This is a genomic window from Rhodoligotrophos defluvii, assembly GCF_005281615.1.
GTDB classification, from domain to species: Bacteria; Pseudomonadota; Alphaproteobacteria; order Rhizobiales; family Im1; genus Rhodoligotrophos; species Rhodoligotrophos defluvii.
The window spans coordinates 227,693-340,370 of sequence record NZ_SZZM01000003.1 but is presented as its reverse complement, the minus strand read 5'-3'; the positions used below and the strand labels follow the sequence as shown (position 1 = coordinate 340,370).

Here is a 112,678-nt window from a genome sequence, read left to right as displayed (position 1 = left end):
CCTCGTCCAGGATGAGAAGAATGCCGTGCCTGTCGCAGATCTCACGAATGCGCCGGAAGTAATTGGGTACCGCTGGTACCGCGCCGAGGGTCGCGCCCACCACCGTCTCGGCCACGAAGGCGATGATCGTCTCCGCCCCGTGCCGGTCGATCGTGGCCTGAAGCTCGGCCGCGAGCCGGGCGCCATAGGCTTCGTCATCCTCGTCCGCCGCCTTGTCGCGATAGGCATAGCAGGGCGAGACATGCTCCACATCGATCAGCAGCGGGTCGTAGAGCGCGCGGCGCGCCAGGTTGCCACCCACCGCAAGCGCCCCCAGGGTATTGCCGTGAAAGCTCTGGCGGCGGGCGATGAACCGGCGGCGGTCGGGCTCGCCCTTCTCGACGAAATACTGGCGGGCGAGCTTCAGCGCCGCCTCCATCGCCTCCGAGCCGCCGGACACCAGAAACACGTGGTCGAGACCGGGCGGTGCCTGTTCGGCCAGCAAGGCCGCCAGTTCTTCTGCCGGCGCGGAGGTGAAGAAGGACGTGTGTGAATAGGGAATGGCGTCGAGCTGTGCTTTGATCGCCTCCGTCACCCGCCGCTCGCTGTGGCCGAGGCACGACACCGCCGCGCCGCCGGATGCGTCGAGATACCGTTTGCCGTCCGCATCGATGATGTAGGCGCCATCGCCCGCGACCGCGCGCGGATAAGTCGCCCCAAGCACCCGGTGGATAATGTGGCTCATCTCGTTGACCTCAGGGCTGCCAGGGAAAGCAGAGAAGCTTGCCGCCGCCGTTCAGCGACGTGCGACCCTTTCGCGGAGCCGCTCTTCCTGCTCGGCAAGCTCCGGCGTGAGCGCATCGCCGAAGTCGGCCGCTTCGACTACGGGCCGGATCTCGATCTCGCTCGGGCCGGGCATGGGATTGGGGCAGCGCTTCACCCACTCCACCGCCTCGGCCATGTCCTTGACCTGCCAGATCCAGAAGCCGGCAACGAGCTCCTTCGTTTGATCGAAGGGACCATCGATGACGGTGCGGTTGGGCCCGTCGAACATCACTCGCTTGCCCTTCGAGGAGGGGTGCAGGCCTTCGCCCGCGAGCATGATGCCGGCCTCGACCAGCTCTTGGTTGAACTTGCCCATGGCTTCAAGAAGCTCGGTCGAGGGCATCATCCCCGCCTCGCTATCCGCCGTCGCCTTCACCAGAACCATCACGCGCATCGGCATTCCTCCTTGTCTCGAGAGCGTGGAACGCGCCGTCGAAATAGACGAGCGGGCGGTCGGAGGGCCCAAGCTCGATACGCTCGACCACGCCCACCACCACCACATGAGAGAAGATCGGCACGCGCTTGGCAACCCGGCAATCGATGTGGCAGGTGGCCTCCGCCAGCCTGGGCGGGCTGTCGGCGTCATGGACCCACCGCACCAGGGCGGCGCGCGGCTCGGGGCCGATGCGGCCGGCGAAGGCATTGGCCTCATAGGCCTGCGCCTCGCCGAGCACATGCACGCTGAACGCTTTCTCCTTGGCGAGCACTTGCAGCAAGCGGGAGGTCGAGCGCACGGAAATGAGCAGGGAGGGCGGTTCCAGCGACAGGGAGGTGACCGATGTGGCCGTGATGCCGAAAATCTCGCCGCGGTGGCGAACGGTGACAGCGCATATCCCAGCTGCCAGGCGCCGCATGCTCAGCTTGAAAAGGTCGGCGAGGGCCGCCGTCCTGGGATCGATGACCGCCTCATCGTCCCCGAGCAGCCATGGGCCTTCCTCGAGGATCTCGCCAATGAGCGGCGGCTTAATGGTCACTCAGACGACCTCTTTCACCTGCGCAGCGGGCGACACCGCCTTTTGGATGAGCGGCATGACCTCCTTACCGAACCGCTCCATGGAACGCAACGCCGCCTTGGACTCGATGCCGGCCGGCCACATGAAGCAGCTGAGATGGGTGATCCCATTGGCATTGATCTCCTTGACCAGCCGTTCGGCGACCACTTCGGGACTGCCGATCGGCAGCCCCGCCTGGATCGCTTCCAGGCTCGGCTCGCCCTCGACGGGCCGGTCCTCGATGATATGCCCGTTCAGCACCTGGGCCCCAACCCGCATATGCCCGGCACAGCGGCCAGCATAGCGGATGCCCGCCGCCACGCGCTCGAGCTCGGCGCGATCGTCGCTGACGAACACGTAGCGCTGGGCGGCAAAGCGCCGGCCTTTCAGGCTGTAGCCGGCGTCGGCATATTTCTGGGCTACGAAATCGTGCATGGCAGTCAGCGCCTTTGTATCGCCCCAGCCGACGGTGATGAATGGCACCGCGTCGGTTGCGACTGCGTGCCGGATGATCTCCGGGGACCATGACACGAAGTAGGTATCGAGTCGCCGCGGCTCGTAAAGCACTATTGCCTGCGGGACGGCCGGTAGCTGGTAAAAGCGCCCGGAATATTCGAACCGGTTCTCGTGCACGGCCTGGTCGATGATCTGCCAGATCTCCAGCATGCGCTCCTGCCGCTCGGCGAGATCGGCCCCAAAGGCCTCGAACTCAAAGCGCTGATAGCCCGAGCCGATGCCCAGCACCACGCGTCCCTCGCTCAGCTGGTCGAGCAGGGCGATCTCCTCGGCGAGCCGGATGGGATTGTAGAGCGGGGCGACAATCACCGCTGGGCCGATCCGGATCCGCTTCGTCTCTCGCGCGGCGGCAGCGCCCATCATCAGCGGCGACGGGCACATGCTGTAGTTGGAGAAATGGTGCTCCGCGAACCAGGCCGTATCGAAGCCCAGCGCGTCAGCGAGCTTCGTGCACTCGAGGGTGCCTTTATAGACCTCGCGCTGGTCGATGTTGAACTGGTTCATCAGATTGAACAGGCCGAACTGCATCTGATGCTCCTATCATAATCAGGTATTAATTATCGGTATTCGATATTGAATGTCAATCTAGCGCGACTCAGATCCCGACGATCGTCTCCCCACCATTAGGGCTGATGGTTTGACCGGTAATAAAGTCGGATTGCGGCGAGGCAAGGAAAGCGACCGTATAGGAAAGCTCCCGCGGCTCAGCATAGCGGCCGAGCGGCACGCGCGAGAGCTTGGCCGCCATCTTCTTTTCCGCATCCGGCTGGGACAGCACCATCTCGGTGACGACCCCGCCCGGCGCCACCGCGTTTACGTGGATGTTCCAGGGCGCGAGCTCCTTGGCCCAGGCCTTGGTGAGGCCGAGCAGGGCGGCCTTGGCGGCGCAATAGGGCGAGGCATAATGATGCCCCACCATACCCCATATCGACGAGATGTTGATGATCTTGCCGCTGCGCTGCTGCTTCATGAACGGCACCACAGCCTTGCCGGCAAAGAAGCTGCCGCGCACGTGCACGGCAAAGGTGCGGTCGAAGAATTCTTCGGTCGTGTCCTCGATAACCGGCTCGCCGCCAATCCCGGCATTGTTGACCAGGATGTCGATCCGACCGAGCCGCTCGCCCATGGCGGTGATCTCGCGCATGAGCGTTCCCGTCTCGGCCACGTCGCAGGCGATAGAATAGGCCTGGCCGCCGCTTGCACGGACCAGCTCGACCGTCTCTTCAGCGGTGTCGCCCCGAATGTCCTGCGCCACCACGACGGCCCCGCGCTCCGACAGCAGCTGCGCGTGCGCTCGCCCCATGCCAGCGCCTGCACCGGTGATGATCGCAACCTTGCCGCTCAACTCGCCCATATCGAGACCTCCTTTGCCGCGTCAGGCGCGGGCTCGTGTCAGAAACCCACAATGGTCTTGCCGCCGTTCGGGCTCACCACCTGGCCGGTGATGAAGGACGCTTCGTCACTGGCGAGAAAGGCTAGCGTGGCCGAGATTTCCTCCGGCTGCGCCCAGCGCCCCAGTGGCACCTCCCGTTCCTCGGCGCGCACCCCTTCCTCGCCGAGATTGTCGAGCACCATCTGGCTCCACACGCCGCCGGGGGCTATCGCGTTGACCGTGATGTTCCAGGGGGCGAGTTCCTTGGCCCAAGCCTTGGTCAGGCCGAGGATGGCGCCTTTCGCTGCGATATAGTCGGAAGCCATGTGGTGGCCAGCCTGGGCCCAGCGCGACGACACATTGATGATGCGTCCCCAGCCGCGCTGCTTCATGCCCGGCACCACCGCGCGCCCGCAGAAGAACGAGCCCTTCACATGCACGTTGATCATGCGATCGAACGCCGCCTGGTCAATATCTTCGATGACCTTGTCGATACCGATACCGGCATTGTTGACCAGGATGTCGATGCCGCCCCGCTGGCTTGTCACCTCCGCGACCGTGCGATCGATGGCGGCCACATCGGCGATGTCGAAGGGGAAGGAGGTGGCCGCCCCGCCCGCATCCGTGATCATCGCCCTTGTCTCGCCCAAGCCTTTGGGGTCGATGTCCTGGATGACCACATGGGCGCCGAGCTTGGCGAAATGGTGGGCATGGGCGCGGCCCATGCCCGAGGCGGCGCCCGTGATCAGCACCGTTTTGCCGGCGAAGGACACCATTGGCTCAATCCTCTCCTATCAGCAGCGCATCCCGACGGCCCCAGCCGATCTGCACCCGATCGCCCGGCTGCATCAGCGCGATATCGGGCCTGGATGGGATGCGCGCGGTCATCACGTGCGCGGTATCGGCGAGCCTGATGCGGTAGCGCACGCTCCCTGTCGTGTAGACGGTGTCTTCCACTATGCCCTCGAAACTGTTGTCGAGGCCCGCAGCGGCGCTGCCCAGGGCTATACTCTCCGGCCGAATGCACAGCGCTTTGCCCGTGGCGGTACCGGGCACGGCGGTGGCTTGGACGGTGAGATCCCCCTTGATCTCGGCCGCGATCTGGCCATCCGCCACCTTGCGCAAGGCAGTAACCGGCAAGAGGGTCGCCTCGCCCAGGAAACTCGCCACGAAAATGGTCTTAGGTTCCTCGTAGAGCTCGCGCGGCGAGCCGATCTGCTCCAGCGTGCCGCTGCGCATGATGGCGATGCGGTCGGCCATGTAGGCGGCCTCGTGCTGGTCATGGGTGACATAGATCACGGTCACCCCGAGGTTTTGCTGGAAGCGCTTGATCTCCTCCTGCATTTCTTCGCGCAGGTTCTTGTCCAGGGCGCCCAGCGGCTCGTCCATGAGCAGGAGCCTGGGGTTGTAAACGGCGGCACGGGCAAGGGCCACCCGCTGCTGCTGCCCGCCGGAGAGCTGGGCCGGCTTGCGGTCGCCCAGGCCCTCCAGCCGTACCATGCTCAGCGCGCGCGCCACCTTCTCCGCGATGTCAGCTTTAGGACAGTGCCGCATGCGCAGGGGAAAGCCGATATTCTCGGCCACCGTCATATGCGGAAACAGCGAGTAGTTCTGGAATACCATGCCGAAATTGCGGTGATAGGGCGGGATCGACACCACATCGACACCGTCGACCAGAATCGAGCCCTCGGTCGGCGTGACGAAGCCGGCGGTGATGCCGAGCAGGGTGGACTTGCCTGAACCGCTCGGCCCGATGATCGCGAAGAATTCGCCCGCATCGATGGTGAGCGAGGTCGGCTGCAGCACGCACATGGCCCCGTAGGTCTTGGTGACCCCTTTGAACTCGACCACCGCGCCGGTGCGTTCGTTGCTCTCGGGAATGCGGCCCTCCCTCACGCTCACATGGGTGTTCATCGCGCCGGTGCTCCTGCCTTGCGCGGGCCGAAGCGGTTGACCAGCGCCGCGGCCACCAAGAGCGACAGGGTGATCACCAGCAGCACCACTGTTGCCGCCGCGATCACCGGTGTCATCTGGTAATTGAGGTGCTCCCATAGCAGCCGCGGCACGGTGCGTGTCGCAGGGCTGGTGAGGAAAATGGCCAGGATCAGCTCGTCGAAGGAGAAGGTGAAGGCGAAGATGAAGCCGAGCACCACGCCGGCGCGGATCATGGGGAAGGTGATGAAGCGGAACGTGGCCCACGGCTTGGCGCCGAGCGTCATGGCCGCAAGCTCATAGGTGGGAGCATAGCTCCGCAGGGACGCCGCGACGGTGATGAACACCAGCGGCATGCACACCACCGTATGCCCGAGCAGAATCGCCGGATAGCTGCCGATGATGCCGAGCCTGACCATGACCGGATAAAGGCCGATCGCCAGCACGATCTGCGGCAAGATGAGCGGCGCCAGCATCATGGACGAGAGCAGGCGCTTGCCCGGAAGCGAGCCGCGGACCAGGGCGAGGGCCGCGAGCGTGCCGAACACCGTAGCAAGGAATGCGGCGGGTATGCCGATCTTGATGCTGTTGAGGATGGCGATGCGGTAGTCCGGGCTATTGGCGAAGGCCTCATACCACTGCAGGGAAAAGCCGGGCGGCGGGAAGCTCAGGAACGTCGCGCTGCTGAACGACATCGGCACGATCACCAGCGTCGGCAGCACCAGAAAGATGAGCACGAGCCCCGCGAAGGCGGCGAGGCCTACGCCTGCAACCCGCCATGGCGCGGAGGCGGTCATGCGGGCTCTCCCGCGGGGCGGCCGCCAGCGGCGCTGCGCATCGTCCGTTCGTAGACGATGAACAGGAGGCAGGTCGCCAGCAGCAGGATGGTGGCGAGCGCCGAAGCCAGCGGCCAGTTCAGCAGCCGCGACGCCTGCTGCTCGATCAGCACGGCCACCATGGTGCGGTGGCCGCCGAGCAGGGCAGGGGTGATGTAGAAGCCGAGGGACGTGATGAACACCAGGATGCAGCCGGCGCTCACCCCCGGCAGCGACAGCGGCAGGTAGACGGACAGGAACTGCCGCAGCGGATTGGCACCCATGACCGAAGCCGCGCGGATGAGATTTTGATCGATTCCCCGCATGGTGCTGAGAATGGGCAGGATCATGAAGGGCAGCATGATGTGCACCATGGCAATCTGCATGCCCACCCCGTTGCTGACCAGGCGCAAGGGCCGCTCGATCAGGCCGAGATCCAGGAACAGGTCGTTCAACACGCCGCGCCGCTGCAGGATGACGATCCAGGCGTAGGTGCGGATCACGGTGCTGGTCCAGAACGGCACCAGGATCATGGCCAGACACAGATGCAGGAGATTGCCGCTGAGACGGCTGACCACGAAGGCGACGGGATAGCTCAGCACCAGGGCGCCCAATGTGACCAGTAGGGCGACCTGGAACGTGTACAGCAGCACCGACAGGCTGGTGCGGCTGGTGAGCACCTCCGCATATTGTGCCAGCCCCGGCGTGGGGCCGGCGAGGCTCTGCACGATCACCGTGCCGAGGGGGAGGATGAAGAGGGCGAACAAGAGGAGCAGCGGGGGCAGCAGCAACAGCGTGTTGCCGCGGCCCGGTGACCATGGCCGGCGGCCGGCGCGCCCCGGGGGTGCGAGCGGGGCCTCCGTCGTGGTCCGCTGCAGCATGCCGCGGCCTCAGCCCAGGAGCCAGGCGTTGAACCTGTCGAACACCTCCGGTCCCTTGTCCGCCCAGTAGTCGAAGTTCTGGAAAACGGCCGTCTTGCTGTTCTCCGGCGAGTTCGGCAAGGTCGCCAGGGTCTTGGCATCGAGCAGCTCGAAGGCCTTGGTGTTCACCGGCCCATACGGGATCGCCTTGGAGAAGGTCGCCTGGTTCTGGGCCTCCACCATGGTGGCAAGCAGCTCCATGGCCTCCTTCTTGTTCTTGGCACCCTTCGGAACGACCATGGCATCGGACACATAGAGCGCATGGTCGAAGGTGTAGTCTACCGGCGCGCCGTCATTCTTCGGTTTGTACACGCGTCCGTTCCAGACCGTGCCGACGTCCACCTCACCGCCGATGACCAGCTGCGCACCCTGGGCGCCGGATGTCCACCAGGTGAGATCCGGCTTGATCCGGTCCAGGGACTTGAAGGCGAGGTCAAGATCAATCGGATAGAGCTTGTCGCGCGGCTGGCCGCCGCCCATGGCGGCGACCTCCAGGGTCTGCGGGGCAAGCTTCCACAGGCTGCGCTGGCCTTCGACCTTCTCCGGATCGAAGAAAGCCGTCCAGTCCTTGGGTCGCGTCTCTGCGTTGAATGTGTTGGTGTTCCAGGCCATCACATAGGCGGCCACATCCACCAGCGTGTAGAATTCCTGCGCCGCTTCCGGCAGCAAGTTGGACTTGTCGACCACCCCGTAGTCGATCGGCTCCAGGAGTCCGAGCCGGGCGAGTGCTGCGGCCTCGGTGGCATCGATATTGAGGATGTCCACGTCTACCGCATTGTTCTCGACCATGGCCTTGACGCGGGCGGTGTCCATATATGGCGCGCCGAGGATCTGGATGCCGGTCTTCTTCTGGAACGGCTCGAAATAGGCAACCTTGAACGCTTCCTCGAGGGCGCCGCCGGAATTGGGCACGGTCATCGTCGCCGGCTTGGCGCGGACAATGGACGGGAAGCCCGTCACCAAGGCAGCCGCGCCGAGCCCGATGCCGCCAAGCACCTGCCGCCGTCCGACCTTGAGACCACTGCTATTGATGTGCTTATCGATATTGTTGACCATCGCGTACTCCCTCCTTTGGCGCTTGTTATGGTTCAGCCTTTCGCCGCGCCTGCCTCCTCACCAGGCAGAGCAGAAATCAGACCATCACGATGCCTCCGCTGGCAATGACGGTCTCGCCTGTCATGTAGCGGTTGCGGCCGCTGGCCAGGAAATAGACCACCTCGGCGATATCATCAGGCGTGGCCACGCGGCCGAGCGGCGTCGACCGGGCGAGGTCGTCATAGATGCCGAGCGCCCGCAGATTGGGCGTGTCGATCGGCCCCGGCGAGACCGCATTGACCAGAATGTTATGAGGCGCGAGTTCCTGCGCGAAGGACTTGGTGAAGCTGATCACCCCGGCCTTGGCGGCGGCGTAATGGGCGTTCTTGGCATAGGGGATGTAGGCGTCGATCGAGGCGACCGAGACGATCGCACCCGCGTTGCGCGGTTTCATATGATTGGCGGCGGCGGCCGTCATGTGGAACATCGCCCGCAGATTGACGTCGAACGTATGGTCCCATGCCTCGTCGTCGATCTCGAGAATGGGCCTGCGCGGATAGACGCCGGCATTGTTGATGAGGACGTCCACATGGCCGAGGGCGTCGGCGGCCTGGGCAAATGCCTTGTGCGCATTCTCGCGGCGCCTGATATCGGCAACAACGCCCTTCGCCTTGGCGGGTCCGCCCAAGCGTTCGACCGCGCTCTCCAGCCCGTTCGCGTCAACGTCGATGATTGCGACCGTTGCGCCCCGCGAGGCAAACAGGGTGCAGATGGCGAAGCCCAAGCCCTTCGCGCCGCCGGTCACCACCGCCTTCTTGCCCGAGAGTTCCTCCGCCGCCATAGGACCGCGCTCCAGCTGAGCCTGATGCCGAAAAGCGATTTTCAGTATTGTTATCCGATAATTCTCGCTTAGCAAGATGCTTCGAGGCGATCGGCTCGGCAAACGGCAGGCTCGCGCAGACGCTATTTTTAGGAAATGCAATCATAAGTTGCATTATCGATCGAGGTCTCCATCGGAAGGGCCGTTCGGAATGAACGATTTGAAACAGCAGCTGCTCGATTGGATCGAGCAGGATCGTGACGTGCTCATCTCGTTCCTGCGGGATTTCCTGCGGTGCAAAAGCGCGAATCCGCCGGGCGATACCACTGGTGCCGCGCGCTTCGTGCAGGCGTTTCTTGAAGCCAGGGGCTTGCCATTCAAGGTGGTTACCGCCCACCCCAAGATGCCGAACATCCTGGCGACCGCCGCCTTTCCGGAAGCCGGGCGCCATCTCGTGCTCAACGGCCATATGGATGTGTTCCCCGTGGGAACCAAGCGCCAGTGGAATCATGATCCCTGGGGCGGGGAACTGGCGGACGGCCGAATTTATGGCCGCGGCGCGGTCGACATGAAGTGCGGCACCACCGCCGCCATCTTTGCCTATACCTATCTCAACCGGCTGAAGGAGCACTTGCGCGGCAGACTTACCCTCGCCGTGGTGTCCGATGAAAAGATCATGGGCGAGCGGGGCGCGGCCTATCTCATGAAGCATCATCCGGATGAGGTGCAGGGAGACTGTTGCCTGATCGGTGAGCCGAGCGGCCTGATGACGATGGCCTTCGGCGAAAAGGGGAGGCTATGGTTGAAGGTGAAGGTCGCCGCGCCCGGCGGTGACGGCGGCTATGTCCACGCGAGCAGGAGCGCGATCGCGATTGGCTTGGCCATTGCCGCGGAATCAATGCAGCTCGCGCGGCTCGCGGTGCCAGAACCAGCATGGCTGAAATCCATGCTGCACGACGCGATGGAGACGGTCGACCGGGCCTATGGCAGTGGCGCGTTCCAGACGAGCCGCAGCGTGACAGTGAATATCGGCAAGGTGAGAGGCGGCCTCGCGGTCGGCATGCTCGCCTCGAGCTGCGAAGTCGAGCTCGACCTGCGGATACCCATTGGCCTCTCGTCGGAAGATGTGCGGTCGAAGTTGGCCGCAATCATCGGGCGCTATCCCGAAGCCTCCTGTCAGCTCCTCGGACGTGACGAGGCAAGCTGGTGCCAGCCCGATGCGGAGATGTACGATTATGTTCGGGAGAACGCCGAGCGGATCACCGGCATCCGCCCGGCAAAGGTCGTATCACCGGGCAGGACCGACGCGAGGCTGTGGCGCATGCGCAATGTGCCAGCCGTCGTCTACGGTCCATCACCCATCTCCATGGGCAAGCCGGATGAGCATGTGACGGTGAACGAGTTCATGACGGTGGTGAAGGTCCACGCGCTCTCCGCTTACGACTATCTCGCCCAAGCAGGCCAGGCGGCATGTTGACCACGCCGCCGGGGGTTGTGTCATGAACGCCCTTACGCGCCCGTCCAGACCGCATCGTGATAGGCGGAGTGAGCGTGGTCGCCTGCGCTGCCGTGATCGCCGTGGCCATGCAATCCATCTTGTTGGCTTCCGGCGTCGGCTTTGAACAGATCTGGATATTTCTCCTGGTATTCCTTGAGATACTTCTCACCCTTGCTGAGGAGAATACCTCTTTCGAACTCCTTCACGCGCTCGGCGGCCTGCTGCTGATCGCGCAGCTCGAGATCGTGCTTCTGCTGATGGTAAAGGATCTTGTCGATCACAGCCTTGTGCTCGATCAGCGCCTGCTGGTCCTCCTTGGCCTTGACTGCCCGATCATCCGCATCTTTGAGCTGTCTTTCGTACATGGCCTTTTGGTCCCTCATCTGCGGAATCATCAGCGCCAGCTGCGGCAGCGCAAACAAGGTGCCGGCGCCCAGGGTTCCTCCAATGCCCAGGAGGAGCTTGGCTGGAGTGAGATGCTCTTTCAGGGTGGCCCAGGTTCCGCTGGAGGAAGCCGGATTCCCAAAGCCGAAGGCACCCCCTCCGGTCAAGACCTCCCCTGAGGTAGACCGGCCAAGAACAGGATCGACATACGTGGTAAAGTTGGACTTCGTTCCGGCTATGAAGCCGCCTTCGGGTCCGAGGACCGCCCGTTCAACCAACGGCAATTCCATCATTTCAGGCATCTAAATCTCCTTGACTGAAATCAAGACGAACAAAAAACGGAGACACAAAAACAAACCCAAACTTTACGTACGCATTAAGCAACACTGAACCAACTTGCATCAATGTGCGACGGTTGATCAGAGGCCTGATGTGCGTGGTTTGCGTCGTCGGCTTGCCCGGAGGGAGTGCTATGCCCGCCGGATCGATCGGTGGTGTAGCCAAGCCCGTCCAGATATTTCGGGTCGATGAGATGCGCGTGCGCCAGCCGAATAAGGTCTTGATCGCTTTGCGGCGAATGGTCGAGATAGAGCTTTGTTGCGGTCTCCACCTGTTTGGCCACGGCCGCCTCTTCCAGCGCATGCTTGTCCGCCTCATTTTTGGCCGTTGTCGTCGCCATGGCAGATTTCGCCTCGATCACGGCCGCTGCCACCGATCCTGCAACCGTGAATATGCCCGGCAGCACGCCGAACATCATGATGGGCCCCAGCATGCCCATATCGGACGAGGCGTTCTGTTCGGGGACGATTCCCCGCTCTCCCGAGGCTTTCACAGATCCAGCTCTCAAATCGACCCCCCCGTTACGGACGAACGGGGACAGCAAGTTTTTGCAACCTTAGATAGTAAAAAGGACGTAAATATGTCAAGGTTTGCTTGTCCAAGCGTGATGCTTTGCCGTACGGCGGCGAGGGCGGCATTTTTCTATGCTTGATGAAGTAGAATACTGGGAAAGGTTGAGTTCGCCCGGTGAAGATCGCGACATTTAACGTGAACGGGATCAATGGACGCCTGCCGGTCCTGCTGCGCTGGCTCGGCGAAGCTGTGCCCGACGTGGTCTGCCTGCAGGAGCTGAAGGCGGCTCACGAGAAATTTCCGGCGACCGCGCTCGAGCAGGCCGGCTATGGCGCGGTCTGGCAAGGCCAGAAGAGCTGGAACGGGGTCGCCATATTGGCGCGCGGGCGGGAACCGGTCCTCACCCGACGCGCGCTGCCGGGTGGCGATGACGACCACCACAGCCGCTACATCGAGGCTGCGGTGAACGGCGTGCTCATCGGCTGTGCTTATGTGCCCAACGGCAACCCGGCGCCTGGGCCGAAATTCGATTACAAGCTGCGCTGGCTCGACCGGTTGATCGCTTATGCGGCGGAACTGCTGGCGACCGGCGCCCCGGTGATCCTCGCCGGAGACTTCAATGTCATGCCCACGGAGATCGACGTCTACAAGCCGGAGCGCTGGGTGGACGACGCGCTGTTCCGGCCCGAAGTGCGCGCGGCCTTTCACGAGCTGTTGGCCCAGGGCTGGACGGATGCGCTCCGCAAGCTTCATCCGAACGAGCGGATCTATACATTCTGGGATTATTTTCGCAATGCCTGGGGGCGGAATGCCGGGCTGCGCCTGGACCACCTCCTGCTCAGCCCATCCATCGCCGACCGCCTGCGCATGGCGGGGGTGGACCGGGAGGTGCGCGGATGGGAACACGCCAGCGACCATGCCCCGGCCTGGATCACCCTGGCCGAGCAGGGCAGGGATGCCGGCCAGGTCGGGAAGATCAGCACAGGCCGGCCACGGCCGCGGCTCACGCGCCTTCGTAGGCAGCCTTGAGCTTGGCGATCTCGATCTTCGTCATCGGCATCATGGCCTGCATCACCCGGTCGGCCCGGACGGGATCGGGATCTTGCAACATTTCGATGACCCCGGTGTAGTTGACTTGCCAGACCAGACCGAAGCGGTCCGTGATCCAGCCGCATTGCTGAGGCGCGCCGCCTGGAAGCAACTTGTCCCAGAAATGGTCGATCTCCGCTTGGGTGTCGCAATGGATGAAGAACGAGACGGCCGGGCTGAATGTGAAGCTCGGTCCGCCATTGATGGCCGCAAAGGTCTGGCCCGCGAGCTCAAAGCCAATCGACATCACATCACCTTTCGGTCCCGGCGCGGCGTCCCCATACCTGGTGATGCCGGTGATGCGCGAGTTCTCGAACAGCGCGATGTAGAAGTTGACAGCCGCCTCGGCGTTGTTGTCGAACCAGAGCACCGGGGTAATCTTCTGCCTGATCATGTGCGTTCCTCCTGGCGGTGGGGGCGTATGGTCGCGAAACATCTCTGGCCATCTAAGTTGATTTCAACGTACCAACTAGTAGGTATGATTGTCAAGGTCCTGCCGTGAGCCGAGCAAAGCCATGGCCGCAGGTGGTGGGCCAAGTTACGCCAGCTGCGCTCCCCGGCGCCAACATGCGTCGGCTGAACGCCGAGTTCAGGCTCGTCAAGCCTAAAGCATTTTCGAGCGAAGTGGAGACCGGTTCGCGTGAAGAAAATGCGACCAAGTAACAGCTTAGAGCGGATCCCCGATTCGAAGAAAAGCGGAAGCGCTCTAGTGACGGGTCAGCGGCTCCGCTTGCGCGAAATGGGCGGCGGACACAGTGATCAGTCCGTCATCCGCCATGCGGCGCAGCACCCAATCGCGCCGCTCCTTGGCGCGTGCGCGGTTATCAGCGACATCCAACCGGTAATGGTTCGGTGCCTTGGGCAGGGCGGCGAGATAGGCAGCCTCGGCGATGCTGAGCTCGTCCGGCCGCTTGCCGAAATACTGCTGCGCGGCCGCGGCTATGCCAAAGGCGTGTCCGCCGAAATAGATCTGGTTCAAGTAAAGCTCCAGGATACGGTCCTTGCTGAGCGCGCGCTCGAGCCGAGATGCCAGGATGAGCTCCTTGATCTTGCGGTCGAGCGACGGCGCCTCGCCAGTGAGCACGAGATTTTTCGCCAGCTGCTGGGTGATGGTGGACCCTCCCGAGGGCTTGCGGCCGGAACCGACGCCCGCGAGATTCTGCATCGCTGCCCGCATGATCGCCGGCAGGCTATAACCTGCATGCGCATAGTAGTCCTGATCTTCTGCCGCGAGAAACGCCTTCACCACGTGGGGCGGGATTTGCGACAGGGGCACGAACCGCCGATACTCGACGAGCCGGCCGTCGGCATCGTAACGGGCGAGCTCGGGCGGCGTGTAGTGCGTGATCTCGGCCATGCTGGGCAGCTCCCGCCCATAGCTCCAGAACACACCTCCGATACCGGCCGTCGCGACGGCCAGGACGATTACCGCCGCGGCGAAGGCGCGGCGCGCCGCCTGACGCGCGCCGGTGGCGATTGCATAGGGGGCAGACAACAGGTCCCGAGGCAAGGACCAACGCTCCGAAAGCTTTGCGATCATATCGGCGGAGAGATGCCGCTTGCGGCTCAGAACTTCCGACGCGCGCGAGCGCGAGCCCAGCACTTCGGCCAGATCCGCCTGGGTACGCCCCTGCGCCCGCATGGCGAAGGACAGGAACTCCACCGGATCCGGCGGCGCGACCGGATGGGTCTTCCGCTCGTACTCGGCAACCAGGATGCACAGCACCTCCAGTCGGTCCGCTTCCGTACTGCCCGGCTCAGCCGCGAACAATTCGTCGATTTCAGCGAGGGCGGCGCGGTAGTCCGCCTCGCTCCTGATCGGCCTGACCGCTTTGTCGAGATTTTGTTCCATCTGATCCCGCCTTGGCGGTTTCCGTGGCAGATGCGATACGCACCACCCCCAACTCGTAATTGACCCACAGGGTGACGCGGCAGCCTACATCCGCAAGCTCAAGCACCACCCGCCCATCGGCGCCGGCTTGCGCGACGGCGCCGCATTCCCGTTCGACATCGGTACGATCGGTCCAGGCTGCCTCCCGGAGCAAGCCGTTCAGCGCGCGCAAGGCGGCCTCGGCCTCCGGGTGACGGCTGCCAAAATCCACCAGCACGGACGTGCCGACCACGATCATGAATGCCTGCGCATTATGTTCCCAATTTTGGGAACATGCAAGAGGCCCGTGTTCCCATTTCGGGGAGCATCAATAGGCCCATCCTCCATGAAAGGCGATCGCATATTTGCCATGCTCATGCTCGGGTCTGTCGGCGCGAGCCAGCAGGAACATCGGCCGCCGCCATTCGTCCTTCAGGGCCGGGTCGCGCGCGAGGTCTCGCGCGCGTGTTTCCGCCGCGGGCACCGGCTCTTCGATCCGGCGCAGGATGAAGCCGCATTCGAGCAGCGGATTGAGATAACCGGCTATGGTCCTGTGATATTTGGCCACATTCTCCGCGAGCCAGCTGGTCCGCCGCAGACCTTCATGCTGGTAGTCGTCCACCGGCCAGTGGAGGCGCTCGCCATCGGCACCGTAGTGCCAGTCCTGCGCCGCCCGCGCGGTGAAGATCGGATGTTCCACCGAGAAGACGAAAGCTCCGCCCGGGGTGAGCCAGCGGTAGACCTTCACGCAAACCGATCGGACGTCCGCCACGTAGTGCAGGGCAAGCGAGCTGAGCACCACATCGAAAGAACCGTCGGGGAAGGCCAAATCCTCTATGGCCGCGTTCTCGTAGCGAACGGCAGGGTCGGTTCCGAGCACCCGGGCCTGGGCCAGCATCCTCTCCGACAGATCGACCCCGACCACCGACCGTGCCCCCTCCGCGCGGGCATAGCGGCAGTGCCAGCCGAAGCCGCAGCCGAGATCGAGAACCCGCTTGTCCCGAAACGGCGGCAGCATGGTGCGGAAGGCCGGCCATTCTCCAGCCGCTTCCAGCCCCTCCCGAGATCGCTGCATGTCGCGATAGGCGGCGAAGAATGCGGGATCATCGTATTTGTTCTGCTTCATGGCCTGGGGCTTCCGGTCGGGCGAAATGTCGCCATAGCAGGTGCCCGTGGCTTTTGGAACCGTGCCCCTATGCTCGGGTTCCCCCTTCAAAGGCAAATGGAGGACATGACATGGCCAATGCCGGAAAACACATGGGCGGCGGCGATCGCGGCCAGAAGGGGCCGCGCCGTGCAGGCCTCGGCGCAGGGCGCCCGCGCGATACCCTCGATGAGGCGGATCTCGCCGACGACATCATGGGCAGGAATGAGCTGCAGGGCACCGATCAGAGCCGGTTTCCCAACGAGCGCCAGCGGCAGGCGGGAGAGCACGGCGAGCCGTATGACGTGATGGAAGGCTTGCACCGGACCGAGCAACGGGCCGACGCGCGCGAGCGGGCCTCCGAGCAGCGTCGCGAGGAACAGTCGAGAGGAGACCGCTAATGGCAGGATCCAAGACTCATGAGCAGCAGCTGCGGACCTTCGAGCGCAAGCCCGACATTCCGCGGCCTGGCGAGCCCGGGACGGACCCCAATGACGTGGAGATCCGTACGCCGGATAGAGAGGCCCGTCAAAGCGAGATGCCGGTCAGCCGTGGCGGCATGAATCAGGAAAGCCGCAACCACAACAAGCACAATCATCCGACCCAAAGCGGGCATCGGCCGCAACCGGCAACAACCGAAAAGAGCTGATCCAGCCGACAGGCCGCGAAGCGAAACGCGCGCGGCCTGTTTCGCTTGCTCGGATCCCCGCGCCGCCCACTATTTTGCCCCCACACATCCGGAACGATCGAGGGCGAAGGCCATTGCCTGAAATAGACCGCCCGTGTGCAATCGGCTCCCAGCCGCCGGGTGGCATCTCTCATCATGAGGAGGATGCGCATGAATATCGCAAGCGTGATGACACGTGACGTCCGTGTCGTTTCCCCAGGCGCGCCGCTGAGCGAAGCCGCGCGCATGATGGATCAGCTCAACGTCGGTGTGCTGCCGGTCTGCGATGGCAATCGTCTGGTCGGCATGATCACCGACCGTGACATTGCCGTACGGGCGACAGCGGCGGGCCAGCCGCCCAGCGAGACCAGGGTCTCGGATGCCATGACCGACGAGGTGGTGTGGTGCTACGACGACGATGACGTCGACGACGTGCTCGACAAGATGGCCGACGTCCAGATCAGGCGTGTGCCCGTCATCGACCATGACCAGCGGCTGGTCGGTATCGTGTCGTTGGGCGACCTCGCCACGAAGAGCGAGAGCGAGGATGTCGAGCAGACCCTGGAAGAGATCTCCTCACCCTCCGAGCCAGACCGATAAGGAGGTAACCTCATGAGTGCAACCGGCCTTGAAGTTTTCGACAGGTCGCTCCAGGCCACCCATATCTGGCTTGGCGAGATCGGCGAAGTGATCGGTCCCGACAAGCAGCGCTGCTATCATGCGCTGCGCGCTGTGCTGCAGACCCTGAGGGACCGGCTGACCACCGACCAGGCGGCCCATCTCGGCGCGCAGCTGCCTCTCCTGGTGCGCGGCATCTATTACGAGGGCTACCGGCCTTCAATCCAACCCCTGACGGTGCGCTCTCTCGACGAGTTCATCGCGCTTGTGCAGAAGCGGATCGGCGACATGCCGCCCATGGACGCGGTGGACTGCACCCGCGCGGTCTTCCAGGTGCTCGACCGGCATATCGCGCCCGGCGAGATGGATGACGTGAAGCAGGCTTTGCCTCAGGAGATCCGCCGGCTGTTCGGCGCCGGCGCCGATGGGCAAGGGACTATGCAAGGAAGTCCGGCCGCGCGCCGCGAGCAGGCGGAACGCGGGGCAGGCGCGCAACAACGTGGCTGATGGCCATGAAGCAACCTGCAGGGCGGCGAAGCTCTGCAGGTTGCCCGAGATAAACCGCTCAATCGCGCCGGACAAACTTGTTGAACCGGCTGTCGTCCTCGTCCTGGTACAGCAGAGCCAGCTTTTTCTCCTCGAACTTCTCGAAGAACTCCTCCCAGGAAATCTCTTCAAGCTGCTCGTCCGGCTCGCCGAAATCCAGCCTGAGGATGCCCGCATCGTCACCATTGCCAGTCCGGCTCACGTGGGCAGGGCGTCCGCCGTGCGCTTCCGCCCATTTGCGGATTTCATCGTGATTGGTGGTTTTCTTCGCTTCTGCCATGGCATGTGCTCCTTGCTCGCTTGCAAGCACGCTTGCAAGGTGAATGGGAAACGCCTTCGATGGGTTCCGGCCAAGGGTAGCCTGAGCTGCTGCTAGATTGCGCTGCGCGCCAGACTCTCCTTGGCGGCGGCCGGCTTGAGCTTCTGGGGTACGACACGGCGATTGGCAATCTGCGAGAACCAGCCAATGGTCTTGAGCAGGCCCTCTGCGAGGGGAACCCGCGGTTGCCATTTCAGGATCTCTCTTGCCCGGCTGATGTCGGGCTTGCGCCGCTGCGGATCGTCGGCTGGCAGGGGCTTGTACAGGATCTTCGAGGTGGTCGGCACCAGCACCAGCACCAGCTCGGCGAGTTCGTTTATGGTGAATTCCTGCGGGTTGCCAAGATTGATCGGCAGGCCACGATTGGGGCTCATCTCCATCATCGCCACCAGCCCGCGCACCATGTCGGAGACATAGCAGAACGAGCGGGTCTGATTGCCGCTGCCATAGACGGTGAGCGGCTCGCCCTTGAGCGCCTGCATCACGAGGTTTGAGATGATGCGGCCGTCATCCGGCTGCATGCGAGGGCCATAGGTGTTGAAGATGCGGGCGACCCGGGCATCGACCCGGCCGGCGCGAAAAAAATCGAAGCAGAGCGCTTCGGCGGCACGCTTGCCCTCATCATAGCAGGCGCGTGGGCCCGTGCAGTTCACGTGGCCCCAGTAGGTCTCCAGCTGCGGGTGCTGTTCGGGATCGCCGTAGACTTCGCTGGTCGAAGCCTGCACGAACGTGGCGCCATGCTGCTCTGCCAGCAACAGAAGGTTGCGAGTGCCGAGCACGTTGCTCATCATCGTATGCACGGGATCCGCCTGGTAATGTACAGGCGACGCCGGGCAGGCCAGATTGTAGATGCAGTCGATCGGCTCATCTATTTCGATCGTCTCGCAGATATCCTGCTCTATCAACTTAAATTTGGCATGATCCTTCCAGCGATCGATATTGTTTTTCGAGCCAGTCAGGTAATTGTCGATGCATATTACTTTGTATCCCTGCGCAAGAAAAAATTCGCACAGATGTGATCCAATAAAACCGGCCCCGCCTGTAACAACAATCGTCTTTTTTGTATTACTCTTGGTGCCGATACTCATGTTGCGAGCCCTTTCGTCAAGCAAAATGGCCGATCCACAGGGCGGTCATGCGCCCGCCTGTTGTACAAAACGGCTCTGCCGCCAACAGGTTCCAAGGCAAAATAGAAGCTCCTTCGCGCGTGCTTCCCCTGTATGGGCGCTCAACACGCACGCACGTGCGGCTTGACCGATGGAGCCTCGCTTTGCTTCGGTCATCTTGGACAGTACCGTCACCACGTCTTCGCTCGATCGGGCAATGAGGATCGCTTCGCCGTCAGGGAAGATCCGGTCGAGGCCATCCCAGTCATCGCTGATCACCGGGGTGCCGCAGGCAGCCGCTTCGAACAGGCGCACACTGGGGGACCAGCCGGCCGCGACCATGTCGGCACGGGTAATGTTCAGGGTGAAACGCTGTCTGGAATAGAAGGAGGGGTGGTCGGCCGGGCCCAGGTGTTCGATGCGCTCCACATTGGCCGGCCATTGAATATCGGCAGGATATTGCGGCCCTGCGACCGCGAAGCGCATTTCCGGCAGCTGCCGGGCCGGTTCGAGCAACAGCCGCTCGAGTGCCGGCTGGCGGTCGGGGCTATAGGTGCCGAGATAGCCCAGGTCCCATTGGATGGGCTCACCCGTGGGGCAGTACCGCTCCGGATCGGCCGAGCAGTAGAGGGCGGCGGCGAAGCGCGCCCCGAACTCCTGCTCGATCACATTGAGCACCGGCCCGCCGGAAAACGAGAAATAGACATCGAACAGCGGCACCTGGCGCCGGGCGATATATTCCTCGTCGCCGCGCCGGAGCTTGGCCAGGGTCACCGGTGTGTCGATATCATAGAAGCAGAAGGCGTTCGTGCCGCGGCTGCGCGCCACCAGGCGGGACACCTCGTCGATGACCACCACGCCTTCCGGCACATAGGAGCCGACGATCACCGCGTCGGCGCGTTTGATCTGTCCGGCAAAGCGGGTGATGAGATCGTCGACGCTCGCATAATACTCAAGCGCGCAGAAGTCGGGGTCGGCGAGGTCGCGGTGGTTCGCATACCAGGGCATGTCCCGTTCGAGGAACAGCACCCGGTGGCCGAGCTGGTTCAAGGCGCGCAAGAGCCCGCGATAGGTGGTGGCATGCCCGTTTCCCCAGGAAGAGGAGAGGGAGAGGCCGAGCACGACGATGTCGAGCGACGGCGGCATCATCGCGCCACCTCGCTCATTGCGCGCCCGGCATAGGCATGGAGAATGCGGTCGACCTCGGCCGCGCGGTGGGCATAGGTATGCTCCCGCAGCACCCGTTGGCGTGCCCGCTCGCCGATCTGGCGGCCCCGTTCGGGGGTAAGGGCGGCGAGCAGGTCAGCCACATCCTTGCCGTCGCGCGCGACCAGCACCTCCTCCCCCTCCTTCAGGAAGATGTCCAAGCCTACCCAGGCATCGGTGATCAGGCAGGCGGCAGCGCCTGCCGCCTCGAACACGCGGGTTGCCGGAGAAAAGCCGTTCTGCGCCATGCTCTCCCGGCTGATGTTCAGGACCGCCTTGGGCGTGACGTTGAAGGCATTGTGGTCGCGGGTCGAGACATGGCCGATATAGGTCACGTTCGGCGACATGGGCTTGTCGCCCCAGCCGGCACCGCCCAGGAGGAAGCGCTGGCCGGGCAGGCGCGCGGCGGGTTCAAGGAAGAAGGCCTCGACCCGCGCCTCCCGGTCGGGCAGCCGGTTGCCGAGAAACGCGAGGTCGCCATCGAAACGCTCATCCCGCGGCACGGGGTGGTGCGTCTCCGGATCGAGGGCATTGTAGATCGGCACGCATTCGGCAGCCCCGATGCTGCGATAGGCCCGCACCACCGGATCGCCACCGCCATAGGTCAGCACGAGGTCGATCCTGCCGAGGGACCGGCGGAGGGGATGGTCGGGATGGGCACGCAGCTCGGCAAGAGTCGCCGGCGCATCGACGTCCCAGAAAATCTTGATGGCCTCCGGCCGGGCGGCGGCGAGCACATGGGCGAGCAGCGCATCGTCCTCGAAGCCGACGCCGCTGGCCTTCACCACCACATCGGCCTCGCACGCCCTGGCGGCCACCGCCTTGAGCGCATCGAGCGTGCCGTCATAGACCACCACTTTGCACCAGTCGGGCGGATCTATGTCGCGATGCTTCTGCCGGTCATAGACATCCGGCTCATAGAAGGTGATGTCGAAGCCGCGCGCCGCGAGCGCCCGCAGCAGGCCGCGATAGTAGGTCGCGGCGCCGTTCCAGTAGGAAGACAGAAGGCTGGAGCCGTAGAATGCGATCTTCATTGCGCGGCCTTGGGTGTCGGGAGTTGACGGACGAGGCGATCGCTGCCGCAGCTTTCGAGAATGGCGAAGAGCTCGTCGACGCGGTGGCGACAGGTATGGCGCGCCTGAATGGTGGCAAGGCCGGATGCGGCGAGCTCTGCCGTCCGCTCCGGATCCGCCAGGAGCTCAGCCAACAATCTGGTCATTTCCTCGCCATCGCGCGCATAGAGGAAATCCTCGCCCGGGCGGAACAGGCCCTCGCAGTCGTTCCACGGCGCTGAGATGAGCGGGATGCCGCAGGCCAGCGCCTCGAAGACCCGGATCGTCGGAATGCCTGGCAGCGCCTCGACATAGGGGCGCCGCGGAATGTGAAGCGTGACCTTGTGCGCGGCAAACGCCCGCGGCACATCCGCATTGGCGATCCACCCCTGGTAGCGCAGGCCGGTGGTGGAGAGCATGGAGACCGCATCCTGAGGATAGCGCACGCCGTGGATCGTGCCGGAAACCTCGAGCTGCCGGGCAGGCTCGACCAGGAAGCGCGACAGCTCGGCCGTGCGCTCGCCATCGCCCCAGTTGCCGATCCAGATCAGGTCCCGCGTGCGCTTCACCTCGGGCATCGGCCGGAACAGCCGATCATCGGCCGCTTCGTGCCAGGTGAAGACCTGCCGGCCCCAGCCCGCCTTCACATAGCGCTCGCGCAGCGTCTCGCCGAAAGCGAGCACCGCGTCATAGTCCTGCAACATGAGGTTGGCGATCTGATCGTGGGCCGAGGCGGCCCGATGATGCGTATCGTGGAACAGCAGGGTGAAGCCGTGGCCGTCGCGGCGCATCCTGCCGAGGCGTGCCACCAGCTCCGGGTCGGTCCACTCATGCACGATCACCACGTCTGGCTGCATTTGAGCAAGGGCCGCCTCGTGGTCGAAGCCCGGCCCGTAGAGCGTCGTCTTGAGCTCGGGGAAATCGTGCTCGAAACGCGCCAGTGCCGACGGGCCCTGTTCGTTGAGCAGGTTCTCCCGGCTCCAGCCCTTTGCCGGCTCGAAGGCCACGGCCTCGATCCCGCGGGCGATCAGCTCGCGCATGAGGCCGCGCAGGAAGTGGGCATTGCCGTGGTTCCAGTCGGACACAAGGGAATGGGTATAGAGAGCGAAACGCATGGGCCTCCGCTTTGAGATGTCAGGGAAGGGCGGCCGCCATGGCTGTCAGCCGCTCGTAGAGCGCGCTGAAGGCGGCGCATTGGGTGGTGCTGGAATAGGCTTGCGCGCGGGCGAAGGCGCGCCGGCCGAGCTCGGCCCGCTGCGCCGGATGACGGGCAAGGCGGTTGACAGCTTCAGCGAAGGCCTTCGGCTCCCGGGGATCGGCGAACACGGCCGCGCCGTCCCAGAGCTCGCGATAGGTCGGGATATCGGCGAGAACGAGGGCTGCTTGCGCGCGCGCGCCCTCCAGCGCGACGAGGCCGAACGGTTCATAAATCGAAGGCGACACCACGATGGCGGCCTCGCCCATGAGCTGGCGGACCTTGCCATGGGCAATCTCGCCGAGCGCGCGGGCATGATGAAAGGCAAAGCCCCGGCCGTTGGGGCCTTGCGTCGCCCCGGCCGCCTTCACCGGCCACACGATGTGGCGCGCCGCCTCGTCCAGCACCGCGCCGTTCTTCCCATCGTCCCACCACCGGCCCGCGGCGAAGACGAAATCCTGCTTAGGTTCCGCGGAAATGGCCCCCTCCAAGCCATTGTGAATAACGGTCAGGCCTTGAATGGGTCCGTAGCAGGCCTTCAACATGGCCGCATGGCTGCGGCTCGGCGCCACCACGGCGTGAGCGCTGGCGAAGCCGGCCCGGTTGAGGTCTGCCTGCCAGGTCCAGTGCTCCGGCACGGGTCCATTCCGGACAGCGCGGAACCAGCTCACGACGCAGGAATGGGACACCACCAGCACCGGCGCCGAGACCGTCAAGCCGCTCGCTTGCGATGGCAGGTTGAGGTGCAGAAGATCTGCTTCAACGTCATCGGCAAGCTTGGCGATCAACTCGGGAACTTTCCGCAAGGCGGACGCTTCTTCCGCCATCCAGTCCAGCGGCGCATCGAGCCAGGCCAGCTGCCCGATGCGGTCGGCCTCCGCCCGTTGCGCCGGGGAAGGCTGCGGCCCGAAACCGGCAAAGACCACTTCGATGCCACGCCGGCCCAAGGCCATGGCGAGTTCCATAGCGTACCGCCAGACGCCGCCGACCGCATCGATGGTCATCAGAACACGCGTGGGGTGGTGTCTCGGCCTCTGCAACATGTCTCCTCGCGCGATAGCGCTGCGGTTGCATTGATGGCACCGGCTGGCCGGGCGGGCTGATATCTGCACGGCGAGCCGGATGGGGTTAAGCCGTCACTCTCGCGAGAGGGGGTGCCTCTTCGTTCCGGAAGATCCGGTTGGCCCTGAGCCAGCTGGCGAGGTCGGCGAGACCCTCGCGCCAGCTGCGGCGCGCACTCCAGCCGACCGTGTCTTCCAGCTTGCCGGTATTGGCCACGAAGTAGAGCTGGTCGCCCTTGCGCCAGTCGCTGTAGGTGACAGGCACGTCCCGTCCGATGATGCGGCCAATCTCGCGGATCACGCTGCGCAGGCTCACCGCATTGCGTGGGCCGCCGCCCAGGTTGAACACGTGCCCGCTCACCGCATCGATGGAGGAAAGCACCGCGCGGTAGGCTGCTACCGCATCGTCCACATGGAGGATGTCGCGCACCTGCTTGCCATCGCCATAGATGACGATCGGCTCGCCCTGCAGCGCGCGGATGAGGAAATGGGCGACCCAGCCCTGGTCCTCGGTGCCGAACTGGCGCGGACCATAGATGCAGCTCATGCGCAGCACGGCGGTGGGAATGCCATAGGACTTGGCATAGTCCAGCACATACTGGTCGGCGACGCCCTTGGAACAGCCATAGGGCGTGCAGAAATCCAGGCTGCGCGCCTCGCTGATGCCGCGCGCCCGCACCATCTCGTCAGCGGGCACGTACCGGTCGTCGAGCTCGGCGAGGGCAATATTGTCCAGGCTGCCATAGACCTTGTTGGTGCTGGCGAAGATCACGGGTGTCCGCCGGCCTTGCCGACGAACCGCCTCCAGCACGTTCATGGTGCCGCGGGCGTTGATCTCGAAATCGTCCAGCGGGTCGGCGAGGCTGGTGGTCACCGCCGTCTGGGCCGCCAAGTGGAACACCGCCCCGGCATCGCGCAGCGCCGGCTCGAGCGCCAGCGGATCGCGAATGTCGGCCAGGACAGGATGCACCCGGCTGCCATGCTCGTCCATCAGCCAGTCGAGATTCCGATCAACCCCCGGCCGGCTGAGATTGTCGATGACGATGACCTCGTCGCCCCGGGCGAGGAAGCTTCGGGCAAGGTTGCTGCCGATGAAGCCGCTGCCGCCCAGCACAGCCACCGGTCTCGTCCGCCCAAGCATGGCCGGCGCGGGCAGCCGCGCAATCTGCCGAGCCCTGGCGACACCACCGTCCATCAGCAGCCGCGCCAGAAGCTTCGGCCGACCATCTGCCATGGTGGCGCCCAGGTGAGAGAGCTGGGGATCCAAGCCGTCCTGCACCGGCTCATCGCGCCAGCGCGACCAATAGATGCGATCCGCCGGGGCATCCAGCGCCGCAAGAAAGCGCCGCACCTGCTCGGCCTCGTCGTTGCGCCAGGTGGGGTGGCCCACCTCGGTGATCCATGTTTCGGCATCCCGATTGTAGCGACCGACAAGCGCCCGGACGCGGCCGAGCGGCTCGGTCCAATCGGCGATACCGCTGCGCCAGGTCGCGGGGAAAGCTCGCAGGCCGACGGCGGAGACATGCTCAAGCAAACCCCTCTGGCCCATGAGGTCCAGCCAGCGAAGATCGGACAGGAACAGGCCGCCGAGAACCAGCCGATGGCCGCGCTGCCGTGCGCGCCTGGCGGCGGTGCCGACCACATGCTCCGGCCCGTCCCAAGGCAGTTCGATGGCCTGGAAATGGTGGCCGTAGCGGATCAGCAGATGATCGAGGGCATCGGCGGCCTCGTCCGGCCATGGCGGGCTCAAGCAGGGCAGAAGGTCGAACTGAGCCGCGAGCTTCGGGATCAGCCAGTCGAACCAGGCCTTGCCGCCTTCTTCATGGTACTCGGCCCATGACAAGCCGGTGCGGATATGGCTGGCACCGGAGCGCGCGATTTCCGCTATGGCTCGCTCGGCCTGATCATAGTCGCCGGGCCGGAACCGCTCGACGACGCCGAAGCGTCGCGCGTCCTGCGCGGGCGCGTCCGGTTCCGCCGTCATGATACAAGGCCCCGCTCTTCCAACTGGCGGCGCATCTCGGCACCGCGATCCACGGCGGAGGTGCTCCTAACCCAATCGGCGAGCTCCGCCAGGGAATGTTCGAGCCTGTGCTGCGGCTCGAAACCCAACAGGTCGCGCGCCTTGGCGATGTCGGCAAAGCAGTTCCTGATGTCGCCGGACCGCGCCTTGTGCAGGATGTCTGGCGCAATGGCCGGCTTGCCCATGGCCTTGGCAAGGCGCGTCGCGACCTCGGTGATCGAATAGGCCTTCCCGCTGCCGATATTGATGACGTGGCCGGACGCGCGTGGCTGCTCGAGCGCAAGGCGGAAGGCACGCGCCACATCGCGTACATGCACGAAATCGCGCTGCTGGTTGCCGTCCTCGAAGATCATCGGCGGCTGGTCGTTGGCCAGCCGCGCGGCGAAATTGGCGAGCACGCCCGTGTAGGGGTTCGACAGGGCCTGTCCCGGGCCGAAGACGTTGAATAGGCGCAGCGCGACCGCTTCGACGCCATAGGCCTCACCGAAGATCAGTACCTGGCGTTCCTGCGCGTATTTGGTGAGCGCATAGATCGAGGCGAGATCGACCGGCTTTTCCTCATCGGTCGGCACCGGCCGCAAGGGGCTGCCATCCGCATCTACCGGGTCCCACAGCAGCGCTTTTACCCGCGACGGCTGGCGGCGTGCGTTACCCACGCGGCTGCCGTCTGGCCTGACATAGAGCCCCTCGCCATAGACGCTCATGGATGACGCGACCACGACGCGTTTGATCGGCCGCTGGATCATCTGCTCGAGCAGCACGGCAGTGCCCAGGTCATTGGCGCCCACATAGCGGGCGATCTCATACATGGATTGCCCGACGCCCACCTCCGCCGCGAGATGGAGCACGCCGTCGACCCCGTCGAGCGCGCGCGCGACCGTGTCCGCATCGCGCATGTCGCCGCGGATGAACTCAACCTCGTCGGAGATGGGCGCGCCGCCGTCCTCGGCAGCGCCATGCACCTGCTCGACGAGGGAGTCCAGCACGCGCACGTGATAGCCATGCTCCTGAAGCTCGCGGCTTACATGGCGGCCGATAAAGCCGCAGCCGCCGGTGACGAGAACCTTGTCCAAATCCTTCCCCATTTGATGGTGAGCTGAGCGTTTGTTGCCGGTGGTGGAACGTTGAAGTTCCAGAATGGTTCCGCGACACTATGGAGCAGCCCGGACTGCGCGAGAACCAAAGGCGAGGCGGAGCGTTTAGGCTTCGGTTCCGGAGGTCCCCTCGATGGCGCAGGCCAAGGCGGCGAACGGATCGGCCGATCAGCCGAAGCGGATCGCGCCGATCCTGGAGCGCAACATCCAGACGATCCTTGCTCGCCGCGAGCAGGAGATGGCGCGCTTGCCGCTGCAGGAGCGCGTCGCGGATGCGATCACCGCCTTCACCGGCAGCATGCGCTCGGTCTACCTCCACGTCCTGGTCTTCGGCTTCTGGATCACGGCCAATCTCGGCTGGATCCCACCGGTCGCGCCCTGGGATCCCAGTCTTGTCATTCTTGCCATGGTCGCCTCCGTCGAGGCGATCTTCCTTTCAACCTTCGTGCTGATCAGCCAAAATCGCATGGCCGCCACGGCGGACAAGCGCGCCGATCTCAACCTGCAGATCTCTCTGTTGAGCGAGCACGAGATCACCAGGCTGGTCGAGATCACATCGGCCATCGCCGCCAAGCTCGATGTTCACAGCGAAGCCGACGAGGAACTCGCCGAGCTTAAGCAGGACGTGAAGCCGGAAACGGTGCTCGACGAGCTCGACGACCGCGATGGCTCATGATTTGCGCAACTGATTGTTCATGACCTTTGCCGAGTTCCCAAAACAGCCTCTAGCCAGGAACCTGCCGATGAAGCCATTTTCCGCGAAAACCATGCAGGCCGCGGTCGTTACCGGTCCGGGCCAGATCCGTATCGATACCTTGCCGATCCCTGAGCCGAAACCGGGCGAGGTGCGCATCAAGCTGGAAGGCTCCGGGGTGTGCGCCTCCAATCTCGGTCCTTGGGCGGGGCCCGAATGGATGCGGTTTCCAACCGAGCCGGGAGCGCTGGGCCACGAGGGCTGGGGCATCGTCGATGCGGTGGGCGAAGGCGTGGAAGGGATCAAGCGCGGCGACCGGGTGGCCGCTCTCTCGCACCATGCCTATGGCACGTATGATCTCGCTGCAGCCGACGCGGTGGTGCCTCTGCCCGAGGCGCTCGCCGGACAGCCCTTCCCGGGCGAGCCGCTCGGCTGTGCGATGAACATCTTCCGTCGCAGCGAAGTCGCGGCGGGGCAGACCGTGTGCATCATCGGCATTGGATTTCTCGGCGCGCTGCTCACCCGGCTCGCCTATGCCGCCGGCGCCGAGGTCATTGCCATCTCGCGCCGGCCGTTCGCGCTGGATCTGGCCCGCCGCATGGGCGCGGCCGAGGTGATCCCCATGGACGATCACCATGCGATCATCGATCGCGTTAAAGCGCTCACCGGCCGGCGCTTCTGCGACCGGGTGATCGAGGCCGTAGGCAAGCCGTGGCCGCTCGATCTGGCCGGCGAGCTCACGCGCGAGCGCGGGCGGCTCGTCATTGCCGGCTACCACCAGGACGGGCCGCGGCAGGTGAACATGCAGCTGTGGAACTGGCGCGGACTCGACGTCATCAACGCGCACGAGCGCGACCCCGCGGAATATGTCCGCGGCATGCGCGAGGCGGTGGATGCAGTCTCCTCGGGCCTGCTGGAACCGCAGCCGCTCTATACCCATCGCTTTGCCCTCGAACGGCTGGACGAGGCGCTGAACGCCACGCGCGACCGGCCGGATGGCTTTCTCAAGGCACTGGTGATGTACTGATGGACAAGCCCGTTCTGGACACGCCCAAGGAATCGTGCGCCAAGCGGCCTCGCCTCGGCTTTCTCGGCATCGGCTGGATCGGCCGCCACCGCATGGAAGCCATCGCGGAAGCCGGCATCGCCGAGATCGTCGGTATTGCGGATCCTTCGGCCGAGATGCTCGAGGCGGCGCAGGCGCTGGCGACGGATGCCGTCATGGCGGCCGACCTCGACAGTCTGCTCGATCTCGAGCTCGACGGGGTCGTCATCGCGACACCCAGCGCGCTCCATGCCGAGCAGTCGATCGCGGCGCTGGAGCGCGGCACCGCGGTGTTCTGTCAGAAGCCGCTCGGCCGTACCGCTCGGGAGGTGGAAATGGTGCTCGCGGCGGCGCGGCGGGCCGACCGCCTGCTGGCGGTCGATTTCTCCTACCGCTTTACCGAGGGCATGCGCCGCGTCCGGGATCTGGTCCAATCGGGCGAGCTGGGCGAGATCTACGCGGTCGAACTGGTGTTTCACAACGCCTATGGTCCGGACAAGAGCTGGTTCTATGATCCAGCCCTATCCGGCGGCGGCTGCGTCATGGACCTGGGTGTCCATCTGGTCGACCTCGCCCTATGGACGCTCGATTTCCCCGGAGTGGCGGAGGTGAACGGCCATCTTCTGGCCGGCGGCAAGCCGCTGCCACCGCAACCTCGCACAGTGGAGGATTACGCGGATGCCACGTTGCGCCTGGAGACGGGCACGGTGGTGCGCCTGGCCTGTTCCTGGCGGCTGCAGGCCGGCATGGATGCGCTGATTTCCGCAGCCTTCTACGGCACTCGGGGCGGCGTCGCGCTGCGCAACGTGAATGGCTCGTTCTATGATTTCACGGCCGAGCGCTATCGCGGCACTGCGCGAGAGGTGCTGACCTCGCCGCCGGATGCCTGGGGCGGCCGGGCCGGGGTGGCCTGGGTAAAGCAGCTTGCCGCGTGCCGTCGTTACGATCCCGCCGCCGAACGTCTGCTCGACATCGCCAGGGTGCTCGACCGGATTTACGGCCGCTGACGCAAGTCCTGAGAGGAACGGTCCCGCGGCCCACGCCGTTCTGCCTGCACCGATCGGCCTACGCCCGCTCTTGTCCGGAGAATGTCAGTGGCCGCCAGCCCCGATACAGCAACCGCGGCGAAGCACGCGATACCCCGCGCGCCAGAATTCGACGGCACTCTGGCCTTGCTCCGCGATGGCTATGACTATATCGCGCGACGCCGCCATAGACTGGGCAGCAATGTCTTCCGCACGCGCCTGATGCTGCGCGACGTCCTTTGCATGGGCGGCGCCGAGGCCGCCCGCTTCTTCTATGACGGCGACCGGTTCACGCGCACGGGTGCGGCCATGCCGGGCCGTGTGGTGAAGCTGCTCCAGGACAAGGGCAGCGTGCAAATGCTGGATGATGCCGCCCACCGCCAGCGAAAAGCCATGTTCATGGGGCTGATGACCGAGCCGTCCATCGCGCGGCTGACGGAGCTCTTCAGCCGGCACTGGCAGCTTGTCGCGGCGCAATGGCCGCAGCGCCAGCCGGTCAGGCTGTTCGACGAGGTGAACGGGATCATTGCCCGGGCCGTATGCGAATGGACCGGCGCGCCGCTCGCCAGCATCGATGCGGGCGCCCTGACCCGCAGCCTTTCCGACATGATCGAGATGGTGTCGGTGCTCGGTCCGGCTTACTGGCAGGCGCGCTGGCGCCGCCGCCAGACCGAGCGCTGGGCCGGGTCGCTCATCGAGGACGCACGGGCGGGGCGTCTCAACATCTCACCCGAAGCCCCGCTGATGCGCATCGCTCAGCACCGGGACCTCGATGGCCAGCCGCTTTCGGTGGAAGCTGCGGCAGTCGAGCTGATCAACCTCTTGCGTCCTACCGTGGCCGTGGGTCATTTCATCGTGTTTGCGGCCCATGCGCTCCACAGCCTCCCGGACCTGGCAAAGGGCCTCGATCCACACGCGGACAGGGACCTTGAAGCCTTTGCCCAGGAGGTGCGGCGGTATTATCCGTTCTTCCCCTTCATTGGCGGCATTGCCCGTGAGATGCTTGCCTTTGAGGCTTTCGCAATCCCGCCCGGCCAGTGGGTGCTGCTCGACCTCCACGGCACCAACCACGACCCGCAGATCTGGCCCGAGCCGAACGCCTTTCGCCCCGAGCGGTTCTCGGCCTGGGACAACGATCTCTATACGCTGGTGCCGCAGGGGGCCGGCAATGTGTTCACCGGTCATCGCTGCCCCGGCGAGCGCATCACCCTCGAGCTGACCAAGAAGGCGACAAGCCTGCTGCTCTGCATGCATTACCGGGTGCCCGAGCAGGATCTTTCGATCAAGCTCAACCGCATGCCGACCCTGCCCGAGAGCGGCTTTGCGATCGATCACGTCAGGCTGTGATCAGCGGTCCTGCTGATAACCCTGATTGGTGGTGTTTTCCTTCACATTGCCGGTCTGGCCCTGCTTGTCCGGATTTTCCGGAACTTTCGAGCCGTTCTGCTGGCCGAGCCTGGCGTTCTCGTCCCGCGGGCCCTTGTCGGTGCGGTTAGCGGGCGGAACGGGCGGGGCTTTGCTGCTCATGGGATCTCCTTTGCTCCAACGAGAAGCACGACGGCTTCCGCGTCACGACTTCTTGGAGGCGTGTTCCGGCTTGCCCTTGCGCTTGGTGGATGCCATGTCGTGCAGCTCCTTCTCGCTCATCGACTCAACCATCGACTTCGAAGCGCCCTTGAGCTCGCTCTTCTTCTTCTCGCCACGTTTGGCAGCCAGAGCAGCGCCGGCTGCCATCTGCTGCGCTTTCGATTTTGCTGGCATGGGATCACCTCATCATTGCGATGGCCCGTGAAATGCCGTGATTGAGATCCAACGGCCCAGCGCGGGAGAACGTTCCCCCTTGTTGGGTGGGAGCATCGCCGCCGGGCCGAGGGAACGTTCTCATGCCCGCGCCGGTTTCGCGCTTGGCTCGTGCGGCTCGGTTCGGCTTGGCCCGCCAAGGAGAAGGCAACGGGAATGAAAGTGCTGGTTACGGGGGCATCGGGGCTGATCGGTGGATCCATTGTGGCTCGCCTTGCCGCCGATGGCCATGAAATCGTTGCGGCCGTGCGCGATGCCGGCGCGCCGCTGCCGCTTGCGGTGTCCGCGGTGGTGGTCCTCGACATGGCGCAAGCCGGTGCCGATGATTGGGCAGGGCACCTCGCCGGCATCGAGGCGGTGGTGAACTGCGTGGGCGTGTTGCAGGACAGCCCGCGGGAGGATGTGGCGGTCCATGCGCGCGGAGCGGCCGCGCTGTTCGAGGCTTGCGCCCGCCTCGGCATCCGCCGGGTGATCCATTTCTCGGCGATCGGCGTCGACCGCGGGGCGGTGTCCCGCTTTTCGGAGAGCAAATACGAAGGCGACCAGGCGTTGATGGCCTTGGACCTCGACTGGGTGATCCTGCGGCCATCGGTGGTGCTCGGCCGCCCGGTCTTCGGCGCCAGCGCATTGTTCCGCGGTCTCGCTGCCCTGCCTCGTCTGCCGCTCATGGGCGACACCGGCGAACTCCAGGTGGTGCAGCTCAATGATGTGACGGACACAGTCGCCCTGTTCCTCACCCCCGGCGCGCCGAGCCGAGTGGCTCTCGAGCTTGCCGGGCCCGAGCGGCTGAGCATGGCGGATATCGTCGCGCTGTATCGGCGCTGGCTCGGCTGGCCGCCGGCGCGCAGCATCAGGCTGCCCGGGCCCGTGGAGAGCCTGCTCTACAAGTTGGGCGACATGGTCGGGCAGCTCGGCTGGCGGCCGCCCATGCGCACCACCGTCCGCAAGGAGATCCTGCGCGGCGCTGTAGGGTCCCCGGCGCAATGGACCGAGATTACCGGCATCGCCCCGCAGAGCCTGAGTACCGCTCTCACGCGGATGCCGGCTACCGTGCAGGAGCGATGGTTCGCCAAGCTCTACTTCCTCAAGGCGCTCACCTTCATCGTGCTGTCGATGTTCTGGCTCGGTACCGGGATCATTTCGCTGACCGTGGGCTACGAAATCGGCGAGGATCTCATGCACAGGACGGGGGCAGGGGCCCTGGCCGGCCCCTCGGTGATCGCCGGCGCGCTGGCCGACATCGTGGTGGGCTTAATGCTCGTCTATCGGCCCTATGCCCGCGCAGGCCTTTACGGCGCCATCTTCCTCTCGCTGTTTTACGCGACCGCTGGCACGATCCTGCTGCCGGAGCTGTGGGCCGAGCCATTGGGTCCCCTCTTGAAGATCTGGCCCATCCTGGTGCTGCATTTTATCGCCCTGGCGACCCTGGATGAACGGTGATGGCCTATTTCCTGCTGAAATACCTGCATGTGATCGGCGCAGCGGTACTGTTGGGCACGGGCGCCGGCATCGCCTTCTTCATGCTGTTGGCGCACCGCACGGGCGATGCGGCGCTGATCGCTGGCGTGGCGCGCATCGTGGTGGTGGCCGATTTCCTGTTCACCGCCACGGCCGTGGTGGCCCAGCCCGTCACCGGGGTTCTGCTGGCCCAGATCACCGGCTATGCGCTCACCGAAGGATGGATCGTGCTCTCCATCATTCTCTATATCGTCACCGGCCTGTTCTGGCTGCCGGTCGTGTGGATGCAGATGGAGATGCGCAACCTTGCCGCTGCGGCCGCCGCCAGTCGGACGCCGCTGCCCGACCGCTATTACCGGCTGTTCCGAACCTGGTTCATTTTCGGTTTTCCCGCGTTCTTCGCGGTGCTTGCGATTTTCTGGCTGATGATCACCCGCCCGGCAATCGGCTGGTGAAGACTGTGCAGCCATGGAGGAGCCTTGCCGCGCCTGCTGACCTACAATGTCCGCCGCTGCCTCGGCCTCGACGGGGAGTTATCGCCGACGCGGATCGCCGAGGTGATCGCAGCGGCGGAGCCGGATATCGTGTGCCTGCAGGAGCTGGACGTAAACCGAAGGCGTACGGGCTTTATCGACCAGGCCCAGGCGATCGCCGACGCGCTGAGCATGCAGATGCTGTTCCATGCCACCCTGAGGGTAATGGAGGAGCAGTATGGCAACGCGATTCTGACGCCCGAGCCGGCGGTGCTGGTCAAGGCGGAGGCGTTGCCCGCCCATGGCCGCTTCTGGGGCGAGCCGCGCGGCGCCATGTGGGCCACCTTGCGCATCGGGGGCAAGAGCCTGCAGCTGATCAACACCCATCTCGGGCTTCGCCGCAGGGAGAGGTTCAAGCAAATCGAGGCTCTCTTGGGCCCAGAATGGCTGGGCCATACTGCCTGCACCGGGCCGGTCTGCCTGGTCGGTGACTTCAACACCACGTCGCGCTCGCCGCTCTACAGACGCATCGTGAGCGAGCTGCGCGACGTCCAGTATACGTTGGCCGGTCCCCGCCACCGAACCTATCCCAGCGCCTTTCCCGTGCGCAGGATCGATCACGTGTTTATCCGCGGCCCCGTCACCGTGACCCGCGTCGGCACGGTGATGACGCCGCTGGCGCGCATTGCCTCTGACCATCTGCCGCTTGCGGTCGATTTCACGCTGGGCGCAACGCCCGGGGATCAGGCCTAACCGATATGGATCGCAGCGGCGCCGGGCGCGTTTTCCCCGCATGCCTCGGTGTTTCGAATCCAGGTCAACGCGATGAATTATCCCTATAGGCCGACCGCGGCGGCCGAGGTCCCTTCTGCGACGCAGCAGGACGATCCTTCAGACAAGCGAAAGCGCAAGGCCACTTGGGCGACCTGGATCGGCATCGGCATCACCATCTTGGCGGTCGGCCTTCTGTACAGGACGTTGAGCCAATACAGCCTCGCGGAGATCCTCGCATCGATCCGCTCGGTCCCGCCCTATCGTCTGGCGCTCGCGGGCCTGTTCGCGGCGGCGAGCTACCTGTGCCTAACCGGCTTCGATTATCTCGCCCTGCGCTATGTCGAGCGGCCGTTGCCCTATCGGCAGGCGGCGATCGCCTCGTTCACCAGCCTGGCTCTCGGCCATTCCATCGGCTTTGCCGGCCTGAGCAGCGGCGCGATCCGCTATCGCTTCTATTCCCGCTGGGGGCTCGGCGCCGGCGACGTGGCCAAGCTGATGCTGTTTTGCGGCATGACCGTGGCCCTCGGCCTAACCATCCTCGGTGGCGTGGCGCTGATACTGGACACGGAGCTCGCCGTGAAAATGACCGGTCTGTCCACGAATGTGGTCATGGCCTTCGGCCTCGGCATGCTGGCCGTTGCCGGCCTGTATGTCCTGCTGTCGGCCAAGCTCCGCAAGCCGCTCACCATCCGCGGCTGGACCTTGCACATGCCGCCGATGCGGCTCGCCCTGGGACAAATCATCATTGGGCCGCTGAACTTCGCGCTGGTGGCCGCCTGCCTGCACCAAGTGCTCGCGGCGGCGGCGGACGTCGGCTACTTCCAGACCGCCTCCGCCTATGTTCTGGCCAATAGCGCCACCATGATCAGCCATGTGCCCGGCGGCCTCGGCGTCATCGAAAGCGTGGTTCTTTATGTGGTGCCGGGCAAGAACCTGATCGGGCCGCTGCTGCTGTTCCGCTGCGTCTACTTCCTCGGGCCGCTGATGCTCGGGCTTGCATCATTCGGCATAAGCGAGCTGGTCTTGCGCAGAAAGCAATGAAGGCCGTCAGCGGCGACGGCGGCGCCGGCCGATCCGCGGCTTGAAGAAGCGGAGGAGGCGGTATGGCCGCTTGGGGTCCAGCAGCGCCGTGCCGAACAGTTCGCCTTTCGGTCCCTGGTCCGACATGGCGGGGAAGGGCCTCAAGCCCCGGTTATCGCCCGAGAACCGTTTCACGGCAGCAATCAAGCCTTCCCGCTTGATCGCGGCGGTCACTTCTTCCTCGGTCTTGCCGAGATGCTCGGCGAGCAGCTGGTCGCGAATGCGCCGGATGCTTGCGGCAACATCCGGCGTGGCCGCCTCAATCCCCAAGTCGCATTCGCTGTCCAGTCCGGCGGAACGGTTGTTCAGATTGGACGAGCCGACGCGCAGGAAGCGGTCGTCGACGATGATCAGCTTGGAATGGACGTGCAGCAGCTGCTCGCCGCCGTCACTCGGCACGACGGGATAGCAGGCGTAAAACCGGCCGTGGCGATCGGCCTTGGCCAGGGTGCGCAGCAGCCGGTCCCGGTTGTTGGCCATGATGAAACGCTCGATCACCCCGCTCGACTCGTAAGTGATCACCGCGACGATCTCGGGGCCGTCGGGCCGTTCGAGCTGCTCGCAGAGCATGCGCCCCACCGAGCGCGCAGTGAGGTATTGCGCCTCGATGTAGATGGAGCGCCGCGCCGCGCGCAGGGCATCGAGCGTGAGCCGCTCGGCCTCCTCGATGCTCGGCTGATCGCCCATAACTGGCATGGTGCGGGCGATCGCGACGGGCACATGGCGGAAATCCACAGCGAGATTGGTCGGCCATAAGTCCACGCCGTCTGCGGAAGGGCAGGGTGCGAGCGCCTCGCCGGTGGCCGCCTGCCAACGTTCCCGCGCGAGCGTGCACAGCTTTCGGGCGGCGTCTCCATCGACCAGCATCTGAATGTCGTGCACCGGGCGATAGGTCCTGCCGTCCGGCGTCAACCGGAAGGGGCTGCCGGCGCTGTGGGTGCAGTCGTCCCACCGCTGAACCGTCAAGTCCATCCCGCCTACAAAGGCCAACTGATCATCGATGCAGACGATCTTCTGATGATGGGCTGCATAGACGGGATGATGCGTATCGAGTTTGACGTGGATACGGGGATGTTCCTGCCAGGCCGCGCCGAAAACCAGCGAGGTCGGCTCTCCCGGCGCGTGCAGCACCGCCATGCTCCACACCAGGATGCGAACCTCGAGCGTGGGGCTTTCTTCCACCAGCTTGCGCAGCAGCCAGCCGAGCGGCGGCGATGTTTCAGGATCTTGGTCGGCGCGTAGGCGAATGCGCCCGTCGAAGTCCCAGCCAAGGATCGTGATCGCATGTCGGGCGGCGCGCAATGCTGCCTCGAGCTGCCCGAAATAGGCCGCGCCGTCGACGAGGACCGTTGCACGATCAGCCTGGGCCACACACCAGCAGTTCTGGCCGGGCTTGATGATCCTGTCGAGGGAGGCGCGCCCCCGCGTGGGCCCCTCGACCGGCCTCGCGTGCTCGCCAACCGCTTCGCCGCTTGAACGCTGCATCTTCAGCAAGGCTGATTTCCGTCTTTGCACGTAAATTCCGTCATCGAGCCTTCACCCCCGGCCATGCCGGCGGTGCTGCGCGAATAAGGCGCGGCTGGGGAATTCGGTTCCCTTGGCTTGCCAACTTCTCGGTCCAGACGAAGGCGTTCTGCAACCGGGTGCCTGCCCCTGTCAGATGCGCTGCGGCAGGGGCAGCAGCGAAAGCGCCCCGGCACGCACCATGGCCCGGTATTTTTCTTCGATAACCGGCACTGCATCGAAGGGCGCATTGGTCATGGACAAGTTGGCAATCACCATGTCCACGGTCGGCTCCTTAGGCATGATGCAGAGATCAAGCGCGTCGAGCCGCAGGAGAATGCATCGGGCGATATCGGCCGGATTGATGCCACGGCCGCCGTTTTCCGCAATCTTCTGCTCGAATTCCGCGGCGATCTCCTGTGCGATCTCCATCACCAGCCGTTCTGTGTTCATTGTGTCCTCCGGTAGCCGTGGACGTTGCGGTCCACGCCCGAGCGTGCCGCCCTATGCCACCGCCTCAATCGCGCTAGCGTCTTTAGCCCACGCAGAGAGAGTTCGTTCGGCAGGACAATGCAACGGCACGGTCATACGTTCCTTGCCGTGTGCCGGCCGCGGCATTGCACAGCGGGTACAAGGCGGGCCGCCGTCCGACACGATGATGGCCAAAGCTGTGCGGGGGCGATGCAATTTCTCTGTGCACGAACATAGCCGATGGAACCGGCAGACGATGGTCCGCGTTGAGGATCGATGCGGTGCGAGATCGCGCTGCGGGGAGAAGAGAGTGGATGAAACGCACCGATCGTTTCGAAGCGTCACTTGCCGAGGGGGACCGCTATCGGCTGCTCGTGGACGCAATCACCGATTACGCCATCTTCATGCTTGACGCGAACGGCATGGTGACCAGCTGGAACACGGGCGCGGAGCGGTTCAAGGGCTATCAGACCGCCGAAATCCTCGGGCAACACTTCTCCCGCTTCTACACGGAGGAGGATCGCACGAAGGGATTGCCTGAGCTTGGCCTCAGGACCGCCGAAGTTGAGGGCAGGTTCGAAGGTGAGGGCTGGCGCGTCCGCAAGGACGGAACACGGTTTTGGGCGCATGTCCTGATCGATTCGATCCGCGAACCCACGGGGAGGCTCGTGGGCTATGCGAAGATCATCCGTGATCTGACCGGCCGCAGGCGCGCAGAGGAACTGCTTCGGAAAAGCCAGGAGCAGTTCCGTTTGCTGGTCCAGGGGGTCACGGACTATGCGATTTTCATGCTCGATCCGGCAGGCCGGGTGAGCAGCTGGAACATGGGTGCCCAGCGCATCAAGGGCTATCTCCCGGAGGAGATCATCGGCGAGCACTTCTCGCGCTTCTATACCGAAGAGGACCGTGCCCGCGGCGAGCCGGAAAAGGCGCTCGCAACCGCGGCCAGGGAGGGGCGGTTCGAGAAGGAGGCGCAGCGCGTGCGCAAGGATGGCACGCGATTCTGGGCGCACGTGGTTATCGACCCCATCCGCGATGACGGCGGCCAGCTCATCGGCTTCGCCAAAGTGACCCGCGATATCACCGAGCGCAAGGAGGCACAGCGTGCCCTCGAGGAGGCGCGCGAAGCCCTGTTCCAGTCCCAAAAAATGGAAGCCATCGGCCAGCTGACCGGCGGCATAGCTCATGACTTCAATAACCTGCTCATGGCCGTGATCGTCAGCCTCGAGTTCCTGCGCAAGCGCATGCCGCAAGACCCTGCCCTCCTGCGCCTGCTGGACAACGCGCTCCAGGGGGCGCATCGCGGCGCCTCCCTGACCCAACGCATGCTCACCTTCGCCCGCCGGCAAGCGCTCAATTACACAGCGGTGGATGTGCCGAGTCTCGTTCGCGGCATGACGGATCTCATCCAGCGCTCTATCGGTCCGTTGGTGATGATCGAGACACGCTTTCCCCTCGATCTGCCCCGCGTTCAGACCGATGAAAATCAGCTCGAAACAGCGCTGCTCAATCTGGTGGTGAATGCCCGCGACGCGATGCCGGAAGGAGGACAGGTCATCATTGCCGCTCGCGAGGAGATCGTCGGCAGCCATAATTCCGCGCGGCTCAAGCCCGGGCGTTATGTGTGCCTTGCGGTACAAGACACCGGGATGGGCATGGACGAGGAGACATTGGCCCGGGCGATGGACCCGTTCTTCACCACAAAAGGGGTAGGGAAGGGCACCGGCCTCGGCCTGTCGATGGTTCAGGGGCTCGCCGAGCAGTCGGGCGGGCGGCTGGTGCTCGTGAGCGAGAAGAACGTAGGCACCACGGCCGAGCTCTGGCTGCCCGTCGCGGAGACCTATGAGCAAGGGCTGGCGGCGCGCTTGGCCGTGCCCGGCGAGGCAGAATCGCGCAAGCCGAGTGCACTGGTGATCCTGGCGGTTGACGATGACGGTTTGGTGTTGATGAGCACCAGCGCCATGCTCGAGGATCTCGGCCACGAAGTCATCGAGGCAGCCTCCGGGGCGGAAGCCCTGGAGACGCTCCGCAGCAATAAGCGCGTGGACCTGGTGATCACCGACCAGGTGATGCCACAGATGACGGGGACGCAGCTGGCCGCCGCCATCAGGGCCGAATGGCCCGACCTCCCGGTGATCATCGCCACAGGCTATGCCGAACTGCCGGAGGACGTCGCCGCCGTTCTGCCGAAACTCTCGAAGCCATTTCGACAGGACGACCTCAGCCGCATCATAGCAGAGGTCATGCCGGCCTGAGCAACGAGCCACTTCGGCTCGGCCAGGACTCGGCACGCGGAACGGAAACGCATTTCATGGAACGGGGCGCTGCACTTGATCGTTCTGGGGCTGCACTTATCTTGAAATGGCCGCGGGTGACTGATTCGCGGCCGCCAAATGGTACAAGCCGATGATAATGTTCGAGACTGCGCGCTCGGGCGTCAGTCGACACTGGCCTGTCGCCGAGGCCCGTTTGCAAGGCGCTGTGCGCCAGAAGGCTGGCCATGCCTAAGGCATGAGGTGAACACCGGCTGCAGCAGGAATCGAGCCATAGCCAATCCCAAGCGATGACAATCAACGGAGGTTGCGTGTGACCGCGCGCGCACTGAGCGAACTGAACTCGGGTGCTTTCGAGCCAGATATGGTTTCGGCCATGCTGGCGGCTTACAACAAGGCGGTGAACGCCCTCGGTACCCGCTCCGACGAGCCCACGCGATTGAGAATCGCCCACGCCATTATCGGTTTCGCCACGCAGGGAGAAAGCGACCCCGGCCGCCTGTGCGAAAAGGCGCTGGCGATCGTCTAGTCAGACTTCGCCCCGCCCGTGAATGGGATGGGCGATCGGAGCCCGACGCCCGCAGAGCTGCATCAGCAGAGCGCCTTGCACGAGCCGCTGCCTCTCACCTCAGCCACCGTCTTGGTCAACGCGTCGAGCCCGACCGCGCCGGGCAGGAACTTGTCGCCGATGACGAAGGCCGGCGTGCCCTGAATACCAAGCTCGCGAGCGAGCCTGTAGCCGTCCTCGATTTGCGCGGTAACCGCCTCGCCCTGCATATCCGCCTTCAGCTTTTCCAGATCGAGGCCGACCTTCTTGGCCGTGGCAAATACGGCCGCCTCGTCCAACGAGCCGTTATGGGCCATCAGCGCGTTGTGGAATTCCCAATACTTATCCTGGTTCTTGGCGGCAATCGCCGCCTTTGCGGCGACCAGCGAACCAGGCCCGAGGATCGGGAACTCCTTCAGCACGAAACGGACATTCTTGTCCTGCTTCAGAAGCGCCATGAGATCCGGCTGGGAGCGCTTGCAGTACCCGCAGTTGTAGTCGAAGAACTCGACCACGGTGACATCGCCCTCGGGGTTGCCCGCCACGAAGTCCTTCTCATCGCGGAAAATGGCCTTCGCATTCTCCTTGATGGCATCAGCCGCCTGCGCGAGCTGCTGCTGCTGCTCCTTCTGGTCGAGCGCCTGGATCACCTCACGCAGGAATTCGGGATTTTCCAGCAAGTACTGCCGGATGGTCTCGATGATCTCGCCGCGCTGGGCATCGTTGAATTCCGCCGCGGACAATCGGCTGTCCATGGCCGGCACGGCGAGCAGGCAGGCGAGGCTCACGGCCGTGAGCAGACGTCGGGCAAAATGCATCAAGACCTCTCCGAAACACCAGGTTGTGAATCCGGACTATACAGGGCTTAGTCCTTACCAACCTTCACATTCAGGATATCGTTCGCGCGGATCCATTCGGGCGTGCCGCGCTTGAACGCGGCAAGCGAGCGCTTGGCCTTCTGCTTGGCAAGCTCGACGTCGCCGCTGATCAAAGCGGCCTCAGCCGTCTCCAGATCCGCCATGGGGATATTGTTGCGTCGCGCGTAGGCGATGGCGAGCTGGGCGTGCAGTTCGGAGGAATCCGTCTCGTAGCGCTTCGCCCGCTGCAGCTGCTGGATCGCCGGCTCGATCAGTCGATCATCATTGGTGTTGAGCATGGCTTGGGCCAGCATGATGCGGACCAGGCCCTGATTGGGCATGAGTTCCACCGCCTTCTGCAGGGCGGGCACCGCCTCCCTGACCTTGCCCGATTCGAGCAGTGCCTGGCCGCGCAGTTCCCAGAAATAAGGATTGTTCGGCTGCGCTCTCTGCAAGGGCTCGAGTTCGGCGAGGGCGCCTCTGAGATCCCCCGTGCGGAAGGCGGCAATGGAGCGCGCATAGCGGGCGGGCGCGCTGGTGTCGCTGGTGGGATAGCGCTGATAGACCCGCTGGGGCGAGGTCAGGAACCCCATCAGCTTGGCCTGCACCATCGCATGGCGCGCCTTGAGCGCGGGGCTGTCTCCCGCATCGAAATAGGGGCTCTTGCGGGCGTTGATCTCGAGATTGCGCACCCGGTCCAGCGGCATCGGGTGGCTCAGCACGTAAGGGTCGACAGGCACCGACGAGGCGAGGGATTCGTTCGACAGCCTCTCGAACAGGTCGATCATGCCGCGCGCCGACTGCCTGGTGGCCGTGAGATACTTCAACGCCGCCTGGTCTGCCGCCGATTCCTGCGCACGGGCATAGGAAAGCAGGTTGCGCTCGGCGAGCGACTGGCCGCCCAGCATGATTCCCTGGCCGCTGCGGGCCAGTTCGCCCTGGCCGGCCAGACCTGCCCCGATCATGGTCGCCGCACCGACCAGCATGCCGATGATCGCCGCGGTGCTGGCCTTGTCCAGCTGCTTTTGCATGCGCGACAGGTGCCCGCCGGCAATGTGCCCGGTCTCGTGGGCCAACACGCCGATCACCTCGTTGGGCGTTTCCGCCCTGGTGAGCAGGCCGGTGTGAATGAAGATCCGCTGCCCGCCGGCGACAAAGGCGTTAATGGTATCCGAGTTGATGATGTAGACCTGCACCGCTTCAGGCTTCAGGCCGGCCGCCCGGAACAGGGGGGTCGCATAGTCGCGCAGCAGCTGTTCGATCTCGTTGTCGCGGATCAAGGGCAGGCTGGCCGCCTTGGCCTGGGGCACGGGAATTCCGCCGGCCGCCACCGAAACGGCCGTCAGGCCGGCGAGGCAGCGAACGGCGATACCTCTTATGATCCGATGCAGTAGAGCCATGAGCGCACCGTTGTCTGAAAGCTCACCGTTTGTCGTGAAATGCGGCAATACTGCGGCCCGTGGGGCACGCCGCTTCGGGCCTCGCGATCACATCTTTGCGCCACGCCCGACCGCCGCACCAGCGGCAACGGGAGGGGGACCGGTGTTTGCGTCCCCCTCACCAACTGCACCGCGCAATCCTGCTCAATGCCTGAACAGTCGCGCCCGCTGCCACCACCCGCGGCGCGCGGGGCGCTCCGGCTGGGGCTCCGGCGCCGCACTCACCTGAGCCACTTCAGGCTGGCGCGCCTCCTCGGCGTGTTCCGGTTCGGCCGGCACGGGCGTCAGGTCGTCGGTCGGCGCCGTGGATTCGGCCGGATGCGGCCCAACCGCTTCGCCATTCGATGGCCGCGCCACAGATGCTGGTGGTTCCTGTGGAGCCTCTGTCGGCGCCTCGCCGGCCGCCTCTGTCGGGACTGCCGTCTCGGTGATCTCCGGGCCCTTCACGGCTGGCTGCTCGGCGGCTTGCGCCGCCGGCTTGGCTTTGGCCTTGGCGCGGGGCCGCCGCCTCGGTTCCGCTTTCGCGCTGTCGACCGCCGCCTCCTGGGCTGCCGGCTCGGCCGTGGTCGCGGCCTCCTCGCCAGGCTGGGCGGCCTTGCGTGCACGGCTACGCCGTGGTCGCTTGGCCGGTGCTGGTGCCGCCTCCGGCGCGGCTTCCGCTAGAGCCTCGCCCGTGGGGGCCGGCGCCGCTGGAGCCAGCTCGGCCTCGGCGGTGCCGATTTCCAATTCGATCACGTCGGAGGCTTCGGGCGCCTCGAGCGGACCGCCGGCAACCGCATCGCTCAAGGCGACGGAGATGCCGTCATCATTCTCGTAGACGGGCTGCTCCCGTCCATGTCTGCCGCGATGGCGGTCCTCCGAACGGCGCTTCCGGTCGAATTTTTCGCGCGCGACCTGCGGTTCGGCCCCTGCCTCGAACTCGGGGATGAAAACGTCGCCGACCTCCGGCTGCGGTCCTGCGCCAGGATCGACCCAGCCGCCAGTGGCGGTTGCGCCATGCTCAGCCTCATGACCATGGCGCCGGCCGCCGCGCCGGCCCCGCCTGCGCCGACGGCGGCGGCCGCCTTCTTCGGCGTCATGGCCGTTGCGCTCGCGCCGGTGCTCGCCCGGGCCGCCGTGGGCCGCTTCGGCGGCCTCCACCTGCTCGGCCACCGCATCGGCCAGCTCTTCGTCTGCAACCGCCTCTTCCGGCGCCACCTCGGCAAAGGCGGTGTCGACCTGCACGGCGGCGGGCAACGGCCGGGTCGGCCGACCCTCTGCGCGCTCGACCTTGAAGTTCTCGTTGCGCAGGTCCGTGCTGGGCTCCAGATAGATCGAAGCTCTATAGGCCTGCTCGATCGTGAGCACGTTGTGCCGCTTCTGGTTGAGCAGATAGAAGGCGACCTGAGGATCGCAGCGGACCGTCACGTCCTCGGCCCGGCGCATCAGGTGCTCTTCAACGCCCCGCAACACCGACAGGGCACAGGATTCTATCGAGCGGACCACCCCGCGGCCAAGGCACGTGGGGCAGGACACGGTCGAGCCCTCAAGCATCCCGACCCGCAGCCGCTGCCGCGACATTTCCAGAAGCCCGAAATGGCTGATGCGGCCGACCTGAATGCGGGCGCGGTCGTTCTTCAGCGCCTCCTTCATGCGGCGCTCCACCGCACGATTGTTGCGCTTCTCCTCCATGTCGATGAAGTCGATGACGATCAGGCCGGCAAGATCGCGCAGGCGCAACTGCCGGGCGATTTCGTCGGCCGCTTCGAGATTGGTCTTGAGCGCCGTATCTTCGATATTGTGCTCGCGCGTGGACTTGCCCGAGTTCACGTCGATCGAGACCAGCGCCTCGGTCTGATTGATGACGATGTAGCCGCCGGAGCTCAAGGTGACGGTGGGTGAGAACAGGCCATCCAATTGGCTTTCGACCTGATACCGGCTGAACAGCGGCCGCGGCTCCTGATAGAGCTTCACATTGCGCGCATGGCTCGGCATGAGCATTTTCATGAACTCGCGCGCCTCGCGGTGGGCCGCCGCGCCTTCGACCAGGATCTGCTCCACATCCTTGGTGTAGAGGTCGCGAATCGCCCGCTTGATCAGGCTGCCTTCCTCGTAGATCAGCGTCGGCGCCGTGGATTTCAGCGTCAGGTCGCGAATGCTCTCCCACTGCCGCAGCAGATAATCGTAATCTCGCTTGATCTCCGCCTTGGTGCGGTTGGCACCGGCGGTGCGGACGATGACGCCCATGCCCTCCGGCACATCCATTTCCCGCGCCACTTCCTTCAGGCGCCGCCGGTCGTTGGCGTCCGTGATCTTGCGCGAAATTCCGCCGCCGCGCCCAGTGTTCGGCATCAGCACGCAGTAGCGTCCGGCAAGGGACAGATAGGTGGTCAGTGCCGCGCCCTTATTGCCGCGCTCTTCCTTCACCACCTGCACCAGCAGGATCTGCCGACGCTTGATCACCTCCTGAATCTTGTAGACGCGCTTCACATTGCGCTTGAAGCCGGAAGCCTCTTCCAGAGCATCGTCTGATCCGACGGAATCGACCGCCTGAGCTTCGGGATCTTCATCGATCTCCTCGACCGTCCCGCCGTTCGTTCGGCCGCTCTCTTCGCCGTCGGCCGCTGCGCGGCCGGCCTTGACGTCCGCGCCGTTGCCATTCATGGCCGATGCCGATGCGGCATCACCATTGGCGTGCTCCGTGCCGTTGCTGCCGGTGGGCCCGTCCTCGCTCGCCTTCTCGAAATCGTCGTCGGACGCGCGCTGGTTGCGGGATTCCTCCTTGAGCAGTGCCTGACGGTCGGCCACCGGAATCTGATAATAGTCGGGGTGGATTTCGCTGAAGGCAAGAAAGCCGTGGCGGTTGCCGCCGTAGTCGACGAAGGCCGCCTGCAGCGACGGTTCTACGCGCGTCACCTTGGCGAGATAGATATTGCCGCGGATTTGTTTTCGCGACGACGACTCGTAGTCGAATTCCTCAATCTTGTTCCCACGCAGCACGACCACCCGGGTCTCCTCCGGGTGCGCCGCGTCGATCAGCATAGTGCTTCCCATGTTTTTCTGTCTCCCACGCCCGCGCGGAATGCAATGCATAGCCGCCGGTCTGGCATGCGGCATCCAAAGCCGCGGCCATCACCGCCGGAACAGCGCGAGCGCATCGTGTTGTCCAGGAAGCAGGCGGGGTTTTGCAGTGCCGAAAGGGGGCGGACGGAACGCTGGAAACTCCGGAGAGCCTCTCTTCCAATGCGGGTCTGCCCAAACCAATCTCAGCCGACTTATGCAACAGCCTGTTCCGATTCAGTTCATATCGCTCCAAACCCATGGAGCAGCTTCAAAGTCCTCCTCTGCAGGACAAAGTCCCGCTGGAAGCAGGAGCATATGCAACCTGCAAGAGCAGGTCTGCAATTCGAACGGCCAGCCAGTCGGCTCAGAGCAATGCGACCAAAAGGCCAGCGCGTGAAAAAACTGCAGAGGCATCATACACCACAGTGATCCTGGCGCATAATGACCTCAGTGCCCTAATTAGCGGACATGGTCGAAGCTTGGCAAGTGCAGTTGCTGTTCCCAGGCACTTGGCCAAGGCTTGACCCACGTCGCGCGGCTCCCATACTCAATCTGGCTTCCAGCCGCGGGCCGGGGCAACGGAAAAGTCAGATTTTACGTAATCTTTAGTTAACTGCTCCCTCATAGTCTGCCATATGCACGGAACGGTTCGGGCGGCGGTGCCGGTTCCGGGCGTATGTGATGTTTCGGGTCGGCGAAAGGGCGCTGCGCAGTGAAACCGGGCAACCACGCACGGGTGTCGCGAAATCTGCGCGTCTGGATGTTCTTTTGCCTGCTAGCCACCTGTATTCCTACTCTTTTCCAGCAAGGTCCCGCGCCGGCCTTTGCCCAAGACGGCGCCAGCAGCAGGATTGAGGCGATCGGCGCCAGAGTCGCCGGCGACCAGCGCAAGACCCGCTTCGTGCTCGATCTCAGCCGGCCAGCCGCCTACACCGTCACCGTCGTGCCGGACCCGTTCCGGGTGGTCATCGACATGCGCGGGGTAATCTTCAGCCTCCCGGCCGGTATCGGCAAGCTGGGCCGCGGTCTCGTTCGCGAATATCGCTACGGCCGTTTCGACGGCGACAAGGCGCGCATCGTGATCGATACCAGCGCGCCGGTGCTGATCGACCGCACCTTCCTGGTCGAGCCTGCCGACGGCGGGCCGGCACGCATGGTCATCGACCTCATCGAAACAGATGTGGCCACCTACGCAAAAATCAAGGAACGGCTGGATCGCGAGCAAGCGAACGCGACGGCGCACATAGAACCGCGACGAGGGATCGGCGCCGATAGCCCGGGGGCCGATACAACGGGTTCTGAAGGAGCCGGCGCCGCTCCATCCCGCAGCATCGGCAAGCCACCGCTGCCCAAGCCCCGTCCGCAAAAAAAGTCGCTGCTGGCCGCATTGACTCCCTTGGATTTGGACAGCGACGCTGCCGTCGCGCCCGACGCGGCGAGGCCGGTGGTCAAGGACAATGCACGGGTGGAGCCGACCGCCGTGTTTTCCCCGGCAGCGACCGGCAGCGCGGAGCCCGTGCCGCCGGCGCTGCCTGCAAAGCCGAAGGGGAAGCCGGTGGTGGTCATCGATCCGGGGCACGGGGGCGTCGATCCCGGCGCCATCAGCCGGTCGGGCACCCGCGAGAAGGACGTGGTGCTCGGATTCGCGCGGGCTCTGCGCGACGCCCTGCAGGCGACCGGGCGCTACGACGTGAAGATGACCCGCGCGGACGACACGTTCATCAGCCTCGGCGGCCGCGTGGCCATCGCCCAGAAGCACGGCGCCGATCTGTTCATCTCGATCCACGCGGATTCGCTGAAGCGCGGCGTTGCACGCGGCTCCACGGTCTACACCCTGTCCGACAAGGCCTCGGACCAGGAGGCGGCCGAGATCGCCGCCTCCGAAAACAAGGCCGATCTGGTCGGCGGCATTCCTCCCGAAGCCGAGAGCGAGGGGCTCGCCGATATTCTCGTGGACCTCGTGCAGCGGGAAACCCGCAACCATTCGATGTTCTTCGCCAACACCCTGGTCAGCCAGCTGCAGGATGCGACCAGGCTGAACAGCAAGCCTCATCGGTATGCGGGCTTCCGGGTGCTGCGCGCGCCCGACGTGCCCTCGGTGCTCTTGGAACTCGGCTATCTCTCGAGCCCCGAGGACGAGAAGCTCCTGACGTCCGCCGCCTGGCGCAAGCGGGTCGCCCGCTCCATTGTCTCGGCGGTGGACGGTTTCTTCGGCACCCACGTTTCGCAGCGCCGCTAGGCCAAAGCTTTCCGGCCTGCGATGCCACGTCGCTGCCATATTGCGCCGATATCCCCGGCGATATCGCTCGACTGTGCCATCACTTTCGGCTTATCCCTGTCGGGGAATGCTGTCGCGAGCCGCGAAGCGTGATAGGATGCACGGATGATTTGCGGCTTGGGGGGAGCGGGTTCCGGCTCAGACCCGGCAATCCACGTGAATGGGTGCTGGTCGTGTTCAGCAACATTGGCCGGGGGCTGGCTGGCAGCACGCCGTGGGCCTCGAGAAGATAGAGCTTCATGCTGAGATTTTTTGGCTATCTCTTTGCCGTCGGCTTCATTCTGTTCGGTGCAGCGGCCGCTGTCGCCGGCTATGTGGTCTGGACCATGTCCGACGAGCTGCCGGACTACCGGCAGCTGGCTGAGTACGAGCCGCCGGTGACCACCAGGGTTCATGCGGCGGATGGCACGCTGATCGCCGAATATGCCCGCGAGCGCCGCCTCTATGTGCCGGTCAGCGCCATTCCGACGCTGGTCATCAATGCCTTTCTCGCGGCGGAGGACAAGAGCTTCTACCAGCATGGCGGGCTCGATCCGTTCGGCATCGCGCGCGCCGTCGTCACCAATGTCGAGAACTATCTCCATGGCGGCGGCCACATGGTGGGCGCCTCCACCATCACCCAGCAGGTCGCCAAGAATTTCCTTCTGACGAATGAGCGGACCCTCGACCGGAAGCTCAAGGAAGCGCTGCTGGCTATGCGCATCGAGCAGGCCTATTCCAAGGACAAGATTCTCGAGCTCTATCTCAACGAGATCTATCTCGGCTTCGGGGCATACGGGGTTGCGGCGGCGGCGCTCAACTATTTCGGCAAATCGCTGAATGACCTCACACTGGCCGAGGCTGCCTATCTTGCCGCGCTGCCGAAGGCGCCGGCCAATTACCATCCCACCCGCTATACCGCGCGCGCCGTGGAGCGGCGCAATTGGGTGCTGCAGCAGATGTCAGCGAACGGCTTCGTCTCGCGGGAGGAGGCCGAGGCGGCCATGAAGGCGCCGCTCGCCATCAACCCGCGCTCCATCGGCGCCGAGCTGTTCTCCGCCGAGTACTTCACCGAGGAGGTGCGCCGGGAGGTGCTCGAGCTCTATGGGGAAAAGAAGCTCTATGACGGCGGTCTTTCCATCCGCACCACCCTGCAGCCCGCCTTGCAGATCTACGCGCGACAGGTGCTCAACCGCGGGCTTGTGAAGTTCGACCGCGCCCGTGGGTATCGCGGGCCGGTGAAGACTATCGACATCAGCGGCGACTGGGGCAAGGCTTTGGCCGATATGAATGCCCCCGCCGATATCGCGCCCTGGCAGCTGGCGGTGGTGCTGGAAACCACCGACAAGGAGGCCACCATCGGGCTCACCCCCAAGCGTCTGGTGGGTGGCGGCCTCGAGAAGGGGCGGGACACCGGCGTTATCCCCCTGAAACTGCTCACCTGGGCGCGCGCCGCCACGGGGCGTGGCCTCGGACCTCAGGTCAAGTCGGTGGAACAGGTGCTCAAGCCGGGGGACGTAGTCTATGTGGCACCGGCGGAAGAAGGCGGCATCTTCCACCTGGTGCAGGTCCCGGAGATTGAAGGCGGCCTTGTGGCCATGGACCCGCATACCGGGCGAGTGCTCGCCATGGTGGGCGGCTTCTCCTATGGGATGAGCCAGTTCAACCGCGCCTCCCAGGCCCGGCGGCAGCCCGGCTCGTCCTTCAAGCCGTTCGTCTATGCGGCGGCACTCGAGAATGGCTATACGCCCTCCAGCGTCATCATGGACGCGCCGATCGAGGTGCGCATGGCGAACGGCACCATATGGAGCCCCAAGAACTACTCGAACAAGTTCTATGGGCCGTCCACCCTGCGCCGCGGCATAGAGCTCTCGCGAAACGTCATGACCGTGCGGCTTGCCCAGGACATGGGGCTGGAGAAGGTGTCGGAGCTTGCCGAGCGCTTCGGCATCTACGACAAGATGCCGCCGGTGCTGTCCATGGCCTTGGGCGCCGGCGAGACCACGCTCATGCGCATGACCGCCGCCTTCAGCATGCTGGACAATGGGGGCAAGCGCATCAATCCCACGCTGATCGACCGCATTCAGGACCGCTATGGGCATACGATCTACCGTCATGACGCCCGCGACTGCAGCCAGTGCAAGGCGGACGGGTGGCACAACCAGCCCGAGCCGGAACTCGTCGACAACCGCGAGCAGGTGATCGATCCCTACACCGCCTATCAGATCACCTCGATGATGGAGGGCGTGGTCCAGCGCGGCACGGGCAGGATCGTCTCCAAGGTGGGCAAGCCGCTGGCCGGCAAGACGGGAACCACCAATGACGAGAAGGATGCCTGGTTCGTGGGGTACGCGCCCGATCTCGCGGTCGGCATCTATGTCGGCTATGACAATCCGCGGCCCATGGGGCGCGGCTCGACGGGCGGCGAGATCGCAGCCCCCATCTTCGCCGATTTCATGAAGCTTGCCCTCAAGGACAAGCCGGGCATTCCCTTCCGGATACCGCCGGGCGTCCAGCTCATCCCCATCAACCCCAGCAACGGCCAGCGTGCCGCCTACGGCGATGCCAATGTGATCCTGGAGGCTTTCAAGCCGGGCGAAGGGCCGCCGAACGATACGGTGGTGATCGGCGGCCAGGCGGTCGCTCATGGGGGAGGCGCGGATTTCTCGCTGCCGCAGGGCGATGGCGGCCTGTCGACGGGCACGGGCGGACTTTACTGAGCGCCTCTGGCATTTACAGGCAGGCTTCGGCTGCCTATGTAGGCCACGAGGAATCTCCATTTGCCGACGGGAAGGTCAGACGGACGTCATGCGTGCCGAAGTGCAGAAATTGGTCGATGAAATCCAGCAGTCCTTGGCGCTGCTAAGGAGGCATCTTTGACTGGGAGAAAGCCCTCAGACGTCTCGATGAGCTGAACGCGGCTGCCGAAGACCCCAAGCTGTGGGACGATCCGCAGCGGGCGCAAGGCCTCATGCGCGAGCGTCAGCAGCTGGAAGACCAGATCAAGGCGGTGCGTGGCTTGGAGCAGTCGCTCACCGACAATGTCGAGCTGATTGCGCTCGGCGAGGAGGAGGGCGACGAGACCGTCGTCACCGATGCCGAGGCGGCGCTCGCCGATTTGCGGGACGAGGTGGCCAAGCGCCAGATCGAGACGCTGCTCTCGGGCGAGGCGGACCACAACGACTGCTATCTCGAGGTCCATTCCGGCGCCGGCGGCACCGAAAGCCAGGATTGGGCGGAGATGCTGGCGCGCATGTATCTCCGCTATGCCGAGGCGCACGGCTTCAAGGTGGAGACCATCGAGGCCCATGCCGGCGAGGAGGCGGGCCTGAAATCGGCGACCTTCCAGATCAAGGGCCACAACGCCTATGGCTGGCTCAAGTCCGAATCGGGCGTGCATCGGTTGGTGCGCATTTCGCCCTTCGATTCCAATGCCCGCCGCCACACGTCCTTCGCCTCTGTCGGCGTGTACCCCGTGATCGACGAGACGATCGAGATCGACGTCAACGAGAGCGACTGCCGAATCGATACCTATCGCGCGTCGGGGGCGGGCGGGCAGCATGTGAACACCACCGACAGCGCCGTGCGCATCACCCATATCCCCACCGGCATCGTGGTGCAGTGCCAGATGGAGCGGTCGCAGCACAAGAACCGGGCCACCGCCTGGCAGATGCTGCGGGCCCGGCTCTATGAAGCCGAGCTCAAGCGGCGCGAGGAGGCGGCCAATGCGCAGAACGCGCAGAAGACCGATGTGGGCTGGGGCCACCAGATCCGCTCATACGTGCTGCAGCCCTACCAAATGGTGAAAGATCTCAGAACAGGGGTCGAGACCAGCGATACGGCCGGGGTGCTCGACGGCAAGATCGATCAGTTCCTCGAAGCAGCGCTGGCGCAGCGGGTCTACGGCAACCAGGCCGAGGCGGCGGCGGAATAAGGCTGCGCCCGTATTCGGCCGGTACGCCGAAAAGGCGCGGGCCGGCGAGGTGTCTTGTACCCGCCGGCGCGAACGCCTTATGCTGACGACAGCTGTTCTCGGCGCCGTCCGGCCAATTCGGAACGAGCCGGCAGCAGGGTGTCGAGGTCAGGCGTTCCATCGGGGAGTATCATGAAATCGTGGCTGGTCATGCTTGCCGACTACAATGCGTGGGCAAATGAGCGTCTGTTTGAAGCGGCTTCCGGCTTGTCGGATCAGGACTACCGGGCCGACCGCGGCGCTTTCTTCGGCTCGATGCACGGCACGCTCAACCACCTGCTGGTGGCGGACCGCATCTGGATGAGCCGGTTCACCAACGATCCGCACGAGCCCGCGACCCTCGACACCATCCTCTATGACGATTTCAACGCGCTCCGTCAGGCGCGCCGCATCGAGGATGCGCGGATAAGGGACTTCGTCGGCTCGCTCGACGAGGACAGGCTGCGATCGACCGTCACCTACCGCACGAAGACCAGTCCGGCCATGATCGAACAGGAGCTCGGACCGGTGCTGCTGCATTTCTTCAACCATCAGACACATCACCGCGGGCAGGCGCATTGCATTCTGACCGGGCTGACCGGCCAGGCGCCGGCACTGGACCTGCTCGTCTATCAGCGACAAAGCGGGGTCAGCATTCAGAGCCAGCAAGGCGGCCTATCCCTCGCACCGGAACGGCGGCCCCACCGTTCGGAGCCGCGCGTGTCATAGCGCGGATTGCGCGAAGCGATCCGTTCTCGTGCTGCCAATGATGCTCAGTGGGGCGTGTCGGTGCCCGGCAGGCGCGGGCGCTCCTTGACGGGATCGTGGTCGCTGCCGCCGTAACCTTCGCCCGCGTGCAGGTCCTCATATTGGGTGAAGGCGTCGGAATAGAGCGCCTCGCTCGGGTGGTGATCGCGCGGGAAATATGAGGCTTCGTCCGCGCTGATCGCGAGATGGCTGCTCTCGAGCGGCTCCTCCGAGCGACGGATGCTGCCTTCCACAAACGCGCCGTTCTCGATCGAGATCGTCTCGTGGGTGATGTCGCCCTCCACGTGGGCGCCCGCGAAGATATGGATATTGAGCGCGTGCAGCGGGCCGATGATCCGCCCGCGCACCACGATCTCCTCGGCCACTACCTCGCCGTGAATCGAGCCGTGATTGTCTATCACCACATTGGCGGCGCGGACGTCACCATGAATGGTGCCGTCGACCTGCAGTTCGCCGCTGGTGATCAGCTTGCCCTCGATGACCACGTCGGCGGTGATGATGCTGGGACCTGCCCGGCGCTGCGGCTTGCCGCGGTCGCCATCGTCGGTGGCTGCGAGAGGAGCTTGCCTATTCCTGCCTTTGAAGATCATTCCGCGCCTGCCAGAAGCGTTGGGGGTCGACCGCGCGCCCGTCGACACGCGTCTCGTAATGTAGGTGGGCTCCAGTGCTTCGGCCCGAATTCCCGAGTCGTCCGATCACCTGGCGTTTTGCGACGCGTTGCCCGGGAACAACAGAAATCGCACTCAAGTGAGCATATCGGGTGGACACGCCCTTGTCATGGTAGATCACCACGGATTTGCCATATCCTGCCGACCATTGCGCCTCGACAACAATACCTGCGGCCGTCGCCAGTACCGGCGCGCCGAATTCCGCCCGGAGGTCTACGCCCAAATGCATGGCGCGCTTACGATGGAAGGGATCACGCCGCGGGCCAAAGCCGCTTGTCACGGTGTGCTGACCCAGCGGCACGGCCAGGGGAAGGGCATCAAGGCCCTCATGCAGCGCCGCCAGCTCGGTGCGCCGGGCTTCGACCGCCTCAAGACGCGCCCATAGCGGGTCGCTACGCTCGAACGATGCAATCGGCACAAAGGGGCCGCCAACCGCGTCGGCGGGTTTCAGCTTACCAGGCGCCGTCGTGTCACCGGCCGCATTGGAATCGGCAATGAGCCTCGCGGGCGGGATGCCGAGCCTGCCGGCCATGCGCCTGACGGCGGCGACCCGCTGGGCGAGCTTTTCGTCCATCCTCTCGATCACGCTCGCATGGCGCTGCGCTAGGGCCGCGGCGAGAGCCTCGATCTTGTTCAACGGCTCTTGCGCCGCGGCCGCCGTGCGAAATGGCGCGGCATATCGGCTCGGGATGGAGCCCGGATCAAGGCTCCCCTGCTTGCCGGAATCATCAGTGCTTTCCGGCGGCAAATCCGCGGGCTCCGCTGTGGGCCGGGCTGCAGCGGGTTCCGGGTCCAGCTCGCGCTGCGGGTAAACTGAGGGCGCCCAGCCCTGATGGACATAGGTTTCGAGCATCTGCTGGCGAGAAAGCAGGGCCTGATAATCGCGCCGCAGCGCCTCGATCCTGGCGAGATATTCGTCCTGGTTGAGCAGCAGGCGGTCGTTGACCATCTCGACCGCGTTGCGCATGTCCGACAGCCGCGCCTGGTAGGCATGCTTGGTCTCGGCCAGCCGGCGTCCGTGCAGGGCGATGATCTGCTCCTTGAAGGCCACGTTGACGGTGGCGTAGGCGAGCCAGAACAGGAGCCCCCCGCCGAGCACGCATGCCAGAACCTGGATCGTGGGTGACAGCACGATATAGCGAATGTCACCCTCGCTGCGCACATAGATCTGCCGCTCGCGGAAGGCCTGACGGAGCAGGCGGGTCAAGCTCGTTGTGGAATTCTTAACGCGCGAACGCCTGTCCATCCCCCGGGTCCAGATCAACTTCCGCAACAAAGACTCGTGTCACAACGTAAAGTCGTAACCTGCACACTCGCATTCGAACACTGAGACCGTCAATCCTTTTGAGCCGGCGATGAAGAACAGACATATTTCCCCTCGGCCGCCGGATTGGTTTCAATCCATGGCCCTGCAGTAGGCGAGCACTTCGGAGACATGTCCCTCGACCCGAACATTTCTCCATATCTTGGCGATGATCCCGGACCGATCAATTACGAACGTGCTGCGTTCGATACCCATGAATGTTCGTCCATACATGGACTTTTCGCGCCAGACGCCATAATCCTCCAATACGGAATGATTGACGTCGGAGGCCAGCGGGATCGAAAGGCTGTGCTTGCGCTTGAATTTCTCGTGTTGTTCGACAGGATCGGCGGAGATTCCGAGCAGAGCAGTGTCGGCATGCTCGAACTGGTCTTTCGCGGCGCTGAATTCGATCGCCTCGCGGGTGCAGCCTGGGGTATCGTCGCGCGGGTAGAAGTAGAGCACCAGCTTGCGGCCGGCAAAGTCGCCGAGGCTCATGGTCCTGCCGCCATCGCCAGGCAGGGAAAAGTGAGGCGCGGCAGAGCCTTCTTTCAGGTCACCAGGCATAATGCCATCCTTTCGTCTACTTTAGGTGATGGAAGGGGCCTGTTTCGAGGTTGTGCACTGTCTCCGCAGAGGTAGATTACTGTCGCCCGCGCGCGGAGGTGTTTTCATGTCGATCATCGTCGGACGATCCGCTGGTTCTGGTTTGCCGGGACCTCGAGGCTGTGATCTCGAACATGTTCAGAGGACAGAGCGACCCGTGTTGGTGTGCTAGCCAAGATACAACGATTTGCGCAAGCGGATAACCAGAATAGGCTTGATCTCGCTCGGCAGCGCCCTGTTGTGTCTCGCGCTGCTCCTGCTGATTGTCCTGTGGCGGCTGAGCGTCGGGCCTATCTCGCTTGGCTTCATGAGCGCGCCGATCGAAGCTCTGATCAACTCGAATCTCGCAGGGATGCGCCTCGAGCTCGCCGATGCCATCATCGAGCGCTCCGATTCCGGCCGGCCGCGGATACGGCTGCGCGATGTGCGGCTGACCGATCCGCAAGGCGAGCTTCTTGCCGAAGCGCCCAGGGCCTCCCTCGGCCTCGACGGCAGCGCCCTGTGGACGGGCCGCGTGCTCGTGCGCAAGCTCGAGCTGATCGGACCGCATATTCTCGTACGCCGCTCGCTGGACGGCAACATCGCGCTGGGGGTGGGCCAAGCGGCCGCGCCGGACGACGAGTTCGTGCTGCCGCGCTCCGTCGGGCGCGGATCCAGCCAGCGGACGGGTACGATGCAGGTCAGCGCCGCCGAGCGCAAGAGCGATGCACGCCAGCTCGAACCCGGGTTGTTCAGCTTCATTCACAAAGAGCTGCTGTCCGACCCTGACGCGGGGGAGACGGCGGCCTCATCGCTGGAGGCGATCGTCATAACCGATGCCCGGGTGTCGCTGTTCGATGCCATAAACGACGCCACCTGGGAAATGCCGGAGGTCAATCTCAATTTCCAGCGCGATACGGCGGGCCTGAAGCTGATCGCCAATGCAGACGTGGCGAGCGGGCCGGTGCCATGGAAGCTGAATGTGGTGGCGAGCTATGCTGATGCGCAGGACAAGGTGGTTGCCCAGGCGAGCATCCAGGACCTGGTGCCGGCCGATCTCTCCGGGCAGATCTTCTCGCTGTCGCAGCTGGCAGAAGTGAAGGTGCCGCTTTCCGGCGAAGCGCGTTTCGAGATGACCGGAGGGGGGCGGATCCTGCGTGCTGATGCCGTGCTGAGTGCCGCGGCAGGCTATGTCGGCTTTCCCGGCTTCATTTCGCAGCCCATCCTGGTGGATGAAGGCGTGCTGCGGCTGTCGTTCGAGCCGGAAAGCGGCGACATCGTCATCGGTGATTCCGCGTTTTTCATCGGTGGGTCCCAGGCGAAGCTGAATGGCGTCGTTCACCCGGTCCAGGCGGCGGACGGCCGCGTGAGCGCGCTGCAGCTGGAGCTGAAGGCCCATGGCATCAGCCTGGACACGACTGGGACGATCGCGGACGCATTAGCGATCGACAATATCGACTTCGTCGGCACGGCCCTGCTGGACCAGGGCTCGCTCAGGGTGGATGATCTGGTGCTGCGGGCGGGCAATGCCGGCGTGCGCCTGCGCGGAACCTTCACCGAGACGCCGGAGGCGGTGGCCGTGCGTTTCGGGGCCCGGCTGAACCAAGTGCCGCTGGAAATGCTGAAGAAACTTTGGCCGCCGATGGCTGCGCCGGCCGCGCGCAACTGGATCAACGCGCACGTGTCGTCCGGCGTCATCACCGACGGCGAGATGATCGTCGACTTGCCGGGCGCGGTGATCGCCAATGCGCTGGCCGGCCAGGCCATCCCGGACGAGAACATCACCTTCAACTTCAGCCTTGCCGGTGTCGACACCCGCTACTATGCGGAGCTGCCACCCATCCGCAACGCCACCGGCGGCGGCGTGCTGCGCGGCGACAGCTTCGACCTCCAGCTCGACAATGGGGTCGTCACCCTGCCGTCGGGCGCCACCGTCGAGCTCGCGCGGGGCACGATGAAGGTCACCCATCTGATGGTGGAGGGCACGCGGGCGGCTTTTGAGCTGCATGTGCGCGGGCCGGCGCAAGGCTTCATCGAGCTGGTCGACCAGCCGCCCCTGCAATACATCAGCAAAGCCGGCTTGCGGCTCGCCGACCTCGGGGGAACTGTCGAGGGGCTTTTCAAGTTCGAGCTGCCCCTGAGCGCGGATATGACCGCAGACCAGGTCGCCCTCGATGCTCAGGCGAAGATCCGTGACGTCAGTCTTCCCAACGCCCTGCACGACATCAGCATCAATGGCGGCGAGCTTGACGTGACCGTCACCATGCAGGGCGCAGAAGGCAGGGGCAACGTGCTGCTCAACGGCGTCCGCAGCGCGCTCGACTGGCGCATGTCCTTCATCAACAACACGCCGGACGAGCGGCACATCACCGCCCGCGCCACCCTCAGCGATGGGGACCGACAGCGGCTCGGCATCGACATCAACGACCTGGTGGCAGGCCCTATCGACCTGACCGTGAATGTGGACCTGTCCAAGACCGAGGTCGCCGGGGCCGAGGTGGAGGCAGATCTGTCGAAAGCCACCCTCATGGTGCAGGGCATCCACTGGGAACGGCCTCCCTCGGGCAAGACCCGCGCCACCATGAAGGTGGCCGTTGCCGATCATGGCGCGCTCAACGTCACCGATTTCGCGCTCACCGGCACCGATCTCGACGTGCGCGGCGATTTCACCGTCAATGCGCGCGGCGACGTCCAGCGCTCGCACCTGCCGGTGGTCAGGTTGGGGCAGGGCAATGATCTCTCCCTGGTCTTGCACCGCCTGGACGACAACCGGATAGAGGTTGCCGTGGATGGGGCGAGCTTCGATGCGCGTCCCATGATTTCCGCCCTGTTCGAAGAAAGGGATACCGATCATCTGAAGCCATTGATTACTCAGATGAAAGGCAAGATTGCCAGCGTGATCGGCTTCCGCAACGAGCGGCTGGTGGATGTCGAATTCAGCGGTTCGGCCAGCGAAAAAGGCATTGCCGCCATCAAGCTGACCGGCCGCTTCAATGATGGTTCGCCGTTCGCCATGACCATGGAGCCGAAGCCGCAGGGCCGCCGTCTGATGACGGCGAGCAGCGAAAACGCCGGCGCGGTGCTGCGTGCCATGGACCTCTATTCGCGCGTCAGGGGCGGCCGGCTGCAGTTCACCGGGCTGCTCGGGCCGGCGGGCACGGCGCTGCTGGATAATGGCCAACTCCGGCTGCAGAGCTTCGAAGTCATGGACGAGCCGGCCCTGCAGTTCGACGAAAAAGGCAATCCCGTGCGCCTCAATCCGCGCCAGGCCGGACGGACCGGCACGATGGTGTTTTCCAATTTCAGCATGCCGTTTTCCGCCAATGCCGCCGGTGTCTATATCGGCGACACCCTGCTGCAGGGGCCGGCGCTGGGGGCGACCGCCAAGGGCGTCATCCGCAAGCAGGACAAGGCGATCGATATCGGCGGCACCATCATACCGGCCTATGCGCTGAACTCGCTGTTGAGCGCCGTTCCCGTGCTGGGCGAAATGCTCATGGGCGGCAAGGGCCAGGGCATGTTCGGCATCACCTTCGCGATCCGTGGCACCACGGACAAACCGCAGGTTCTGTTCAATCCCATCTCGGCTTTGGCCCCCGGCTTCCTGCGCAAGATCTTCGAGTTCCAGGGCAGCAGCGGCACGCGCGCGGTCGTGCCCAGTGCACCGGCACGGAGGGCGCCACCACCATCGCGACGCCTGCCCACCTCGCCGCAGCAGCATCCCCCTCAGCCGGACCGCTGAAGCCTCGCATCGGTACCAGCTCCTCAATGCATTTTCGTCGGTTCACTGCCTTGACTCCATACCAACTAGTTGGTACCAGAGAGATACATACCGACTGGTTGGTACGAAAGGAGGGCGAATGGCCAGTGAAGCGGCGCAGGGGTCAAAAGCGAAGCTGCTCGACGCAGCCGTGCGCGTCTTTCGCAAAAAGGGCTATGCCGGAACCCGCGTCGAGGACATCTGCGAGGAGGCCGGTCTGACCAAAGGCAGCTTCTTCCATCACTTCAAGTCCAAGGAGGAAGTGGCCATTGCCGCGGCGGATCTTTTCTCAGACCGCGCGGATGCCTTCTTTGCGGACGCAGACTACCACAGGGTGAGCGATCCGGCCGATCGGCTGATCGCCTATGCGGATTTCCGCAAGCGCCATGCGGCGGGCGCGTTGGCCGATTTCACCTGTCTGCTCGGGATGCTGACCCAGGAGACCTATGAGACACATCCGTCGATCCGCGACGCGGCCGGCAAGCACATTCTCGAGCATGCCGCGGCCATCGCCAAAGATGCAGCCGAAGCAAAAGCGCTGCACGCGCCCGAGGCCCGCTGGACACCCGAAAGCCTCGGCATCTTCACACAGGCCGTCATTCAAGGCGCCTTCATCCTCGCCAAGAGCAAGGGGGACGAAGGCATTGCCCAGGACTGCCTCGAGCACCTGCAGCGCTATCTGGCGCTGCTCTTCAATCGGCCGTTCACAGAGGAGGAGGAGACCCGATGACCATCCGGCAAAAGATCACGCCGTTCCTGTGGTTCGACGCGAATGCGGAGGAGGCGGTCAAGTTTTACATCTCGCTGTTCAAGGATTCGCGCATCACCTACGTGCTCCACTACGGCAAGGGGGATCCGGGCCCCGAGGGCGCCATCATGTGCATCGGTTTCGAGCTGGAGGGCCAAAGGTTCGGGGCGATCAATGGCGGACCGATCTTCAAGCTGAGCGAAGCGATGTCGCTCTTCGTCGAATGCGACACCCAGGAAGAAATCGACCGCCTCTCGGCCGCGCTCAGCGAAGGTGGCGAGATCCAGCCCTGCGGCTGGGTGAAGGATCGCTTCGGCCTGTCATGGCAGATCAACTACGCGAAGTATCTCGACATGGTTGCGGATAAGGATCCCGCGAGGAGCCGCCGTGTGATCGAGGCCTTGTTCGGCATGAAGAAGGTGGACGTCGCCGCGCTGGAAAGGGCGTATGCAGGGGCATGAAGCGGCTGTGATGGCTGCGCCGGCCGATCCCATCGACCGGGCGCAGTTGCCTCGTCGGCGCCGCTCTCGGTCAGACGGGCTTCAGCAGCACGTGGCGCTTCTTGCCCATGGAGATCTTCACCGCATCCGCTGTGGCCGAAAGCACCACCGTCGCCTTGTCGTCCTCGACGAGGGCGTCGTCCACGCGGATCGCCCGGTTGGCGATGGCGCGCCGTGCTTCCGAGTTGGATGACGCAAGGCCAGCGCGCACCGTGGCACTCAGGATGCCGAGGCCGGCGATGAGCTCATCCCGCGGAATCTCCACCGTGGGCAGGCCCTCGGCGGCAACGCCGGCTTCGAAGGCCTGACGCGCCGTCTCGGCCGCCTCTTCCGCCGCGTCGCGGCCGTGCAAAAGGGCGGTGGCCTCGGTTGCCAGGACCTTCTTGGCCTCGTTGATCTCCTGACCCTGGAGGGCAGCGAGCCGTTCGATCTCCGCCAGCGGCAACTCCGTGAACAGCTTGAGGAACCGGCCCACGTCGGCATCGTCGGTGTTGCGCCAGAACTGCCAGTACGCGTAGGGGCTCAGCATCTCGGCCTTGAGCCAGATCGCGCCCTGCGCGGTCTTGCCCATCTTGGTGCCGGACGACGTGGTGATCAGCGGGCACGTCAAGGCATAGAGCTGGCTCGTGCCCATGCGGCGGCCGAGGTCGATGCCGTTGATGATGTTGCCCCACTGGTCGGAGCCACCCATCTGCAGGCGCACGTCATAGCGGCGGTTCAACTCCACGAAGTCATAGGCCTGGAGGATCATGTAGTTGAACTCCAGGAACGATAGCTCGTGCTCGCGCTCGAGCCGCATCTTCACGGACTCGAAGGTGAGCATGCGGTTGACCGAGAAATGGCGGCCCACGTCGCGCAGAAATTCGATGTAGTTGAGCGGCGCCAGCCACTCCGCATTGTCGGCCATGCGCGCGTCGTTGCCGCTGCCGGTGACATGGCTGCCGAAGGTCAGGAACCGGCTGAACACCTCGCGCAGGCTGGCCTTGTTCTCCTCGATCTGCTCCAGGCTCAGGATCTTGCGGCTTTCATCCTTGCCCGAGGGGTCGCCCACCCGGGTGGTGCCACCGCCCATGAGCGCGATCGGCCGATGGCCACACTTCTGAAACCAGCGCAGCATCATGATGGACAGGAGGTGGCCCACATGCAGCGAAGGCCCGGTGCAGTCATAGCCCACATACGCGGTCACCGGGCCGGCCGCGCAGAGGGCATCGAGCCCGTCCAGATCGGAGCACTGGTGGACAAAGCCACGCTCGTGCAGGATTTTTAGAAAATCGGACTTAAACTGATTCATGGATGAGCCGGTTCATGCCAGGATGCGCTGCTTCGGTGCCGCGTCTTAGCACAGGGGAAGACCATGGCAAATGTCTTGGCGGCCCATCTCGCGGGGCGCAGCGCTCACGGCGCGCCGCTGACCTTCCCCGGCACCGATGACGGGCGGTGTCCTTTATCCGACGGAGATGTCCCGGCGGCAGGCATCCAAGCCATGTCGCCGTCATTGCCGGCCTCCACTCAGCAGTCCAGCGATCGTTCCTTGGCCCGTGAGTGTGGCCCTGGATGCTCGGCTCAAGGCCGAGCATGACGGTTTGGTTTCAGATCGACAACTTCCGTCATTGTCGGGCTTGAGCCGACAATCCAGGGCATCAGGAGGCCATGTGCCCTGTAGTCCCAAGGGAGGGATGCCTAGTCCGAGCGTGCCCTAATCGGCCTGGGCCGGAGCGATGGCCACGCTCTCGCCGCAGCCGCAGGCGGAGGTCTGGTTGGGATTGTTGAACACGAAGCCCGAGGTGAGCAGCGTGGTCTTGTAGTCCATCTCGGTGCCGAGCAGGAACATGATCGCCGCCGGGTCGATGAAGATCTTGGCGCCCTTGTCCTCCACCACCTCGTCGCCCGGCTTCTGCTCGGTCGCATAGTCGAGCGTGTACTCCATGCCGGCGCAGCCGCCCTTCTTGACCCCGACTCTCAGGCCGAGGATGGGCTTATCCGCGCGAGTGGAAAGCTCGCGCAGGCGCGCTGCCGCCGCCTCGGTGAGCGTCATGGCCTTGGGCCTCGCCCGCAGTCTCGATTGCACTGTGCTCATGCGCCAACTCTCGAAATCCTCTGTCTCTAATATAGCATTCGCCGCGGCCAACACCACAACCAGCCTCGCACATTCCGCGTGACGGATTACGGCCTCACCAGTAGTTCAGGGCGGCGCGCGCCTCGTCCGACATCCGGCTCTGGTCCCAGGGCGGGTCGAACACCAGGTTCACGTTGGTGCCGGCCACGCCGGGGACCGCATTAATGGCATTTTCCACCCAGCCTGGCATATCGCCCGCCACCGGACAGCCCGGGGCGGTGAGCGTCATGTCCACCGTCACGGTGCGGTCGTCGTCGATATCCACCTTGTAGACGAGGCCGAGCTCGTAGATGTCGACCGGGATTTCCGGGTCATAGACCGTCTTCAATGCGGCGATGATATCGTCCGTCAGCCGCGCCAGCTCCTCGGGCGGAATGGCACTCGTGGCTTCCGCTTCGGCCGCTGCGGCAAGACTGTTGTCGCTCATGGCATTCGTCCCTAGCTGAACAGGCGGGCGGCCGATTTCAGGGCCTCGACCAGCCGGTCGACCTCTTCCATCGTATTATACATGGCGAAGGACGCGCGGCAGGTCGAGGTCTGACCGAAGCGCTGCAGCAGCGGCTGTGCGCAATGGGTGCCGGCCCTGACCGCCACACCGTGCCGATCGATCACCGTCGCCACGTCGTGGGCATGAGCGCCTTCGAGCGCAAACGAGATGATCGCGCCCTTGTCCGGCGCCGTGCCGAAGATGCGCAGGCTGTTGATCTCGGCCATGCGCCGGGTGGCATAGGCCAGAAGCTCCGCCTCGTGCGCCGCGATCGCCTCGCGCCCCACCGCCATCATGTAGTTGAGCGCAGCCCCGAGCCCAATCGCCTGGACGATGGCCGGGGTTCCCGCCTCGAACCGGTGTGGCGGCGGCGCATAGGTGACCGTGTCGAGGGTCACGTCCTGGATCATCTCGCCGCCGCCCTGATAGGGCGGCATGGCCGTCAGGCGCTCGGCCTTACCGTAGAGCACGCCGATGCCCGAGGGGCCATAGGTCTTGTGCCCGGTGAAGACGTAGAAGTCGCAGTCGAGGTCCTGAACGTCGACCACCGTGTGCACCGCGCCCTGGCTGCCATCCACCAGCACAGGAATGCCGCGGGCATGCGCGAGCCGGATGATCTCCTTGATCGGCGTGATGGTGCCCAGCGCGTTCGACATGTGGGTGATGGCCACCATTTTCACCCGGGGGCCGAGCAGCTTCTCGTATTCCTCCAGGATCAGCGCGCCGTTGTCGTCGATGGGCGCCCATTTGAGCACTGCTCCGCGTCGCTCCCGGTGGAAATGCCAGGGCACGATGTTGGAGTGGTGCTCGAGGATCGAGAGGACGATCTCGTCGCCTTCGCCGATCACCATGCCGCCGAAGCTCTGGGCCACCAGGTTGATGGCCTCGGTGGCATTGCGGGTGAAGACGATATCGTCGACCGAGGGGGCATTCAGGAAAGCGCGCACGCTCTCGCGCGCGTCCTCATAGGCCTGGGTCGCCGCATTGGACAGGAAATGCAGGCCGCGATGGACATTGGCATATTCCATTTCATAGGAATGGCGCACCGCATCGATGACCGCCTTGGGCTTCTGGGCCGAGGCGGCATTATCGAGATAGGTGAGGGGCTTGCCATAGACCTCGCGGGCCAGGATCGGAAAATCCGCCCGGATGCGCGCCACGTCGAGCCGTGGGGCCACCGGCTTGACCAGGCCCGCTGCTGCGGCTTCAGCCATTCCCATTCTCCCCACTCGAGATGAGCCAGCCTTCCGCCAGGGCGGCTAGGCGCTCGCGGATACCCTCATGGTCCACGGCATCGAAGGCCTCGGCCACGAAGGCCGCGATCAGCATGGACTTGGCTTGCGGCTCCGGAATGCCGCGGGCCATGAGATAGAACAGAAGGTCCTCATTCAGCTGGCCGGCGGTGGCGCCATGGCCGCAGGCCACGTCGTCGGCGAAAATCTCCAGCTCCGGCTTGGCGTCGAACTCGGCCCGTTCGGAAAGCAGGAGGCCATGGCTCTGCTGCTTGCCGTCGGTCTTCTGGGCATATTGCTCGACGATCAGCTTGCCTTGAAAGATCCCGTGCGCCTCGTCATCCAGCACTGCCTTGAACAGCTCGCGGCTGGTGCAATGGGGAACGGCATGGTTGACCACCAGGGTCGTGTCGCAATGCTGCTTGCCCGCCAGCAGATAGGCGCCGGAAATATTGGCATCCGCCTCCTCGCCGCGGAATTTCGCGAAGATCTGGTTGCGGGAGAGCCGGCTTCCGGCGGTGGCGGTGAACTCGCGGAATCTGGCTCGGGCGCCGATCTCCACATGCAGATTGGCCAGGTGGACGGCCTCAAGGCTGTCGTCCTGCACCTTGATCCGCTGGAACGTGGCGTCATCGCCGATGCGGATTTCCGTCACTGCGCCCGCCACGTGATCGGCAGCGGCGCCCACATGGGTCTCGATCAGGGTGAGGGCCGCGCCCGCCTCCAGCACCACCACATTGCGCAGGCCGCTGATATGGGCGGAAGGATCGGTCACCACCGAGATGATCTCGATAGGCTGCTCGACCGCCACGCCGGCCGCGACGTGAATGGCGGCGCCATCGCGCAGGAAGGCTGCGTTCAGCGCGCGGATCGGGTCGGCCTCCGGTCCGTAAACTTTGCCGAAAGTGTCCTTGAGCCAGGCCGGCGCGTCTTCCGGCATCTCGCTCAAGGTGAGCACGGTGAGACCGTCGGCCACTGGCAGCTCCGAACGCTGCGCATCGAACCGGCCGTCGACGAACACCAGCCGCGCCGCATCAAGCCCGGTGAACGGCGATTTGGCCATGAGCCGCTCCACCACGCCAGCGGCGGGCTTGGCCGGTTCGGTCAGGGGCAGATAGGCGCTCTGCAATGCGCGGCGCAGGTCGGTCCAGCGCCATTCCTCGATGCGGCGGTGGGGCAGGCCCGTGGCCGCGAAAGCCGAATAGCCGGCCTCCCGCTGCTTGTCGAGCCAGGGGCTCAGCGGTGCGTTGGCGCGGAAGGCCGGGAAGGCATCCAGAAGCGCCTGTTCGGTCCGGGTCTGCTGAACTGCGACGTTCATCGTCGATACGCGTCCTTAGGCTGGTGGTCTGGGGAAGAAGCGGCGTCAGGCGGCGCTCGCCTCATACTCCGCATAACCACTGCGCTCGAGCTCGAGCGCGAGGTTCTTGTCTCCCGACCGCACGATGCGGCCCGCGGACAGCACATGCACCTTGTCGGGCACGATATAGTCGAGCAGCCGCTGGTAATGGGTGATCACCAGCATGGACCGGTCGGGCGCACGCAGGGCGTTCACGCCATCGGCCACGATCTTCAGGGCATCGATGTCGAGGCCGGAGTCGGTCTCGTCCAGCACGCAGAGATGGGGCTGCAGCACCGCCATCTGCAGGATTTCGGCACGCTTCTTCTCGCCGCCCGAAAAGCCCACATTCACCGGCCGCTTCAGCATGTCCTGGGCAATGCGGAGCTGGTCGGCCTTCTGCCGCACCAGCCGCAGGAAGTCAGGGGTCGACAGCTCCGCCTCGCCCCGCTGCTTGCGCTGGGCGTTGAGCGCGGTCTTGAGCAGCTGCATCATGGCCACGCCAGGGATCTCGATCGGATACTGGAAGGCGAGGAACAGGCCCGCGGCGGCACGCTCATAGGGCTCCATCTCTAGGAGGTCCTGGCCCATGAAGGTGATCGAGCCTTCGGTCACCTCATAGTCTTCCTTGCCGGCCAGCACATAGGACAGCGTCGACTTGCCCGAGCCGTTCGGGCCCATGATCGCATGCACCTCGCCGGCCGCGATGGTCAGGTCGATGCCCTTGAGGATCTCGCGATCCTCGATCTTCACATGCAGGTTCTTGATTTCAAGCATTGCTTCAACCGCCAGAACTAAACCGTTGCGCCCATGGGCGCGGTGAACGTCTCGTCAATGATATTGCCGGTGTTCAAAACCCCGGCTGGCTCGAACAGCAGGATCTCCGCTTCCTGCTCCGCCACCGGCCGGTGATCCACACCACGGGGCACCACCAGGGCCTCGCCCGGACCGAGCTCAACCACCCGGTCCCTGAACTCGATGCGGATCGCGCCTCTCCACACCAGGAACAACTCGTCTTCATGCTCGTGATGATGCCAGGGAAATTCCCCCTGAACCTTCACCAGCTTGAGCTCCTGGCCGTTCAGCGAGGCCACGACCTTCGGCCGCCAGTGCTCGCTGAACTGGGCGAACTTGTCGTCGAGCGCGAACTTGTCCGGCATCATCCGACCGAGCCCTCGAGGCTGATGCCGATCAGCTTCTGCGTCTCGGCCATGAACTCCATCGGCAGCTGCTGCAGCACGTCGCGCACGAAGCCGTTCACGATCAACGCCACCGCCTCCTCCTCGGAGAGCCCGCGCTGCATGACGTAGAACATCTGATCGTCGGAGATCTTCGACGTCGTCGCTTCGTGCTCGAACTGGGCCGAGGCATTCTTCGCCTCGATATAGGGCACGGTATGCGCGCCGCACTGATCGCCGATCAGCAGCGAGTCGCACTGGGTGAAGTTGCGCGCATTCGTTGCCTTGGGGTGCGCCGAGACCAGCCCGCGATATGTGTTCTGCGAGAAGCCCGCGGCAATGCCCTTGGAAATGATGCGGCTCGACGTGTTGCAGCCGAGATGGATCATCTTGGTGCCGCTATCGACCTGCTGGTGACCGTTCGAGATGGCGATGGAGTAGAACTCGCCGCGCGAATTGTCGCCCCGCAGGATGCAGCTCGGATATTTCCAAGTGATGGCCGAGCCGGTCTCCACCTGCGTCCAGGAGATCTTGGAGTTCACACCCCGGCAGTCGCCGCGCTTGGTGACGAAGTTGAACACGCCACCCTTGCCCTCAGCATCGCCGGGATACCAGTTCTGCACCGTGGAATACTTGATCTCCGCGTCATCCAGCGCGATCAGCTCGACCACGGCCGCATGCAGCTGGTTTTCGTCGCGCATCGGCGCCGTGCAGCCTTCGAGATAGGAGACGTAAGAACCCTTGTCGGCGATAATCAGGGTGCGTTCGAACTGGCCGGTGTCCTTTTCGTTGATGCGGAAATAGGTGGACAGCTCCATGGGGCAGCGCACGCCCGGCGGCACATAGACGAAGGAGCCGTCGGAGAACACGGCCGAGTTCAGCGCAGCGAAGAAATTGTCGGACTGCGGCACCACCGAGCCCAAATACTTCTTTACAAGCTCGGGATGGTCCCGCAGCGCTTCCGAGATCGAGCAGAAGATCACGCCCGCCTTGGCCAGCTCTTCCTTGAAGGTGGTAACCACGGACACGGAATCGAACACCGCGTCCACGGCCACGCGCGTCCGCTCGGCGCCCTCGCCATCGGCTCCATCCAGCCGCGCACCCTCGACGCCCGCCAGAATGGCCTGCTCGCGCAGGGGAATGCCGAGCTTCTCATAGGTGCGGAGCAGCTCCGGATCGACCTCGTCCAGGCTCTTCGGGCCCGAGCCCTGCTTCTTGGGTGCCGCGTAGTAGTAGAGATCCTGATAATCGATCTTGTGATAGCTGACCCGCGCCCATTTCGGCTCGTCCATGGTGAGCCAGCGGCGATAGGCATCGAGCCGCCATTCCAGCATCCAGGCAGGCTCGCCCTTCTTCTCCGAGATGAAGCGGATGATGTCCTCGTTCAGGCCCTTGGGGGCCTTCTCGACCTCGATCTCGGTGGTGAAGCCGTACTTGTACTTGTCCACGTCGATGGCGCGGACCTTTTCGATCGTCTCGAGATCAGCCATTCCTCTTCCTCACATCATCCCGTGCGCCGCCAGCGTCGTCCTCAGGCGGCATATTGTGTCCGCTTCCGCTCAACAATGCGTGCAAGGCTGGCAAGCAACCTATCGATATCGGCCTCGGTGCTCGACCAGCCCAGGCTCACGCGAATGGCGCCGCTGCTCAGTTCATCACCCACGCCCATGGCGGCCAGCACGTGGGAGCGGGCGACCTTGCCCGACGAGCAGGCAGAACCGGAGCTCACCGCAATACCGTCGAGGTCCAGCGCCACAAGCAGCAGCTCCGCGCTGATGCCCGGCACCGCAAAGCAGCTGGTATTGCTGAGCCGCTCGGTACCGGATCCGAAAATGACCGCGTCGGGCGCAAGCTCAACCAATGCCGTCTCGAACCGGTCGCGCAAGGCCGCAAGTCGGGACGGCTCACTCGCCCTCGCCAGAGACCGCTGCGCCGCTTGGACCGCAGCGCCGAAGCCGGCGATCCCCGCCACATTTTCCGTGCCGGCGCGGCGCCGTTTCTCCTGGCCACCGCCCCACATATGGGGGCGCAAGTTCAGATTATCACGTACAATAAGCGCACCGGTGCCCTGCGGCCCGCCGAGCTTATGACCACTGACCGACATCATGTCGAGATCGAGCACGGGCCAGGAAAGCGACAGCCGACCAGCGGCCTGAACCGCATCCACATGCACCAGGGCACCGCGGTCATGCGCCAAGCGCGCAATCTCGGCGATGGGCTGGATAACGCCCGTCTCGTTGTTGGCGGCCATGACCGACACCAGGGTCGGCCCCGGATCGGCGAGCAGACTCTCGAGCTGATCGAGATCGATGACGCCGGCCGAATTCGTGCGGACCGTCACGAGCGCGCATCCACGAGCCTGGGCCGGCTCCAGGATGCTGGCGTGCTCGACCGCCGATACCACGATGCGTTCGACCGGCGCACCGAAGATCGCCAGGTTGTTCGCTTCCGTGGCGCTGCTGGTGAAGACCACCATTTCCGGCCGGGCCCCGACCAGGGCCGCCACTTCACCCCGCGCCTCTTCGATCAGTCCGCGTGCACGGCGGCCCTCATAGTGCACCGACGAGCCGTTGCCAACCACATCGAGCGCGGCAGTGACGGCGGCACGGGCTTCCGGCCGCAACGGCGTGGTCGCGTTATGGTCGAGATATGTGCGCAAGCCCGTCATGCGACCATTGGTTTCAGTGCGTGTTGGTTTAGCGGAACGGCCGGATGGGGACGGTCGCTCAAGCATTTCCCTTGGCGTGCTGAGCGTTACCATCCCGTCCCTGCCATTGGAGCCTGCAACCGAGCTGCGACCGCGAGGCCACCATCAAGCGCGAATTACTTGAAACCAGACGCCGGGCTTGTGATATGAAACGTCGGCGGCCGGTCCGTACCCTTGAACAATTCTAAGGTGCATATAGAAAACCTGACTGGCCGAGTCAACAAATGGTCTGGGGCCTTTCCGCTTGGTGAGAGCGGGGGGCTTGTTTTGGAATTGGTCAAGAGAGCACACCGAGGATCGACATGCCGGAAGTGATTTTCAACGGGCCAGCGGGTCGCATCGAGGGCCGCTATCACCATAACAAGGGCCCGAACGCGCCGGTTGCCGTGATCTTGCACCCGCACCCGACCTTCGGCGGCACGATGAACCATCCGATCGTGCACGCCCTGTACTACGCGTTCGTGCGGCGGGACTTCTCCGTGTTGCGCTTCAATTTTCGCGGGGTTTCCCGCAGCCAGGGCGTGTTCGACAACGGCGCGGGCGAGCTGTCGGACGCGGCTGCAGCACTCGACTGGGTGCAGGTGATCAACAGGGATGCGCGCAGCTGCTGGATCGCCGGCTTCGACTTCGGCTCATGGATCGCCATGCAGCTCTTGATGCGCCGGCCGGAGATCGAGGGCTTCATCTCCGTTGCGCCCATGGCCAACCATTACGATTTTTCGTTCCTCGCCCCATGCCCCGCGTCCGGCATCTTCATCAATGGCGAAAAGGACGCGGTGACCGCGCCCGAGCACGTGACCAGCCTGGTCAGCAAGCTCAAGACCCAGCGCGGCATCACCATCGAGCACAAGCTGGTGCCCGGCGCGAACCATTTCTTCGAAAACAAGCTCGACGAGCTGATGGAAGTGGTCGAAGACTATATCGACCGCCGCCTGGCCCAGAGCGAGGCGGCTTAAGGACAAGAGGCCGCCATCGCTGCCGGGCCGAATGGACAACTTCCGGAAAGCTTACGTCTAGCTCACCCGCCACTCCTGCTCCACCAGACGCAGGTGAGACGGGATGGCTCCGGCGCAGGCCTGGTGCGCCACGCGCACCTCGGCAAGGGTTGCCTCGATGCTGGTGCGCCAGAAGTCGAGAAAGCGGGTCAGACGCGGGAAGCGAGGCGCCGTGTCATAATGCTGCCAAAGGAAGGTTTGCAAGATCTCCGGGTGGTCGGGCAGGTAATAGAGAATCTCTGCGGTGGTGAGCTGCAGACGCTCGTCGAGATGGGCTTTACGCAGACTGTTACGATCCCAGATCAACGGCTCCATACGGTCCTCATGAGTCGGGTTATCGGGTCATATCATTTTGAATTTTGTGCGGACTTGCGCGGCCGTCAAGGCCTGTTCGAACGCATTTAGCGTTTAGAAACAGTATGTTAGCAGCAAATTCCGAGTGCTGCTAACAACGTAACCAAACAACTCGCGATGCTTCCCCCCTTTACGAATCGCGCCCGCTCGGGCCATAAGCATCCATTCCATCAGCTTTGAGCCTCATGGAGGCACCCCGTAAGGGCTATTGAAGACTCTGCACGTTCAGGTCTGGTATGGCGCCGCTCGTTTCTCTGCACGGTTTGGTCAAGCGCTTTGCTGGAATAACGGCGGTCGATGGCATTTCCCTCGAAGTCGGCGAAGGAGAAGTCCTCGGCTTTCTCGGCCCGAATGGGGCAGGCAAATCGACCACGATGAAAATGGCGACCGGCTTCCTGCCGCCGGATTCCGGGCAAGCCGTCATCTGCGGACACGACGTGGCAAGCCAGCCCAAGGCGGCCAAGCGCGCTCTCGGCTATCTGCCGGAAGGGGCGCCCGCTTATGGGGAGATGACGCCGCGTGCCTTCCTGAGCTTCGTTGCCGATATCCGCGGGCTTTCCGGCGGGGGGCGCCGTGCGGCGCTCGACCGGGCGATGGGGCTGACCGAGCTCGAGGCGGTTGCGGAGCAGCCGATTGAAACCCTGTCCAAGGGCTTCAAGCGCCGGGTCGGGCTTGCCCAGGCCATTCTGCACGACCCGCCGGTGCTGATCCTGGATGAGCCGACCGATGGCCTCGATCCCAACCAGAAGCACCAGGTGCGGCAGCTGATCACCGAGATGGCGCCGCGCAAGGCGATCATCATCTCGACGCACATCCTGGAAGAGGTAGACGCGGTCTGCAGCCGCGCGGTGATCATTGCCCGCGGGCGAATCGTGGCGGACGGCACGGCGGACGCGCTGCGGCGGCTGGTTCCTTCGGCCGACGGCGCACCGGTCAGCCTGGAGGAGGCCTTTCGCCGGCTCACCACGACGGAAGGGGAGGGTCAGCGCCATGGCTAACATTCTGGCCGTCACCCGGCGCGAACTCGCCAGCTATTTCGCGACGCCGATCGCTTATGTGTTCCTGGCCATCTTCGTCGCGCTGGCGGGGGTATTCACCTTCTATCTCGGGCAGTTCTTCGATCGCGGCGTGGCGGACCTCAGCCCATTCTTCGACTACCACCTGTGGCTTTATCTGCTGCTGGTGCCCGCCATCGCCATGCGCCTGTGGGCGGAGGAGTGGCGCTCGGGCACGGTCGAGCTGCTGATGACCCTGCCGGTCTCCACAACGGAGGCGGTCGTCGGCAAATGGCTCGCCGGGTGGATCTTTCTCGGGATCGCCTTGCTGTGCACGGTGCCACTCTGGATTACGGTGAATGTCCTAGGAAAGCCCGACAATGGCGTGATCGCGGCAGCTTATCTCGGCTCCTTCCTCATGGCCGGCGGTTTCCTCGCCATCGGGGCGGCGATGTCGGCGGTCAGCCGCAATCAGGTGATCGCCTTCATCCTTGCTGCGGTCATGTGCTTCCTGTTCGTGATGAGCGGCACCAATCTCGTGCTCGGTGCCCTGCAGGGCTGGGCGCCGCAGGTGGTCACCGCCGCGGTCGCATCTCTCTCAGCGCTCACCCATTACACCAATATGTCGCGCGGCCTGATCGGCGCGGCCGACCTCGTCTATGTGGCCTCGCTGATTGCCTTTTGGCTCTTCGTCAACGCGGTCGTGGTCGAACTCGGCCGGGCGGAGTAGGGCGATGAGTAGCGCATCTCCCAATTCGCCCTCGCGTCGGCTGCTCGCGGCCGCCGCTATTGTCCTGGCGTTTCTTACCCTGCTGGGCGTCAACCTGTTCGCGTCCCAGGAGCTGCCGCTGACCAGGCTCGATGTGACGGAGGACAAGCTCTATACCATTTCCGAGAGTACTCGCGCCGAGATGGCGGGCCTTCGGGAGCCGATCATGGTGCGGCTCTTTTTCTCGAAACGGCTGGGGGAGGTTGCACCGACCTTCCAGGCCTATTTCGACCGGGTGCGGGCCCTTCTCGACTATTACGCCACCCTGTCGAACGGACGGCTGACGCTCGAGATCGTGGACCCCGAGCCGTTCACGGATGCTGAGGACGAGGCGGTTGCCGCAGGGCTGCAAGGGGTGCCCCTGGGCAATGACCAGCTCGGTTATTTCGGGCTGGTGGCCACCAACCGGACCGACGATCGCGAGACCATTCCGTTCTTCGCTTTCGACCGGGAGCGCTTCCTGGAATACGACCTGACCCGCCTCATCCACAAGCTCGCCACCGCCAAGCGGCCGAAGATCGGGCTGATCACCACGGTGCCGATCATGCAGAGCATGAACCCGATGACCGGGCAGCAGCAGCCGGCCTGGCGGGTGATCGATCAGATCCGCGACTATTTCGACCTCGAGGCCATAGACAGCTCTGCCAGCACCATTCCCGCCGATGTCGACCTCCTGATGCTGGTGCAGCCCGCGGGCCTCGCACCGGAACTGCTGCTTGCGATCGATCAGTTCGCCTTGGCGGGCAAGCCTGTGCTGGCGTTCGTCGATCCCCTGGTCGAGATCATGGGGCCCACCGCGTCCGGCTTCGGACCGGATGACGGCTTCCTCGCTCTGCTGAGCAAATGGGGCGCGCGCTTCAAGCCCGACGAGGTGGCGGGCGATGCCGATCATGCGCGGCAGGTGCAATATGGCTCGCCGTCGCGGCCGTCCGTCGCCGACTACCTGGTGTGGCTCGACATGACCGCGGAGACATTCGCAGCCTCCGACCCGGTCTTTGCCGGCATCAAGTCGGTAACCTTCGCTACGCCCGGCATCCTGCACAAGGCCGACAATGCGACGATTACGACCGCTCCGCTGATCGAGACCAGCGACAATGCCATGGCCTTTCCGCTGAGCGCGGTGCGCAATCCGGATCCGAAAAGGCTGCTGGATGACTTCGCGCCGGGCGGCCTGCCATTGGCGCTGATTATGCGCGTGAACGGCAAGGCGGACACGGCCTATCCCAATGGCGTGCCGAAGGGTCGTGACGAAGATGCCGAGGCGGCGGAGGCAACCGAGACCACCCCGGCCAGCATGACGGCGCCGCCACTCATCTCGGGCACCGTCAACGCCATCATCATTGCTGACGTGGACATGCTCTATGACAGTTTCTGGGCCGATGTCCGCGAGCTGCTCGGCACGCAATTCCTGGTGCCTCTGGCGGGCAATGCGGACATGGTGATCAACGCCTTGCAATATCTGGCCGGCGGCACGGCCTTGGCGGATCTGCGCGGCCGCGGCGTGCAGGACCGGCCGTTCACGCTGGTGCAAGCGATACGCCGGGAGGCCGAAGCCCGGTTCCGCGCCCGGGCGGAAGCCTTGAACCAGAACCTGCAGCAGGTCGAGGCCCGCATCTCCAGCCTGCAGCAGGGAGCGGGCGGGGGTAACGTCATCCTGTCGGACGAGGATCGCCGCGCGCTCGCCGCGTCGCGGGCGGAACTCGTTTCCCTTCGCCAGCAGCTCAGGGACGTGCAGCGGGCCTTGCGGGAGGATATCGACCGGCTGGATCTGTTGCTGAAGCTTCTCAACATGGCGCTGGTGCCGGTGCTGATCGGCATTGCCGGCGGCATCGTGTTCTGGGTGCGGCGACAGCGTCGCGTAGCCTGGCGGAATGCGAGCGAAACGGCCGCGCCGGCGGGGCAGGGGGTGTCGGCATGATCACGCCGCGAGTGGTCGTAGGCCTGCTGGTTGCGGCAATCGTTTCGTTGACGGCGGCTGCCTGGTCCTATTCCAGCAACCACCAATGGACCGCCCTCGATGCGGGCGGCGAGGCCATGCTGCCGGGTCTCGATCAGCGGCTGGGCGATGTGGCCGCCATAGAGGTGAAGGACCCCGCAGGTGCCATCACGCTGAAGCGGGATGGCAGCGTATGGCGCATCGCCAACCAGGACGGCTACCCCGCCGACACCCAGCGGGTCCATGCGTTGTTGATCACCCTTGCCGAGCTCAAGCGCATCGAACCCAAGACCGACCGGCCGGATCGCTACGGCGTGCTTGGGGTCGGCGCGCCGGACAAGCCGGATACCGAGGGCGCGGGCACGTTGGTCACGCTTAAGGCGCAGGATGACGCGACGCTGGCCGCGCTGATCGTCGGCAGCTTGCGCGCGCAACGGCTGGGCGAGCGCGGCGCCCCAGGCGTCAGCGGCACTTATGTGCGCATGCCTGATCAGGCGCAGAGCTGGCTCGTATCTCAGGATGTCGAAGTTTCCAGCCGGCTCGATCGCTGGGTCAGCACCAATGTTCTCGGCCTACGCCGCGATCAGATCGCGGAGGCGGTGATCACTCCGGCTGGCCAGCCGCCCATGATGTTGAAGCGAAAGGGCAGTGCGGAGGGCGAGCAGACATTCACCATCGAGAATCTGCCTGCGAATCGACAGCCGAAGAGCAGCTCCGGGCCGATGCTGGCGGCAACCGACTTTGCCGGGCTTTCCTTCGATGCAGTGCGCAAGCTGCAGGACGAAGGAGGTTCCCCGGCTTCGACCGTTGCGCTCGCGACCACCGACGGCATGAGGCTCAAGCTGGTGCTGACCAAATCGGGCGACGAGAGCTGGCTCGCGGTGACGCAACTTGCGCCGGGCGAGAACAAGGACGCCTCCTCAGCACTTGTTCGGCGCACGCAGGGCTGGCAGTTCCGCTTGAGCGATGCCGCGGCCAAGCCGTTCTTTCCCAGCTTGAACGACCTGACCGAGGCGCGGCCTGCCCCCAACCCTGAGGCTACACCTCCAGAGGCTGCGCCTCCTTCGCAGCCGGCGCCGTCGCAGGCCGAATAAGCCCCGCTCACGGGGTGAGGGTGAAGATCTGCCCGACCTTGGCGTCGGCCCAGGCGAAACAGCCGGCCAGCTGCATGCCCACGGGGAGTTCGCCATAGGCGCCGAGGGCACCTTGGTCCTTCAGGGCGCCGGCCAGGCCGGGCCTGTCGCCGGCCACCACCCAGACACTGTCGATCCAGGTCTGGCGCACCGGCTGTCCGCCAGCGGCGGCGATGCGGTTCACCATGGCCGTGTCGTCGAGGCCTGGCGGAAACACCACGAACATGCGGCCCGTGGCATCGGGCGCGAGGGCGGCATCGCGGATGGCCAGGGCCATGACCGCCAGCCAGACTACCAGGAGCGCTACGCCAATCCCTGCGGCGAGCCAATGGGGGTTCGAGCGGCGGCTAGGGCTGGCGGTGCCCGGCATGGCTCTCTTCCATCAGGTCTGCGGCACCGCCCGACCGAAATTCGGCGCCGCGTTCTCCCGCACCGGCAGGTTGATCAGGGCCGCTATGAAACAAAGGGCCACGCTCATCCACCACACCGGCCCGTAGGAGCCAAAAATGTCATAAAGCAGTCCGCCCAGCCAGACCCCGAAGAACGAGCCGATCTGGTGGCTGAGGAACACGACCCCATAGAGCATGCCCATGTAGCGGGTGCCGAACATGACCGCGACCAGCCCGGCTGTGGGGGGCACGGTGGAGAGCCATAGCAGGCCCATGACCGCCCCATAGATCAAGGACGACGCGCCGGTGAGGGGCAGAAGCAGGAAAACGAGCGTGGCGACGCCACGGCCGGCATAGATGAGGGCGAGGATATAGGGCTTGGAATGGCGGTTCGCCAGCACGCCGGCCATGTAGGACCCGACCACGTTGAACAGGCCCACCAGGGCGATGGCGGTGCTGGCGGTCGTCGGGTTGATGCCGCCTTCGACCAGATAAGGCGGCATGTGGGTGGTCATGAAGGCGAGCTGGAAACCGCAGACGAAGAAACCGGTGGTCAGCAGCACGTAGCTGCGGTGAGCGAGCGCCCGGCTGAGCGCTTGGAACAGGGGCAGGGTGGTTTCGGCTTCGCGCGGCTGGGCATTGGGATCGGCGGGCGGCGTGCGCAGGATTGCGGCGAGCGGCACGCAGATCAGCACGCAGGCTGCAAGCAGCACGAGCGCGGTTTCCCAGCCATAGGCGCTGATGAAGGCCTGGCCCAGCGGTGCGAACAGGAACTGGCCCAGTGAGCCGGCGGAGGTGGCGATGCCGAAGGCCCAGGAGCGCCGCTCCGGCCCGACCTTGCGGGAGAACGCCGCCATGACGATGGCGAAGGAGCAGGTGGCGATGCCTATGCCGACCAGCACGCCCGCGCTCAGCATGAACAACGGTGCATTCTGGGGCAGGGACATGGCGACGAGCCCGGCCGCGTAAATGATGGCGCCGGCCGCCAGCACGCGGGCGGTGCCGTAGCGGTCGGCCAGGCCGCCGGCGATGGGCTGCGCCATGCCCCAGACCAGGTTCTGAATGGCCATGGCCATGCCGAAGGTCGCCCGGTCCCAGCCATAGAACTCGGTGACGGGCAGGGTGAACAGGCCGAAGCTTGCGCGAATGCCGAAGCCGATCGCGGAGATCACACACCCGGCGATGATGATGATTTCAACCCGTGACCAGAGCGACTCCGGCTGCGAAAATGTGCGAGACATAGGCCGTCCTTGTTTACACGTCACCGCTGCCATTTTAGAGCGGCTGGGAATGCCTGGACCATTGCACAAATTCCAGAGCAGCTATGAGAAAAATGATCCATAGCAGCGCATTGGTCAATTCGGCTTATTAATGAGATCAGCGAGGTTGATGGTTTGGTGGCGAAACTCATCATGCCCCCGGTTCGGCCTGGGCGGCCCTGGATTGCCGGGTCAAGCGCAGCAGTGACGGAAGGGACCGGTGTTCCTCCTCCGCCCCGTCATGCCGGCCGCGCCTAGGCGCTGAGCCTGCATCCAGGGCCACACGGCACAAGCTTTCCTCTCGCTGCCCTGGATCACCGGCTCAAGGCCGGTGATGACGGAAGTGGCTAAAACTGTGGCGCTTCAGACCCATTTCCTCGGCACCAAACCCACCCCCCAAAAACCACAACGCGAGATCGCCTATCCTTAACCGGATAGCAGTGGGTCAAGCCCGGTGATGACGATTTGTTTTCCGTCAACAACTTACGTCATGTCCGGCCGCGCCTAGGCGCCGAACCAGGAGCCACACGGCGCCCAGGTTCGTCGCTGGCGCTCGAAACGTCAGGCGCTCTGCTGCTCGGCGACGATGTTGTTTTCCTTCAAAAGCTCCTGCAGCTCGCCCTTCTGGAACATCTCGCGGACGATGTCGCAGCCGCCGATGAACTCCCCCTTCACATAGAGCTGGGGAATGGTGGGCCAGTCGGAATAGGCCTTGATGCCGTTGCGCAGATCGTCGGAGGAGAGCACGTTCACCCCGGCATAGGGCACGCCGAGATAGTCGAGGATCTGGACAACCTGGCCCGAGAAGCCGCACATGGGCGCATCGGGTGTTCCCTTCATGAACAGCACGACGTCGTGCGACTTCACCTGCTGGTCAATCCACTGCATGACATCGCTCATCTCGCGACCCTCTCATATGTGCCGGATGGCCGGCAAGGAATGGAACGTCTGGATTAGTTGGTGATAGCACAGGCTGTGTTAAAGGCTAGATCACTCAATCGTCCGGGGCGGAGGTCTGCAGGGCAAGCGCATGCAGCTGGTTGCCCATGGCACCGCGCAGGGCCTGATACACGAGCTGGTGCTGCTGAACCCGCGTCTTGCCCTTGAAGGCGCGCGACACGACCGTCGCCGCGTAGTGGTCGCCGTCGCCGGCGAGATCGCGGATCTCGATCTTGGCGTCCGGCAGCGCATCCTTGATCAGGCGCTCGATCTGCTTTGCATCCATTGCCATGATCTCAAGTCCTCACCCTTGGCGGTGTGTGTTCTGCGCAGTTGGCCCGTTCATGCCCGGCCGGGCGGTGCATCCATATAGACGGGGAACCAGCCCTCGTGGGCATCGATCAGCTCCCGCACCGGAATATTGGCCACACCATCCACGATCAGAGCGCTGCCGCCAACCGTGCCTAGCCGTTCGACCGGAACGTCCGTAGTCGCCGCATCTGTCAGGATCGCATTAGCGTCAGCTTCGGCGCAAGTGATGACATAGCGGGCCTGGTCCTCGCCGAACAGAGCGAGGTGGGGCTCGCCGGGCACCGCGATCCGTGCGCCGAGCCGGCCGGCGATCGCCATTTCCGCGAGCGCTGCGGCAAGCCCGCCATCGGAGATATCATGGCAGGCGGTGATCCTGCCCGTCCGAATCAGCCTGCGGACGAAGTCGCCATGGCGCCGCTCCGCTTCGAGGTCCACCGTGGGCGGCGGACCTTCCTCGCGGCCCAGCACCTCGCGCAAGTAAATGGACTGGCCGAGGTGGCGGCCATGCCCGCCCACCAGCAGGATGATGTCGCCCTCGCGCTTGAACGGCACGCTGGCCGTCCGGTCGAGATCGTCGATCAGGCCGATGCCGCCAATGGCGGGTGTGGGCAGAATGGCGCGGCCGTTGGTTTCGTTGTAAAGCGAGACATTGCCGGAGACGACGGGGAAATCCAGCGCCCGGCAGGCGTCCCCGATGCCGTTAACGGCGCGCACGAACTGGCCCATGATCTCCGGGCGCTCGGGATTGCCGAAATTCAGGTTGTCGGTGACCGCGATCGGCTCGGCGCCCACGGCGGTCAGATTGCGCCAGCATTCCGCCACGGCCTGCTTGCCACCCTCGTAGGCATTGGCCTCGCAATAGCGCGGCGTCACATCCACCGACATGGCGAGGCCCTTGGGACCATCATCGATGCGCACCACGGCGGCGTCGCCGCCCGGCTTCTGCTGGGTGTTGCCGAGGATCAGGTGATCATATTGCTCCCACACCCAGCGCCTCGAGCACATGTCGGGCGCGCCGATGATCTTGCAGATCGCTCGGCCGAAATCGTTGGGGGGCGGCACTTCGCCATCGGCCAAAGGCGCGGGCGGGATGACATCGTCCCACGGCCGGTCGTATTCCGGCGCCTGATCGCCCAGGTCCTTGATGGGCAGGTCCGCCATGAGCTGCCCGCCATGCAGCACGCGGAACCGGAGGTCGTCGGTGGTGCGGCCAATGACGGCGAAATCGAGGCCCCACTTGCGGAAGATCGCCTCGGCCTCCGCCTCCTTCTCGGGCTTCAGCACCATGAGCATGCGCTCCTGGCTTTCCGACAGCATCATCTCATAGGCGGTCATGCCTGATTCGCGGCAGGGCACTTTGTCGAGGTCAAGCTCGACGCCGAGGTCGCCCTTGGCGCCCATCTCGACGGCCGAGCAGGTGAGGCCGGCGGCCCCCATGTCCTGGATGGCAATGATGGCGTCGCGCTCCATGAGCTCGAGGCAGGCTTCGAGCAGCAGCTTCTCGGAGAAGGGATCACCCACCTGGACCGTCGGCCGCTTGGCCTCGGCATCCTCGTCGAACTCGGCCGAGGCCATGGAGGCGCCATGGATGCCGTCGCGGCCCGTCTTGGAGCCGAGATAGACGATGGGCATGCCCACGCCGGAAGCCTTCGAATAGAAGATCCGGTCGGTGCGGGCGATGCCCACCGCCATGGCATTGACGAGGATGTTGCCGTTATAGCGCGGGTGGAAATTGACCTCGCCGCCAACCGTCGGCACGCCAAACGAATTGCCATAGCCGCCGATGCCCGCCACCACGCCCGCCACCAGGTGGCGCGTGCGGGGATGTTCGGGATCGCCGAAGCGCAAGGCGTTCAGCGTCGCGATCGGCCGCGCGCCCATGGTAAACACATCGCGCAGAATGCCGCCCACGCCCGTCGCCGCGCCCTGATACGGCTCGATGAAGGAGGGGTGATTATGGCTTTCCATCTTGAAGATGCAGGCGAGCCCGTCGCCGATATCGACGACGCCAGCATTCTCGCCCGGCCCCTGGATCACCCGTGGCCCCTTGGTGGGCAGGGTGCGCAACCACCGCTTGGACGACTTGTACGAGCAATGCTCGTTCCACATGGCCGAGAAGATGCCGAGCTCGGTCAGGCTCGGCTCGCGGCCGATGAGGCGGATGATACGGGCATATTCATCCGGCTTGAGCCCGTGCTCGGCGACGAGCTCGGGCGTGATGGTCACGTCATTGGCGGTCATAAGAACTCGAGGTGGTTGCTCGCTCATGCCTCATGCGGCATCGAGCAGGCTTTCAAACAGCGGGCGGCAATCGGTGCCGCCATGCAGCGGCTCGATGAAGTTTTCGGGATGCGGCATCAGTCCAACGACGTTGCCACGCGCGTTCATGATGCCGGCGATGTTGTTCACCGAGCCATTGGGCGCCGCATCCGGCGTGACGTTGCCATGCTCGTCGCAGTAGCGGAACACCACGCGGCCCTCGCCCTCGAGGCGGGCGAGCGTCTCGGCATCGGCGAAATAATTGCCATCGCCATGGGCCACGGGGCAGCGTACCACCTGGCCCTTGGCGAAGCGGCGGGTGAAGTCGGTTTCAATATTGTCGACGCGCAGATGCACGAGCTTGCAGTTGAACCGGAGCGAGGCATTGCGCATGAGCGCACCCGGCAGCAGCCCGCATTCGGTCAGGATCTGAAACCCGTTGCAGACGCCCAGCACCCGCAGCCCTCTGTCTGCCTTGGCGATGATATCGGCCATGATCGGCGAGCGGGCGGCGATGGCCCCGCAGCGGAGATAGTCGCCATAAGCGAAGCCGCCGGGCAGCACGACGAGGTCCACGTCCGGCAGCGTGGTGTCGCCATGCCAGACGAGGTCCGGCGCGCTGCCATGGATCTTGCGCAGCGCCACGATCATGTCGCGCTCGCGATTGGAACCGGGGAAGACGACGACGGCTGATTTCATGGCAGTGTGATGTCCGATTCTCCTATTCGCGTCATTGCCGGGCTTGACTCGGCAATCCAGGGACGTTCGGATGAGAACTTTGCCCTGGATGCCCGGCTCAAGGCCGGGCATGACGAAAAACGCTGAGCTTAACCTGCCAGCTCGATGTGATAGTCCTCGATCACCGTGTTCGCCAGCAGCCGCTCGCACATGGCTTGCAACTCGGCGCGGGCCTGCGCTTCGTCGCTGGCGGCCACGTCGAGCTCGATGAACTTGCCCTGGCGCACGCCGCCGACCGTGCCGAAACCCAGCGTGTGCAGCGCCTTCTCGATGGCCTTGCCCTGGGGGTCGAGCACGCCGCGCTTCAGGGTAATGGTAACTTTCGCCTTCATTCGGTTTCCATGTCTCGGATGCGATCGCGACCGATTCTATCGTGAACGATTCTATCGCGCGGATGCTAGCGATCGGTCTTGACCAGAACCGGCCGCTTGCGTTCGCGCTGGTCCTGTTCGGTCAGAATGCCGAGGCGGCGCGCCACCTCCTGATAGGCCTCCACCAGGCCACCGAGATCACGGCGGAACCGGTCCTTGTCAAGCTTCTCGTTGGTCTGCACGTCCCACAGCCGGCACGAATCGGGGCTGATCTCGTCGGCCACCACGACCCGCACCATCTCGCCCTCATACAGCCGGCCGAACTCCATCTTGAAGTCCACCAGACGGATGCCGATGCCGAGGAACAGGCCGGACAGGAAGTCATTGACCCGCAGCGCGAGAGCCATGATGTCGTCGAGCTCCTGGGGCGTCGCCCAGCCGAACGCGGTGATGTGCTCTTCAGAAACCAGCGGGTCCTGCAGCTCGTCCGACTTGTAGTAGAACTCGATGATGGAGCGGGGCAGGGCCGCGCCTTCCTCGAGGCCGAGCCGCTTCGACAGCGAACCTGCGGCAACATTGCGCACCACCACCTCGAGCGGGATGATCTCCACCTCGCGGATCAGCTGCTCGCGCATGTTCAACCGGCGAATGAAATGAGTGGGGACGCCGATCTCGTTCAGCCTGTTGAAGACAAACTCGGAGATCCGATTGTTGATGACCCCTTTGCCCTCGATAATCTGGTGCTTCTGCTTGTTGAAGGCGGTGGCGTCGTCCTTGAAATGCTGCACGAGGGTGCCTGGCTCTGGACCTTCATAGAGAATCTTCGCCTTGCCTTCATAGACACGGCGACGGTTCTTGTTCATGACTGCAATCCTCGATTAGGCTCTTGGACGACGATTTGGCGCCGTGTCCCTCGAGCGATCTTCCGAGCAGGTGGGGCAGGACGGATCCGAGCGGGGCACTCCGCTGCTCGCGTGAAGCTACTCCACAACGGCCAGAAGCACAACGAACCTGGGCATCGGCCGGCCTGATTTCAACATCCGGGAGCAATTAGGCAGTCCGGCTGCGTTTAGCAAGGGTTTCGCTACCCTGTCGCCGGACCGCCGGTCGCCGCCAGTTGATTTGGGAAACGCGCGCCGCTATCCCTTAACCCGACACGCGGGATCAGGGGCTTATGATGAAGAGTGGAGCGCGATGACCACATTTGATAAGCGCGAACAAGGCTTTGAGCGGAAATACGTCCTCGATGAGGAGCTGCAGTTCAAGGCAACCGCCCGGCGCAACAAGATGCTGGGGCTTTGGGCTGCCGAAAAGCTGGGGCTCTCAGGGGATGCGGCGGAGGAATACGCCAAGAGCGTCGTTGCCGCCGATTTCCAAGAGGCTGGCGACGACGACGTCTTCCGCAAGATCCGCGGTGACTTCGATGCGAAAAACGTGCAGCAGTCGGATCACCAGATCCGCCGGACCATGGACGAGCTGCTGCAACAGGCGACCGAGCAGGTGCGGTCCGAAGCAAAATAGGCTGGCAGCCGCGCAAGCCGGCATGCGGGGAAGGGGCGGGGGCGGTCGGGATGAGTAGGGCAAGCTTGGTCGAGCGATTGCGCGGCAGTGAACTGCTGCTTTCCTCGTGGTCCACGGTGCCGGATCCCTTGGTGGCCGAAACGCTGGCTCGTGACCGGTGGGATGCCTGCACCATAGACCTCCAGCACGGCATGATGGGCTATGCGGAGGCCCGCGCCATGGTGATGGCCATCACCGGCGTGGGGAAGCCCGCCATGGCGCGGCTGCCCCTCGACGGGCTCAGCATGGCCGCGCGGATGCTGGATATCGGGGTCGAGGGCATCATCGCCCCGATGATCAACTGCGCGGCCGACGTGGCTGCTCTCGTCGACGCGCTGCGCTACCCACCCGACGGCAACCGCAGCTGGGGCGCCTATAGGGCCATGGCGGTGGGCGGCCTGGGCAGGGAAGCCTATCTGGCCGAGGCCAACCGGCGCGTCGCGCTGTTCGCCATGATCGAGACCCGGGAAGCCGTTGCGAATCTCGAAACCATAGCCGCAACGCCCGGCCTTGCCGGCCTCTTCGTCGGACCGAGTGACCTCACTATATCCATGACCCAGGGCCGGACCTACGAGCCGGATGGCGAGCCTGATGTGCTTGAAGCAATGCGCGAGGTTGTGGCGGTCGCCAAGGCCCATGGCCTTTGCCCCGGCATCTTCACCCCGAATGCGCAGCAGGCGGCCCTGAGAATTGCCTACGGGTTCCGCTTCGTGACGGTGGGCAGCGATCTCGCGTTCATGGCGGCGGGCAGTGCATCAGCCCTGAACACGCTGCGGCAGAGCAACTGAGGAAAGGGTCATGGATCAGAGCACCGCACGCAGTGTCCTCAAGGAAAGCATGCTCGCCAAGATCGTCGAGCTCTCCGTGGCCGCCGGCGGGCTCGCGCACCAGACCGACAAGTATTTCAGCCATAGCCGCCGCATTGCCGAGGTGCATGGCGACAAGCAAGTCACCTATGCGATCTTCCTGCGCCGGCGCATCGTGGCGGCGGTCGAGCCGGCCCTGCGGCTTCTGCACTGGCACTGCCCTGAAGCCGAGGTGACTCGCTTCTTCGCGGAAGGGGAGATCGTTCCGGCGCACAAGAAGCTGATGGAGATCACCGGGCCGTTCTCCAAGCTCTCGGAAATCGAGACGCTGCTTCTGCAAAAGATCGGCTTTCCCTGCGTCTGCGCCAACAATGCCTATGACATGTGCCGGGCGCTGCCTTATGCGGGCTTTCTCGACATGCACGCCCGGCACGCGACCGGGCCGGAGATGAACCTGCTTGCGGCCTATGGCGCGTCCGTGGGCAGCGAAGCGGCCAGGGCCGCCGACCCACAGGTCAAAGGCTTCATCGGCTCGTCCCAGGATCTCACCGCGCCGCTCTATGGTGCGCAATTCGGCTCCGGCACCATGCCGCACGCGCTGATCGGCTACAGCGGCGGCGATGTGCTGGAGGCTCTGAAGCTGTTCGCGGAGGTGAATGCGGACACGCGGGTCGTCACCGCGCTGGTCGACTATCAGGGCCGGGAAGTGGATGATTCCGTACGCTGCGCCCGCTGGTTCTACGACGAGGCCAAGCTCGATACCCACGGCCGCAGCTTCAATGTCAGGCTCGATACCCATGGCGGCCGTTTCGCCCAGGGGCTCGACTATGAGCAGTCGGTCGAGACTGTGGGCCAGTGGCTGGGGGTCGAGGGCGAGTATAACATCGTCGAGAAGGTGCTGGGGGTGCGGGCCTTCCAGCTGGATACCGCCAATATCCTGGTGGACCAGGTGCGCCGTATCCTGTTCGGCAAGGGCGTGTCGGTGGCGAGCATCATCCATGTGCGGCGCGCTTTGGACAAGGCCGGCTATAAGCAGGCCGGCATTGTCGCTTCCAGCGGCTTCGACACGCAGAAATGCCTGGTGATGGGCGGGGCGCGCGCGCCGGTGAACGTGGTCGGCACGGGAAGCTTCCTGCCCGAGCGCTTGCAGGAGACCTATGCGACGGCCGACATCATCGCCTATGACGGCGAGAAGCGCGTGAAGGTCGGCCGCGAATACCTGCTGGACTGATGTTCTGGTGGGCAGCGGCTATTCGCCGAAGACGCGGGCGAAGATCGTGTCCACATGCTTCAGGTGGTAATCCAGGTCGAACTGCTCCTCGAGGGCTGATTCGCTCAGCAATGCCGAGACTTCCGGGTCTTTCTTGAGGAGGTCGAGGAAGTTTCCTTCCCCACGCCAGACCGGCATGGCGTTGCGCTGGACCATGCGATAGGCGTCCTCGCGCTGGGCGCCCGCGGCAATGAGGGCCAGGAGCACCCGTTGCGAATGGATGAGGCCACCCAGCTGGTCCAGATTGCGCTGCATGTTCTCGGGATAGACCACCAGCTTGTCCACCACGTTGGTGAGGCGAGCGAGGGCGAAGTCCAGATGCACGGTGGCATCTGGTGCGATGCCCCGTTCGACAGAGGAATGGGAGATGTCGCGTTCGTGCCAGAGGGCCACGTTCTCCATGGCTGGCACAACGGCCGACCGAATGAGGCGGGCAAGGCCGGTGAGGTTTTCGGTCAGCACCGGGTTGCGCTTGTGCGGCATGGCGGAGGAGCCCTTCTGGCCAGCGGAGAAATACTCCTCCGCCTCGAGCACCTCGGTGCGCTGCATGTGGCGGACTTCGGTTGCCAGGCGCTCGACCGAACTGGCGATCACACCAAGCGTGGCGAAGTACATGGCGTGCCGGTCGCGCGGGATCACCTGGGTCGATACGGGTTCGGGCTTCAGGCCCATGGCTTTGGCCACGTGGGCTTCAACGCGGGGGTCTATATTGGCGAAGGTGCCGACCGCGCCGGAGATGGCGCAGGTCGCCACCTCCTCTCTGGCACGGGTCAGCCGCGCGCGGGCGCGGGCAAACTCCGCATGGAAGGTGGCGAGCTTGATACCGAAGGTGGTCGGTTCGGCATGGATGCCATGGCTGCGGCCGATCACCGGGGTGTACTTGTGCTCGATGGCACGGCGCTGAAGGGCCGCAAGCAGGCCGTCGAGATCAGCCAGTAACAGGTCGGTCGCCTTGACCAGCTGCACATTCAGGCAGGTGTCGAGCACGTCGGACGAGGTCATGCCCTGGTGAACGAAGCGGGCTTCCGGTCCGACGATCTCCGCGAGGTGGGTGAGGAAGGCGATGACATCGTGCTTCACCTCGCGCTCGATCTCGTCGATGCGCTCCACGTCGAACCGCACCCCGCGCGCTTTCTCCCACAGGGTTTTGGCTGTCTCCTTCGGCACCAAGCCGAGCTCCGCCATGGCGTCGAGCGCATGGGCTTCAATCTCGAACCAGATTTGAAACTTGGTCTGGGGTGACCAGATCAAAGCCATTTCGGGGCGCGTGTAACGGGGGATCATCGGCGGCAAACTCGCTTCCATGAAGGCACGGCCGCTGCTTAGCAAATCAAGCCCCAGGGCTCAATGGAGGCAGCCCGCTATTGTGCTGAGGCCGGCAACCGCCTAAAGCGAAGGCACATGAAATGCGCCAGGGGGCGCTTCTGCAACAAGGATCAGGATTTCGCGCTCCATGGCCATACCGATCGCGCTCACCATCGCCGGCTCGGATTCGGGCGGCGGGGCTGGCATTCAGGCGGATCTCAAGACCTTCTCCGCGCTTGGCGTCTACGGGGCATCGGTCATCACCGCCATCACGGCCCAGAACACGCGCGGCGTCAGCGGCGTTGCCGATGTGGCCGCCGATATGGTGACGGCGCAGCTCGATGCGGTGTTCCAGGACTTGGAGATCGCGGCCGTTAAGATCGGGATGCTGAGCCGGGTGGACACGATCGCCGCGGTTGCGGCTGGCTTGCGGCGCTATGAGCCGCGGCACGTGGTGCTCGATCCGGTCATGGTGGCCAAGAGCGGCGACCGGCTGCTGCACGCGGAGGCGATCGGCGCCCTGATCGACCAGCTCTTGCCGCTCGCGACGCTGGTCACGCCCAATCTGCCGGAAGCCATGGTCCTGGGCGGCTGGTCGGGCGCGGTGAGCGAAGCCGAGATGCCGGCGATCGCGCGGGCGGTGCGTGACCGCGGCGCCCAAGCGGTGCTGCTGAAGGGCGGCCATCTCGATGCAGCGGACAGCCCGGATCTGCTGGTCACCGCCTCAGGCCAGCGGATGTTCCGCGCGACTCGCCGTATCACGGACAATACGCACGGCACTGGCTGCACCTTGTCCTCGGCGATCGCCGCGCTGCTGGCCAGGGGTAAGCCGCTGGACGATGCGATTGCTGGGGCAAAGGCTTATCTTACCGAGGCGATCGCCGCCGCCGACCAGCTGGAGGTCGGCCACGGCCACGGACCGGTGCATCACTTCCACGCGCTGTGGACGAGGTAAGGGATAGCGGGCGCTGCTGCCGACCTACCGCACCGAGCGCAGCAGAAAAGCCGGAATTTCCTGGTGCTGGAAGCTCAAGCCGCCCTCGATCGCGCCAATCTCGTGATCGCGCTGGCGGCCATTGCGGCGTGGACGCTGCTCATCCCCACCAGAGGAGCGGCCCTGCGTGCCGTGTTCCCCCTTGCGCTCCGCCGCGAGCTCGACCACGTTTTCGCGGTCCTGGTCGCGCCGGCCGCGCCGCTGACCTTTGCCTTCGCGCGTCGGGCGCTCGTCGGTCTTGCGTCCCTCAGGCTTGCCGCGCTTGCCGCCGCGGCGTTCGCCCTGGCGGTGCTCGAACCCGGCCGGCTCGCTTGCCGGATCCATCTCCGGGCCTTCCCACTCGATGGTCTTGCGGATCAGCTTCTGGATCGCCGCCAAGGCCTTGGTCTCGTGCCGGGTCGCCAGGGTGAAGGCGAAGCCTTCGCGGCCGGCCCGGCCCGTGCGTCCGATCCGGTGCACGTAATCTTCCGCATGCACCGGCACGTCATAGTTGAAGACATGGCTCACTGCGGGAATGTCGAGGCCGCGCGCCGCCACGTCGGACGCGATGAGATAGGTGATCTCGCCCGAGCGGAACTTGTCCAAAGTCTGCAGCCGGCTGTGCTGATCCATATCGCCATGCAGGGCGGCTGCATTGTAGCCGTGCTTGCGCATGGACTTCTCCAGCACCTTAACCGTGTCCTTGCGGTTGGAGAAGACGATGGCGTTGTTGATCGTGCTCTCCTGGCTCTGCAGCAGCTTGCGCAGGCATTCGCGCTTCGAGGCGGGATCGGAGGGGGCGTGCACAAGCCGCTGCACGATGGATGCGGCGGTGGATGCAGGCGGGGCGGCTTCGACCCGTGTCGGGTTCTGCAGAAAGGTCGAGGTCAGCCGCTGGATTTCCGGCGGCATGGTGGCCGAGAAAAACAAGGTCTGCCGGGTCAGCGGCAGCATCTTGCAGATTTCCTCGATGTCCGGGATGAACCCCATATCGAGCATGCGGTCCGCCTCGTCGACCACGAACAGCTCGATGCCGTTCAAGAGCAGCTTGCCATTCTTGAAGTGGTCCATGAGCCGGCCCGGCGTGGCGATCACCACATCGGCACCGCGGTCGATCTTGCGGTTCTGCTCGGCAAAGGAAATCCCGCCGATCAGCAAGGCGACGGTCATCCTGTGATTCTTGCCGAAGGTTTCGAACGCGTCGTAGACCTGGGCCGCCAATTCACGGGTCGGCTCGAGGATGAGGGCCCGCGGCATCCGGGCGCGGGCGCGGCCCCGCTCGAGCAGGGTCAGCATTGGCAAGGTGAATGCGGCTGTCTTGCCGGATCCGGTCTGGGCAAGGCCCAGAACATCCCGATGCGCCAGGGCCGGCGGGATGGCTTGGGCCTGAATGGGCGTCGGCTCGCTATAGCCCGCCGCCTTTACGGCATCCAAAACCCTAGGGCTTAGTCCAAGGTCATCAAAGCTCATATGGTGTAGCAGCTTGTCCGATGATTGCGCTGAGGCGCTCCGGCAGCAGCGCCGGGCGCAAGCTTCTGGCGGATAGATAATTATCGCGCGCTGTTTGTCAAACTTTTCCAGGCAAATGGGACAGCGAAACATCGAAATTCCGCTTTCCTGTTCTTGCAAGCCTCACGTCTCGGCAGAAGAAGAGCATCGTCCCGCAGGGCAAAGTGCCAGACGAGCGCAAGACTCCGGAGAGGCGGCTGCGGCGAGGGAGGTATTCGGCGCAAGCGATAGGCAAAGTGTCGGCCTCGCAACGGTCGCGCCTATCCCATGATTCTGAATAGACGTTACCCTCGACACCTGGGCGCGTTGGTGAGTACTATGGAGATGGGCCGCCTGGATGCAGACAGCGTCCCAAGCGGAACAGGAGGAGGGCCCGGATGCGTGCAGCACTGCAGATCACACGCGTCGAGACCAAGGCACTGACACTGCGTGAAATCCGCGCCCGGGACGCGCGCGCCTTCGCGGCCTATATGCTGCGCAAGGACTTCCAGCGCCATGTCGCAGTGCGCTACAGCTCGGCGGCGGATGTGCAAGGCTTCGTCGCCCGCTCGCTACGGCGGCAGATGAGCCCCAACCGCACGCTCTACCACCTGGCTGCCGAGCTCAAGGCTACCGGTCACGTGATCGGTGACGGCTTCATCCAACTGAACAGGCCGCAATCGGCGGAGATCGGTTGGGGGGTGCATCCCGATTTGTGGCGCCGGGGCTTCGCAACCGAAATCGGCCAAGCCTTGGTCGCCATCGGGTTCGAGCGGCTGGGCTGCTCGCGCATGTGGGCCAAGGCCTTCGCAGAGAACGAAGCCTCCATCCGCATCATGGAAAAAATCGGCATGCGGCGCGAGCGCTTTGCCCAGGACCAGTATGTCGGCAATGGGCTCAGGACGGATGTCTACATCTATTCTATGACGGCTGAAGATTACTTCGACGCGGCATATTGAAAACTCGCGTCTGCTCACGCCCGCACCTGTGTAGCATTTGCCACGCCCGATCGTTTTTTCTGGCGCAGGTCTCCCGGCGCGCAATGCCGGTGGAATAAGACGGGGATCTATGTAATAGTTCAACGTTGCTGTGCGCCAATCCTTAGGACGAGGCGGCGCTTTGCACATTCCGTTGCGCACCCGTTATTGACATTTTCGAAATCTCATTAGACGCTGTGCCCGTCCTGTTGGCCAGCCAAGAGGGGGATCTGACATGGCCCATAAGTTTGTTATCTCTAAGGACAAGAAGGGCGAGTATCGCGTCAATTTCAAATATAATGCCGAAACGATCTTCTCGACGGAAGGCTATAAGTCCAAAGCTTCGGCGCAGAACGCGATCGATTCCATCAGGAAGAACGGTCCTGACGCACAAATCGTCGACGAGACCTGAACGACAGTCCGGTTGTTGAGGCGGGCGCCAACTTTTTCTCCCGTTGCGCCACGTTGTGTAGCACCGATCTACACGCGTTATCGTAGTCTTTACAAGTTTGTGTTGGTGATGAGTAGTTCCAGGCACCTGAAGAAATAAGGTGCTTGGGCGGTTTTGCTTGGTCTAACACCTAGAACAGGATACGGACATGGAAAACCTGGTGCCTCTCATCCTCCAGCTCATCGCCGGACTTATCGGCGGCCATGCTGCTGGTGCAGCCGCCAAAACAGCCAGCCTCGGGCCGGTGGGCAATTCAGTCGCCGGCCTGGTCGGTGGTGGTGTGCTCGGACAGATCTTGCAGGCGGTTCTGGCCGCCAGCAGTGGAGCCGGTGCGGCAGGCCTCGACCTTGGGTCTATTGTGACGAGCCTGGTAGGCGGTGGCGCCGGCGGTGCCATTCTCACGCTTGCCGCCGGGCTTCTCAAGAAGATGCTGGTCAAGACCTGAGGCGGCGGCCAAAGGCTCGGCTGGGCTTTTCGCCTGAGCGGCCGGGTATGTCTGCATCGGCGGGTCCGTCTTCCGCCGCTGCCGGCCGCAAGTGATCGGGAACGTGCCCGCTGGGCGGTGGCAGGTTCTCGTTGAGACTCACGGGCGCCTCGGCCAGCGGTGGCCGGCAGTGAACTGAGCGCCGTATGGGGCCTATGGACGCCGCGGGCCGGCCGCCTGACGCAAGACCCGCGGCGCTCCCCATCGGATGCTTCGCCCGCCCGCTATGGTCACATAGCCGCGGGGTGATCGTGCCTTCGCAGTGGGAAGGCGGGCCGCGTCGGGCCGCGTATGGCGGTGCCGAGGCTCAGCGCAGGGTCAGCCTGCGCTTGCTGGCGGCATCCGGCACAAGGCCGGATGCCAGTTGGCGTTGAGCGCGATACCCGTAAGGGTGATCACACGCTGTAATACATATCGTACTCGACCGGGTGCGGCGTCATCTGGAAGCGCTCCTGCTCGGCCCGGCGAATGGCGATATAGGCCTGGATCTGGCCCTCCGTGAACACGTTGCCCTTCGTCAGGAAGGTGTGGTCGGCCTCGAGATTATCGAGCGCCTCGGTGAGGCTGGCGGCCACGTGCGGCACCTCCTTGAGTTCCTCCGGCGGCAGATCGTAGAGATCCTTGTCCATGGGTTCGCCGGGGTGGATCTTGTTCTGGATGCCATCGAGCCCTGCCATGAGCATCGCCGCGAAAGCAAGATACGGGTTAGCGGCAGGATCGGGAAAGCGCACCTCCACACGCTTCGCCTTGGGCGAGGTGGTGTGTGGGATGCGGCACGAGGCCGAACGGTTGCGCGAGGAGTACGCCAGCAGCACCGGCGCCTCGTAGCCCGGCACCAGCCGCTTGTAGGAATTGGTGGTCGGGTTGGTGAAGGCGTTCAGTGCCTTGGCATGCTTGATGATGCCGCCGATGTAGTAGAGGCACTCGAGCGACAGGTCGGCGTACTGATTGCCGGCGAACACCGGCTTGCCGTCCTTCCAGATCGACTGGTGGCAGTGCATGCCCGAGCCGTTGTCGCCGTAGATCGGCTTCGGCATGAAGGTGGCCGTCTTGCCGTAGGCATGGGCCACGTTGTGCACGACATACTTATAGAGCTGCATGCCGTCGGCGATCTTGGTCAGCGTGTCCCGGAAGATGCCGAGCTCGTGCTGGGCCGCGCCCACCTCGTGGTGGTGCTTCTCGGTCTTGACCCCCATCTGCGAGAGAACCGATACCATTTCGGAGCGGATGTCCTGGCAGCTGTCGATCGGGTTGACCGGAAAATAGCCGCCCTTCATGCGCGGCCTATGCCCGAGATTGCCCTGCTCGTATTCGGTGTTGGTGTTGGTGGGCAGCTCGCTCGAATCCACCCGGAAAGCCGAATGATAGGGATCGGTGACGAAGCGAACGTCATCGAAGATGAAGAATTCGGCCTCGGGCCCGAAGAACACCGTGTCGCCGATGCCGCTCGACTTGAGGAAGGCCTCGGCATTCTTCGCCGTGGTGCGCGGGTCGCGCTCATACGCCTCGCCGGTCGACGGCTCCAGCACGTCGCAGAAGATGCCCAGGGTCGCCTGCGCATAGAACGGGTCGATATGGGCCGACTCCGGGTCCAACATCAGCATCATGTCGGACTCGTTGATCGCCTTCCAGCCGACGATGGACGAGCCGTCGAAGGCTACGCCTTCCGCGAACATGTCTTCGTCGACAAGGTCCGCATCCATCGTCACGTGCTGCAGCTTGCCCTTGGGATCGGTGAAGCGCAGGTCGACGAATTTGATCTCCTTGTCCTTGATCAGCTTCAGGACGGACTCGGGCGTATGCTCGGTCGCCATGGATAATCCCCTTTTCAATTCTCAGAGTTGAACGTGTGAAAACGCCCGCGCCCGAAGGGGGAGCGCAGACGCCGATGATCCAGATCCTCCTGTCAGAGGGCGTCTGTGCCGGTTTCTCCGGTGCGGATGCGGATCGCTTCCTCAACGGTCGAGATGAAGATCTTGCCATCGCCGATGCGGCCGGTCTTCGCCGCATTCTGGATCGCTTCCACCGCCTTTTCGACCAGCTCGTCAGGCAGCACCACCTCGATCTTTACCTTGGGTAGAAAGTCTACGACGTATTCAGCACCACGATAGAGCTCGGTATGGCCTTTCTGGCGCCCGAACCCCTTCGCCTCGGTGACGGTTATTCCCTGCAGCCCGACCTCTTGGAGCGCTTCCTTCACTTCGTCGAGCTTGAACGGCTTTATGATCGCCTCAATCTTCTTCATACGCCCCGTCCTTAAAGTTCGTTCTCCAGGAAAGATCCCGTCCTCCGGCATGGCCGGCGGCCAGCATGCCATCGCAATGCTCGGCACTAGCGAATGCAGCCCCCATGCCAGACGGGGCGCGCCGATCATGAAGTACCGGAAAACAAGGTTTCCAGCCTTTCGTCCCGCTCCGTGCGGCGCCACGAGCCCCGCCGGGCAGCACCTTCTCTGGTGAAATAATAGGCAATTGGCTGCATTTTAGCCACGACGGTCTTGCGATCATGCGCAACTCTTCTTGTGGCGATGTAACAACGCTTGGCGAGGTATCGGATGGAGAACCGCTGTGCCCTGCTGACCCCCCGGCAGATGTATGAGGCGGACCGGCTGACCATCGCCGCCGGTACGCCGGGTTTGCTGCTGATGGAGCGCGCGGGGGCGGCAGTGGCCGAGCTTGCGGCTGCACGCTGGCCCGGTGCCAGGGTGCTGGTGCTGTGCGGCCCGGGCAACAACGGCGGCGACGGCTTCGTGGCGGCGCGTCATCTGGTCGAGGGTGGCGCAGCCGTGTCGCTGGCATTGCTCGGCTCCATGGAGCAGCTCAAGGGCGATGCGGCCCAGGCGGCCGCGGCATGGGCCGGTCCGGTAGCGACGCTGGAGCAGGGAGGCTTCGACAGCGCTGACTTGATCATAGACGGCCTGTTCGGCGCCGGATTGTCGCGGGCTCTCGACGGGGCTGCCGCCTCTGCGGTCGTGCGCGCGAATGCCAGCGGGCGGCCCATTCTGGCCATAGACATGCCATCCGGCATCGATGGAGAGACAGGGCAGGTGAGGGGTGTCGCGGTCAGGGCGGCGGCAACCGTCACCTTCTTCCGTAAGAAGCCTGGACATGTGCTGATGCCGGGGCGGGCCTGTTGCGGCGACGTCCACCTCGCCGATATTGGCATCCCCGACATGGTGCTGAATGAAATAGCGCCAAACCAGTTCGAGAATGGCCCGGCCGTGTGGGCGGATGCCATCCCGCGGCCGGATCCGGATGGGCACAAATACGCTCGCGGCCATGCGGTCGTGGTCTCGGGCGACAAGTGGCACACCGGCGCGGCACGGCTGGGGGCGCGTGCCGCGCTCCGTGTCGGTGCGGGCCTGGTCAGCGTGGCGGGCGAGGCGGCCGCGCTGGACGTGCTCGCCGCTCACTTGACGGCGATCATGCTGCTGGAAGCGGGCGATGCGGAAGCGCTGGTTGCGGCGCTTGGCGACAAGCGCCGCAACGCGGTGCTGATCGGGCCTGCAGCAGGCATCGACAACAGCACCAGAGACAAGGTGCTGGCCTGCTTGGCAAGCGGCGCCATGGTCGTGCTGGATGCCGATGCGCTCACCGTCTTCGCCCAAGAGCCGGAGACGCTGTTCGCGGCCATCAAAGCGCGTGCTGATCGAGGGGTGATCCTGACCCCCCATGAGGGCGAGTTTCGGCGCGTGTTCGGAGACCTGTGGGACACCACGCGAGCGAAGACCGAGCGCGCGATCGCCGCGGCCCGCCGCTCCGGCGCCATCATACTGCTGAAGGGGCCCGACACGGTCATCGCGGCGCCTGACGGGCGCTGCGCCGTCAACACCAACGCGCCCCCGACGCTCGCCACGGCCGGCAGCGGGGATGTTCTCGCTGGGCTCATCCTGGGACTGTGCGCCCAGCATGTGCCGGCCTGGCCGGCAGCAGCCATGGCGGCATGGCTGCATGGCGAAGCGGCAGCGGCCTTCGGGCCAGGGCTGATCGCCGAGGACCTGCCCGAGCTCGTGCCAGTCGCCCTGGCAAAGCTCATGGCGGGCTAAGATAGAGCGCTCTCCAAATCTGGCGCAGGTCTTGCTCAATTGCGGTTGAAAAATGACTGAGCTGTGCCCGCCTGTTTCAAAACGGAGCGAACAAGGCGGAAAGGGAGATGTCTCGATGGTCAAGGTTGCGGCGGCAGCGGGTGCCGGCCTGCTTGCGCTTGTGGTTTTCAGCGACGGGGAGCCGTCGATGTCCGCCATGGTCACGGCCCTGGCTTTCACCGGCTATGTCGCAAGCCTGGCCTGGATGATCAGACGCTAGACCCGGCACGATGCGTCCCGGGAGGCCAGGCTCGGCTTCCTTCGCGGCCCCTGGATTGCCGCGTCAAGCGCGGCAATGACGCGACTATAGACGTGACCTTCGGTTCGAGATCACGGTCAATGCCGGCTCGGCGCGCTTGTTCTGCACCGTCATGAATTAAGCGCGTTTGCGCTCTGGCGCGGCGAAAAGTCATTGTGCTATAGAGGCGCCCGACTATGCAGCCGGACCAGACGCCTTGCGCGCCTGCGGGCGTGGTGGAATTGGCAGACACGCGAGGTTTAGGTCCTCGTGGGCTCAAGCCCGTGGGGGTTCAAGTCCCTCCGCCCGCACCATTGGCGAGGTTTTCAGGCGGGCTGCATCTGGATCCGCTGATTGGTTGGCCGGGCCGCTCCCCGCGGTGCCGTGCCCAAGCTAACGAGGAATTGCGACGTGCAGGTGACCGAGACCCTGAATGAGGGCCTGAAGCGCGAGCTAAAGGTGGTGGTGGGCGCCCAGGAGCTGGAAAGCCAGCTTGAACAGCGGCTCCACGAGATCAAGGATCAGGTTCGGGTGCGCGGCTTCCGTCCCGGCAAGGTGCCGGTCAACCATCTGCGCCGCCTTTACGGCCGCTCCTTGATGGCGGAGGTGGTGCAGAAAACCGTAGACGACTCGAGCCAGAAGGCCATTGCCGAACGCAATGAGAAGCCGGCCTACCAGCCGCAGATCGCCCTGCCCGAGGACAAGGAGGGCATTGAGCAGATCATCGAGGGCAAGGCGGATCTCGCCTACACCATGAGCTTCGAGATCGTGCCCTCCTTCGAGGTGGGTGATTTCAGCGGCATTGAGCTCGAAAAGGAAGTCGCACCCGTCGACGAAGCCGATATCGACGACGCGCTGGCCAATATCGCTCGGAACTACCGCGAGTTCGAGCCGCGTGGCGAGGGTGAGACTGCCAAGATCGGCGACCAAGTGACCCTAGACTTCGTCGGCAAGATCGACGGGGAGCCCTTCGAGGGCGGCAGCGGCACCGATGCCAAGCTCGAGCTGGGCTCCAACAGCTTCATTCCCGGTTTCGAGGACCAGCTGATCGGCCTCAAGGCTGGCGAGAGCACCGTGGTGCACGTGACTTTCCCCGAGGATTACGGGGTCGAACGGCTCGCCGGCAAGCCGGCCACCTTCGATGTGACCATGAAGGAGGTCGCAGCGCCCAAGGAACTGGCGATCGATGACGAGTTCGCGAAGAAGCTGGGGCTGGAGGACCTGGCAACGCTGCGCCAGCGCATCCGCGACCAGATCGCTTCCGAATACGAGCAGGTGTCGCGGTCGAAGCTCAAGCGGCAGCTGCTCGACCGCCTTGACGAACGCTATGAATTCGCGTTGCCGGAACGGCTGGTGGAGGACGAATTCCAGCAGATCTGGCGGTCGCTGACCGCTGAAATGGAGCGGGAAGGGCGCAGCTTCGAGGACGAGAACACGACGGAGGAGCAGGCCCGCGCTGAGTACCGCCGCATCGCCGAGCGCCGGGTGCGGCTTGGGCTTCTGCTCGGCCGGGTGGGCGAGCAGGCCAATGTCTCCATCACGGACCAGGAGCTGCAGCAGGCGATGATCAACCGCGCCCGCCAGTTCCCGGGCCAGGAGCGGCAGGTGTTTGAGTTCTACCGCAGCAACCCGCAGGCGATGCTGGAACTGCGCGGCCCCATCTTCGAGGAGAAGGTGGTCGATCACATCATCGCGCAGAGCAAGGTTTCGGAGAAGCCGGTCACCCGCGAGGCGCTCTACGCCGATCCGGACGAGGGGCATGATCAAGCCCACGCTCATGATCACGAGCACTCTCATGATCATGACCATGACCATGCTCACGACCACGACCATAGCCACGACCACGCCGAGGCGGCCGCTGACAACGAGAAGAAGGGCAGCGCCAAGAAGAAGCCTGCGGCCAAGAAGACCGCCACCAAGAAGAAGGCCGAAAGCAAGTCCGAGGAGGAGTAGGCTCGGACCTTTTCGATCGGTGGGGAAGCCTGTCCTCGCAAGGCATTTGAGACGCTTCCCCGCTGAACCCTGGACCGCCGCGTCACGCTGGCAACGATCCGGGGCTGGTTTTGCCTGCCTGCGTCCATGAAGGCCTTGCACCGGTCGCGCGAAGCACTTAATCACCTGGGGCCTAGGCCGAACCGGCCGCGTCTGGCATAGCGCTTGCGAGGCGGTGGCGGCTGAACCATATATGTCGGTGTCATCGCACGCCGATCGGCTGGCGGCTCAGCGGCTGGTTGACCCCGGGCGGTGCATTTCCCGAACAATTGCGAGGCTTGCGGTCCCTATGCGCGATCCGTACGACATCTACATGAACACGCTCGTCCCCATGGTGGTCGAGCAAACCAATCGCGGCGAGCGCGCATACGACATCTATTCGCGCCTGCTGAAGGAGCGGATCGTTTTCGTGACCGGCGGCGTGGAAGACCACATGGCCACCCTGGTCACGGCCCAGCTCCTCTTTCTCGAATCCGAGAACCCGAAGAAGGAGATCTCGATGTACATCAACTCGCCAGGCGGGGTGGTGACGTCGGGCCTCGCCATCTACGACACGATGCAGTTCATCCGCCCGGCAGTGTCGACCACGTGCATCGGCCAAGCGGCGTCCATGGGCTCGCTGCTGCTCTGCGCCGGCGAGAAGGACATGCGCTTTGCCCTGCGACACGCCCGAATCATGGTGCATCAGCCGTCGGGCGGCTTCCAGGGCCAGGCGGCCGACATCGAGCGCCACGCCAAGGAGATCCTCGAGGTGCGCGAGCGGCTGAACCGGATCTATGCCAGGCACACCGGACAGCCGATCGAAGCTATCGAGAAGGCGCTCGATCGGGATCACTTCATGACGGCGGAAGCCGCTAAGGAGTTCGGAATTATCGACAAAGTGATCGACAAGCGTCCGGATGTCGCAACCGACAAATGACCTCCGCCCTTATCTTGGTTAAGGGTTCCTTTCTGCCGCGAGGTGGTCGGGTTGCCCTTGCAACGACGCCGCAGAAGCGGCGGATGCTGTGTGATGGTTTAATCTGTTGTTGATCCCACGACCCATACCATGCTGAGATGATTAGGAACCTGGCTGCCGAGGGCGCGGTAGCGTCAGTTCCCGGGCAGTCCGGGTGCCGTCTCACCGGTCTTGGGGGTTCGGCAGCGCAAAGAAGTTCGTCCGGCTCACGCCTAGGTCCCTGGATCCGAGCGGAAGCCTGCGAACTTTGATCAGGGATAGCATATGAGCGATCGTAACCGGAGCGACTCGAAGAACACTCTCTACTGCTCTTTCTGCGGAAAGAGTCAGCATGAGGTGCGCAAGCTCATTGCCGGGCCCACTGTGTTCATCTGTGATGAGTGCGTCGAGCTCTGCATGGACATCATCCGCGAGGAGAACAAGAGCTCGCTGGTGAAATCGCGCGATGGTGTACCGACCCCGCAGGAAATCTGCAACGTCCTGGATGATTATGTGATCGGCCAGGTGCACGCCAAACGCGTGCTTTCGGTCGCGGTCCATAATCACTACAAGCGCCTCAATCACGCGTCCAAGAACAACGACGTCGAGCTTGCCAAGTCCAACATCCTGCTGGTGGGTCCCACCGGCTGCGGCAAGACCCTGCTGGCCCAGACCCTGGCCCGCATCCTCGACGTGCCGTTCACCATGGCTGACGCGACCACGCTGACCGAAGCGGGCTATGTGGGCGAGGATGTGGAAAACATCATCCTCAAGCTGCTCCAGGCGGCCGACTACAATGTGGAGCGGGCCCAGCGGGGCATCGTCTATATCGACGAGGTCGACAAGATCAGCCGCAAGTCCGACAACCCGTCCATAACCCGGGACGTGTCGGGGGAGGGCGTGCAGCAGGCGCTGCTCAAGATCATGGAAGGCACGATCGCTTCGGTGCCGCCCCAGGGTGGCCGCAAGCACCCGCAGCAGGAGTTCCTGCAGGTCGACACCACGAACATCCTGTTCATCTGCGGTGGCGCCTTCGCCGGGCTGGAGAAGATCATCTCGGCGCGTGGCCGGGGCACCTCGATCGGCTTCGGTGCCGAGGTGAGGTCGCCCGAGGACCGTCGGACGGGCGAGATCCTGCGGGACGTGGAGCCGGAGGATCTGCTGAAATTCGGGCTGATCCCCGAATTCATCGGCCGGCTTCCGGTGATCGCGACGCTCGAGGACCTCGACGAGGCGGCCCTGATCAAGATCCTTTCGGACCCGAAGAACGCGCTGGTCAAGCAGTACCAGCGGCTGTTCGAGATGGAGGACGTGCGGCTGACCTTCGCCGAGGAGGCGCTGAAGAGTGTCGCCCGCCGCGCCATCGAGCGGAAGACGGGCGCCCGCGGCCTGCGCTCGATCCTCGAAGCCATCCTGCTCGAAACCATGTTCGAGCTGCCGAGCCTCCGGGGCGTCGAGGAGGTGGTGATTTCGAAGGATGTGGTGGAAGGCGAGGCCAAGCCTCTGCTGATCTACAGCGACCGCGCCGAAGAGATGAACAGCTCGGCCTGACAGGCGGGTCTCCCCAAGCACTGCGGCAGCCGGTTCACCGGCTGTCGCGGCGCCCCATCAGCGTTAACCATTGCCTAATTTTTTCTCGGGCGTTGCTCGCGATCATCAGTGAGCGTCAAACCCGGCCCCCACGAAAAGCGGCCAAAAACGAGCCTCAAAGGCCGTCGCGGCCAGGGTGGTCATAAGTCTTGTCAAGACCTTGACGGGGGTACCCCTGCTCGCCACTTAATCGTTGACCACAAAGAGCTGCTCACCCCGCGAATCGTGCCTATGATGATGACGTCATGCTTCGGATCCCGTGCGGATCCAAGTGGGCGAACAGAAGACAGCGCAGCAAGTTATCTGGTGTGTTCTGTTGTCGCGGAGGCCGGTGCCAAATGCCAGTTCGGGTTCGGCACAGGTACGGCACTCTCCAGCAAGGAAGGGCCTATGTCCCATGAGTGAAAACGACATCACAACTTCCCACGGCGCGCAGGAGCGGTTTGCTGTTCTTCCGCTGCGCGACATCGTCGTGTTCCCGCACATGATCGTTCCGCTGTTCGTTGGTCGGGAGAAATCGATCCGCGCCCTGGAAGAGGTGATGCGCGAAGACAAGCGCATCCTTCTGGTTGCCCAGAAGAACGCAACCGACGACGCACCGGCCCCCGATGCCATCTACGAGATCGGCACCATCGCCTCGGTGCTGCAGCTGCTGAAGCTGCCCGACGGCACGGTGAAGGTGCTGGTGGAGGGCGCCGAGCGCGCGCGCATCATCAGCTATACCCCGCGCGAGGATTTTCTCGAGGCGGTGGCGGAGCCGATTGCCGAGCAGGAGGGAGACCCGCGGGAGACCGAGGCGCTCGCCCGTTCCGTCGTCTCGGAATTCGAAGCCTATGTGAAGCTGAACAAGAAGGTGCCGCCGGAGGTCATCTCGACCGTCAGCCAGCTGGATGATTATTCGAAGCTGGCCGATACGGTGGCCGCCCATCTCGCCGTCAAGATTTCCGAGAAGCAGCAGCTGCTCGAGGTCGCATCGGTGAGCGAGCGCCTGGAGCGGGTGTATGGCTTGATGGAGGGCGAGATCTCCGTCCTGCAGGTCGAGAAGCGCATCCGTAGCCGTGTCAAGCGGCAGATGGAGAAGACCCAGCGCGAGTACTACCTGAATGAGCAGATGAAGGCCATTCAGAAGGAACTCGGCGATGGGGACGAGCGCGATGAGCTCGGCGAGATCGAGGAGCGCATCAAGAAGACCAAGCTGTCGAAGGAAGCGCGCGAGAAGGCCGAGTCCGAGCTCAAGAAGCTGCGGCAGATGAGCCCCATGTCCGCCGAGGCGACCGTGGTGCGCAATTATCTCGACTGGCTGCTCGGCATTCCCTGGCAGAATCGGAGCCGTATCAAGAAGGATCTCGGCTATGCCCAGAAGGTGCTCGATAACGATCACTACGGCCTCGACAAGGTCAAGGACCGTATCGTCGAGTATCTGGCCGTGCAGCAGCGCACGAACAAGCTGAAGGGGCCCATTCTGTGCCTCGTCGGTCCGCCCGGCGTTGGCAAGACCTCGCTCGGCCAGTCCATCGCCAAGGCCACGGGCCGCGAATTCGTGCGCCTGTCTTTGGGCGGCGTGCGCGATGAGGCCGAGATCCGTGGGCACCGGCGCACCTATATCGGCTCGATGCCCGGCAAGGTCATCCAGTCAATGCGCAAGGCCAAGAAGTCCAACCCGCTGTTCCTCCTCGACGAGGTGGACAAGATGGGCATGGATTTCCGGGGCGATCCGTCTTCGGCACTGCTTGAGGTGCTCGATCCAGAGCAGAACAAGGCGTTCATGGATCACTACCTGGAGATCGAGTACGATCTGTCCGACGTGATGTTCGTGACGACCGCCAACACGCTCAACATTCCGGGGCCGCTGATGGACCGCATGGAGGTCATCCGCATCGCCGGCTACACGGAAGACGAGAAGCTGGAGATCGCGCGCCGGCACCTGATCCCCAAGATCTTCAAGAGCCACGGGCTTGGCGACAAGGAGCTCGACATCAGCAACGACGCGCTGACCACGGTCATTCGCCGCTACACGCGCGAGGCTGGCGTCCGCAACTTGGAGCGCGAGATCTCGACTATCGCCCGTAAGGCGGTGAAGGAGCTCCTGACCTCGAAGAAGCGGAAGATCAAGGTGACCGCCAAGACGGTCGAGGACTATCTCGGTGTGCCGAAGTACCGGTTCGGTGAGGCGGAACTCGAGGACCAGGTCGGTGTGGTGACGGGTCTTGCCTGGACCGAGGTGGGCGGCGAGCTGCTGACCATCGAGGCGGTGATGATGCCGGGCGAGGGCAAGATGACCGTCACCGGCAACCTGCGCGACGTGATGAAGGAATCGATTTCCGCGGCGAGCTCCTATGTGCGCTCGCGGGCGATCGAGTTCGGCGTCAAGCCGCCGCTGTTCGAGAAGCGTGACATCCACGTGCACGTTCCGGAGGGGGCGACACCCAAGGATGGGCCTTCGGCGGGCACCGCCATGGTGACGGCGATCGTGTCGGTGATCACCGGCATTCCGGTGCGCCGTGATGTGGCCATGACCGGCGAGATCACCCTGCGCGGTCGTGTGCTGCCGATCGGCGGTCTCAAGGAGAAGCTCCTGGCGGCGCTGCGCGGCGGCATCAAGAAGGTGCTGATCCCCGAGGACAACGCCAAGGACCTCGCCGAGATCCCCGAGAACGTGAAGAGCGGGCTCGAGATCGTGCCGGTCAGCCGGATCGAGGATGTGCTGAAGCACACCTTGGTGCGCATGCCCGAGCCGATCGAGTGGGACGAGGAGGCCGCGGCCCTCGAGGAGGCGGCGCGTGCTGCCAACGCGGGCACGGGCAAGCAGGTGGGCGTTCGCGCGCACTGAATTGGGTGACGGGAGGGCGGCCATGTCGCCGCCCCCTCCCGGCATCCGATCGTATCGTCTGATTCGAGTTTTTGGCAGAATTCTGCGGGGCCGGCGGCTTTTTCGCCGGCCCCGCTTGCTTTTTCCCCCTGTAAGTCGCTGATTTTTAAGCCTCCGGCCGGCAAAGGCGCAGAAAACCCTTGCTTTCCGCCGATTTTCGCATGACCTTCCAGCCGCCGCCGGACGTTTGAGCGTCGCCCGGCTGTTACTTCACAGCAAGAGAGGATCTATCAGTGAACAAGAACGAACTGATTGCCCAGGTGGCGAAAGACGCCAATCTGTCGAAGAATGATGCGAGCGAAGCCGTCGAGGCGACCCTGAAGGCCATCATCTCGGCGCTCGGCAAGGGCGATGAAGTCCGGCTTGTCGGCTTCGGCACATTCTCCGTGGCCAGCCGCGCTGCCGCGGAAGGGCGCAACCCGCGCACCGGCGAGACGATCAAGATCCCAGCCTCCAAGGCGCCGAAGTTCAAGGCCGGCAAGGCATTCAAGGACGCCGTGAACTGAGCGGGACGCTCGCGCGGTTTGCGCGAGCACTCGTCGGTCGAGACCGTCGGCCGGGATTCGGCGGCCGGGCGGGAGGGGCAGAGCCCGTCGCAGGAGGGGTGGCCTGCGAGGTTGCGTTTACTCACTCCAATGCGTAGATGTTGCCGGTCGCCATACGGCGACCGGATACGGCCGTCCGGGCGGTTAGCTCAGTTGGTAGAGCGCCTCGTTTACACCGAGGATGTCGGGAGTTCGAGTCTCTCACCGCCCACCAACTCCTCGGCACGGGCTCCCGCCTCGTTACAGGACGCGCGCATGACCGCCTGCCGCGTCGCCTCGTCTGCGGGATAGAACAGCTCCAGCGCGATTTCCGACAGGGTCACGTCAACGGCCGTGCCGAATACGCTCACCGTACTGAAAAAGGCGAGGTCGCCCAGCGAGGTGGCGATGCGCAATGGGATGGCGATTTGTGGCGCTTGCCCGGCCGACGGTGGTCGGGACATTTGACGCCGATACTGCTTCGCCTCCTCTTGGAGCGCGCTCAATGCAGGATCCGCGGTCAGCTCGAATTCGCGGTCGAGCCGCCGCAACAGGTGGTGCGTCCATTCCGCCAGATTGCGGATGCGCGGCGCCAGGCCGCGCGGATGCAGACAAAGCCGCAAGACGTTCACCGGCGGAGCGAGCAGGCTGTCGTCGACGCTGTCGTATAGCTCGGGCACGGCGCCGTTCGATGCGACCACATTCCAGTGGCGGTCGAGGGCGAAGGCCGGGAACGGCCTATGGGCAGCAAGCGTCAGGTCAATGGCGGATCTGACGGCCGCAAGCGTGGGATCCGCAAGCGGCCGATCCGGGAAAATCGGCGCAAGGCCGCAAGCGATCAGCCAGACATTGCGCTCGCGCAGCGGCACGTCCAGCTCCTCTGCCAACCGCAGCACCAAGGCGCGGCTTGGCGAGGCGCGGCCCAGCTCGACGAAGCCGAGATGCCGGGGCGAAACCTCGACCCGGAACGCAAGCTCCATCTGGGTCAAACGGCGGCGCCGGCGCCAGCTGCGCAGATGCTCTCCGAACGTGTTGCTCATGGTGCGGCCTTTCCAAAACTACCTCTCAGGTAGTCGCTCGGCGCGGTCACTTCCCGCAGAGTGGGTGTGCCCCAAACGAGGAGTGAACACATGCCTGTGGTTTATCTCATCACTGCCGATGTCAAGCCGGAGCAGCGCGAGCGATTCTTATCGCTGCTGAACGGTGTCCTCGATGCCATGCGCCACGAGGACACCTTTATCGAAGCGGTGCTGCACGAGGATCCGGGAACACCCAACCGCTTCATGCTGTACGAGGCCTGGCAAAGCCATGAGGACGTCATGACCGTGCAGCTCAATCGCCCCTATCGCAAGCCTTGGCATGATGCGCTGCCCGAACTGCTGGACAGCCCACGCGATATTTCCATTTGGCAACCGCTCCGCGCCGATCTCAAGTCCGGTCAGCCCGGAAACACCTCGTTGAACACGGCCAGCATTTCCGACCAGGAGCGGGCATCGGCGCCGGCGTCATAGCGGGCGAAATCCGGCCGGCCGAGCCGGTCGGCGGCGGGGTTGGTGAAGCTGTGCACCACCCCGCCATAGAGGTGCAGCCGCCAGTCGACGCCGCCTTCCCGCATCTCCTGCTCGAAGGCGGCGCGCTGCTCCGGCGGAATGCCCGGGTCGTCTGCCCCGATGCACACCAGCACTTTGCCCGTGATGTTCCTCGCATCTTGCGGCGCCACAGTCGCGAGCCCGGAATGGAAGCCGACTGCCGCTGCAATGGGCGCGCCGGAGCGGGCGAGCTCCAGCGCCATGGTTCCGCCGAAGCAATAGCCGATCGCCGCGATCCGGGTCGGGTTCACCTCCGCGCGAGCGGTCAGCGCTTGCAGAGCGGCACGGGCCCGCGCCCGGGTGCGGTGCGGGTCGGGCCGCAGCGGCGCAATGGCGGCTCGCGCCTGTTCCAGGTCGTCGAGTGCCTGGCCTTGCCCATGCAGATCGCAGGCGAGCGTGGCATAACCAAGCTCCGCCAGCCGCTGCGCCCGCGACATAGCATGCTCGCCGAGCCCGAAGGCCTCCGGAAACACCAATATGCCCGGGCGCCGGCCGGCCAAGCCGTCATCCCAGTAGAACTGGCTGGCCATGCTCAGTCCGTCGGCCTCGTAGGTCAGCGTCTCGTTGCGCAGTGTCATCCTTCCCCCGCCTTGCTTAGCTGGTGCGGCAGGCTGCCCACCCGTGAACGGCCCGGCGCCGGGAACACCGGTCGGGCGCTGCCCGTTATCCCTGTAAGCTTACGGGAGCGATTGCGCATGGCAAGGTCCGGCACAATCCGCATCGGCATTTCCGGCTGGACCTACGCCGGCTGGCGCGGCGTGTTCTATCCCCGCGGCCTGCCGGCGAGACGCGAGCTGGCTTACGCGGCGGAGCGCTTTCGCTCGATTGAGATCAACGGTACCTTCTACCGCATGCAGCGGCCGGAGAACTTCGCCGAATGGCACGACCAGACGCCGGACGGCTTTGTGTTCGCCGTGAAGGGCCCTCGCTTCATCACGCATATGAAGAAGCTGCGCGATGTGGAGGTGCCGCTTGCCAATTTCTTGGCGTCGGGCCTGCTGCGGCTTAGGGCGAAGCTCGGACCCATCCTGTGGCAGTTCCCACCGCGCATGCGTTTCAACCGTGACATATGGGACGCCTTCCTGGCGCTGCTGCCAAAGGACACCGGGCAGGCGCTGGAGCTCGCACGCCATCACGATCCCAGGGTCGAGGGCCGCAATTGGCTGGCGATAGACGCCAAGCGTCCCATGCGCCATGCGGTTGAGATCCGGCACGAGAGCTTCCGCAGCCCGGAGTTCATCGCTCTCTTGCGGCGGCACGATGTGGCCCTGGTCTGCGCCGATACGGTGGAATGGCCGCTGCTCATGGACCTGACCGCCGATTTCGTCTATTGCCGGCTGCACGGCTCCGAAGTGCTCTATACCAGTGGCTATGAGGACGAAGCGCTCGACCGCTGGGCCGCGCGGGTGGAGGCATGGGCGCAGGGACACGAGCCGTCCGATGCGATCCGGGTGCTACCGCCGACCAAGCCGCGGCGAGCGGGCAGGGACGTGTTCGTCTATTTCGACAATGATGCCAAGGTGAGGGCACCCTTCGATGCCGCGGGCCTCGCCGAACGGGTCGGCAGGGTCGCCTCGGCGCGTGATCTGGTGGAAAGTGCCTGACGGGGATCTGGCCGAGGCGGCCTCCAGGTCCTATGCTCCAGCCCATCTCAGCACACCAGAGCATGCGGGAGCCCGGCCTTGGCGATCACCATCTACGGCATCAAGAACTGCGAGACCATGAAGAAGGCCTTCGCCTGGCTTGACGGCCATGGCGTAAGCTACACCTTCCACGACTATAAGAAGTCCGGCATAGACGCAGCCCGGCTCAAGCGCTGGAGCGACGAAGCAGGCTGGGAGACCCTGGTCAACCGCGCCGGGACCACGTTCCGTAAGCTGCCGGAAGCGGATAAGGCCGACCTCGACCGCGGCAAGGCGATCGCGCTGATGCAGGCGCAACCCTCGGTGATCAAACGGCCGGTGCTCGATCTCGGCGGCGGCCGCATCCTGGTGGGATTCAAGCCGGAGCTCTATGCCGAGGCGCTGGCCTGAAAAGCCGGCATGACCTCGTCGATGAACAGGCGCAGCGACTTTTTCTTGCGTTCATACCCGATGCCGCTGTCGATCCAGATCGAGTATTGGTCATAGCCGAGCGCTTCGTAGGCCTTGAGCCGGGCGATCACCTCATCCGGCTGGCCGATGACCAGCGCCTTGCGGATCGCCTCTGGCTGATATTGCGGCATCGCCGCTCGGTCGGCCTCGCTCAGCGGCTCCAGGAAGCCCTGATGCACCGGCTTCTTGTTCTGAAACCACGCCCCGAACTGGGCATAGAACAGCGACAGGTCCTCAACCAGCCGATCGGTTTCGGCGGCCGTGTCGCTGACAAACGTGTGCATCAGCAGCATGATCTTGGGCCGCGGCAGGTCCGCATGAGCCTCGCAGGCGGCATTGAACCGCTGCATGAGGCTGCGCACCTCCTCGTCACCCGAAGCCAACGGCGTCACCTGCACATTGCAGCCATGGGCCACGGCGAAATCGTGCGAGCTCGGATCGCGCGCCGCCACCCAAATGGGCGGGTGCGGGTGCTGCAGCGGCTTGGGCGAGGAGGTCGTCTTGGGGAAGCTCCAGTAGGGCCCCGCCATCTCGAAATCGCCTTGCCACAACCCGCGCAGGGCAGGGATCATGGCGCGCATCCTTTGGCCGGCCGCGGCCGCGTCCAGCCCGGGGAACAGCCGCTCGTATTCGAAGGAATAGGCACCCCGGGCAATGCCGAGATCGAGCCTCCCGCCCGTGGCCACGTCGGCCATGGCCGCCTCGCCTGCGAGCTTCACCGGATGCCAGAACGGCGCGATCACGGTGCCGGTGCCGAGGCGGATGCGCGAGGTGCGTGCGCCGAGATAGGCAAGGGTGATGAAAGGGTTGGGCGAGATGGTGAATTCCATACCGTGGTGCTCGCCCACCCAGGCGGCAACAAAACCGGCCGCCTCGGCCATCTCCACCAGCTCGACCAGCTCGCGAAACAGCGCGGCGTGGGATTGCGTGGCATCTGAACGCTCCATGTGGACGAAAAGCGAGAACTGCATGGGGCGCGCTCCATCGCTGACGGCCTCTGAGCATGATCCCGGAAAGTGGACACCGGTTTTCGGAAAAGATCATGCTCAAGCAAGTTAGAGCGAGATGGCGGCTTGAAGACAAGTCATCCCGTTCTAAGGTGAAGCAGGCTCCACCACCCGCCGTACTTCGCCGGCAACCGCATTGCCGGCATAGATGCCGAATGTATCCTGTTCCCGTTCGCGCACATAGCGGGCAAGCATGGCCTTGACTGGCCGGCTGGCGATCGGCAGCTCGGCGATATCGTCGAGCGCCACGAGGCGGCCCTGCTTGGGTGCCCCGCGCAGGGTGCCGCGATAGTAGACATGGGCATGGGGCTTGGGCCCAGCCTCATCCCACACGGCGAACAGGAAGCCCAGCTCGGCTTCGATGCCGCGGGCGGCCAGCCGCCCCAAGAGGCTGTCGCGATCGGCAAGGCTGCCGATGCCGCGCCCGGCCGGCAGCACGTATCGTCCGTCTTCCGTTTCGAAGAACAGCACGCGGCCGTCATCCTCGAGAATGGCGCCCACCGTCATGTCGGCGGACGTGTCGGCAAGGGCCTCCTGGCTGAGGCCGAGCGATACGTAAGCGCCCCTGCAATAGCCGAGCGGCTGGCCCAAGGCATGGGCGAAGGCGCGCACCCGCCCGATCAGGATCATGTGGTCGCCCGCCTCGACCTGCTGTTCGAGATCACAGTCGAACGTGGCAACCGCCGCATCGATCAGCGGGCTTCCCGTGAAGCCGGGGCGCCAGCGGACATGGGCGAACTTGTCCGCCGCTTTCGAGGCAAAGATGCTGGAGATGGACTTCTGGTGTTCACCCAGCACATTCACGGCAAAGCTCTTGCCGGTGGTGAAGGTGGAATAGCTGCTCGCCTGCTTGCCGATGCAGACGAGCACCAGCGGCGGCTCAAGCGACACCGAGGTGAAGGAATTCGCCGTGAAGCCCCTCGGTGCGCCGGTCTCGTCGATGGTGGTCACGATGGTCACGCCGGTGAGGAACGCCCCCAGCGCCCGCCGGTAATCCATCGGGTCCGGCGGCTCGCTCGCTGTCGTCATGAGCAGGGGCGCGGACGATTGCCTCTCCTCGAGGAAGGCGATGATCTCCTCGGTCACCCGGTCGGGCGCGGTCAAGGCCATCATGTGCTTCTCGCCGGGAATGACCACGCACCGGCCTTTCGGCGCCAGGCGCGCCATGGTGGCGGACATGGCGGGCAGGGAATTCGGATCCCGCTCGCCGGTCATGAACAGGGCCGGCATGGCAAGTTCGGACAGCCGTTCCGCATGGGCCGTGTCGGCCTCGGCGAACAGGCGATAGGTGCGCAGGTAGCCTTCGCGGTCGACCGCCGTCAGTGCGCGCCGGGTAATGATCGCGGCTTCCGCATGGGGCAGGGGGACGGGATCGCCGAACCAGCGGGCAAGGGTTACGGCGAGCGCGGCAGGGTCATCCGCCGGAGCGCCGCCCGCAGCCCGCGCGCGCACCGCCGCGGCCATCTCGGGTGGCCGACGAAACACCGCATTCAGAGAAACCAGCCGCTTCACCCGTTCCGGCGCCGTGAGCGCGATCTCCTGAGCCACCAGCGCGCCCATGGAATGGCCGACAACGAAGGCGCTCTCTATGCCGAGACGGTCGAGGAGGCCCAGCACGGGCATGGCATAATTGGCAAGGGTCGCCTTCTCCGGCGGCAGCGACGAGACGCCATGGCCCAGCATGTCCACCGCGATCACATCGAACCGCTCGGCCAGGCGCTCGACCTGCGGCTGCCAGACGCCCGCATGCATGCCCACCCCGTGGATGAGCACGACAGGCTTTCCCTGGCCGGCCCGGATATAGCCGATGGTCACGGGCTTGCCATCCGCCGCCTCGACTTGAGCCGTAAGCCGATCATCCATGCAGGTCACCGAGTTCCTTGAGATCCTGGTAGCGATCGCCGATGCGATGATGCGGACGGCCGCCGATCGAAGCGCCCAGGGCGATGACCAACTCGTCCGGCGCCGGTGCATCATTGATCTGGAACTGAATGGTTAGATAGTGGGAACGACGGCCTTCGTCATGCTTGTCCATCAGCGGAATGACGATCGGGGCGTTCGGCCCACCGCGCAGATTGGTGAAGGCGAGATAGGTCTTGGCGCCCACCGCCCGGCGATAGTGGTTGCCGAAATGCAGGGTGTGGATCAGCGCGGAAGCATGCTCAACCTCGCCGGCCGTGCCGCAGAGGGCTGCCTTGCCATACCCCTCGATGGCATCGCCCGAACCGGCAGCGGCTACGATCTCGGCGGTGAGCCGCTCGCCCAGCACAGGCGCGAAGGCCCTGATCTCCGGCTTGAGGTCCGCAACGAACCCTCGCCCGACCCACGGGTTGGCGATCACCGCCGCAACGCCGATCAGCCGGAGCGGGCGCGGCGCCGCCTGGCCACCCTCAATGAGCGTGTTTTCGATATAGGTCACCGTCTTGCGGATGGATGGCTGCATTCTGCGCTGGCTCCCATCGAGGGGCTGTCAAAAGCCGGCCGCAACGACCGGTGATTTGGTATACCATAATACAATATTGAGGTGATCGGTGTCAAACGGATGAGCCGGTGCTGATCTAGCCCACGATGGATCCCGACGCAGATGGCCTGGAAAATGACAGGGGTGAACCCCGCGCGAATGCGCCTCGATGCGGTGCCGATATAGGCGGACGAGACGAGCTTGTGAACAATCCGTTTCACGCGCCGGCAAGGGGTTTACAAAACTGCAAAAGAGCTTATGTAAGGCGCACGATGCGTTGTGACGCGGGGTGGAGCAGCCAGGTAGCTCGTCAGGCTCATAACCTGAAGGTCACAGGTTCAAATCCTGTCCCCGCAACCATCTTTACTTGCTCGGGCAGCAAGTGAAGATTAGATCCTGCCCCCGCAACCATCTTTACTTGCGACCCCGTAGCGCCCGCTGCGGGGTTTTTCCTTTGCGTGGAAATCGTAAGGATTCCAGCGAGATCGCCCTGAACGTCGATCTCCACCTTGCCGTCGACCGGCGTCAGCACGATCTGATCCACGAGCGAGCGCAGCGTGTCTGCGGCCTCGATCCGCTTCCCCTCGTCGTCGTCCTGCAGGGCGTCGTAAAGCTGTTGGACCCGCTTGCGGTATTGCAGTGCCATGCTTGGGTGCAGCAGCGGTGGCGGCTCGTCGGCTTCGGCCAGGAACAGTTCTAGTTCCTTCTTACGCTTCTCCAGCGTCACCATCTTCGCGTTGAGCGCGTCAGCGGCGCCACCCTTCAGAATCAGATTGAGTAGGGTCTCGAGTTCCCGATCGATCCTCGCAATCTTCGCCTCGGCCGACGCGATCTCGGCGCGGCCCTCCATGCGCAGCCGGTTCATCTCCTGCGTGAAGACATCGCAGAAATGGGCGAAGAGCTCCGGATCGACGAGTTTGGTACGCAGTGCGTTCAGCACACGCGATTCCAGCTCGTCGCGGCGGATGTTGACCCGGTTGTCGCAGGTCCCCTTGTTGCGCGCCGTCGCACATCCGATCAGCGTCGCCGAGATCGCGGAATAGCCGCCACCACAGCAGGTACATTTGGTCAGTCCCGAGAAGAGGTATTTGGGGCGGCGGCGGGTATTGATCCGGGAGAGATCGGCCTCGCCGTTTTCCTTCCGGGCGATCTTGTTCTTTTCCTGCCGCGCCTTCACGGCGTTCCAGAGATCGTCATCGAGGATGCGCAGCTCCGGCGTTTCCTGGATGACCCATTCCTCTTCCGGGTTGGGGCGGGCCTGCCGCTTGCCGGTCTCCGGATCCTTGACGAAGCGCTGGCGGTTCCAGACGATCTTGCCGACATACATCTCGTTGTTGAGGATGCCGTTGCCGCGCTTCGGATTGCCGTTGATCGTGCTGAACCCCCAGTCGCCGCCTGACGGAGCGGGAATGCCTTCCTTGTTCAGGGCGAAGGCGATGGTCTTGGCCGATTTGCCGGCGGCATAGTCGCGGAAGATGCGGCGCACGACTTCGGCCTGGAATTCGTTGATGGTGCGATCGCCGCGGATCGGTTCGCCGTTCGCATCGAGCTTTTTGACCACATCGTAGCCATAGGCGTTTCCGCCGCCCGATTTGCCTGCCTCGACCCGGCCGCGCTGCCCGCGGCGGGTCTTGTCGGCCAGATCCTTCAGGAACAGCGCATTCATCGTGCCCTTGAGCCCGACATGCAGGTGCGTCACCTCGCCTTCCGACAGGGTGAACATCTTCACGTCCGCATAGGACATGCGCTTGAAGATGCCCGCGATGTCTTCCTGGTCGCGCGAGAGGCGGTCCATCGCCTCGGCGAGGATCAGGTCAAAGCGGCCACCCATAGCGTCGGCCATGAGCGCCTGGATGCCCGGGCGGATCAGCGACGCGCCGGAGATCGCGTGGTCGGAATACTCCTCGACGATATGCCAACCCTGCTTCTCTGCATGGAGGCGGCACATGCGGAACTGGTCGGCGATGGAAGCGTCGCGTTGATTGTCGGAAGAATAGCGGGCGTAGATCGCGACTTTCAAAACTTGGCTCCCATCCGCATCAGGAGGAGCGCTTCCTCCTTTGCCGTGANACACCGGATGGGCGGGGCTGGGCATCGGGACCGGCCTTGTGAAGCATGCTCTCCAGCGCTGCGTTCAGGCCGCATACCTGATCGGCGGGCGGGCCTTGATGGTCAACGCCGTCGACGGGGAGGCGGCCGAGTTCTGGAGGCGGCGCGGCTTTGAGCCGTCCAGGGATGATCCCCTGGTCCTGCTTCGCTCGATCAGCGACATCGCGGCCTCGCTCGGTGAGGGCGGTAGATGATTGTGCCTCCGTTTGCCCTGTCTCATCAGTTTCCGAGTTAGGCCGAACTGCCTGGTCGCCCCCTCCTGAATGGTCACGTGAATAATTTGATCTTGATTTCGTAAAATCCCCTCGGTATTCTAAACGAAAATAGCGAGGCTCGAGCTTGTCAATTCCCAGCCAAACCACAGTGCGTCCTATACTGGACGAAATCCGCGACCACATCGTCTCAGCCGTCCTTCACGCATGGGACGATTGGCTGGCAAGCGGCTTCGTTGGCATATGGCGATGCAAACGCAGT

The 112,678-nt window shown here is 64.3% G+C and carries 109 protein-coding genes, 3 tRNA genes and 2 pseudogenes (2 of these 114 cut by a window edge); 51 read left to right on the top strand and 63 right to left on the bottom strand.

Features of this window, described 5'->3' with window-relative positions; genetic code table 11:
* The 11 genes from E4P09_RS15915 to E4P09_RS15865 all read right to left on the bottom strand — a co-directional run.
* Window positions 1-724: the 5' portion of an aspartate aminotransferase family protein gene (locus E4P09_RS15915; RefSeq protein WP_137390588.1), read on the bottom strand. The gene continues 617 nt to the left of window position 1, outside the view; only the first 724 of its 1,341 coding nucleotides appear in the window; it begins with the start codon at window positions 722-724; its stop codon lies off the left edge, out of view.
* Between the two features lie 51 nt (window positions 725-775).
* Window positions 776-1,198 carry a YciI family protein gene (locus tag E4P09_RS15910; RefSeq protein WP_137390587.1) on the bottom strand — a complete coding sequence of 141 codons (423 nt, stop codon included), beginning with the start codon at window positions 1,196-1,198 and terminating at the stop codon, window positions 776-778.
* A complete protein-coding gene (locus tag E4P09_RS15905) occupies window positions 1,161-1,778 on the bottom strand; it encodes a flavin reductase family protein (RefSeq protein WP_137390586.1) in 618 nt (205 codons plus the stop codon). The genes E4P09_RS15910 and E4P09_RS15905 overlap by 38 nt, the downstream gene beginning before the upstream one ends.
* Complete coding sequence (locus tag E4P09_RS15900; protein WP_137390585.1) at window positions 1,779-2,840, bottom strand: LLM class flavin-dependent oxidoreductase; 1,062 nt, start codon at window positions 2,838-2,840, stop codon at window positions 1,779-1,781.
* 67 nt (window positions 2,841-2,907) lie between these two features.
* The gene (locus E4P09_RS15895) at window positions 2,908-3,666 is read right to left on the bottom strand and encodes an SDR family NAD(P)-dependent oxidoreductase (RefSeq protein ID WP_137390584.1); all 759 of its coding nucleotides are present in this window, start codon (window positions 3,664-3,666) and stop codon (window positions 2,908-2,910) included.
* 38 nt (window positions 3,667-3,704) lie between these two features.
* On the bottom strand, window positions 3,705-4,460 hold the full coding sequence (locus E4P09_RS15890) for an SDR family NAD(P)-dependent oxidoreductase (protein WP_137390583.1): 756 nt from the start codon (window positions 4,458-4,460) through the stop codon (window positions 3,705-3,707).
* A 4-nt stretch (window positions 4,461-4,464) separates the two neighbouring features.
* On the bottom strand, window positions 4,465-5,598 hold the full coding sequence (locus tag E4P09_RS15885) for an ABC transporter ATP-binding protein (RefSeq protein ID WP_137390582.1): 1,134 nt from the start codon (window positions 5,596-5,598) through the stop codon (window positions 4,465-4,467).
* A complete protein-coding gene (locus E4P09_RS15880; RefSeq protein ID WP_137390581.1) occupies window positions 5,595-6,413 on the bottom strand; it encodes an ABC transporter permease in 819 nt (272 codons plus the stop codon). Before E4P09_RS15880 ends, E4P09_RS15885 begins: the two co-directional genes overlap by 4 nt.
* Window positions 6,410-7,312, bottom strand: coding sequence for an ABC transporter permease (locus tag E4P09_RS15875; RefSeq protein WP_137390580.1), 903 nt, complete (start codon window positions 7,310-7,312; stop codon window positions 6,410-6,412). The genes E4P09_RS15880 and E4P09_RS15875 overlap by 4 nt, the downstream gene beginning before the upstream one ends.
* A 9-nt stretch (window positions 7,313-7,321) precedes the next feature.
* Window positions 7,322-8,407 carry a polyamine ABC transporter substrate-binding protein gene (locus E4P09_RS15870; RefSeq protein ID WP_137390579.1) on the bottom strand — a complete coding sequence of 362 codons (1,086 nt, stop codon included), beginning with the start codon at window positions 8,405-8,407 and terminating at the stop codon, window positions 7,322-7,324.
* A 76-nt stretch (window positions 8,408-8,483) separates the two neighbouring features.
* The gene (locus E4P09_RS15865) at window positions 8,484-9,227 is read right to left on the bottom strand and encodes an SDR family NAD(P)-dependent oxidoreductase (protein ID WP_137390578.1); all 744 of its coding nucleotides are present in this window, start codon (window positions 9,225-9,227) and stop codon (window positions 8,484-8,486) included.
* Between the two features lie 190 nt (window positions 9,228-9,417).
* On the opposite strand from E4P09_RS15865, the gene E4P09_RS15860 reads away from it, so the two are divergent.
* Entirely contained in the window at window positions 9,418-10,683 is a 1,266-nt protein-coding gene (locus E4P09_RS15860) for a M20/M25/M40 family metallo-hydrolase (RefSeq protein ID WP_170984459.1), read from the top strand.
* A 32-nt stretch (window positions 10,684-10,715) separates the two neighbouring features.
* On the opposite strand, the gene E4P09_RS15855 is transcribed toward E4P09_RS15860, so the two are convergent.
* Window positions 10,716-11,390 carry a hypothetical protein gene (locus E4P09_RS15855; RefSeq protein ID WP_137390576.1) on the bottom strand — a complete coding sequence of 225 codons (675 nt, stop codon included), beginning with the start codon at window positions 11,388-11,390 and terminating at the stop codon, window positions 10,716-10,718.
* 74 nt (window positions 11,391-11,464) lie between these two features.
* Window positions 11,465-11,920 carry a hypothetical protein gene (locus E4P09_RS15850; protein WP_137390575.1) on the bottom strand — a complete coding sequence of 152 codons (456 nt, stop codon included), beginning with the start codon at window positions 11,918-11,920 and terminating at the stop codon, window positions 11,465-11,467.
* A gap of 194 nt (window positions 11,921-12,114) precedes the next feature.
* On the opposite strand from E4P09_RS15850, the gene xth reads away from it, so the two are divergent.
* On the top strand, window positions 12,115-12,969 hold the full coding sequence (xth, locus tag E4P09_RS15845; RefSeq protein ID WP_137390574.1) for an exodeoxyribonuclease III: 855 nt from the start codon (window positions 12,115-12,117) through the stop codon (window positions 12,967-12,969).
* Here the strand turns inward: xth and E4P09_RS15840 are convergent.
* From E4P09_RS15840 to E4P09_RS15825, 4 genes are all read right to left on the bottom strand, one after another.
* Complete coding sequence (locus E4P09_RS15840; protein ID WP_137390573.1) at window positions 12,944-13,423, bottom strand: VOC family protein; 480 nt, start codon at window positions 13,421-13,423, stop codon at window positions 12,944-12,946. The genes xth and E4P09_RS15840 overlap by 26 nt on opposite strands.
* Before the next feature lie 312 nt (window positions 13,424-13,735).
* Window positions 13,736-14,881: a transglycosylase domain-containing protein gene (locus E4P09_RS15835; protein WP_137390572.1), complete on the bottom strand. Its 1,146-nt coding sequence runs from the start codon at window positions 14,879-14,881 to the stop codon at window positions 13,736-13,738.
* Complete coding sequence (locus E4P09_RS15830; protein WP_137390571.1) at window positions 14,811-15,158, bottom strand: hypothetical protein; 348 nt, start codon at window positions 15,156-15,158, stop codon at window positions 14,811-14,813. The genes E4P09_RS15835 and E4P09_RS15830 overlap by 71 nt, the downstream gene beginning before the upstream one ends.
* A 69-nt stretch (window positions 15,159-15,227) precedes the next feature.
* Window positions 15,228-16,025 carry a class I SAM-dependent methyltransferase gene (locus tag E4P09_RS15825; protein WP_137390570.1) on the bottom strand — a complete coding sequence of 266 codons (798 nt, stop codon included), beginning with the start codon at window positions 16,023-16,025 and terminating at the stop codon, window positions 15,228-15,230.
* A 110-nt stretch (window positions 16,026-16,135) separates the two neighbouring features.
* On the opposite strand from E4P09_RS15825, the gene E4P09_RS15820 reads away from it, so the two are divergent.
* The 4 genes from E4P09_RS15820 (at window position 16,136) to E4P09_RS15805 (ending at window position 17,835) form a co-directional block, all read left to right on the top strand.
* Window positions 16,136-16,444 (top strand): hypothetical protein, encoded by a 309-nt coding sequence (locus tag E4P09_RS15820; protein WP_137390569.1) that lies wholly within the window; start codon window positions 16,136-16,138, stop codon window positions 16,442-16,444.
* On the top strand, window positions 16,444-16,692 hold the full coding sequence (locus E4P09_RS15815; RefSeq protein ID WP_137390568.1) for a hypothetical protein: 249 nt from the start codon (window positions 16,444-16,446) through the stop codon (window positions 16,690-16,692). Before E4P09_RS15820 ends, E4P09_RS15815 begins: the two co-directional genes overlap by 1 nt.
* Window positions 16,693-16,881: 189 nt before the next feature.
* On the top strand, window positions 16,882-17,310 hold the full coding sequence (locus E4P09_RS15810) for a CBS domain-containing protein (RefSeq protein ID WP_205042140.1): 429 nt from the start codon (window positions 16,882-16,884) through the stop codon (window positions 17,308-17,310).
* A 12-nt stretch (window positions 17,311-17,322) separates the two neighbouring features.
* On the top strand, window positions 17,323-17,835 hold the full coding sequence (locus E4P09_RS15805) for a DUF2267 domain-containing protein (RefSeq protein ID WP_137390567.1): 513 nt from the start codon (window positions 17,323-17,325) through the stop codon (window positions 17,833-17,835).
* Between the two features lie 58 nt (window positions 17,836-17,893).
* Here the strand turns inward: E4P09_RS15805 and E4P09_RS15800 are convergent, their stop codons facing one another.
* From E4P09_RS15800 to E4P09_RS15765, 8 genes are all read right to left on the bottom strand, one after another.
* Entirely contained in the window at window positions 17,894-18,154 is a 261-nt protein-coding gene (locus E4P09_RS15800) for a hypothetical protein (RefSeq protein WP_137390566.1), read from the bottom strand.
* 92 nt (window positions 18,155-18,246) lie between these two features.
* Complete coding sequence (locus E4P09_RS15795) at window positions 18,247-19,281, bottom strand: UDP-glucuronic acid decarboxylase family protein (protein ID WP_137390565.1); 1,035 nt, start codon at window positions 19,279-19,281, stop codon at window positions 18,247-18,249.
* A gap of 45 nt (window positions 19,282-19,326) precedes the next feature.
* Window positions 19,327-20,445, bottom strand: coding sequence for a CgeB family protein (locus E4P09_RS15790; RefSeq protein ID WP_137390819.1), 1,119 nt, complete (start codon window positions 20,443-20,445; stop codon window positions 19,327-19,329).
* Window positions 20,445-21,539: a CgeB family protein gene (locus tag E4P09_RS15785; RefSeq protein ID WP_137390564.1), complete on the bottom strand. Its 1,095-nt coding sequence runs from the start codon at window positions 21,537-21,539 to the stop codon at window positions 20,445-20,447. Before E4P09_RS15785 ends, E4P09_RS15790 begins: the two co-directional genes overlap by 1 nt.
* Window positions 21,536-22,672 carry a CgeB family protein gene (locus E4P09_RS15780; protein WP_137390563.1) on the bottom strand — a complete coding sequence of 379 codons (1,137 nt, stop codon included), beginning with the start codon at window positions 22,670-22,672 and terminating at the stop codon, window positions 21,536-21,538. The genes E4P09_RS15785 and E4P09_RS15780 overlap by 4 nt, the downstream gene beginning before the upstream one ends.
* Window positions 22,673-22,691: 19 nt before the next feature.
* Complete coding sequence (locus tag E4P09_RS15775; protein ID WP_239025227.1) at window positions 22,692-23,756, bottom strand: glycosyltransferase family 4 protein; 1,065 nt, start codon at window positions 23,754-23,756, stop codon at window positions 22,692-22,694.
* 124 nt (window positions 23,757-23,880) lie between these two features.
* A complete protein-coding gene (locus tag E4P09_RS15770; RefSeq protein WP_137390561.1) occupies window positions 23,881-25,797 on the bottom strand; it encodes an NAD-dependent epimerase/dehydratase family protein in 1,917 nt (638 codons plus the stop codon).
* Window positions 25,794-26,909, bottom strand: a complete 1,116-nt coding sequence (locus E4P09_RS15765) for an NAD-dependent epimerase/dehydratase family protein (protein ID WP_137390560.1) — start codon at window positions 26,907-26,909, stop codon at window positions 25,794-25,796. Before E4P09_RS15765 ends, E4P09_RS15770 begins: the two co-directional genes overlap by 4 nt.
* A gap of 154 nt (window positions 26,910-27,063) precedes the next feature.
* On the opposite strand from E4P09_RS15765, the gene E4P09_RS15760 reads away from it, so the two are divergent.
* The 4 genes from E4P09_RS15760 to E4P09_RS15745 all read left to right on the top strand — a co-directional run bounded on the left by E4P09_RS15760 (window position 27,064) and on the right by E4P09_RS15745 (window position 31,041).
* Entirely contained in the window at window positions 27,064-27,606 is a 543-nt protein-coding gene (locus E4P09_RS15760; RefSeq protein WP_137390559.1) for a DUF1003 domain-containing protein, read from the top strand.
* 67 nt (window positions 27,607-27,673) lie between these two features.
* Window positions 27,674-28,651: an MDR/zinc-dependent alcohol dehydrogenase-like family protein gene (locus tag E4P09_RS15755; protein ID WP_239025226.1), complete on the top strand. Its 978-nt coding sequence runs from the start codon at window positions 27,674-27,676 to the stop codon at window positions 28,649-28,651.
* Complete coding sequence (locus E4P09_RS15750) at window positions 28,651-29,676, top strand: Gfo/Idh/MocA family protein (RefSeq protein ID WP_137390558.1); 1,026 nt, start codon at window positions 28,651-28,653, stop codon at window positions 29,674-29,676. Before E4P09_RS15755 ends, E4P09_RS15750 begins: the two co-directional genes overlap by 1 nt.
* 87 nt (window positions 29,677-29,763) lie before the next feature.
* A complete protein-coding gene (locus E4P09_RS15745; RefSeq protein ID WP_205042138.1) occupies window positions 29,764-31,041 on the top strand; it encodes a cytochrome P450 in 1,278 nt (425 codons plus the stop codon).
* Here the strand turns inward: E4P09_RS15745 and E4P09_RS15740 are convergent, their stop codons facing one another.
* A complete protein-coding gene (locus E4P09_RS15740; RefSeq protein ID WP_137390556.1) occupies window positions 31,042-31,221 on the bottom strand; it encodes a hypothetical protein in 180 nt (59 codons plus the stop codon). It lies immediately after the preceding gene.
* Window positions 31,222-31,263: 42 nt separating this feature from the next.
* Complete coding sequence (locus E4P09_RS15735; RefSeq protein ID WP_137390555.1) at window positions 31,264-31,455, bottom strand: DUF3008 family protein; 192 nt, start codon at window positions 31,453-31,455, stop codon at window positions 31,264-31,266.
* Between the two features lie 195 nt (window positions 31,456-31,650).
* Between E4P09_RS15735 and E4P09_RS15730 the strand changes: the two genes are divergently transcribed.
* The 4 genes from E4P09_RS15730 (at window position 31,651) to E4P09_RS15715 (ending at window position 35,240) form a co-directional block, all read left to right on the top strand.
* Window positions 31,651-32,934, top strand: a complete 1,284-nt coding sequence (locus E4P09_RS15730; protein WP_137390554.1) for an SDR family oxidoreductase — start codon at window positions 31,651-31,653, stop codon at window positions 32,932-32,934.
* Window positions 32,934-33,407 carry a DUF2269 family protein gene (locus E4P09_RS15725; RefSeq protein WP_137390553.1) on the top strand — a complete coding sequence of 158 codons (474 nt, stop codon included), beginning with the start codon at window positions 32,934-32,936 and terminating at the stop codon, window positions 33,405-33,407. Before E4P09_RS15730 ends, E4P09_RS15725 begins: the two co-directional genes overlap by 1 nt.
* Window positions 33,408-33,431: 24 nt before the next feature.
* Window positions 33,432-34,178: an endonuclease/exonuclease/phosphatase family protein gene (locus tag E4P09_RS15720; RefSeq protein ID WP_137390552.1), complete on the top strand. Its 747-nt coding sequence runs from the start codon at window positions 33,432-33,434 to the stop codon at window positions 34,176-34,178.
* A 72-nt stretch (window positions 34,179-34,250) separates the two neighbouring features.
* Entirely contained in the window at window positions 34,251-35,240 is a 990-nt protein-coding gene (locus tag E4P09_RS15715) for a lysylphosphatidylglycerol synthase domain-containing protein (RefSeq protein ID WP_137390551.1), read from the top strand.
* A gap of 6 nt (window positions 35,241-35,246) precedes the next feature.
* On the opposite strand, the gene E4P09_RS15710 is transcribed toward E4P09_RS15715, so the two are convergent.
* Both E4P09_RS15710 and E4P09_RS15705 read right to left on the bottom strand, forming a co-directional pair.
* Window positions 35,247-36,764, bottom strand: coding sequence for a phospholipase D-like domain-containing protein (locus E4P09_RS15710; RefSeq protein ID WP_137390817.1), 1,518 nt, complete (start codon window positions 36,762-36,764; stop codon window positions 35,247-35,249).
* 171 nt (window positions 36,765-36,935) lie between these two features.
* Window positions 36,936-37,235: a hypothetical protein gene (locus E4P09_RS15705; RefSeq protein ID WP_137390550.1), complete on the bottom strand. Its 300-nt coding sequence runs from the start codon at window positions 37,233-37,235 to the stop codon at window positions 36,936-36,938.
* A 332-nt stretch (window positions 37,236-37,567) separates the two neighbouring features.
* Between E4P09_RS15705 and E4P09_RS15700 the strand changes: the two genes are divergently transcribed.
* Both E4P09_RS15700 and E4P09_RS15695 read left to right on the top strand, forming a co-directional pair.
* Entirely contained in the window at window positions 37,568-39,508 is a 1,941-nt protein-coding gene (locus E4P09_RS15700) for a hybrid sensor histidine kinase/response regulator (RefSeq protein ID WP_137390549.1), read from the top strand.
* Window positions 39,509-39,839: 331 nt separating this feature from the next.
* Window positions 39,840-40,055, top strand: a complete 216-nt coding sequence (locus tag E4P09_RS15695; protein ID WP_137390548.1) for a hypothetical protein — start codon at window positions 39,840-39,842, stop codon at window positions 40,053-40,055.
* A 62-nt stretch (window positions 40,056-40,117) separates the two neighbouring features.
* Here the strand turns inward: E4P09_RS15695 and E4P09_RS15690 are convergent, their stop codons facing one another.
* The 3 genes from E4P09_RS15690 to E4P09_RS15680 all read right to left on the bottom strand — a co-directional run bounded on the left by E4P09_RS15690 (window position 40,118) and on the right by E4P09_RS15680 (window position 45,402).
* Window positions 40,118-40,891: a DsbA family protein gene (locus E4P09_RS15690; protein ID WP_137390547.1), complete on the bottom strand. Its 774-nt coding sequence runs from the start codon at window positions 40,889-40,891 to the stop codon at window positions 40,118-40,120.
* 47 nt (window positions 40,892-40,938) lie between these two features.
* Window positions 40,939-42,330 (bottom strand): M48 family metalloprotease, encoded by a 1,392-nt coding sequence (locus E4P09_RS15685; RefSeq protein WP_137390546.1) that lies wholly within the window; start codon window positions 42,328-42,330, stop codon window positions 40,939-40,941.
* A 183-nt stretch (window positions 42,331-42,513) separates the two neighbouring features.
* Complete coding sequence (locus E4P09_RS15680; protein ID WP_137390545.1) at window positions 42,514-45,402, bottom strand: Rne/Rng family ribonuclease; 2,889 nt, start codon at window positions 45,400-45,402, stop codon at window positions 42,514-42,516.
* Window positions 45,403-46,123: 721 nt separating this feature from the next.
* On the opposite strand from E4P09_RS15680, the gene E4P09_RS15675 reads away from it, so the two are divergent.
* From E4P09_RS15675 to E4P09_RS15660, 4 genes are all read left to right on the top strand, one after another.
* Window positions 46,124-47,650, top strand: coding sequence for an N-acetylmuramoyl-L-alanine amidase (locus E4P09_RS15675; RefSeq protein ID WP_137390544.1), 1,527 nt, complete (start codon window positions 46,124-46,126; stop codon window positions 47,648-47,650).
* A 278-nt stretch (window positions 47,651-47,928) separates the two neighbouring features.
* Entirely contained in the window at window positions 47,929-50,388 is a 2,460-nt protein-coding gene (locus E4P09_RS15670; RefSeq protein ID WP_137390543.1) for a penicillin-binding protein 1A, read from the top strand.
* An 88-nt stretch (window positions 50,389-50,476) separates the two neighbouring features.
* Window positions 50,477-51,602 (top strand): peptide chain release factor 2 gene (prfB, locus tag E4P09_RS15665; protein WP_137390542.1). Its coding sequence is split into 2 segments (ribosomal slippage): window positions 50,477-50,545 and window positions 50,547-51,602, totalling 1,125 coding nucleotides; the frame shifts between segments, so codons are not numbered across the junction.
* 171 nt (window positions 51,603-51,773) lie between these two features.
* On the top strand, window positions 51,774-52,349 hold the full coding sequence (locus E4P09_RS15660; protein WP_137390541.1) for a DinB family protein: 576 nt from the start codon (window positions 51,774-51,776) through the stop codon (window positions 52,347-52,349).
* Window positions 52,350-52,393: 44 nt separating this feature from the next.
* On the opposite strand, the gene E4P09_RS15655 is transcribed toward E4P09_RS15660, so the two are convergent.
* The 3 genes from E4P09_RS15655 to bcp all read right to left on the bottom strand — a co-directional run bounded on the left by E4P09_RS15655 (window position 52,394) and on the right by bcp (window position 54,926).
* A complete protein-coding gene (locus E4P09_RS15655) occupies window positions 52,394-52,978 on the bottom strand; it encodes a bactofilin family protein (RefSeq protein ID WP_137390540.1) in 585 nt (194 codons plus the stop codon).
* A complete protein-coding gene (locus E4P09_RS15650; RefSeq protein ID WP_170984458.1) occupies window positions 52,956-54,263 on the bottom strand; it encodes a M23 family metallopeptidase in 1,308 nt (435 codons plus the stop codon). Before E4P09_RS15650 ends, E4P09_RS15655 begins: the two co-directional genes overlap by 23 nt.
* Window positions 54,264-54,452: 189 nt before the next feature.
* Complete coding sequence (bcp, locus tag E4P09_RS15645; RefSeq protein ID WP_137390538.1) at window positions 54,453-54,926, bottom strand: thioredoxin-dependent thiol peroxidase; 474 nt, start codon at window positions 54,924-54,926, stop codon at window positions 54,453-54,455.
* 226 nt (window positions 54,927-55,152) lie between these two features.
* Here bcp and E4P09_RS15640 point away from each other — a divergent pair, with 226 nt between their 5' ends.
* The 3 genes from E4P09_RS15640 to E4P09_RS15630 all read left to right on the top strand — a co-directional run bounded on the left by E4P09_RS15640 (window position 55,153) and on the right by E4P09_RS15630 (window position 59,913).
* Entirely contained in the window at window positions 55,153-58,686 is a 3,534-nt protein-coding gene (locus E4P09_RS15640) for a YhdP family protein (RefSeq protein WP_137390537.1), read from the top strand.
* A 118-nt stretch (window positions 58,687-58,804) separates the two neighbouring features.
* Window positions 58,805-59,434 carry a TetR/AcrR family transcriptional regulator gene (locus E4P09_RS15635; RefSeq protein ID WP_137390536.1) on the top strand — a complete coding sequence of 210 codons (630 nt, stop codon included), beginning with the start codon at window positions 58,805-58,807 and terminating at the stop codon, window positions 59,432-59,434.
* Window positions 59,431-59,913, top strand: coding sequence for a VOC family protein (locus E4P09_RS15630; protein ID WP_137390535.1), 483 nt, complete (start codon window positions 59,431-59,433; stop codon window positions 59,911-59,913). Before E4P09_RS15635 ends, E4P09_RS15630 begins: the two co-directional genes overlap by 4 nt.
* Before the next feature lie 70 nt (window positions 59,914-59,983).
* Here the strand turns inward: E4P09_RS15630 and tyrS are convergent, their stop codons facing one another.
* From tyrS to E4P09_RS15585, 9 genes are all read right to left on the bottom strand, one after another.
* Window positions 59,984-61,243, bottom strand: coding sequence for a tyrosine--tRNA ligase (gene tyrS / locus E4P09_RS15625; protein ID WP_137390534.1), 1,260 nt, complete (start codon window positions 61,241-61,243; stop codon window positions 59,984-59,986).
* 405 nt (window positions 61,244-61,648) lie between these two features.
* Window positions 61,649-62,029, bottom strand: a complete 381-nt coding sequence (sufA, locus tag E4P09_RS15620) for a Fe-S cluster assembly scaffold SufA (protein WP_137390533.1) — start codon at window positions 62,027-62,029, stop codon at window positions 61,649-61,651.
* Between the two features lie 94 nt (window positions 62,030-62,123).
* Window positions 62,124-62,495, bottom strand: a complete 372-nt coding sequence (locus tag E4P09_RS15615) for an SUF system Fe-S cluster assembly protein (protein ID WP_137390532.1) — start codon at window positions 62,493-62,495, stop codon at window positions 62,124-62,126.
* Between the two features lie 11 nt (window positions 62,496-62,506).
* Window positions 62,507-63,769 carry a cysteine desulfurase gene (locus E4P09_RS15610; RefSeq protein WP_137390531.1) on the bottom strand — a complete coding sequence of 421 codons (1,263 nt, stop codon included), beginning with the start codon at window positions 63,767-63,769 and terminating at the stop codon, window positions 62,507-62,509.
* The gene (sufD, locus tag E4P09_RS15605; protein ID WP_137390530.1) at window positions 63,762-65,105 is read right to left on the bottom strand and encodes a Fe-S cluster assembly protein SufD; all 1,344 of its coding nucleotides are present in this window, start codon (window positions 65,103-65,105) and stop codon (window positions 63,762-63,764) included. The genes E4P09_RS15610 and sufD overlap by 8 nt, the downstream gene beginning before the upstream one ends.
* A 45-nt stretch (window positions 65,106-65,150) precedes the next feature.
* Window positions 65,151-65,900 carry a Fe-S cluster assembly ATPase SufC gene (gene sufC / locus E4P09_RS15600; protein WP_137390529.1) on the bottom strand — a complete coding sequence of 250 codons (750 nt, stop codon included), beginning with the start codon at window positions 65,898-65,900 and terminating at the stop codon, window positions 65,151-65,153.
* A 17-nt stretch (window positions 65,901-65,917) separates the two neighbouring features.
* Entirely contained in the window at window positions 65,918-66,286 is a 369-nt protein-coding gene (locus E4P09_RS15595; RefSeq protein ID WP_428977719.1) for a cupin domain-containing protein, read from the bottom strand.
* Window positions 66,283-67,791: a Fe-S cluster assembly protein SufB gene (gene sufB / locus E4P09_RS15590; RefSeq protein ID WP_137390528.1), complete on the bottom strand. Its 1,509-nt coding sequence runs from the start codon at window positions 67,789-67,791 to the stop codon at window positions 66,283-66,285. The genes E4P09_RS15595 and sufB overlap by 4 nt, the downstream gene beginning before the upstream one ends.
* Before the next feature lie 41 nt (window positions 67,792-67,832).
* Window positions 67,833-68,969, bottom strand: a complete 1,137-nt coding sequence (locus tag E4P09_RS15585) for a cysteine desulfurase family protein (RefSeq protein WP_137390527.1) — start codon at window positions 68,967-68,969, stop codon at window positions 67,833-67,835.
* Window positions 68,970-69,310: 341 nt separating this feature from the next.
* Here E4P09_RS15585 and E4P09_RS15580 point away from each other — a divergent pair, with 341 nt between their 5' ends.
* Window positions 69,311-69,964: an alpha/beta hydrolase gene (locus tag E4P09_RS15580; protein ID WP_137390526.1), complete on the top strand. Its 654-nt coding sequence runs from the start codon at window positions 69,311-69,313 to the stop codon at window positions 69,962-69,964.
* A 57-nt stretch (window positions 69,965-70,021) separates the two neighbouring features.
* On the opposite strand, the gene E4P09_RS15575 is transcribed toward E4P09_RS15580, so the two are convergent.
* Window positions 70,022-70,318, bottom strand: a complete 297-nt coding sequence (locus E4P09_RS15575; protein WP_137390525.1) for a hypothetical protein — start codon at window positions 70,316-70,318, stop codon at window positions 70,022-70,024.
* A gap of 275 nt (window positions 70,319-70,593) precedes the next feature.
* Here E4P09_RS15575 and E4P09_RS15570 point away from each other — a divergent pair, with 275 nt between their 5' ends.
* Genes E4P09_RS15570 through E4P09_RS15555 form a run of 4 tightly spaced genes read left to right on the top strand, consistent with a single transcriptional unit; the run spans window position 70,594 to window position 75,151 of the window.
* On the top strand, window positions 70,594-71,355 hold the full coding sequence (locus E4P09_RS15570) for an ABC transporter ATP-binding protein (protein WP_137390524.1): 762 nt from the start codon (window positions 70,594-70,596) through the stop codon (window positions 71,353-71,355).
* Window positions 71,348-72,082, top strand: coding sequence for an ABC transporter permease subunit (locus E4P09_RS15565; RefSeq protein WP_137390523.1), 735 nt, complete (start codon window positions 71,348-71,350; stop codon window positions 72,080-72,082). The genes E4P09_RS15570 and E4P09_RS15565 overlap by 8 nt, the downstream gene beginning before the upstream one ends.
* Before the next feature lie 4 nt (window positions 72,083-72,086).
* A complete protein-coding gene (locus E4P09_RS15560; RefSeq protein ID WP_137390522.1) occupies window positions 72,087-74,039 on the top strand; it encodes a Gldg family protein in 1,953 nt (650 codons plus the stop codon).
* On the top strand, window positions 74,036-75,151 hold the full coding sequence (locus E4P09_RS15555) for a DUF4340 domain-containing protein (RefSeq protein WP_137390521.1): 1,116 nt from the start codon (window positions 74,036-74,038) through the stop codon (window positions 75,149-75,151). The genes E4P09_RS15560 and E4P09_RS15555 overlap by 4 nt, the downstream gene beginning before the upstream one ends.
* 7 nt (window positions 75,152-75,158) lie before the next feature.
* Here E4P09_RS15555 and E4P09_RS15550 read toward each other — a convergent pair whose 3' ends face one another.
* From E4P09_RS15550 to purC, 8 genes are all read right to left on the bottom strand, one after another.
* The gene (locus E4P09_RS15550) at window positions 75,159-75,560 is read right to left on the bottom strand and encodes a hypothetical protein (protein ID WP_137390520.1); all 402 of its coding nucleotides are present in this window, start codon (window positions 75,558-75,560) and stop codon (window positions 75,159-75,161) included.
* Window positions 75,561-75,572: 12 nt separating this feature from the next.
* A complete protein-coding gene (locus tag E4P09_RS15545) occupies window positions 75,573-76,853 on the bottom strand; it encodes an MFS transporter (RefSeq protein ID WP_137390519.1) in 1,281 nt (426 codons plus the stop codon).
* Window positions 76,854-77,399: 546 nt separating this feature from the next.
* Complete coding sequence (gene grxD / locus E4P09_RS15540) at window positions 77,400-77,738, bottom strand: Grx4 family monothiol glutaredoxin (RefSeq protein ID WP_137390518.1); 339 nt, start codon at window positions 77,736-77,738, stop codon at window positions 77,400-77,402.
* Between the two features lie 94 nt (window positions 77,739-77,832).
* Entirely contained in the window at window positions 77,833-78,069 is a 237-nt protein-coding gene (locus E4P09_RS15535; RefSeq protein ID WP_137390517.1) for a BolA family protein, read from the bottom strand.
* 50 nt (window positions 78,070-78,119) lie between these two features.
* Complete coding sequence (purL, locus tag E4P09_RS15530; RefSeq protein WP_137390516.1) at window positions 78,120-80,330, bottom strand: phosphoribosylformylglycinamidine synthase subunit PurL; 2,211 nt, start codon at window positions 80,328-80,330, stop codon at window positions 78,120-78,122.
* Window positions 80,331-80,360: 30 nt separating this feature from the next.
* Window positions 80,361-81,047, bottom strand: coding sequence for a phosphoribosylformylglycinamidine synthase subunit PurQ (gene purQ, locus E4P09_RS15525; protein ID WP_137390515.1), 687 nt, complete (start codon window positions 81,045-81,047; stop codon window positions 80,361-80,363).
* Between the two features lie 128 nt (window positions 81,048-81,175).
* On the bottom strand, window positions 81,176-81,418 hold the full coding sequence (gene purS, locus E4P09_RS15520; protein WP_137390514.1) for a phosphoribosylformylglycinamidine synthase subunit PurS: 243 nt from the start codon (window positions 81,416-81,418) through the stop codon (window positions 81,176-81,178).
* Between the two features lie 65 nt (window positions 81,419-81,483).
* The gene (gene purC, locus E4P09_RS15515) at window positions 81,484-82,260 is read right to left on the bottom strand and encodes a phosphoribosylaminoimidazolesuccinocarboxamide synthase (protein WP_137390513.1); all 777 of its coding nucleotides are present in this window, start codon (window positions 82,258-82,260) and stop codon (window positions 81,484-81,486) included.
* A 331-nt stretch (window positions 82,261-82,591) separates the two neighbouring features.
* On the opposite strand from purC, the gene E4P09_RS15510 reads away from it, so the two are divergent.
* The 3 genes from E4P09_RS15510 to E4P09_RS15500 are packed head-to-tail and all read left to right on the top strand — an operon-like array spanning window position 82,592 to window position 84,994.
* On the top strand, window positions 82,592-82,918 hold the full coding sequence (locus tag E4P09_RS15510) for a DUF1476 domain-containing protein (protein ID WP_137390512.1): 327 nt from the start codon (window positions 82,592-82,594) through the stop codon (window positions 82,916-82,918).
* 50 nt (window positions 82,919-82,968) lie between these two features.
* The gene (locus E4P09_RS15505; protein WP_137390511.1) at window positions 82,969-83,745 is read left to right on the top strand and encodes an HpcH/HpaI aldolase family protein; all 777 of its coding nucleotides are present in this window, start codon (window positions 82,969-82,971) and stop codon (window positions 83,743-83,745) included.
* A 10-nt stretch (window positions 83,746-83,755) separates the two neighbouring features.
* Entirely contained in the window at window positions 83,756-84,994 is a 1,239-nt protein-coding gene (locus E4P09_RS15500) for a beta/alpha barrel domain-containing protein (RefSeq protein WP_205042137.1), read from the top strand.
* Between the two features lie 18 nt (window positions 84,995-85,012).
* On the opposite strand, the gene purB is transcribed toward E4P09_RS15500, so the two are convergent.
* Window positions 85,013-86,317 carry an adenylosuccinate lyase gene (purB, locus tag E4P09_RS15495; protein WP_137390814.1) on the bottom strand — a complete coding sequence of 435 codons (1,305 nt, stop codon included), beginning with the start codon at window positions 86,315-86,317 and terminating at the stop codon, window positions 85,013-85,015.
* Between the two features lie 169 nt (window positions 86,318-86,486).
* Here purB and thiD point away from each other — a divergent pair, with 169 nt between their 5' ends.
* Window positions 86,487-87,293 (top strand): bifunctional hydroxymethylpyrimidine kinase/phosphomethylpyrimidine kinase, encoded by an 807-nt coding sequence (gene thiD, locus E4P09_RS15490; RefSeq protein WP_137390510.1) that lies wholly within the window; start codon window positions 86,487-86,489, stop codon window positions 87,291-87,293.
* A gap of 24 nt (window positions 87,294-87,317) precedes the next feature.
* Here the strand turns inward: thiD and E4P09_RS15485 are convergent, their stop codons facing one another.
* Entirely contained in the window at window positions 87,318-88,781 is a 1,464-nt protein-coding gene (locus E4P09_RS15485; protein ID WP_137390509.1) for a DEAD/DEAH box helicase, read from the bottom strand.
* A gap of 416 nt (window positions 88,782-89,197) precedes the next feature.
* On the opposite strand from E4P09_RS15485, the gene E4P09_RS15480 reads away from it, so the two are divergent.
* From E4P09_RS15480 to E4P09_RS15470, 3 genes are all read left to right on the top strand, one after another.
* Window positions 89,198-89,758, top strand: coding sequence for a GNAT family N-acetyltransferase (locus tag E4P09_RS15480; protein ID WP_137390508.1), 561 nt, complete (start codon window positions 89,198-89,200; stop codon window positions 89,756-89,758).
* Between the two features lie 253 nt (window positions 89,759-90,011).
* The gene (locus E4P09_RS15475) at window positions 90,012-90,188 is read left to right on the top strand and encodes a YegP family protein (RefSeq protein WP_137390507.1); all 177 of its coding nucleotides are present in this window, start codon (window positions 90,012-90,014) and stop codon (window positions 90,186-90,188) included.
* Between the two features lie 187 nt (window positions 90,189-90,375).
* Complete coding sequence (locus E4P09_RS15470) at window positions 90,376-90,672, top strand: hypothetical protein (protein ID WP_137390506.1); 297 nt, start codon at window positions 90,376-90,378, stop codon at window positions 90,670-90,672.
* Window positions 90,673-91,106: 434 nt separating this feature from the next.
* Here the strand turns inward: E4P09_RS15470 and glnA are convergent, their stop codons facing one another.
* Window positions 91,107-92,525 (bottom strand): type I glutamate--ammonia ligase, encoded by a 1,419-nt coding sequence (gene glnA, locus E4P09_RS15465; RefSeq protein WP_137390505.1) that lies wholly within the window; start codon window positions 92,523-92,525, stop codon window positions 91,107-91,109.
* Window positions 92,526-92,617: 92 nt separating this feature from the next.
* On the bottom strand, window positions 92,618-92,956 hold the full coding sequence (locus tag E4P09_RS15460; protein WP_137390504.1) for a P-II family nitrogen regulator: 339 nt from the start codon (window positions 92,954-92,956) through the stop codon (window positions 92,618-92,620).
* 309 nt (window positions 92,957-93,265) lie between these two features.
* Between E4P09_RS15460 and E4P09_RS15455 the strand changes: the two genes are divergently transcribed.
* From E4P09_RS15455 to E4P09_RS15420, 9 genes and pseudogenes are all read left to right on the top strand, one after another.
* Window positions 93,266-94,756, top strand: a complete 1,491-nt coding sequence (locus E4P09_RS15455; RefSeq protein WP_137390503.1) for an NAD(P)H-hydrate dehydratase — start codon at window positions 93,266-93,268, stop codon at window positions 94,754-94,756.
* Window positions 94,757-94,871: 115 nt separating this feature from the next.
* Window positions 94,872-95,015 (top strand): hypothetical protein, encoded by a 144-nt coding sequence (locus E4P09_RS26040; protein WP_170984457.1) that lies wholly within the window; start codon window positions 94,872-94,874, stop codon window positions 95,013-95,015.
* 245 nt (window positions 95,016-95,260) lie between these two features.
* Window positions 95,261-95,347, top strand: a tRNA-Leu gene (locus E4P09_RS15450).
* Window positions 95,348-95,444: 97 nt separating this feature from the next.
* Entirely contained in the window at window positions 95,445-96,986 is a 1,542-nt protein-coding gene (gene tig / locus E4P09_RS15445) for a trigger factor (protein ID WP_137390502.1), read from the top strand.
* A gap of 328 nt (window positions 96,987-97,314) precedes the next feature.
* The gene (locus E4P09_RS15440) at window positions 97,315-97,944 is read left to right on the top strand and encodes an ATP-dependent Clp protease proteolytic subunit (RefSeq protein WP_137390501.1); all 630 of its coding nucleotides are present in this window, start codon (window positions 97,315-97,317) and stop codon (window positions 97,942-97,944) included.
* A 303-nt stretch (window positions 97,945-98,247) separates the two neighbouring features.
* Window positions 98,248-99,513: an ATP-dependent Clp protease ATP-binding subunit ClpX gene (gene clpX / locus E4P09_RS15435; protein ID WP_137390500.1), complete on the top strand. Its 1,266-nt coding sequence runs from the start codon at window positions 98,248-98,250 to the stop codon at window positions 99,511-99,513.
* Between the two features lie 436 nt (window positions 99,514-99,949).
* Complete coding sequence (gene lon, locus E4P09_RS15430) at window positions 99,950-102,382, top strand: endopeptidase La (protein ID WP_137390499.1); 2,433 nt, start codon at window positions 99,950-99,952, stop codon at window positions 102,380-102,382.
* A 269-nt stretch (window positions 102,383-102,651) separates the two neighbouring features.
* Window positions 102,652-102,927, top strand: a pseudogene (locus tag E4P09_RS15425) (HU family DNA-binding protein); the annotation flags it as partial.
* A 177-nt stretch (window positions 102,928-103,104) separates the two neighbouring features.
* Window positions 103,105-103,180 (top strand) — tRNA-Val (locus E4P09_RS15420).
* On the opposite strand, the gene E4P09_RS15415 is transcribed toward E4P09_RS15420, so the two are convergent.
* Window positions 103,137-103,985, bottom strand: a complete 849-nt coding sequence (locus E4P09_RS15415; RefSeq protein WP_137390813.1) for an MmyB family transcriptional regulator — start codon at window positions 103,983-103,985, stop codon at window positions 103,137-103,139. The genes E4P09_RS15420 and E4P09_RS15415 overlap by 44 nt on opposite strands.
* Window positions 103,986-104,075: 90 nt before the next feature.
* On the opposite strand from E4P09_RS15415, the gene E4P09_RS15410 reads away from it, so the two are divergent.
* Window positions 104,076-104,456, top strand: a complete 381-nt coding sequence (locus tag E4P09_RS15410; protein WP_137390497.1) for a putative quinol monooxygenase — start codon at window positions 104,076-104,078, stop codon at window positions 104,454-104,456.
* Here the strand turns inward: E4P09_RS15410 and E4P09_RS15405 are convergent.
* A complete protein-coding gene (locus E4P09_RS15405; RefSeq protein ID WP_137390496.1) occupies window positions 104,384-105,112 on the bottom strand; it encodes a dienelactone hydrolase family protein in 729 nt (242 codons plus the stop codon). The two genes, E4P09_RS15410 and E4P09_RS15405, sit on opposite strands and share 73 nt — an antisense overlap.
* A gap of 117 nt (window positions 105,113-105,229) precedes the next feature.
* Here E4P09_RS15405 and E4P09_RS15400 point away from each other — a divergent pair, with 117 nt between their 5' ends.
* Together E4P09_RS15400 and E4P09_RS15395 are read left to right on the top strand one after the other, a co-directional pair.
* Complete coding sequence (locus E4P09_RS15400) at window positions 105,230-106,138, top strand: DUF72 domain-containing protein (RefSeq protein WP_137390495.1); 909 nt, start codon at window positions 105,230-105,232, stop codon at window positions 106,136-106,138.
* 78 nt (window positions 106,139-106,216) lie between these two features.
* Window positions 106,217-106,567, top strand: a complete 351-nt coding sequence (locus E4P09_RS15395) for an ArsC family reductase (RefSeq protein WP_137390494.1) — start codon at window positions 106,217-106,219, stop codon at window positions 106,565-106,567.
* Here the strand turns inward: E4P09_RS15395 and E4P09_RS15390 are convergent.
* The 3 genes from E4P09_RS15390 to E4P09_RS15380 form a co-directional block, all read right to left on the bottom strand.
* Window positions 106,546-107,598, bottom strand: a complete 1,053-nt coding sequence (locus E4P09_RS15390) for an LLM class flavin-dependent oxidoreductase (RefSeq protein WP_137390493.1) — start codon at window positions 107,596-107,598, stop codon at window positions 106,546-106,548. The genes E4P09_RS15395 and E4P09_RS15390 overlap by 22 nt on opposite strands.
* A gap of 123 nt (window positions 107,599-107,721) precedes the next feature.
* The gene (locus E4P09_RS15385; protein ID WP_137390492.1) at window positions 107,722-109,497 is read right to left on the bottom strand and encodes an alpha/beta fold hydrolase; all 1,776 of its coding nucleotides are present in this window, start codon (window positions 109,495-109,497) and stop codon (window positions 107,722-107,724) included.
* On the bottom strand, window positions 109,490-110,077 hold the full coding sequence (locus E4P09_RS15380) for an amino acid synthesis family protein (protein WP_137390491.1): 588 nt from the start codon (window positions 110,075-110,077) through the stop codon (window positions 109,490-109,492). Before E4P09_RS15380 ends, E4P09_RS15385 begins: the two co-directional genes overlap by 8 nt.
* 301 nt (window positions 110,078-110,378) lie before the next feature.
* On the opposite strand from E4P09_RS15380, the gene E4P09_RS15375 reads away from it, so the two are divergent.
* Both E4P09_RS15375 and E4P09_RS26595 read left to right on the top strand, forming a co-directional pair.
* A tRNA-Met gene (locus E4P09_RS15375) sits at window positions 110,379-110,455 on the top strand.
* 94 nt (window positions 110,456-110,549) lie between these two features.
* Entirely contained in the window at window positions 110,550-110,795 is a 246-nt protein-coding gene (locus E4P09_RS26595) for a hypothetical protein (protein ID WP_239025225.1), read from the top strand.
* A gap of 282 nt (window positions 110,796-111,077) precedes the next feature.
* On the opposite strand, the pseudogene E4P09_RS26590 reads toward E4P09_RS26595, so the two are convergent.
* Window positions 111,078-112,190: pseudogene (locus E4P09_RS26590) on the bottom strand (recombinase family protein); the annotation flags it as partial.
* A gap of 13 nt (window positions 112,191-112,203) precedes the next feature.
* On the opposite strand from E4P09_RS26590, the gene E4P09_RS15365 reads away from it, so the two are divergent.
* Window positions 112,204-112,398: a hypothetical protein gene (locus E4P09_RS15365; RefSeq protein WP_239025224.1), complete on the top strand. Its 195-nt coding sequence runs from the start codon at window positions 112,204-112,206 to the stop codon at window positions 112,396-112,398.
* Between the two features lie 145 nt (window positions 112,399-112,543).
* Window positions 112,544-112,678 carry the beginning of a hypothetical protein gene (locus tag E4P09_RS15360; RefSeq protein ID WP_137390490.1) on the top strand. 456 nt of this gene lie beyond the right edge of the window, so the window shows 135 of its 591 coding nt (coding positions 1-135); it begins with the start codon at window positions 112,544-112,546; its stop codon lies beyond the right edge, outside the window.

Coding starts and splice junctions, on each gene's coding strand:
- tyrS (WP_137390534.1), bottom strand. CDS start 61,243: ATGAATCAGTTTAAGTCCGATTTTCTAAAAATCCTGCACGAGCGTGGC.
- clpX (WP_137390500.1), top strand. CDS start 98,248: ATGAGCGATCGTAACCGGAGCGACTCGAAGAACACTCTCTACTGCTCT.
- E4P09_RS15750 (WP_137390558.1), top strand. CDS start 28,651: ATGGACAAGCCCGTTCTGGACACGCCCAAGGAATCGTGCGCCAAGCGG.
- E4P09_RS15660 (WP_137390541.1), top strand. CDS start 51,774: ATGAAATCGTGGCTGGTCATGCTTGCCGACTACAATGCGTGGGCAAAT.
- E4P09_RS15910 (WP_137390587.1), bottom strand. CDS start 1,198: ATGCGCGTGATGGTTCTGGTGAAGGCGACGGCGGATAGCGAGGCGGGG.
- E4P09_RS15780 (WP_137390563.1), bottom strand. CDS start 22,672: ATGCGTTTCGCTCTCTATACCCATTCCCTTGTGTCCGACTGGAACCAC.
- E4P09_RS15480 (WP_137390508.1), top strand. CDS start 89,198: ATGCGTGCAGCACTGCAGATCACACGCGTCGAGACCAAGGCACTGACA.
- E4P09_RS15900 (WP_137390585.1), bottom strand. CDS start 2,840: ATGCAGTTCGGCCTGTTCAATCTGATGAACCAGTTCAACATCGACCAG.
- purC (WP_137390513.1), bottom strand. CDS start 82,260: ATGAACAAGAACCGTCGCCGTGTCTATGAAGGCAAGGCGAAGATTCTC.
- E4P09_RS15760 (WP_137390559.1), top strand. CDS start 27,064: ATGGCGCAGGCCAAGGCGGCGAACGGATCGGCCGATCAGCCGAAGCGG.
- E4P09_RS15830 (WP_137390571.1), bottom strand. CDS start 15,158: ATGATCGTGGTCGGCACGTCCGTGCTGGTGGATTTTGGCAGCCGTCAC.
- E4P09_RS15890 (WP_137390583.1), bottom strand. CDS start 4,460: ATGGTGTCCTTCGCCGGCAAAACGGTGCTGATCACGGGCGCCGCCTCG.
- E4P09_RS15730 (WP_137390554.1), top strand. CDS start 31,651: ATGAAAGTGCTGGTTACGGGGGCATCGGGGCTGATCGGTGGATCCATT.
- purL (WP_137390516.1), bottom strand. CDS start 80,330: ATGACCGCCAATGACGTGACCATCACGCCCGAGCTCGTCGCCGAGCAC.
- E4P09_RS15805 (WP_137390567.1), top strand. CDS start 17,323: ATGAGTGCAACCGGCCTTGAAGTTTTCGACAGGTCGCTCCAGGCCACC.
- E4P09_RS15725 (WP_137390553.1), top strand. CDS start 32,934: ATGGCCTATTTCCTGCTGAAATACCTGCATGTGATCGGCGCAGCGGTA.
- E4P09_RS15485 (WP_137390509.1), bottom strand. CDS start 88,781: ATGAGCTTTGATGACCTTGGACTAAGCCCTAGGGTTTTGGATGCCGTA.
- E4P09_RS15715 (WP_137390551.1), top strand. CDS start 34,251: ATGAATTATCCCTATAGGCCGACCGCGGCGGCCGAGGTCCCTTCTGCG.
- E4P09_RS15580 (WP_137390526.1), top strand. CDS start 69,311: ATGCCGGAAGTGATTTTCAACGGGCCAGCGGGTCGCATCGAGGGCCGC.
- E4P09_RS15630 (WP_137390535.1), top strand. CDS start 59,431: ATGACCATCCGGCAAAAGATCACGCCGTTCCTGTGGTTCGACGCGAAT.
- E4P09_RS15455 (WP_137390503.1), top strand. CDS start 93,266: ATGGAGAACCGCTGTGCCCTGCTGACCCCCCGGCAGATGTATGAGGCG.
- E4P09_RS15565 (WP_137390523.1), top strand. CDS start 71,348: ATGGCTAACATTCTGGCCGTCACCCGGCGCGAACTCGCCAGCTATTTC.
- E4P09_RS15615 (WP_137390532.1), bottom strand. CDS start 62,495: ATGAGCGACAACAGTCTTGCCGCAGCGGCCGAAGCGGAAGCCACGAGT.
- E4P09_RS15875 (WP_137390580.1), bottom strand. CDS start 7,312: ATGCTGCAGCGGACCACGACGGAGGCCCCGCTCGCACCCCCGGGGCGC.
- sufC (WP_137390529.1), bottom strand. CDS start 65,900: ATGCTTGAAATCAAGAACCTGCATGTGAAGATCGAGGATCGCGAGATC.
- E4P09_RS15670 (WP_137390543.1), top strand. CDS start 47,929: ATGCTGAGATTTTTTGGCTATCTCTTTGCCGTCGGCTTCATTCTGTTC.
- E4P09_RS15550 (WP_137390520.1), bottom strand. CDS start 75,560: ATGCCGGGCACCGCCAGCCCTAGCCGCCGCTCGAACCCCCATTGGCTC.
- E4P09_RS15570 (WP_137390524.1), top strand. CDS start 70,594: ATGGCGCCGCTCGTTTCTCTGCACGGTTTGGTCAAGCGCTTTGCTGGA.
- sufA (WP_137390533.1), bottom strand. CDS start 62,029: ATGAGCACAGTGCAATCGAGACTGCGGGCGAGGCCCAAGGCCATGACG.
- E4P09_RS15840 (WP_137390573.1), bottom strand. CDS start 13,423: ATGATCAGGCAGAAGATTACCCCGGTGCTCTGGTTCGACAACAACGCC.
- E4P09_RS15655 (WP_137390540.1), bottom strand. CDS start 52,978: ATGATCTTCAAAGGCAGGAATAGGCAAGCTCCTCTCGCAGCCACCGAC.
- E4P09_RS15415 (WP_137390813.1), bottom strand. CDS start 103,985: ATGAGCAACACGTTCGGAGAGCATCTGCGCAGCTGGCGCCGGCGCCGC.
- E4P09_RS15740 (WP_137390556.1), bottom strand. CDS start 31,221: ATGAGCAGCAAAGCCCCGCCCGTTCCGCCCGCTAACCGCACCGACAAG.
- E4P09_RS15400 (WP_137390495.1), top strand. CDS start 105,230: ATGGCAAGGTCCGGCACAATCCGCATCGGCATTTCCGGCTGGACCTAC.
- E4P09_RS15700 (WP_137390549.1), top strand. CDS start 37,568: ATGAAACGCACCGATCGTTTCGAAGCGTCACTTGCCGAGGGGGACCGC.
- E4P09_RS15410 (WP_137390497.1), top strand. CDS start 104,076: ATGCCTGTGGTTTATCTCATCACTGCCGATGTCAAGCCGGAGCAGCGC.
- E4P09_RS15815 (WP_137390568.1), top strand. CDS start 16,444: ATGGCAGGATCCAAGACTCATGAGCAGCAGCTGCGGACCTTCGAGCGC.
- sufD (WP_137390530.1), bottom strand. CDS start 65,105: ATGAACGTCGCAGTTCAGCAGACCCGGACCGAACAGGCGCTTCTGGAT.
- E4P09_RS15585 (WP_137390527.1), bottom strand. CDS start 68,969: ATGACGGGCTTGCGCACATATCTCGACCATAACGCGACCACGCCGTTG.
- E4P09_RS15835 (WP_137390572.1), bottom strand. CDS start 14,881: ATGGAACAAAATCTCGACAAAGCGGTCAGGCCGATCAGGAGCGAGGCG.
- E4P09_RS15685 (WP_137390546.1), bottom strand. CDS start 42,330: ATGGCTCTACTGCATCGGATCATAAGAGGTATCGCCGTTCGCTGCCTC.
- E4P09_RS15800 (WP_137390566.1), bottom strand. CDS start 18,154: ATGGCAGAAGCGAAGAAAACCACCAATCACGATGAAATCCGCAAATGG.
- bcp (WP_137390538.1), bottom strand. CDS start 54,926: ATGCCTGGTGACCTGAAAGAAGGCTCTGCCGCGCCTCACTTTTCCCTG.
- E4P09_RS15880 (WP_137390581.1), bottom strand. CDS start 6,413: ATGACCGCCTCCGCGCCATGGCGGGTTGCAGGCGTAGGCCTCGCCGCC.
- E4P09_RS15460 (WP_137390504.1), bottom strand. CDS start 92,956: ATGAAGAAGATTGAGGCGATCATAAAGCCGTTCAAGCTCGACGAAGTG.
- lon (WP_137390499.1), top strand. CDS start 99,950: ATGAGTGAAAACGACATCACAACTTCCCACGGCGCGCAGGAGCGGTTT.
- E4P09_RS15680 (WP_137390545.1), bottom strand. CDS start 45,402: ATGGGAAGCACTATGCTGATCGACGCGGCGCACCCGGAGGAGACCCGG.
- E4P09_RS15710 (WP_137390817.1), bottom strand. CDS start 36,764: ATGCAGCGTTCAAGCGGCGAAGCGGTTGGCGAGCACGCGAGGCCGGTC.
- E4P09_RS15595 (WP_428977719.1), bottom strand. CDS start 66,286: ATGATGCCGGACAAGTTCGCGCTCGACGACAAGTTCGCCCAGTTCAGC.
- E4P09_RS15380 (WP_137390491.1), bottom strand. CDS start 110,077: ATGCAGCCATCCATCCGCAAGACGGTGACCTATATCGAAAACACGCTC.
- E4P09_RS15790 (WP_137390819.1), bottom strand. CDS start 20,445: ATGCCGCCGTCGCTCGACATCGTCGTGCTCGGCCTCTCCCTCTCCTCT.
- E4P09_RS15500 (WP_205042137.1), top strand. CDS start 83,756: ATGGATCAGAGCACCGCACGCAGTGTCCTCAAGGAAAGCATGCTCGCC.
- purQ (WP_137390515.1), bottom strand. CDS start 81,047: ATGAAATCAGCCGTCGTCGTCTTCCCCGGTTCCAATCGCGAGCGCGAC.
- thiD (WP_137390510.1), top strand. CDS start 86,487: ATGGCCATACCGATCGCGCTCACCATCGCCGGCTCGGATTCGGGCGGC.
- sufB (WP_137390528.1), bottom strand. CDS start 67,791: ATGGCTGATCTCGAGACGATCGAAAAGGTCCGCGCCATCGACGTGGAC.
- E4P09_RS15895 (WP_137390584.1), bottom strand. CDS start 3,666: ATGGGCGAGTTGAGCGGCAAGGTTGCGATCATCACCGGTGCAGGCGCT.
- E4P09_RS15510 (WP_137390512.1), top strand. CDS start 82,592: ATGACCACATTTGATAAGCGCGAACAAGGCTTTGAGCGGAAATACGTC.
- E4P09_RS15755 (WP_239025226.1), top strand. CDS start 27,674: ATGAAGCCATTTTCCGCGAAAACCATGCAGGCCGCGGTCGTTACCGGT.
- E4P09_RS15820 (WP_137390569.1), top strand. CDS start 16,136: ATGGCCAATGCCGGAAAACACATGGGCGGCGGCGATCGCGGCCAGAAG.
- E4P09_RS15560 (WP_137390522.1), top strand. CDS start 72,087: ATGAGTAGCGCATCTCCCAATTCGCCCTCGCGTCGGCTGCTCGCGGCC.
- E4P09_RS15810 (WP_205042140.1), top strand. CDS start 16,882: ATGAATATCGCAAGCGTGATGACACGTGACGTCCGTGTCGTTTCCCCA.
- E4P09_RS15785 (WP_137390564.1), bottom strand. CDS start 21,539: ATGAAGATCGCATTCTACGGCTCCAGCCTTCTGTCTTCCTACTGGAAC.
- E4P09_RS15825 (WP_137390570.1), bottom strand. CDS start 16,025: ATGAAGCAGAACAAATACGATGATCCCGCATTCTTCGCCGCCTATCGC.
- E4P09_RS15535 (WP_137390517.1), bottom strand. CDS start 78,069: ATGGCAATGGATGCAAAGCAGATCGAGCGCCTGATCAAGGATGCGCTG.
- E4P09_RS26040 (WP_170984457.1), top strand. CDS start 94,872: ATGGTCAAGGTTGCGGCGGCAGCGGGTGCCGGCCTGCTTGCGCTTGTG.
- E4P09_RS15555 (WP_137390521.1), top strand. CDS start 74,036: ATGATCACGCCGCGAGTGGTCGTAGGCCTGCTGGTTGCGGCAATCGTT.
- E4P09_RS15735 (WP_137390555.1), bottom strand. CDS start 31,455: ATGCCAGCAAAATCGAAAGCGCAGCAGATGGCAGCCGGCGCTGCTCTG.
- E4P09_RS15865 (WP_137390578.1), bottom strand. CDS start 9,227: ATGGCGGCGGAGGAACTCTCGGGCAAGAAGGCGGTGGTGACCGGCGGC.
- E4P09_RS15860 (WP_170984459.1), top strand. CDS start 9,418: ATGAACGATTTGAAACAGCAGCTGCTCGATTGGATCGAGCAGGATCGT.
- E4P09_RS15440 (WP_137390501.1), top strand. CDS start 97,315: ATGCGCGATCCGTACGACATCTACATGAACACGCTCGTCCCCATGGTG.
- E4P09_RS15575 (WP_137390525.1), bottom strand. CDS start 70,318: ATGGAGCCGTTGATCTGGGATCGTAACAGTCTGCGTAAAGCCCATCTC.
- E4P09_RS15545 (WP_137390519.1), bottom strand. CDS start 76,853: ATGGCAGCGGTGACGTGTAAACAAGGACGGCCTATGTCTCGCACATTT.
- E4P09_RS15470 (WP_137390506.1), top strand. CDS start 90,376: ATGGAAAACCTGGTGCCTCTCATCCTCCAGCTCATCGCCGGACTTATC.
- grxD (WP_137390518.1), bottom strand. CDS start 77,738: ATGAGCGATGTCATGCAGTGGATTGACCAGCAGGTGAAGTCGCACGAC.
- purS (WP_137390514.1), bottom strand. CDS start 81,418: ATGAAGGCGAAAGTTACCATTACCCTGAAGCGCGGCGTGCTCGACCCC.
- E4P09_RS15870 (WP_137390579.1), bottom strand. CDS start 8,407: ATGGTCAACAATATCGATAAGCACATCAATAGCAGTGGTCTCAAGGTC.
- E4P09_RS15775 (WP_239025227.1), bottom strand. CDS start 23,756: ATGACCATCGATGCGGTCGGCGGCGTCTGGCGGTACGCTATGGAACTC.
- E4P09_RS15475 (WP_137390507.1), top strand. CDS start 90,012: ATGGCCCATAAGTTTGTTATCTCTAAGGACAAGAAGGGCGAGTATCGC.
- E4P09_RS15505 (WP_137390511.1), top strand. CDS start 82,969: ATGAGTAGGGCAAGCTTGGTCGAGCGATTGCGCGGCAGTGAACTGCTG.
- E4P09_RS15610 (WP_137390531.1), bottom strand. CDS start 63,769: ATGGCTGAAGCCGCAGCAGCGGGCCTGGTCAAGCCGGTGGCCCCACGG.
- E4P09_RS15385 (WP_137390492.1), bottom strand. CDS start 109,497: ATGGATGATCGGCTTACGGCTCAAGTCGAGGCGGCGGATGGCAAGCCC.
- purB (WP_137390814.1), bottom strand. CDS start 86,317: ATGATCCCCCGTTACACGCGCCCCGAAATGGCTTTGATCTGGTCACCC.
- E4P09_RS15770 (WP_137390561.1), bottom strand. CDS start 25,797: ATGACGGCGGAACCGGACGCGCCCGCGCAGGACGCGCGACGCTTCGGC.
- E4P09_RS15390 (WP_137390493.1), bottom strand. CDS start 107,598: ATGCAGTTCTCGCTTTTCGTCCACATGGAGCGTTCAGATGCCACGCAA.
- E4P09_RS15405 (WP_137390496.1), bottom strand. CDS start 105,112: ATGACACTGCGCAACGAGACGCTGACCTACGAGGCCGACGGACTGAGC.
- E4P09_RS15885 (WP_137390582.1), bottom strand. CDS start 5,598: ATGAACACCCATGTGAGCGTGAGGGAGGGCCGCATTCCCGAGAGCAAC.
- E4P09_RS15855 (WP_137390576.1), bottom strand. CDS start 11,390: ATGCCTGAAATGATGGAATTGCCGTTGGTTGAACGGGCGGTCCTCGGA.
- glnA (WP_137390505.1), bottom strand. CDS start 92,525: ATGGCGACCGAGCATACGCCCGAGTCCGTCCTGAAGCTGATCAAGGAC.
- E4P09_RS15635 (WP_137390536.1), top strand. CDS start 58,805: ATGGCCAGTGAAGCGGCGCAGGGGTCAAAAGCGAAGCTGCTCGACGCA.
- E4P09_RS15690 (WP_137390547.1), bottom strand. CDS start 40,891: ATGCATTTTGCCCGACGTCTGCTCACGGCCGTGAGCCTCGCCTGCCTG.
- E4P09_RS15705 (WP_137390550.1), bottom strand. CDS start 37,235: ATGAACACAGAACGGCTGGTGATGGAGATCGCACAGGAGATCGCCGCG.
- E4P09_RS15795 (WP_137390565.1), bottom strand. CDS start 19,281: ATGAGTATCGGCACCAAGAGTAATACAAAAAAGACGATTGTTGTTACA.